The sequence below is a fragment of the Pseudomonas sp. BW7P1 genome (assembly GCF_024981055.1).
GTDB classification, from domain to species: domain Bacteria; phylum Pseudomonadota; class Gammaproteobacteria; order Pseudomonadales; family Pseudomonadaceae; genus Aquipseudomonas; species Aquipseudomonas bananamidigenes.
Map to the genome: position 1 here is coordinate 113,466 of NZ_CP103374.1, position 115,343 is coordinate 228,808.

Consider the following 115,343-nt stretch of genomic DNA (forward strand, 5'->3'; position numbering starts at 1 on the left):
GGCGAAAACAGCCTGCAGTTCCTCAGCCGCAACCGCGCTGTGCTGATGACGTTCCGTGGCCTGGTACTGGCGCTGGTGATCTGGGGTTCGATGCAGGACCTGTCGACCGTGTTTGCCTTCGCCGACATCACCATGACCTGCCTGGCCTTCGTCAACCTGATGGCCCTGGCCATGCTGTTCAAGGTCGGCCTGCGTGTGATGCGCGACTACGACGAGCAGCGCCGTGCCGGTGTCGACCAGCCGGTGTTCGACGCCAGCAAGTTCAGCGATCTGGACCTGGACCTGAAGGCCTGGCCGACCGACTCCTCGGTTGCTGCCAAGGCGGACGCTCAGGCGCAAGGCATTCCTGCAGCGCAACGCTGATGGGTGAATGACGGGCGCATCCCCTGCGCCCGTCAGTTAAAGTGCAATGCATTACCTGTGGCAGCGGGCTTGCTCGCGAATGCGGTGAATCAGTCGAAACATCTTTGGCTGACACACCATTCGCGAGCAAGCCCGCTCCCACATGTCATCTCTTGTGGAGACCTTCAGATGATTGCCAACTCCTACCCTGCCGCCCGGCACGTCATGGTGCTGTACACCGGTGGCACCATCGGCATGCAGGCCAGCGCGAACGGCCTGGCCCCGGCCTCCGGTTTCGAAGCGCGGATGCGCGACTACCTGCACAGCCAGCCCGAGCTGATCGTGCCGCAGTGGCGCTTTCGCGAAATGGCGCCGCTGATCGACAGCGCCAACATGACGCCGGCCTACTGGCAACAACTGCGCGAAGCCGTGGTCGACGCCGTCGATGTGCAAGGCTGCGACAGCGTGCTGATCCTGCACGGCACCGACACCCTGGCCTACAGCGCCGCCGCCATGAGCTTCCAGCTACTGGGCCTGAATGCCCGCGTGTGCTTCACCGGCTCGATGCTGCCGGCCGGCGTCACCGACAGCGACGCCTGGGAAAACCTCAGCGGCGCACTGGTCGCCCTCGGCCACGGCCTTGCGCCGGGCGTGCATCTGTATTTCCACGGCGAGCTGCTGGCTCCGACCCGTTGCGCAAAAGTGCGCAGCTTCGGCCGTCATCCGTTCAAACGTCTGGAACGTCAGGGCGGCGGCGTGAAAGCCACGTCCCTGCCGGCAGCACTGAACTACAACCAGCCGAAGCAACTGGCCAGGGTTGCAGTACTGCCACTGTTCCCGGGCATCGGCGCCGAGATCATCGACGGTTTGCTCGTCAGCGGCATTCAGGGTCTGGTGCTGGAGTGCTACGGCAGCGGCACCGGGCCGAGCGACAACCCGGAGTTTCTCGCCAGCCTCGGTCGGGCGCAGGATAAAGGTGTCGTGGTGGTTGCGGTCACGCAGTGTCATGAGGGCGGCGTGGAGCTGGATATCTACGAAGCCGGCAGTCGCTTGCGGGGCGTTGGCGTGCTGTCCGGTGGCGGCATGACTCGCGAAGCAGCGTTCGGCAAGTTGAATGCCTTGCTGGGTGCAGGTCTCGAGACGGCTGAAGTGCGGCGTCTGGTCGAACTCGACCTGTGCGGCGAGTTGGTCTGAGACCACGTCACCCCCCTGTGGGAGCGGGCTTGCTCGCGAAATCGGTATGTCAGATACGTTGATGTCGTCTGACACAACGCATTCGCGAGCAAGCCCGTTCCCACAATTGACTCTTCGTCCGGCATGTAACTTGCTGCCGTTTCCAGCACCCCAAGGCTGGAAGATCCCATGCTCCACTCCCACCTCACAACGCTCAATGCGGTCTCGTTGATCCTCAACACCTTCAAGACCGAAGGCCTTTCCAGCGAAGCACTGCTGGCCGGCAGCGGCATCAGCGCGGCGGATCTGAGCCGGGCCGACACCCGCATCACCACCAATCAGGAAATGCAGGTGTGCGCCAACGCCGTCGCGCTCAAGCACGACATCGGCCTGGAGCTGGGCCGACGCATGCATGTTTCCTGCTACGGCATCCTCGGTTACGCACTACTGACCTGTGCCACCTTCGGTGACGCCTTGCGGCTGGCGATCCGGTATCCGGCGCTGCTGGGAACACTTTTCGAACTGAGCATGGAGGACGACGGCGAGCGCGTCTGGTTCGTCGCCGCCGATTACCGCGAGAGTCCGGCGATGGCCGTGTTCAATGCCGAGTTCTGTCTGGTGTCGCTGAAAGTCATCTGCGACGACCTGCTCGGTCATTCACTGCCACTGCTGGCCGCCCGCTTCGAACACGCCGCTCCGGACTACCGCGACAGCTACGCCGAACACTTCAATGCCCCTCTGCACTTCGGTGCCAGGGACAATGCCTTCGCTTTCGACCGGCGCTGGCTCGACCAACCGCTGCCACTGGCCGACATCATTACCCACCAGGCCATGGCCGAGCGGTGCCGCAAACAGAACACCGAGTTCACCGGTCGTCAGGCGTGGCTCGGGCGTATCCGCCAGCTGCTCAGCGCGCAACTCAACGCCGCGCCGGGGCTGGAAGGTCTGGCGCAGCAGATGAATTGCTCGCCGCGCACGCTGCGACGACATCTGAAAGACATGGGTTGCAGCTATCAGGAACTGCTCGACGAACTGCGCTTCGAGCGAGCCAAGCAGATGCTCTGCGAGGATCAGCTACCCATCTACCGCATCGCCGAAACCCTGGGTTTCAGCGAGACCGCAAGCTTCCGCCATGCCTTCGTGCGCTGGAGCGGCGTGGCGCCCAGTCAATTCCGCCCACACGGTTAAACCGTCCAGGGGCGATATCAGGTCAGCATTTTTGGCCACATCGATCCCCTTTTGGCCTCTCTGGCCATTCTCCGATTCGCCCCGCGCCGCAACACTGGGATCAACCGAATCAGCCCCTGCGGAGAACAACAAATGCTGACGATCTACTCTGACGATCACCATCTGCACCATGGCCGCTGCGAATTGATCGACGGCCAGCTCAAGCCTTGCTTCGAGATGCCGTCCCGCGCCGACCACGTGCTGCAACGGGTAAAAACCCAAAACCTCGGCCCGGTCGAAGCGCCGAAGGATTTCGGCCTCGGACCGATCGAGCGCATCCACAGCCGCGATTACCTCGATTTCTTCAAAGGCGCCTGGGCGCGCTGGACCGAATTCAACACCGACGGCGACTTGCTGCCTTACACCTGGCCGGCGCGCACCCTGCGTCAGGTCAAACCCACCAGCCTGCACGGCCAGCTTGGCTATTACAGCTTCGACGGCGGCGCGCCGATCACCGCTGGCACCTGGCAAGCGGCGTACAGCGCAGCGCAGGTTGCGCTGACCGCGCAAGCGCAAATCCAGCGGGGCGCCCGCAGCGCCTTCGCTCTGTGCCGTCCACCGGGACACCATGCCGCCGGTGATTTGATGGGCGGCTATTGCTACCTCAACAACGCTGCCATTGCCGCCCAGGCATTCCTCGACCAGGGCCACAAGAAGGTCGCGATCCTCGACGTCGACTATCACCACGGCAACGGCACCCAGTCGATTTTCTATGAGCGCAGCGACGTGCTGTTCACCTCGATCCACGGGCACCCGGAAGCGGAATTCCCGTTCTTCCTTGGTTACGAGGATGAGCGCGGCGAAGGGGCCGGCGAAGGCTTCAACTTCAACTATCCGCTGCCGGCGGGTTCCGGATGGGATGTCTGGAGCGCTGCACTGGAACAGGCCTGCCGGGAGATCGAAAACTTCGGTGCCGACATCATCGTCGTGTCGCTGGGTGTCGACACCTTCAAGGACGACCCGATCTCGCAGTTCAAGCTCGACAGTCCGGACTATCTGGCCATGGGCAAACGCATCGCCGCCCTCGGCAGACCGACCCTGTTCGTGATGGAAGGTGGCTACGCAGTGGAAGAAATCGGCATCAATGCGGTGAACGTGCTGGAAGGTTTCGAGTCATGAAAAGTCTCAAGCATTTCATCGCTCCCGCGCTGTGCGCGGTGCTGCTGAACGGCGTGGCCCACGCCGAAGAACGCACCCTGCGCGTCTACAACTGGTTCGACTACATCACCCCCAAGGCACTGGAGGATTTCAAGGCGCAGAACAGTCAGACCAAACTGGTCTACGACATCTTCGACACCAACGAAGCGCTGGAAGCCAAGTTGCTGACCGGCAACTCCGGCTACGACGTGGTGGTGCCATCCAACGTGTTCCTGGCCAAGCAGATCGAGGCCGGGGTGTTCCAGCCGCTGGATCGCAGCCAGTTGCCGAACTGGAACCACCTCGACCCGAAACTGATGAAGCTGATCGAGGCCAACGACCCGGGCAACAAATTCGCCGTGCCGTACATGTATGGCACCATCCTGATCGGCTTCAACCCGACAAAGGTCAAGGCTGCCTTGGGTGACAACGCGCCGGTGGACAGTTGGGATCTGATCTTCAAGGAAGAAAACATCAGCAAGCTCAAGCAATGCGGCGTCGCTCTGCTCGACTCGCCGTCGGAGATCCTGCCGCTGGCCCTGCAACATCTGGGTCTGGATCCCAACAGCAAGAACCCGGCGGACTACGCCAGGGCCGAAGCGTTGCTGATGAAGATTCGTCCGTACGTGACCTATTTCCATTCGTCCAAATACATGGCCGACATCGCCAACGGTGACATCTGCGTCGCGGTCGGCTATTCGGGCAGCTTCTCGCAAGCCGCCAACCGTGCCAAGGAAGCGAAGAACGGCGTGGTGGTCGACATGCGCCTGCCGAAGGAAGGCGCGCCGATCTGGTTTGACATGCTCGCCATCCCGAAAGGCGCGAAGAACCCGCAGGACGCCTACACCTTCATCAACTACCTGCTGCAACCGCAAGTGATTGCGCCGGTCAGCGACTTTGTCGGCTATCCGAACCCGAACAAGGACGCCACCGAACACGTCGATCCGGCGATCCGCAACAACCCCAACCTGTACCCGACCGAAGCGGCGATGAATACGCTCTACACCCTGCAGCCGCTGCCGCGCGATGCGGAGCGGGCACGAACCCGGGCGTGGACCAAGATCAAGTCCGGCACCTGAGACAGAGAGGCCGCGACTGACAACATCGAGCGACCCGCGCCTGCGCGGGTCCTTCTTTACCTCGCCCCTGAAACACCGAACGACGATTACACCGCGGCGGAGCGTTTATCTCCGTTACCGCCAGGCCTGTTCCAGGCGCCTCAAAGCGGCCGTGATGCCGGCCTCGGGCACCGCTGCAAATCCCAGAACCAGTCCGGCTCGCCGGTCCATGGGGCTGTCCGAATCCGGCAACCAGTAACTGCTCAACCCGTTGATCTCGACATCAGCCCGGGCGGCGCTTTCGACCAGCGCCTGCTCCCGGGCCAATGAATCGACCGCGACCGTCAGGTGAAGCCCTGCCGCGACGCTCGGCAGGCTGCCGACACCGGGCATGCCTCGAGGCCACCCCGCCAACAGGGTGTTACGGCGGCTCAGCGCCGCACGGCGCATTCGTCGGATGTGTCGCTGGAAGTGCCCCGCGGCCATGAACTCGGCCATCACGGCCTGGGTGCTCACTTCCGAATGCCGCACATCCACCGCGCGCCGTTGCGTAAACGCTCGCACCAGTCCTGGCGGCAATACCAGATAGCCCAGACGCAGCGCCGGAAACGCGACTTTGCCGAAAGTGCCGACGTACAGCACGCGCCCCTGGCGATCGAGCGCAGCCAACGGGGCCAACGGTGCACCGGTATAGCGATATTCGCCGTCGTAGTCGTCCTCGACGACCCAGCCGCCGGTACGCTCCGCCCAGGCCAGCAGTTCCAGGCGTCGTGCCAGGCTCATCACCACGCCGGTCGGGTATTGATGCGACGGCGTCACATAAGCCACCCGGCAATCCTCGGCAGCGGCCAGCGCCGCACAGTCCATGCCCTCCTCGTCCACGGCAATGCCGCGCAGGCGACCGCCGGCCAGCGCAAAGGCATGACCCGCTGCGCGGTATCCGGGATTCTCGATGCCCACCCCCGCACCCGGTTCCACCAGCAACTGTGCACAAAGGCTGATTCCCTGCTGGGCACCACTGGTGATCACAATTTGTTCAGCCGAGCACTGCATGCCACGAGAGCTGCGCAAATAGGCCGCGACCAGACCGCGCAGACGCGCATCACCTGCCGGATCGCCATAACACAATTGCTGCAGATCGGGCTTGCGCCAGAACGCCGCGTTCAGCTTGGCCCAGACGTCGAACGGGAACAGATCATAGGCCGGAACACCGACGCGAAACGCCCGTGGCGGTCCGCTCGGCGGCAGGGGCAAATGGTTATGTTCCAGCCGCTGTAACGCACCACTGTGGACAACTTTGCTGGATGAATAGACAGTGGAATCGACGGATTTTGTGGATAAGTCTGTGGGCAACCCTGTTGAAAAGCCTGTGGATACTTGTGTGGACAGTTTTTTCGTCGGCGTTATCGATTCGGGCAACTGCGCCACGTAAGTACCGTCCCCGACCCGCCCTTCGATAAATCCTTCGGCATATAACTGATCGTAAGCCCGCACCACACTGTTGCGGGAGACCGACAGCGCGGCGGCCAGATCCCGGCTGGCCGGCAAACGGGTTCCGCTGGCCAGACGCCCGTCCAGCACCCGCAGGCGCAGTGCCTGATAGAGCTGACGGCTGAGTCCTTTGCGGCGGTCGAGCTCGATGCCGGCAGGATTGAACGACAACGACAGTGTGGTCGGATCGGGCATGGCAATGGACCTATGAAATTGGTCTTCAATGGCTCTTACAACAGACCAATAGCCTGCCTACGATGCAGGCATTCGCCAAGGAAAATCTCTCCATGTACACGCCCCGCGCCTTTGCCATCGACGACTTGTCCCAACTGCACGAACTGATCCTCGCCACCCGCCTCGCCATCCTGGTGACCCACGGTGAGCACGGTTTGCAGGCCAGCCATGTGCCGGTGCTGCTGCATCGCGAACAAGGTCCGAACGGTACGTTGTACGGGCATCTGGCCAAGGCCAATGGGCAATGGAAGGACCTGCGCGACGGCGCCGAAGCCATGGTGGTTTTTCCAGGTGCCGATGCCTATGTCAGCCCGGGCTTTTACCCGAGCAAGGCCGAACACGGCAAAGTCGTACCGACCTGGAACTACGTCGCCGTGCACGCCTACGGCCACGCCGAAACCTTCAGCGATGGCGGTCGCCTGCTGGACATCGTCAGCACCCTCACCGATCGCCATGAGGCTGGCCGTGCCGAGCCCTGGTCGGTCGACGATGCCCCGGCCGACTACATCGACGGCATGCTCAAGGCCATCGTCGGCTTTGCCATCCCGATCGACCGCCTCGAAGGCAAGCGCAAGCTCAGTCAGAACCGCAGCCCCGCCGATATCGCCGGCGTACGCGAAGGCCTGGCCGCCAGCTCCGACATCAACGATCAAACCCTCGCTCACCTGATGCGTTAAGGAAATCACCATGAGTCAGATCGACATCCGTCCGGTCAGCGCCGCCGATCACGCGGCCTGGCTACCGCTGTGGCAGGCCTACCTGCGCTTCTACAACACCGAGCTGCCGGACACCGTCAGCCAAAGCACCTGGCAGCGTTTTCTCGACCCGAACGAGCCGACTCACGCCGCACTCGCCTGGGCCGACGGCAAAGCGGTGGGCATGGTGCACTTCATCTACCATCGTTCGAACTGGAGCATCGAGAACTCCTGCTATCTGCAGGACCTGCTGGTGGAGCCGAAATCCCGTGGCACAGGCGTGGGACGCCTGCTGATCGAACACGTTTACGGCACGGCCAAGGCCGACGGGTGCTGCAAGGTGCACTGGCTGACCCACGAAACCAACGCCACCGCGATCCAGCTCTACGAGCGCATCGCCGAACGCCCGGGTTTCATCCAGTTTCGCAAAGCCATTTAAGGATCCACGCGCATGACGATTTCTCTCGCTGACTGGAAAGGCGTTCCACCGCCTTCGACCACCCTGATCGAAGGCCGCTTCATTCGCCTGGAAAAACTCGACCCGGCGCGCCACGGCGACGACCTGTTCAACGCTCTGCAAGGCCCCGGCGCCGATCCGAAACTCTGGGATTACTTGCCCTACGGCCCGTTCCCGGAACGCAGCGCTTTCAATGACTGGCTGAACAACCATGCGGCCCACAGCGATCCGTATTTCTTCAGTGTCATCGACCGCGCCAGCGGCCAGGTGCAAGGCATTCTCAGTCTGATGTCGATCGTCCCGGCTCATGGCCGTATCGAAATCGGCCACGTCACCTTCGGCGCCCCCATGCAGCGCTCGCCGAAAAGCACCGAGGCGGTGTACCTGCTGGCCAAGGAATCCTTTGCCCTCGGCTACCGCCGCCTCGAATGGAAATGCAACAACGGCAACGCCCGCTCCAAGTACGCGGCCGAGCGCCTGGGTTTCAGCTTCGAAGGCGTGTTTCGCCAGCACATGGTCGTGAAAGGCCGGAACCGCGATACCGCGTGGTATTCGATTCTGGATACGGAATGGCCGTCCATCGCGGCAGGGTTCGAGCGCTGGTTAAGCGATAAGAACCAGACGGCCGAGGGGCAGGTGAAGGGGTTGGTCGAGTGCCGCGCCTGAAACTCGATCGACACTGATCGGGTTGCGGGTTCAGCTGTCGTTTCGCCGAACCCGCACCACCCCCATCTTCAGTCCGAACGGGCGGAACACGGCATTCAACGATTTCAATGTCTGATTACCCTCCCCGTGCTCGATGTGCACCAGCGTACGTACCGAAATCCTGCACATCTTCGCAAACTGGGTCTGATGCAACCCGGTGACCTCCACGCGCAAACGGCGAACGGCTTCACCGATCTCCACGGTTCCCTGAGCCAGTGCTTCTTGAATGCTTTCGATGAGCACGGTGCGCTCGGCGACGGTCATGCTCATTTCAAATCCCAGTCTTTCAAACGTTGCTCCAGGTTTTTCAAGTGAACGCCCGGATGATTCATCGTCCGGTCAGGCAAACCGCTGGCGCTCAAAATATCCGGCAACTCGGCCAGGCACTGCGCATCTTCACGCAAGCGCTCGAAAGACTCCGGCGCGTCGGACAATGCCAATGGGTCATCCGGATCGGAAATGTCCGCCAATGCGCGGCAAACACCCCGCCAATCAACATCACCCGCCCTCTCCAGCTCTTTTGGCCACTTGGTCGTGCGGGTCACACCTTCATCATCCATGACCATGGGGGCCAGATCATAAATGGGGGCCAGACGATACGAGTCGACATCACGAATGATTGCGGTGTTGCGACCGTGATTGTCCGAGTTGCCAAGAATCTTGTTGATCAGATCCCGACGTAAATAGTCTGCGACAAGTGCCGGAATCTCATCCGCTTGCCCCGCTTCGCGCCAGAGCCTGGCGAGCATGCGAATGACATCCATATGGTTCATCGCACTGCCCGGCGTCGTCACTCCGGCCAGTGAGTAGATCGACTCCACAGCAAAACGCTCTACACCTCGCTCAGTCACCTGACGATCAAAACGCTGCATCCACAAGCTCGGCTTGCTCGCTTCCTCTAACGCCAGACCTTCCGCTGCGACGGTCTCGATACCCAGTGCCTGAAGCGCCTGGTAGTAATGGAATTCGCTGCGCAGGATGTCTTGATCGGTTTGACTGCCTTTATTCCGGGCAAATTTCACAGACCAGTGCTGACGGACGTTTCCATCCTCCAGCACTGCATCGGGGTACAAAAAACCGGCACGATCCTCAGCCAGAAGAATCTTGGGCGCTTCACCTCCGGCTCCCGTCGCACCGCCAATCGCAGCCCCCATTTCGTAGGCGTATTCAAGAAACCGGTGGTCACGGCTGACGACATCCTGGCGCTGAAACCCTATGGGTTTGCGCTCGTCGACAGCCTCGGCTGATTCCTTTATCCGCATATTGCCGATCGGAGCCGGGGTGCAGCGTCCGAGCAGATAAAGATCAGCACTGATGTCTGCAGGTTTCTCCTGCCCCAGACGTGCGAGAAGAAACCTTTTGGCAGCGCCTGCCGGTGCAATGTCATGCACGAACGCAGGCGTGATGGATCGCCGGCCTTCCCAATCCAGCGGATACGACGCACTCACGGCCCTGGAAAACGCAGAGCCAATGGCCTCATGGTTTTCGACCAGATACGCCGACTCGTAACCAAAGCTGCAACGGCTTTCGAAGCCTTTTTCGGGCGAGTCGAAACTCAACACCATCGCGTCGTGCCATTTACCGGCTTCGAATATCTGCAATGTCAAATAATGCATGCGGCCCTTATCTGCAATTAAATGCACCCCAGCGAATATTTAGTGAATCAGAACTGCAATATAGTGCATTTTTGGAGATCAAGATGACCCTTTATCTGCATTAAAGTGCAGACAAGGCGATCAAATTTCTCGACGAATGCAAAATAATGCATATGCAGCCGAGTTCATCACGGACATCATTCTGTAAACCCCATTCGCTATACAGAACGCCCTCTCTAATAACTAAAAGGACGTTCTCCCCATGCCGCTCCCGCCTCAGCGCCTGTCGCTTGCCACCGCCCTGCTGATCGCCACCAGTGCCGCCCACGGCAAGAATGTCGTGATCGACACCGCCACCACCGCGTCGCAGACATTGGGCGGCAGTGACACCCTGACGATTTCGGCGCCGGGCAGCATCACCAACAGCGGCAAGGCCGTAAGCCTCAAGGACGGCACCCGCGGTGCCGGCGTGATCATCGACAATGCCGGCAAGATCATCTCCACCGGTGGCCGGGCCATCGACAGCAGCGGCGACCTGACCCAGGCACGCAACTACGCGATCTACAACCGCAGCGGCGGGCAGATTCTCGGCTCCAACGACGCGATTCGCATCGACAGCAACTTCGTCAGCGGCAGCCTGTTGATCGACAACAGCGGCACCATTCGTTCGACCACAGGCCAGGGCCTGGATCTGGATGCGCTGCGCAGCGACGGCGTGAAGACCACGCTCATCAACCGCGCGGGCGGACTGATTCGTGGCGACGCCAGCGACGGCATGAAGACCGGTGCCAACGCGACCATCAGCAACTACGGCGAGATATCGACCGGCGACTCGCTCAACGCCGACCAGAAGTTCGACGGCATCGATATCGACAGTGCAACCGGTGTCAGCGTGACCAACTACGGTGTGATTTCCGGTGGACGCCACGGCATCACCACCGACCTTGGCGCGACGCTGGTCAACTACGGGCAGATCACCGGGCGCAATGGCTCGGGTTTCGGCTCCGATGGCGACGGCACGGTGATCAACCACGGCACCCTCACTGGCGCGTATTCCGGGTTGCAAGCCAATGGCGATGGTGACGGCGTGGATATCGACAAGATCGCCCACATCGAAAACTACGGCACCATCCAGGGCGTCGGCGCCGGCGGCGTGGACAAGGGTGGTTTTGCCAACGGCAGTGAAGGCATCGCCCTGGGCGGCGGTTACATCCTCAACGCCAAAGGTGCACTGATCAGCGGCGCCAACAGCGCGATTCTGGTGGACGACGGCAGCGGCGGCTCGGGGCTGGCGGCCACCACGCTGGAGAACTACGGCACCATTCAAGGGCTCGACGGTTTCGGCGTGAAGTTCGTCGGTGAATTCGCCGACAACGTGATCAACGGCGGCACTCTCAGCGGCAGCAACGGCCTGGCGCTGGATCTGGGCGGCGGCAACGACAGCCTGACCCTGCGCAGCGGCAGCCGGTTTACTGGTGTGGTCGATGGCGGCACCGGTTATGACCGCGTGGTGATGGACGATGCGGCGGGCGGCAGCTTTGGTAACAGCCGCAATTTCGAATGGCTGGAGGTCAAACAAGGCGCCTGGACACTCACAAGCAGCGGCGATTTCAGCGACGGCGGTGCCGTGCGCAATGGCGCCACCCTGATCAACCAGGGCGGCATCGCCGGCAGCCTGACCGTAGACGCCGGCGGCGTTTATGCCGGCGGTGGCTCAGTGGACAACCTCAATGTGAAGGGTACGTTGCGCACCGACACCCGACTCGGCACCGCGACAGTCGTGCACGACTTGAACATGGGCAGCGCATCCACCCTCGCTTACGGTGTCAATGCCGATGGCAGCAGCGCACCGGTCCAGGTCGGCGGCACTGCCAACCTCAACGGTGCGACGCTCGCGGTCAATCCCGGCACCGGCACCTATCCATGGCAGAGCCGATACACGGTGTTGCAGGCTGCGCAGGTCAACGGCACGTTCGGTGCGGTCACCAGCGACTACGCCTTTCTCACCCCGACGCTTGCTTACTCGCCGACTCAGGTTGATCTTACCTACACCCGCAATGATGTGGCGTTCAATGAATTCGCCGTCACCGGCAACGGCCGCAACGCCGCCAACAGCCTGGCCTCGATAGGCAAGAACAACGTGCTGTACAACGCCTTGCTCAACACCACTCAAAGCGGTGCCCCAGCGGCCATCGAGCAACTGGCCGGCGCCAGCAACGCCAACCTGACCAGCGCCACCCTCGGCGCCAGCAGTCAGGTGGGCGGCAGCATGCTTTCAGCGATGCGGCAAATGGGTGGCAGTCCCGGCTTGATGGTCGGCCTCGATCAGCGTGACACACCGATCCTCGCCGCCAACGGCGTACCGTCCGAAGCGCGCAATCTGAATGACCCGAACGCTCGCGGACGACTCTGGCTACAAGCCATCGGCGGCTACGGCAAGCTCGATGGCGAACACGGCAACGGCAGTCTCGAGCAGCGCACCAGGGGCAGCGTGCTCGGTGCCGATTGGGCGCTGAATCCACAATGGCGACTGGGCATTCTTGGTGGGTATTCGAAGACCGATCTGGACGCCACCGGTGTCGACGGCAATGTCGAGAGCTGGCATGCCGGGGTCTACGCCCAGCATCAGAATGGCCCGTTCGCAGTGCGCCTGGGCGCGGCTTACAGCGGTCATCAAGGCGAAAGCAAACGCACGGTCGCGTTCAACGGTTTCAGCGACCGCCCCAAAGGCGATTACGACGCCAACAGCCAGCAGGCCTTCGCCGAACTCGGCTACGCCATGGGCAGCGGCCGGCTCAGCGCCGAACCTTACGCCAGCCTCGGCTACCAGCGTTATCACCGCGACCGCTATCAGGAAAAGGGCGGCGCGGCGACGTTGCAGGTCGACAGCCAGACCCAGGACAACTTCAGCAGCACCTTCGGCGTACGCCTGGCGCACCTCGGCTCACTGGACAATGGCATGAGCCTGACACCACGGATGGCGGCCGGCTGGAAGCACACCTATGGAGATGTCAGCAGCTCGACCCGCCAGGCGTTCGTTGTCGGCGGTACGGCGTTCAGCGTCGATGGCAGCTCGCTGGATCGTGACAGCCTCGTCCTCGAAGCAGGGCTGGATCTGGGTGTTTCGGCACGGCAGACGCTCGGGCTCGGCTACAGCGGCGAGATCGGTAACAACAGTCGCAATCACGTATTGATCGGGCAATGGCAGATGAGTTTCTGAGGTTTCGCCAATCGATACTTCAGCGGATGCTGTAGGCAAAAGCGTCCGGTCGATCAAGTAATCATGGCGGGTTCATGACTCGCCATTGATTGAGCTACAAAAGCGGACGCCAAGCCCTTCGTACGGTTCGGAATCGCCCGGCATCGAGGCACCTGCTTCGACTTTTACAGTTTGGCCTCACCCTTCAAGAGGCCGAACGGAATGCCCCTTCAACATAATTCCAAGCTCAAACATCTTGTCCTGGCCATTGCGCTGGCTACCGGTTGCGTAGAATTTTCACTCGCGGAGCAATCCGAGCCCGACGCGCACGTCGATATCGAAGTGAAGGTCAAAAAGCCGCGCAAGAAGAAGGAAATACCTGCTCCACTCAGTCCCGCTGAAGAACCCCCTCCTGAAGAAAGGAACACTCCGACGCCCATGACAAGCCCGGTCAGCACCAAGGACTTGGTGGTTCCAGTTCACACATCCGATGGCATTTCTTCCGATGACATTCCTTCCAAGAGGCTCGCCACGACAGAAAGTGGCAGCGCGCTCGAAGAAAGCATCGAAAAACCGGTGCCGTCACCGGAACCGGCTCTGGCCGGAACGCCCGTAGCTCAACAAACCCAAGTGGTTGAGCTGCCTGCGTCAACGGATGCTCCTCCATCCGTCGGCAACGCAGCCATCGAAGCCGTGCTTGCTGTCGACGAAACCACAGCCGCCATCGCCTGGGATCAACTGGCGGGCGGAAGCAAGGCCACCCTCGCCAAGGCGACTTTAAGCAGTGTCACACCGGTCAGCGACAGCCTGCTGTCGGCCATGCATCAACTCGATGGCACCCATGATGTTCAGGGAAACGCTCCACGTCATGCGGCCGCAAGCACAGACAGCGGCAGGGTCTGGCTGCAGGCTCTCGGCCATGGCGGCAAACTGGATCGCGATGTGGAACCCATGCAGCATTCCACCAAAGGATTGCTGCTGGGTACGGACTGGCGCGTTACCGAAGAATGGCACCTGGGATTGATGGGAGGGATATCCGACACTCGCATCGACAGTAAAGCACTGAACGGCGATCTCGACAGTTGGCACCTGGGTGCCTACGCCTTGCGCCAGAGCGGCCCGTCGTCACTTCGCTTCGGTGCAATCTGGAGCGGTCATGAAGGCCGCACCCGCCGCGAAGTCGCATTCGGTCGCTTCCAGGACCGGCTCAAGGGCAACTACCACGCCAGCACCCGACAAGCGTTCATCGAGTCGGGATACAACCTGGGAGGGGCCAACGTGACCGTCGAACCCTTTGCCGGTGTCGGTTACCAGCACTACCGGCGCAACGGTTACACCGAAACAGGTGGCGCGGCGGCGCTCAAGGTTCATGCGCAAACCCAGGGCAACTTCAACACCACCATCGGGCTGCGCATGGCGAAGGTCGGCACACTGGATAACGGCCTGCGTCTCACGCCGCGGTTCAGCGCAGGGTGGAAACACGTTTACGGAGAGACCGTCACCAGCACCCGACAACGGCTGGTCGCCGGCGGGTCCGACTACACCGTTTATGGAGCAGAACTGGATCGCAACAGCTTAAAACTCGACACAGGACTGGAACTGGCACTCTCGGACAGTCACACGCTGGATATCGGTCTGTCCGGAGGGATCGGCTCCGACAGCCGCAACCACGGCGTATCGGGACAATGGCGAATGGCGTTCTGAGTCCTGTTCGGGGCGTGGCGGCAAAAAAAAGGGGAGCACATGCTCCCCCGAGGTTTAAAGCGTTGTATCGAGGCCGTTATCTCAGCCTTCGATCTCGATCAGGATCTCACCCGGGTTCACCCGGTCGCCCTTGGCGACGTGAATGGCGGTGACCTTGCCGGCAACAGCGGCCTGGACTTCGGTTTCCATCTTCATCGCTTCGGTGATCAGCACAGCCTGGCCCGCCTTGACGATATCGCCCTCCTTGACCAGCACATCAACGATGTTGCCCGGCATGGTGGTGCTGACATGGCCCGGTGCCGACGCCTGCTTGCGCTTGCTGCTGCCACCGCCGACGAACTCGTTGAGCGGCTCGAACACCACTTCTTCCGGCATGCCGTCGATGGAAAGATAGAAGTGGCGCTTGCCTTCGGCCTTGACGCCGACACCGGTGATGTCCACGCGGTAGGTTTCGCCATGGACGTCGATGACGAACTCGGTCGGTACACCTTCGCCGCCGGCCGAGGCCACCTTGCCCGCTTCCGGGATCGGCAGCAGCACTTCCGGCGTGAGGGTGCCGGCGGCACGCTCTTCGAGGAACTTGCGCCCGATGTCCGGGAACATGGCGAAGGTCAGCACGTCTTCTTCGGACTTGGCCAGTGCGCCGATGTCCGCACGCAGCTTGGTCATTTCCGGCTTGAGCAGATCGGCGGGACGCACGTCGATCACTTCTTCACTGCCGATGGCCTGACGACGCAGCTTTTCGTTCACGGTGCCCGGCGCCTTGCCGTATCCGCCTTGCAGGTAAAGCTTCACCTCGTTGGTGATGGTCTTGTAGCGCTCGCCGGCCAGCACGTTGAAGAACGCCTGGGTACCGACGATCTGCGAGGTCGGTGTCACCAGCGGCGGGAAGCCAAGGTCCTCACGCACACGCGGGATTTCCGCCAGCACTTCGTTCATGCGGTTGAGAGCACCCTGCTCCTTCAACTGGTTGGCCAGGTTGGAAATCATCCCGCCCGGTACCTGGTTGACCTGAACACGGGTGTCGACGGCGGTGAACTCGCTTTCGAACTGATGGTATTTCTTGCGCACGGCGTAGAAGTACAGGCCGATTTCCTGCAACAGTTCCAGGTCCAGACCGGTGTCGAACTCGCTGCCCTTGAGGGCCGCAACCATCGATTCCGTACCCGGGTGGCTGGTGCCCGAAGCGAAGCTGGAGATCGCGGTGTCGATGTGGTCGGCACCGTTTTCAATAGCCTTGAGCTGGCACATGGCAGCCAGGCCGGCGGTGTCGTGGGAGTGAATGAACACCGGCAGCGACTGCTCGGCTTTCAATGCTTTGACCAGCTCGCCCGTCGCGTACGGGGTCAGCAGGCCGGCCATGTCCTTGATCGCCACCGAGTCGCAACCCATGGCTTCCATTTGTTTGGCCTGGGCGACGAAGGCATCGATGGTGTGCACCGGGCTGGTGGTGTAGGCGATAGTGCCCTGGGCGTGTTTGCCGGCAGCCTTCACCGCTTCGATCGCCACGCGCAGGTTACGCACGTCGTTCATCGCGTCGAAGATGCGGAACACGTCGATGCCGTTGACCGCTGCCTTGGCGACGAACGCCTTGACCACGTCATCGCTGTAATGCCGGTAGCCCAGCAAGTTCTGGCCGCGCAGAAGCATTTGCAGGCGCGTGTTGGGCAACGCGGCACGCAGTTGGCGCAGGCGCTCCCACGGGTCTTCTTTCAGGAAGCGCACGCAGGCGTCGAAGGTCGCGCCACCCCAGACTTCCAGCGACCAGTAGCCGACCTTGTCGAGTTTGTCGCAGATCGGCAGCATGTCTTCGGTGCGCATGCGAGTGGCGAGCAGCGATTGGTGGGCGTCGCGCAGGATGGTGTCGGTTACGAAAATCTTTTTAGTCATTGTTCTATTCCTCACAGGCCTGCGTGGGCGGCGATGGCGGCGGCAATGGCCAGGGCCAGCTCTTCGGGTTTGCGCTTGATCGAGTAGTTGGTCAGTTCAGGGTGGCTTTCCACGAAGCTGGTATTGAACTGGCCGCTGCGAAATTCAGCATTGCGCAGGATTTCCTGGTAATACGCGGCGGTGGTCTTCACGCCTTGCAGACGCATGTCGTCCAGGGCTCGCAGGCCACGGTCCATCGCTTCTTCCCAGGTCAGCGCCCAGACCACCAGTTTCAGGCACATCGAGTCGTAGAACGGCGGAATGGTGTAGCCGGTGTAGATCGCCGTGTCGGTACGCACGCCCGGACCGCCGGGAGCGTAGTAACGGGTGATCTTGCCGAAGCTCGGCAGGAAGTTGTTTTTCGGATCTTCAGCGTTGATCCGGAACTGCAGGGCAAAACCGCGGTGCTGGATATCTTCCTGCTTCACCGACAGCGGCAGGCCGGAGGCGATGCGGATCTGTTCGCGGACGATGTCGATCCCGGTGATTTCTTCGGTGATGGTGTGTTCCACCTGCACCCGGGTGTTCATCTCCATGAAGTACACCTCGCCCTCGGCGAGCAGGAACTCCACGGTACCGGCATTCTCGTAACCCACTGCCTTGGCTGCACGCACCGACAGATCGCCGATGTAGGCACGCTGTTCCGGGGTCAGTTGCGGGCTCGGGGCGATTTCGATCAGCTTCTGGTTGCGACGCTGGATCGAGCAGTCCCGTTCGAACAGGTGCACAACGTTGCCGAAGCTGTCGCCGAGGATCTGCGCTTCGATGTGCTTCGGATTGACGATGCATTTTTCCAGGAACACTTCCGCCGAACCGAAAGCCTTGGTGGCTTCGGAAATGACCCGAGGGAAATTCTGTTCGAGTTCTTCGCGGCTGTTGCAACGACGGATACCGCGACCGCCACCACCGGAGGTGGCCTTGAGCATCACCGGGTAACCGATACGGTCGCCCTCGCTCAAGGCTTCTTCCAGGCCCGAGACGTTGCCTTCGGTACCCGGCGTGACCGGTACGCCGGCCTTGATCATGCTGCGGCGCGCTTCGGTCTTGTCACCCATGCGGCGAATGACTTCCGCCGAGGGGCCAATGAATTTGATTCCGCGTTCGGCGCAAATCTCTGCCAGTTCGGCGTTTTCCGAAAGGAAACCGTACCCGGGATGCAGCGCATCACAACCGGTTTCCACGGCCAGATTCACCAGCTTGCGCGGGTTGAGGTAACCGGCCAGCGGCTCGGCACCAATGCTGTGGGCCTCATCGGCACGCTTCACATGCAAGGCATGGCGGTCGGCGTCGGAAAAAATCGCAACCGAGCGAATGCCCATTTCGGCGCAGGCACGCACGATTCGTACGGCGATCTCACCCCGGTTGGCGATCAGGATCTTTGTTATCACTTGGAGGTTCCCTTGAGCCGGTGGTACCCACGACCTGCTAGACCCAGGTCGACGCGTGACCAAATGTTTCAATCTGGTCGCGGCTTCACACTAGCGCTCACAAGGAATTAACAAAAATGAATAAAAATTGGGTCAGGCATAAGTAAAGACTTATAGTCACAGCATCAGCCAGCGGCCAGAGTCGGTTAAAAATGCGTAAGTCCTTGATGCGTATGACATTGCGTCAATTGCAGATCTTCAACGAAGTGTGTGATTTGCGCTCTTACAGCCGCGCTGCCGAGGAAATGTCTCTCACGCAACCGGCCGTCAGCCTACAGATTCGTCAGTTGGAAGAGCTGATAGGACAGCCGCTGTTCGACTATGTCGGCAAAAAACTCTACATGACCGAGGCCGCCGAAGCACTTCAGCGCGCCAGCCGCGACATCTTCGGCCGCCTGGAAAACCTCGACATGCAGTTGTCGGACATGCAGGGCTCCTTGCAGGGGCAGTTGAAACTGGCGGTGGAATCCAGCGCCAAGTATTTCGTGCCGCACCTGTTCGCCGCTTTCCGGCGCCAGCACCCCGAAGTCAATCTGCAACTGACGGTGGTCAACCGCGGCCAGGTGATCCGCCGTCTTTCCGACAACCGCGACGACCTGGTGATCATGTCGATGGTGCCGCAGGACATGGGCCTGGAGTTTCTGCCGTTTCTCAACAATCCGATTGTCGCGGTCGCCCCGCCGGATCACCCGCTGTCGCACATGGGGCCGCTGCGCTTGCAGGACCTTGAGCCTTACACACTACTGATTCGGGAGCCCGGTTCGGGAACTCGACTGGCCTGCGAGGAGTACTTCAAGGAAAAACGCGTGCACTTCACGCAGACACAGGAAGTAGCGTCGGCCGAAGCTCAGCGTGAATGCGTTGTGGCAGGTCTGGGCGTGGCGCTGTTGACACGTCACGCCCTGAACCTGGAGCTGGCGACCGGCGGCCTGGTGGAGCTTCCGGTCGAAGAACTGCCGCTCTTTCGCAGCTGGTGCCTGGTACAGGCCAAGGCCAAGCGGCTGTCACCGGTGGCCCATGCCTTCCTGGCATTCATCCGTAGCGAGCGGGCGCAGGTCAGCGCACTGGCTGAACGATTCGACGGGAAGCCGCGGGAGATGCCTGCCAGTAATTGAGTTCGATATCCTCGGGAAAATCGCTGATTTCGCACTGAAGCTGACGAAGTTCGAAGCGATCTTCGATGGCGCGACGAAATTCCATGCGGCGCTGGTCTTCCTGCTGACGACGGGTTTTCGCGGCGCTGTTGCGTTCTTCGTAAGGCTGAGCCATTTCGAGTCTCCCAAGGCGAGTACGGGAGTTTCACGATAGGCGCGGGGGATGACGGTTTGGCTTCGCCGGGGTTACAGACAGATGAAGATTGGCCTCATTCCATGACCTTCAGTCATCCAGCGCTTTGACCGCTTTTGGCGACAGGCGCAAGCTGCGCAGACTGCGTTTGACGCTCTTGAGGTGGTTGACCAGACTCGGACCCCGCGCCATGGCCACGCCCATGGCCAGCACATCGATCACAACCAGGTGGGCGATGCGCGACGTCAGCGGGGTATAGATTTCGGTGTCCTCGTGCACGTCGATCGCCAGGTTGACGGTCGACAGCTCGGCCAACGGTGTCTGGCTCGGGCACAAGGTGATCAGCGATGCACCGCTCTCGCGAACGAGGTTGGCGGTGATCAGCAAATCCTTGGAACGGCCGGACTGGGAAATGCAGATCGCCACGTCGGTGGGCTTCAGCGTCACCGCCGACATCGCCTGCATGTGCGGATCGGAATACGCCGCAGCAGTCAGCAACAGACGGAAGAACTTGTGCTGCGCATCCGCAGCCACTGCGCCCGATGCACCAAAACCATAGAACTCGACGCGCTGGGCCTGAGACATCAGCGTCACCGCGCGCTGCAACTCCTGCGGATCGAGCTTCTCGCGAACTTCCATCAGCGTGTGCAGGGTGGTGTCGAAAATTTTCAGGCTGTAGTCGGCGACCGAGTCGTCTTCATGGATCGCGAACTGACCGAAACTCGCGCCCGCCGCGAGGCTTTGCGCAAGCTTGAGTTTCAGGTCCTGAAAACCGGAACAACCGATGGCACGACAGAAGCGCACGATGGTCGGTTCACTGATGCCGACGCTGTGGGCCAGGTCAGCCATGGAACTGTGCATCACCGCCGCAGGGTCAAGCAGCACGTGGTCGGCGACCTTGAGCTCCGACTTGCGTAACAGGTGACGTGACTGGGAGATGTGTTGCAGCAGATTCAAGGGGCTGGACTCTTGTTATGGAAAGATGTGCTTTGGCCAGATGCCGGGGATGTAGCAAGCTTGTAGTTATACTACATGAATCGGCTTTTTGCCTGCTCAATGCGTAACCGGATCGCCCCGTATCCGGCGACATGCATTGCATGTAGCCCTTTACCGGGGATTTTCCTGCTGGCGCAACAAGCCAGCGAGACCGGCGGCCTCCACCGGACGGCTGATCAGATACCCCTGCACCTCGTCACAGCCCTCGGCTTTCAGGAAATCAAGTTGCTCCTGCCGCTCGACGCCTTCGGCCACCACCTTCAGCGACAGTCCATGGGCCATGGCGATGATCGCGCGAGTGATGGCCGCATCTTCGCCACCCTCCCCCAATCCACGAATGAATGCCTGATCGATCTTCACGTAATCCACCGGAATCCGCTTCAGATAACTCAATGACGAATAACCGGTACCGAAATCGTCAATCGCCAGCTTCACCCCCAGGTCACGCAGCTGCTGAAAGGTCGCGATGATGTGCTCGACACTGTCGAGCAACTGGCTTTCGGTCAGCTCCAGTTCAAGGTAATGCGGCGCCAGCCCGGTTTCTTCCAGCACCTGGCGCACCAGGCTGGCCAGTTTTCCCTGGCGCAACTGATGCACTGAAAGATTCACCGAAACCCGGATCGGCTCCAGTCCCTGACGCTGCCACTCGCACGCCTGCCGGCATGCCTGACGCAGCACGAACTCGCCGATCGGACCGATCAGCCCCGTCTCCTCCGCCAGCCCGATGAAATCCCCCGGCGGCACTCGGCCCATGGTCGGATGATCCCAGCGCACCAGTGCTTCGGCGGCGTTGAGACGGCCCGTCGCCAGGCACAGTTTCGGTTGGTAGAACACGCTCAGCTGCCGCTCTTCGATGGCTTTGCGCAGCTGGTTTTCCAGCTGCAGACGCTCCAGCGTGCTGGCCTGCAGGCTGTCGGTGTAGAACTGGAAGTTGTTACCGCCCAGATGCTTGGCATGTTGCATCGCCATGTTCGACTGACTGACCAGCGCGGCGATCTCCCGGGCGTTATCCGGCAGCATGCTGATCCCCATCGAAGCGCTCACCACCAGTTCGTGCCCTTCCACCGTCAGCGGCAGACGCAGCTTGCACGACAACCGTGTCGCGACCCGCGCCAGACTCGACAGGTTGCTGTAAGCATCGAACAACACCGCAAACTCGTCGCCGGATAGCCGAGCGATCGTGTCAGCTTCCGGCAAGGCACTGACCAGACGCCGCGACATCCTTTGCAGCAACTGGTCGGCTATCTCATGGCCCAGGCTGTCATTGAGCAATTTGAAGCGATCCAGGTTGATGTGCAGCAGCGCCAGATTCCGTCGCACGCCCTGTCGCACACGCTGATGCGCTTCGTGCAACCTTTCGCGAAACAGCGAGCGGTTGGCCAGGCCGGTGAGTTCGTCATAGTGGGTCAGATAGCGCATCCGCTCCTCGGATTCGCGACGGGCGGAAAGATCGGCGAAGAAGCCCACGATATGGCTGACATTTCCCCGACTGTCGCGCACCGCATTCAATTGCAGCCACTGCGGATAAAGCTCGCCGTTCTTGCGGGTCTCCACCAGCTCGCCTTGCCAGCTGCCGTGCTGCTCCAGCGCCTGGCGGATGGTGACGTAGTGCCGCCGGGCGTCGCGGCTGCATGGCAATTCCACGACATTGCGTCCGAGCATGTCATCGATGTCATAACCGGTGACCCGGCTGAAGGCCTGATTGATGGCGATCAGCGAATAATTCGGGTCGAGGATCACGATGCCTTCACTGGCCGCCTCGAACACCGTCGCGGCCAATTGCTGCTGGGCCTCCAGATTTTTGCTGGCACTGATGTCGCGTCGGGTACCGACCATACGGATCACCCGCCCGCTTTCATCGCGCTCGACCGCCCGGCCACGGTCTTCGATCCAGACCCAGTGCCCGTCGCCATGGCGCACCCGGTATTCGATCTGATAGTCCTCGCTGCGGCCTTTCAAATGCTCGATCAGCGCCCGTTTGAGTGGCGGCACATCTTCGGGATGCAAGCGTGGCCGTAAATGCCTGAGCAAGCCGGTGACGTATTCAGGGTCAATGCCGAACAATTCCTGGATCTGCGTGTGGTGAACCTCGTCGGTCTGCAGGTTCCAGTCCCACAACCCCAGCTCACTGGCCTTCAACGCCAGGGCCAGGCGTGCTTCGCTCTTGCTCAGGGCCTGATTGGCGAGATCCAGTTCACGACTGCGCCGGGCCACCCGATCCTCCAGCTCGGCCTGCGCCTCACGCAACTTGCCTTCGGCCGAGCGACGCTGCTCGATTTCCTTCGCCAACGCCTGATTGAGCAGATCGCTGCGAGTTTGCGCCTGTTGCAGGTGTTCGATCAGGTGCTGATTCTGAAAGCGCCGCAGCAAGCCACGGTCGATCAAACGGTTGACCTGCCATGCCACCACGCTCAGGGAACCGAGCAGAATCAGACCGAGCCAGCCCCAGCCACGCGCCAGTTCGTCGCCTCCCCAGAACAGATAGCCGATGGCCGGGAGCAGGCACGGCAAGGTAAAGGATAGAAAGGCCGGAATGCTCACGGCGTAGGCCACACTGGCTGACAGCGTCGCGGCGCCGATCAGGCCGAAAACCCATGCCTGTTGCAGGAAGTTGTCGGCCGGCACAAGGGCGATGCCGGCTGCGGCCAGGGTCAAACCGGTCATGGACGACCCGAGCAGGAACATCCGGCCCCAGACCGGCCGTGCCTGGCGATCGGGTATCGCCGAATCGAATGCCGCGACCTGGATCACCCGCAACGCCACCAGCGACAACAGCCAGATCAGCCAGACGCTGACCACGAAGTAGCGCTGCGGACTCCAGAGCATGACGGCGCAGACCAGACCATTGATCAACATGAACAGGGTGGGCAACAGCGAACCCTGATAGAGAAGACGCGTGCGTTCGACCGCCATCTGGGTGGCGTAATGCTTGCGGATCATCCGGGGTTCCACAGAGGGGCCCGACAGGTCGAAGCTGAGGGTCATAGGCAACGTTCTTGTTTTTATAAGTGTGAGCATGCGCCCGGAAACGTGGACGGAGCATACACAAGCCCAACCACTTGCCAAACTGCTCCAGATCATAATTTCACCGAAACTTTTCAGTCTCCCGTCACCCGTCAAAGCCCCGAAGCGAGGCGGGCCAACACCTGTGGCCAATGACCGACCGGTCGTCATTGACAGCACTTTCATCGGCTAATGCAAAGCTCGGTTTGCCCGGGCCTGCGACGCGCCCTAGAATGCCCCGATGCGCGACGATCTCTCCCTTCTGCTGAACTCCCTTAACGACGCCCAACGCCAGGCCGTAGCGGCCCCCGTCGGGCGTCAATTGGTCCTGGCCGGTGCCGGCTCCGGCAAAACCCGAGTGCTGGTGCACCGTATCGCCTGGTTGATCCAGGTGGAAAACGCCTCGCCCCACTCGATCCTGTCGGTGACCTTCACCAACAAGGCCGCCGCCGAGATGCGTCACCGCATCGAGCAATTGCTGGGCATCAACCCGGCCGGCATGTGGGTCGGCACTTTCCACGGCCTGGCGCACCGCTTGCTGCGGGCTCACTGGCAGGAAGCCGGGCTGAGCCAGACCTTCCAGATCCTCGACAGCGATGACCAGCAACGACTGGTCAAGCGGGTGATCCGTGAGCTGGGGCTGGACGAACAGCGCTGGCCGGCCCGTCAGGCCCAGTGGTTCATCAACGGGCAGAAAGATGAAGGTCTCCGCCCGCAACACATTCAGGCCAGCGGCGACCTGTACCTGGCCACCATGCGCGGCATCTATGAGGCCTACGAGGCTGCCTGCCAGCGCGCCGGGGTCATCGATTTCTCCGAACTGCTGCTGCGCGCCCTCGACCTTTGGCGCGACCATCCGGGCCTGCTGGCGCATTACCAGAAGCGTTTCCGGCACATCCTGGTGGACGAGTTCCAGGACACCAACGCCGTGCAATACGCCTGGTTGCGCTTGCTGGGCAAGGGCGGCGACAGCCTGATGGTGGTCGGCGACGATGACCAGTCGATCTACGGCTGGCGCGGTGCGAAAATCGAAAACATTCATCAGTATTCCTCCGACTTCCCGGATTCCGAGACCATCCGTCTGGAGCAGAACTACCGCTCCACCGCCGGCATCCTGAAAGCGGCCAACGCCTTGATTGCCAACAACACCGGGCGTCTGGGCAAAGAGCTGTGGACCGACGGAGGCGACGGAGAAGCGATCAATCTGTACGCCGCGTTCAACGAACACGATGAAGCACGCTACGTTGTCGAAACCATCGAAAGCGCGCTGAAAACCGGCCTGGCTCGCAGCGATATCGCGATTCTCTACCGCTCCAACGCCCAATCCCGCGTTCTGGAAGAAGCCTTGCTGCGCGAGCGCATTCCATACCGTATCTATGGCGGTCAGCGCTTCTTCGAGCGAGCGGAAATCAAGAACGCCATGGCTTACCTGCGTTTGCTGGAAGGCCGCGGCAACGATGCAGCGCTGGAGCGGGTGATCAACGTTCCGGCACGGGGCATCGGCGAGAAAACCGTCGAGGCGATCCGCGAACATGCACGCCACAGCGATGTGTCGATGTGGGAAGCCATGCGCCAGCTGGTGGCCAACAAAGGCCTGACCGGTCGCGCGGCCAGCGCCCTCGGTGCGTTTATCGAGCTGATCGAGAACCTCGCCGCCAAATGCGCCGAGATGCCGTTGCACCTGATGACCCAGACCGTCATCGAGCAATCCGGCCTGATCGCTTACCACGAAGCGGAAAAAGGCGAGAAAGGCCAGGCCCGGGTGGAAAACCTTGAAGAACTGGTCAGCGCTGCGCGCAACTTCGAGAACACCGAAGAAGACGAAGACCTGACGCCGCTGGCGGCTTTCCTCGGTCACGCCTCGCTGGAAGCCGGTGACACCCAGGCCGACGAACATGAAGACAGCATTCAGCTGATGACCCTGCACAGCGCCAAGGGCCTGGAATTCCCTTACGTGTTTCTGGTGGGGATGGAAGAAGGCCTGTTTCCGCACAAGATGAGTCTGGAAGAACCGGGGCGTCTTGAGGAAGAGCGACGCCTGGCCTATGTCGGTATCACCCGGGCCATGCAGAATCTGGTGATGACCTATGCCGAGACCCGGCGCCTGTATGGCAGCGAAACCTACAACAAGGTATCGCGATTCGTACGGGAAGTGCCGAAAGGTCTGGTCCAGGAAGTGCGGCTGTCGAACAGCGTCAGCCGGCCGTTCGGCGGCAATCAGTCGATGAGCGGCAGCAACCTGTTCAGCGGCAGCGAGATTCCGGAAACCGGCCTGAGCCTCGGCCAGGCCGTCCGTCACTCGATCTTTGGCGATGGCGTAATCCTCAACTTCGAGGGCACCGGCGCTCAGGCCAGGGTTCAAGTGAACTTCAGCGAAGGCAGCAAGTGGCTGATGCTGGGTTACGCGAAGCTGGAAGCGATCTGAAATCCGGTTTTGCTGTGCTGTGGGAGCGAGCCAGCTCGCGAATCGAAGCGCCGCGGTTTACCCGATAAACCACGGTGCGGCCATCGCGAGCAGGGTTCATGTCACCATTCAGACAACGGGGCGTTATCCATGGGCTCAGGCTTCTTTTCTTCCTGGACATTCTGGGCCCTGCTCTCGGCCACCTTCGCCGCGCTGACGGCGATCTTCGCCAAGGTGGGCATCGAAAACGTCAATTCCGACTTCGCCACCCTGCTGCGAACAATCGTGGTACTGGTCAGCCTGGCCTTGATTTTGTACGCCACGGGCCAATATCAGTCTCTGGGATCGATCACTGCCAAAAGCTATTTGTTCCTGCTGTTGTCGGGGCTGGGTACCGGGGCCTCGTGGCTGTGCTATTTCCGTGCATTGAAAGTCGGGCCGGCTTCGCTGGTCGCTCCGGTGGACAAGCTCAGCGTGGTACTGGTGGCCGTGCTCGGCGTGATCCTGCTGGGCGAGAAACTCGACCTGCGCCAATGGGGTGGCATCGGCTTGATCACGGCAGGCGTGGTGATGCTGGCGCTTAAACGCTGATCAATCTCCCACTGAACCTACATCCTTTTCCTACAGACAAAAGTACATGGTCTTATTGCCTCGACCGAGCTGAACGTAACCTGTCAGGCAAAAGCCCGAAACACTCTCTCGCTAGCCAGTGACACTTCAGCTGTGCAACATGGCGCGCGTGTCTCCACAAACGGGAATTCCCTTTATGAAACGTTTTCTTAGCATCGCCATGGCGTTGTGCATCGGCCTGACGATGAGCCTCGACGCCAACGCCAAGCGCTTCGGTGGTGGCAAAAGCGCCGGCGCTGCGCCGACGCACCAGACCAGCCAGATGGCTCCTTCTTCTCCAGCCATGGGCGGCGCGGCTGCGACCGCCGGAGCTGCCGGTGCCGCAGGCGCTGCTGCCAAGGCCGGCGGCGCTTCGAAATGGCTCGGCCCTCTGGCCGGCATCGCCGCCGGTGGCCTGCTGGCGTCCATGTTCATGGGCGGCGGCTTCCAGGGCATGCAGTTCTTCGACATCCTGATCATGGCCGTGATCGCGTTCGTGATCTTCCGCTTCATCGCCGCTCGTCGCCGCAAGCAGCAGGAGCAGTTCGCTCCGGCCGGCGCACCGATGCAGCGTGAAGTGTTCGAGCAGAAACCTGCCGCCATGGGTTCGATCTTCGGCGGGTCGGCCGCTCCGGTTGCCGCCCGTCCGGTGATCAACGCGCCGGCCTGGTTCAACGAGCAGCGCTTCCTCGAGGCCGCCCGCAGCCACTTCCAGGCGCTGCAGCAGCACTGGGATGCCAACGAAATGGACAAGATCGCCGAGTTCGTGACCCCGCAAATGCTTGAGTTCCTCAAGCGTGAGCGTGCCGATCTGGGTGACGGCTTCCAGTCCACCTACATCGACAACCTTCAGGTACAGCTGGATGGCGTGGATGATCGGGCGGACAAGACCATCGCCACCCTGACCTTCAGCGGCGTGTCGAAAACCTCGCGTTTCGACCAGGGAGAAACGTTCAGCGAAAGCTGGAACATGGAACGTCCTCAAGGCGAAAACCAGCCTTGGCTGGTCGCCGGTATCCGCCAGAACGGCTGATCCCTTCGACGTCAAAGATGCAGCAAAGCAAACCCCGGCCCAGGCCGGGGTTTTCTATTTCGCGGTTGCATCTATAGCGAGCTACTGTATAAACCGGCCCATATACACCGCGCCATTCAAGCAAGAGGATCCCGGACGTGGAAGAAATCATCGAACAACTGCGCGAAGCCAACGAACCCGTGCCCGTTCCACTGGAGCTGCCTGATGAAGATCAGCTGGTGGAAATCGAAGAAGAGCTCTTCATCAACATCCCGTTCGTCTTCAAGGAGTTCCTGCTGACCGTCAGCGATGTGGTCTATGGCAGCCTGGAGCCGGTGACCGTCACCGACCCGCAGTCCCACACCTATCTGCCGGAGGTGGCGGCCAACGCCTGGGATGCCGGCGTACCGCGCGATCTGATCCCGATCTGCCAGGACGGCGACAACTACTACTGCGTCGAAGAAGACGGCACCGTGGTGCTGTGGTCCGGCGAAGAAGAGCTGATCACCGAAGAGTCCTGGGAATCGGTCTGGCACTGGGCCCGGGACGTCTGGCTGGAAAGCTGAGCCGCCAGCCGCCCCGCCGGGTCAATGCCCCGACGACTCCTTATGATTGTCGAGGGTTTCCAGCAAGGCCACCTGCATCCGCGTGTGCACCCGGATGAACCAGCGCCAGAGCAGCGCCGCCACGGCGGCCGCGACCACGGCGACCAGCACCAGCAACTTGTTGGTCGGCAAGATACTGGCCGACAAGGCTGCCAGCAGCAGGAAAATCACCAGCAGCGAGAGGATCGGGATCACTTCGGCGATCACCCGTCGCACTCGCTGTGTGTGTCGCCCCGCCATCTCCGGCTTCACGCCCATCTCCGCCAGCAGCATCGACAGCGCCTTGAGCTTGCGATACGCCGCAATCAGGAACGGCAGAGACAACAGCAATGCCCCACCCCAGATCAACGCTTTCTGCCAGCTGGGATCGCTGATCCAGTCCTGCAGCCACGTCGAAAGGCGCCCGGCAAAGAACGCACCGGCAAAGAAGATCGCGATCACCAGCGCCAGATTGACCCCGACCTGCAGCAGAATCCGCCGGATCATCGACGCCAGCATCGCGCCTTCGCCCTGCGGCTGGATGCTGCGCAACCATTCGCCGTACATCCCGAATACCCGACCCAGACGTTTTGGCATGGCGGCCGACAGCTTGATCGACAACGGATCGGCTGCGCGGATCAGGTAGGGCGTCAGCAACGTAGTGATGACCGAAACCGCCACGGCGACCGGGTAGAGAAAATGGCTGGTGACCTGCAACGTCATGCCCAGCGCCGCGATGATGAAGGAGAATTCGCCAATCTGCGAAAGACCCATCCCGACTCGCAGTGAGGTGCGTCCGTCATTGCCGGCGATAAACGCCCCGAGGCCGCAGGACAGCATCTTGCCCAGCACCACGGCGACGGTGATCACCGCAATCGGCCACGCGTATTGCAAAAGGATCATCGGATCCAGCATCAAGCCGATGGCAACGAAAAAGATGGCACTGAACAGGTCGCGAACCGGCTCTATCAGGCGCTCGATCTTCAACAATTGCCGTGACTCGGCCATGATCGCGCCGATCAGGAACGCGCCGAGTACCATGCTGTACTCGAGCTTGACCACCAGCAGGCAGAAGCCGAAACACAGCCCGAGCACGGTGATCAGCAGCATCTCGTTACTTTCGAATTTCGCTACATAAGCCAGCAAGCGCGGCACCAGCAGTATCCCGATGACCAGCGCGACGATCATGAACAATGAGAGTTTGCCGACCGTTGAAAACACTTCCCCGGAACTCACCGTGCCGCTGACCGCGATACTCGACAACAGGGCGATGATGCCGATGCCGAGAATGTCTTCGACGATCAGCACGCCGAAGATCAACTGGGCGAAGCGCTCGTTTTTCATCTTCAGGTCGTTGAGCGCCTTGACGATGATGGTCGTCGAGGAAATGGCCAGGATCGCGCCCAGGAACAGCGAATCCATGGTGTTCCAGTCGAACCAGCGGCCGATTTCGTAGCCGATCCAGATCATCAGGATGATTTCCAGGAACGCCGCGATAAACGCCGTGGCGCCCACCTTGAACAGCTTGCGCAGACTGAATTCCAGCCCCAGGCAGAACATCAGGAAAATCACGCCCAGCTCCGCGAGGGTCTTGATGGTCTCTTCGTCGTGAATCAGGCCGAACGGCGGGGTGTGCGGGCCAATGATGAAGCCGGCGACGATGTAACCGAGCACCACCGGCTGTTTGAAACGATGAAACAGCACGGTCACCACGCCTGCGACCAACATGATCACTGCCAGATCCTGAATGAAGCTGATGGCATGCATGGCGTGGGCTCCTTGAATGACGATGCCCGCGACACAGGGTGAGAAATGCCTGGGCGAGCTGGGTAAAAATCCGCTTTTGGTGCAGGAATCGCCCTTGGGGTGGGCTTTTGCAGGGTAACACCGCGACTTCCGGCTGAAAGGCGGTGCAATATATGGAAACAGATCGACCCAAGCGTGACGGCGACCAGTCGCCCGGCGTCCCGATAACGGTGCTTTTGAAAAGCGACCAGGCACCCGCAGAGGTGCATCTTCCAGCAACCTGCCTTGACCCGTGAGAACGTTATGGAACCCGGAAACGCCCAGCTGTCGATGACGGTACTGATGACCCCCGACATGGCCAACTTCTCTGGCAATGTCCACGGCGGCACCCTGCTCAAATACCTCGACGAAGTGGCCTACGCCTGCGCCAGCCGTTATGCCGGCCGCTACGTGGTGACCCTGTCGGTGGACCAGGTGATTTTCCGCGAGCCGATCCATGTCGGCGAACTGGTAACGTTCCTGGCGTCAGTCAACTACACCGGCAATACCTCGATGGAAGTCGGTATCAAAGTGGTCACCGAAAACATCCGCGAACGCTCGGTACGCCACACCAATAGCTGCTTCTTCACCATGGTCGCCGTGGACGATCAGCGCAAGCCGGCTGCCGTGCCGCCATTGCAGCCGCAGAACAGCGAAGACAAGCGCCGCTACATGCAGGCCCAGCAACGCCGGCAGATTCGCCAGGAGCTGGAAAAGCGCTATCAGGAAATCAAGGGCGACGCCTGATCAGCCCTTCGATCTCTGGCGCTCTGTCGATAGTTTTCGCGAGCAAGCCCGCTCCCACAGGAGGAACGCATTCCAAATGTGGGAGCGGGTTTGCTCGCGAATGAGGGCAACGCGGTCTTACAGACTGATCGGCGTGGCCTCGAACTTCACGCGCGGATGCGTAATCCGGTCCTGCGCCCGCACCAGTTGCAGCTCATAACTGGCGCAGGCCTGGGTTTCCAGCAGCACTTCATGCACCGCTGCCGCCGTGAATTCAAACGCCGCCAGCAGGGTGTCGCCAAGCAGCACCCGGGCCAGGAACAGGCCGGACGTCAGGTCGCCCACTCCTACCGGCTGACGCGGAAACGCCAACAGTGGCCGCCGCAGATGCCAATTGCCCTCGGCCGTCACCAACAACATCTCGAAGCCATCCGCCGGCTTACCCGGGTAATCCAGATGTTTGACCAGCACCGCTTTCGGTCCGCGAGCCAGCAGCGCCTGCGCCATGGCCAGGCAATCAAACAGCGACTGAGGCTTGCGCCCGGAAAAGCTATCCAGCTCCAACTGGTTCGGACACATGAAGTCTGCGACCGCCGCGGCTTCGTCGAGCAGGAAATCGCTGACCTCGGCCGGCACGCTGCAACCCTTCTCCGGATGCCCCATCACCGGATCGCACAGGTACAAGGCTTTGGGATTGGCCGCCTTGATCCGTTCGATGCCACTGAGAATCGCCCGTCCCTGTGCCGCACTGCCTAAATAGCCTGACAGCACCGCGTCGCAATTGCCCAGCTCACCGATGGCCGCGATGCCCTCGACCAGTTCCGGAATCCGCTGTGGTGCCAGCACTTCCCCGGCCCACTGGCCGTACTGGGTATGGTTGGAAAACTGCACGGTGTTGAGCGGCCAGACATTGACCCCGACCCGCTGCATCGGAAAAACCGCAGCGCTGTTGCCGGCGTGGCCGAACACCACATGGGACTGGATGGCGAGCAGATGAGGCGTACGTTTCATTCGGGTTTTTCCGTAAAACGATTGAAATTCAAGCCGCGCAGTATGCGACGAAACGCAGCCTGTACGACAGACCGGCGACGCAGTTAAGCTGACGCCAACTTTTGGAGTTTTTCGTTGATGCTGACCCTGGAAAACATTTTCGTGCTGATGCTGTTCGCCGTTGCCGGCGCGTGGCTGTGGCACAACCACGGCCTGCGTGAACGGGCGCTGGAACGGGTCAAGCAGCACTGCGTGAATGTCGGCGTCGAACTGCTCGACGGCAACGTGGCGTTGAAGAAGATCGGTTTCATCAAGGATGCAAGCGGTCGGCGTCGTCTGGCGCGGGTCTACAACTTCGAATTCACCGTGACCGGCGAAACCCGTCACAACGGCAGCATCACCCAGTTCGGCCCCCACAGCGTGCAGATCGAGCTGGCGCCCTACCCGGCACCGTTCGACGACACGCTGCCGGTGGTAGAAGTGGCCAAGCCAAGCGCACAAGTCATCGAGCTGAGCCAGTGGCGCCAGGAGCACACCAAGTGGAAGCCTTGAGCTACACCGCTTGAATCCGACAGCCGGCCAATGCCCTCTGTAATTCGTCGATCCTCTGCGGCTGGTCGAAAATCAGCTCGATCCGTGAGTCTTTGCGCCACTCGCTGGGCCGCCATTCCAGTTTGGCGTTATCCAGGGCATTGGCAGATTCCCAACCAGTCAGACTGTGGATAACCAGCTTCGCCCGACGCCAGTTCACGGATTCGAGCCACTGAGTGATGCGAATCACGTCAAACGTCTGGCCGGGGTGCCAGCGCCAGCCGATGCTCCAGCCGCCCTCCTGCGCCTGGCTCAGGCAGATCGGCAAAGCCGGATCGCTCCAGACGGTCGGCATCTGCGCCGGCCCCTTGGGAACGACGAACTTATCCACACCTGTCTGCGCCTGTTCCTTGACTCCAGGCAGCTCACTCAGTGGCAACGACGCCTGTTGCGTCCAGACCAACCGGGCGGATGGCAGCTGGCGGGCGATCCGCTCTCGCGCAGGCTTATCGAGGTTTTCCGCCTTGTTCAACACCAGCAAACCGGCATTCGGAATCGCCTCCCGTTGCGCTGGCGGTAGTACCTTGCCTGCCGCCAGCGCCTGAGCGTCCAGTACCAGCACACTGGGTTGAACCGCAAGAACGCCTCGCCATGGCGCATCACGCAGTTGCTGCATCAATGTCGCCGGGTGCCCGAGTCCGGAAGGCTCGATAAACAGACGGTCCGGCTGAGCCTTGCGCAGCAGTCGTCCCAATCCGATCTGAAACGGTGCGCCATTCACACAACACAAACAGCCCCCGGCGACTTCGCCCAGTGCGATACCATCGGCGTCCCGGGTCAACAGTGCAGCATCGATGCCGATCTGGCCGAACTCGTTGATCAGCACAGCCCAGCGCTCATCGGCCGGTCGCTGTGTCATGAGCTGGCGGATCAGGCTGGTCTTGCCGGCGCCCAAAGGGCCTGCGATGACATGGGTGGGAATGTTCTGCAACATGATCAAGGATTTCTGGAGGTCGGGAATGCGGTGGATGGGATGGTCGTTGCTGCTGGCGCTGGTGTCGGGCGAAGCTCTGGCACAGGCGTGTGTGGTGCACAGCCAGGCGGAACGCCTCGACGTGAAGGTCTGCCAACAGAACCGCAACATCCCGGAGAAACTGTTCAATGACGGCTTCTGCCAACCCACGTTGGCGGGGCAGACAGTCGACGTGCAATACGTCGATCAGTGCCCCGCCGGGGCGTTTGGCGTGTGCAGCAACGCGCACGTCGCCAATATGCCTTATCGCCAGGATATCCACTATTACGGCGTGGCCACCGATGCGATGTATTTGAAGCCGTACTGCGAAAACCAGGGCCAGGGTAACTGGCTCAAGCCTTGAGCCTTCAGCCCAACCAGTCGAGGGTCAGCACCAGACGCCGTTCACCCGGCGCCGGTTTCGGTGAGCGATGGATCAGGCCGAACCCTTCGTTGCCATGCCACTTCTCTCCTTTGAGCAACGCCACTTCACCGCTCGTCAGCTGTTGAATCCGCGATTTTTCCTGCGGTTCAGCGAGCGGTTTTCCCAGTTGCCGGCGATCCATTTCTCCTTCCTTCAGCCACTCGCTGCCAATGCCCGCGTAGGTGGTGATCAGCCTGACAGGCACATGGTCAACGTGAAAACGCGGGCACATGGCCTTGTCCAGCACACGCAACCGCAAGCCGATCCGTCGGGCGCCGAGCAGGCACGCGAAGGCGCCGGTCAACCATCTCAGGTCAGCGATAAACCCTTCATGACCTTCCAGATCACGGTATTCGCTGGCCAGGCCGCTCAGGTCCGGTTCGCTGTCTTCATCGGGCAATTCAAGGCTCAGCGCTTCGGCATAAGGTTCATCCAGCGAGAGCAATAAGCTCGCAAATTCAGCGACGTGAAGCGGAAGCTGGCGCTGCCAGACGGCGAGGTTGATTTCATCCTCAAGAATGCTCGCGAGTGTTTGCGGGGTCGGGCCGAAGACTTGATGGCGTGTTCCGTTTTGCCGCGGTTGGAGCGCAAGCATCACGCGACCTCTTCATGCCAGGAGCCAAACGGATCGGCCAGCAATCGCCAGCCTTCAATCCCGAGCGCCATCTCCGCATCGGTCAACAGGCAGTCGTCCAGGGCTGATTCGAGTTGTGCGAAATCGATGTTCTGACCGATAAACACCAGCTCCTGACGGCAGTCTCCTACACTGGCGGTCCAGTTTTCCATGATCGCCGCGGTACTTTCCTGGTCCTGCGGCCACTGATTCTTCGGCACAAAGCGCCACCAGCGCCCAGCGAAACCGTGGCGCATCAAACCGCCGGCCTGGGACCAGCTGCCGGCATCCGTGGGTTTACTTGCCAGCCAGAAGTAGCCTTTGGAGCGCAGCAGTTTGCCGTTCATCCAAGGGCTGGCGATGAAGTCGAAAAAACGCTGTGGGTGGAAGGGACGGCGCGCCCGATAGGCCGTGGAGGCGATGCCATATTCGTCGGTTTCCGGCACGTGCGCGCCACGCAGCTCCTGGAGCCAACCCGGTGCCGTCGCTGCCCTGTCGAAGTCGAAGCGACGGGTATTGAGGATCTTTTTCAGCGGTACTTCCCCCATCACCATCGGGATGATCTCGGCGTTGGCGTTCAGCCGCCTGAGGATCGCCATCAGCTCTTCCCGCTCGCTGCGACTGATCAAATCGATCTTGCTGATCAGCAGAACGTCGGCGAACTCGATCTGTTCGATCAACAGATCGGTGATCGAACGCTCATCCTCTTCTGCGAGCATTTCACCCCGGGAGGCCAGGCTCTCGGCCGCCTGGAAATCAGGCAGGAAATTCAAACCGTCGACTACAGTGACCATGGTGTCGAGGCGAGCGATGTCGGCCAGGCTTTGCCCCTGCTCGTCGCGAAAGGTGAAGGTTTCGGCTATCGGCAACGGTTCGGAGATCCCGGTGGATTCGATCAGCAGATAATCGAATCGGTTTTCCCGGGCCAGCTTCGCCACTTCCTCCAGAAGATCTTCGCGTAGCGTACAGCAGATGCAACCGTTGCTCATTTCGACGAGCTTTTCTTCTGCGCGGTTCAGGTCGACATTCCGCCTGACTTCGCCGCCATCGATATTGATTTCGCTCATATCGTTGACGATGACAGCTACACGCAGATCGTCCCTGTTACGTAGTACGTAATTCAAAAGTGTACTTTTTCCGGCGCCGAGAAAACCGGACAAGACGGTCACGGGAAGTTTAGAAGACATGGGATAAACCTCTTCAAGCGGTAGCTAAACGCAGAAAATGCTCTCGGCGGCAGGCGCTCTCGGGCGTCAATGAAGCAGCAGACGCTTGTAAACAGGGCGCCACGGAAAGCTCGATCAAAAATATGTTATAGTATAACAATATCAAAGATCCACATTCTTCTTGCCGGAAATGACAAAGGGCCGGAAGCTGAAAACACTTCGCTGCGAGTCGTCTCATGAAAACTGCGCTGAAACTCTCACTGCTTGCTTTGGCGTTGATGATCTCTGATGCATGGGCACAAGCCCCGGGACTTGCCGCCTGCACACGGAGCGCGAACCTGCTGTCGTGTGTCGATGCCGATGGCAGCGCCTACAGTGTCAACACGGCCGGCAAGACGATTTATCTGCGCGGTTTCGACAAGATCGGCCGGCGCTATTGGGCTCAAACCAATAGCGTTTACGGGCAATTGACGTTCTTCACCGGGATCGCCTCGGACGGCGAAACCTGGGTCGGCTACAACCGCCGGGTGGGCTGGACGACAATCAACCGTTTTTCCAGCTCCGGCGGAAGCAGCGCAAAGTTCACCTGCAGTCGAATTACTGGCTGCTAGACGCGCATCTGTTGCTGGTCTTGCTGCCAGGCGATATAGCTGTCAGCCGGTGGATTTTTCTGAAAATAGCGCTGTAATCCCTCAAACAATCCATCGGCAACTGCCTGTTGATGGCGCGCCGTAACCAGTCGCTGACTGTCCCGCGCGTTGGAAATGAACCCTGTCTCCACGAGAATGGATGGCACATCAGGTGACTTCAGCACCGCAAACCCCGCCTGTTCCACGCGCTTTTGATGCAACGTAGTGATGCCAGCCAGGCTTCCCAGGACTGTGCTGCCCAACTGTAAACTGGCGGCAATGGTGGCATTCATCGACATATCGAGGATCACGCCAGCGAGCATTGGATCTTTGTCCTTGAGGGTCAGCAGGCTCGTCGCTCCAAGCAAATCTGCACCGTTCTCACGCTGCGCCATAAAGCGCGCCGTGGCGGATGTTGCACCTCCTTCAGACAGGCAATACACCGAAGCGCCGGAAGCTGTCAGACGCGGCGCAGCATCCGCGTGAATCGAGATGAACATGTCGGCCTTGTGTTGACGGGCGATATCGACCCGCTTGCGCAACGGTACGAAGAAGTCGTCATTACGCACGAGTTTCACTTCGAAGCCTTTTTCCCGTTTCAATCGACGTGCGAGAAGTTGCGAAATCGAGAGCACAACGTCTTTCTCACGCTCGCCCTTTGCACCGACTGCCCCAGGATCTTTGCCGCCATGGCCGGGGTCCACCACGACAATGATGTCGCGTTTTGGGTGACTGGTTTTCGCCGGCGTTTCACGTGGAACACTTGGCTTGGACACTTTTTCATCGCTCAAAAGATCCAGAACCAGGCGATGCCCCTGCCCATCCTGAGGCGCCAACAGGAAAGCATTCAGTTGGACGGGGTGATTCAAATCCAGAACGATACGCGTGTCACCCTTTCCAAAGTGCCCGGAACGGATGCTGCGAATAACCGTTTCGCTGAGCGCCAGCTGACTGAAATCCCCGTTCAAACTGGAACCACTCAGATCAATGATCAAACGATCAGGCGCGCTCAATGTGAACGTCTTGTAAGTCACCGGCCCACTCAAATCAAAGACCAGACGGAGCTTGTCATCCGAACGCCAAAGGCGAGCGTTACGAATCTGCGTGGCATTGACGCTGAAAGGAAAAGCCAGTGCAGCGCTGGCCAACATCAGGTTAAGCAAATGACGTCTGTGCATGAGAAAGCCCATTCATGAAAAAGGCATCGTGGTTTGATTTGTTATAATGTAACATTAAAACCAATCAACACGATGGTACTGAACATGAATGCGCTGACGTTGCCGGATATCGCCGCGCAAGCTGCCCGCCAAGCCTTGCCGCTTGATTGGGTGGGAATGCGTGGCATCGCTCTACCTGTATTTTTCGAAGGCCAGCGCTTGGCTGCCAAAGCCGATGCGGGTGTCAGCCTGGATGACGGCGAAGCCCGTGGCATTCACATGTCACGACTGTATTTGGCGCTGGAAATGCTGGAACAGCAAAATCTGACGCCGGGACTTTTGCACCAGGTTCTGCAGCGTTTTCTCGACACCCATGAAGGCTTGGCTAACAGCGCTTACCTGAATATCCATACCGATCTGCTGCTCAAAAGACCTGCGTTGGTCAGTCCGTTGACCGGTTGGAAAACCTACCCGGTGAGCATTTCAGCCACGCTGAAAAACACAGTGTTCCACGTGGAACTGAAAATTGAAGTGGCTTACTCATCGACTTGCCCCTGCTCGGCCGCTCTGGCGAGGCAATTGATCCAGCAGCAATTCGTCGACGACTTTGCCAACAAACCATTGCAACATGCTGAGGTCCTCGCCTGGCTGGGCTCGACTCATGGGATCATCGCGACCCCTCACAGCCAGCGCAGCACTGCACAACTGCATCTGCAGCTCGAAGAGTTCGTCGACGGGCTACCGCTCACCTCAACCATCAACGACGCCGAAGCCGCTCTCGGCACCGCTGTGCAAACCGCGGTAAAACGCGCCGACGAACAAGCCTTTGCCCTCGCCAATGGCCAGAACCTGATGTTCTGCGAAGACGCCGCTCGACGCTTGAATCTGGCACTGCGTCGCTCACCCGGCATCCGCGAATTCCATCTACGGGTGATCCACGCTGAAAGCCTTCACGCCCACGATGCAGTTGCTGAAAGCTACTGGAGCCGGGAGACAGCATGATCCGTTTGCAGTCATTGAGTTGGGGCGCACCCGGCCAACCGCTCACACCACCGCTGAGCCTTGAACTGGAACGCGGCAGTCTCACCGCGATCATCGGGGTGAACGGAAGCGGGAAAAGCAGCCTGCTCAAAGTCATCACCGGATTGCAGCGACCGCTCGCCGGCACCGTAGCGCTGGGCGTGCCTCGCCAAAGTGGTCTGTCATTCCTCCCCCAGCAACAGCACCTGGATCGCCAATTCCCGATCAGTCTTCAGGAACTGGTCGCCGCCGGTTTCTGGGGACGCCGACTGTCGTCGCGACTGCGCACACAACGATTGTCCCAGGCACTTGAAGCCTGGCACTTGAGCGGTCTGGAACAGCGTCCGCTGATGGCGCTCTCCGGCGGTGAACTGCAACGCGCCCTGCTCGCTCGATTGAGCCTGGCCGACTCACCCTTGCTGCTGCTCGACGAACCCCACGCGGCGCTCGATGAACTGGGCCAGGCACTACTGTGGAAACACCTTCATACCTGGCATGAGCAGGGCCGGACACTGGTCATGGTGTGCCACGACCTCGCCGCCGTCCGCCAACACATTCCACAAACGCTGCTGATCAAAAACAGCGGCTGCGTGTTCGGCCCCAGTGTCGAACTGATCCAGCAAACACCTGACGTGCAGGTGGCCTGATGCTCAGCGCTGCGCATTTCTGGCAACCGTTTCTTGAGTTCGTGTTCATGCGCCGCGCCCTGCTCGGCGGTCTGCTGCTGGCATGCAGCACCGCACCACTGGGTGTGTTTCTGATCCTGCGACGCATGAGCCTGATCGGCGACGCCGTAGCCCACGGCATCCTTCCCGGCGCCGCACTTGGCTTCTGGTTTGCCGGCCTGAGCCTTCCCGCGCTGACCCTCGGCGGCCTCGGCGCCGGCCTCAGCATGGCAGGTCTCTCCGCATGGATAACCCGTCGTACCGGCCTGCGCGAAGACGCCAGCCTCGCAGCGATCTATCCGATCTCCCTGGCCAGCGGCGTGCTGATTCTGGGCATCGCCGGCAAACGGCTCGACCTGCTGCACTTGTTGTTCGGTTCGGCATTGGCCGTCGACGGTCCCACCCTGAACGGAATGCTGGGCGTGTCGCTGCTAAGTCTGATGGCTATTGCACTGATCTACCGCCCGCTCCTGCTCGACACCCTCGACCCGACTTTTTTGCGCACCGTCAGCCGACTCGGCCCGATCGCCCATGGGGTGTTCCTGACGCTGGTGGTGTTCAACCTGGTTATCGGATTTCAGGCCATCGGCGCGTTGATGGTGGTCGGACTGATGATGCTGCCTGCCGCCGCTTCACGTTTCTGGAGCCGACGCCTGCCGATCCTGATCAGCATTGCCGCCGTGATCGGTTGCCTGTCGGTGTGGTTCGGGCTGCTGCTGTCGTTCTATTACTCGTTGCCCAGCGGCCCGGCCATCGTGCTGGTCGCAGGCATCGGTTACCTGCTGTCCGTCGTGCTCGGGCCGGTTCATGGCCTGCTGCGTCACCCACCCTTGTTCACATCCCAATGAGGTGTTTCCCGATGCGCGCTCTACTTGTGTTGTTCAGTCTGATGCTGTCGATGTCGTTGTCGGCTGCGGAAAAACTGCCAGTGGTCACCAGTTTCAGCATCCTTGCCGACATGGTGCATCAGGTCGGCGGCGAGCATATCCAGATTACCAACATGGTCGGCCCCGACGCCGACGCCCATACCTATGAACCGACACCGGAAGATGCGAAGGCACTGCTGAAAGCAAAATTGATCGTCAAAAACGGCCTGGGCTTCGAACCCTGGCTGGATCGACTGGTGACCAGCACCGACACCAAAGCCACGGTCATCAGCGCCAGCCACGGCGTGATCCCCCGCGCTCTGGAAGAAGACGGCGAAACCGTTCCCGATCCGCACGCCTGGCACAACCTGGCCAACACCGAACTGTACGTCGCCAACATCACCAAGGCATTGATTGCCGCTGACCCGGCGAACAAGGCCGACTACGAACGCAACAGCAAGGCCTACCTGAAACAGATTTACGCCTTGCTCGCCGAAGCCAAGGCCAAACTGGGTTCACTGCCGCCCGGCAATCGCAAGATCGTCACCAGCCACGACGCGTTCGGTTATCTCGGCCAGGCCTACGGGATCGACTTCATGGCGCCGCAAGGGTTGTCCACCGAGCGCGAACCTTCCGCCGCCGAAGTCGCCGCGCTGATCACCCAGATCCGCCAGGCCAAGGTCAAAGCCGTGTTCATGGAAAACATCAAGGACGCGCGCCTGCTCAAACAGATCGCCGACGAAAGCGGCGCGCACATCGGCGGCACACTGTACTCCGACGCCCTCTCCGCTTCAGGTCCGGCCGGCACGTTCACCGGCCTGTTCGAATCCAACCTCAACACGCTTTACAACGCCCTGAGCCAACCATGATCCGAAAAAATCCTTCCGGCGATCTGCCGCAAATTGCCGAGTCTGCCTACGTCGATAAAACCGCAATCATCTGCGGCAAAGTGGTGATTGGCGACAACGTGTTCGTCGGTCCCTACGCGGTTATTCGCGCCGATGAAGTGGACGCCTCGGGCGCAATGGAGCCGATCATCATCGGCGCCAACTCGAACATCCAGGATGGCGTGGTGATTCACTCGAAGTCTGGCGCAGCGGTGACCATCGGCGAGTTCAGCTCCATCGCCCACCGCTCGATCGTGCATGGCCCGTGCAAAGTCGGCGACCGGGTGTTCATCGGTTTCAACAGCGTGTTGTTCAATTGCGTGGTCGGAAACGGTTGTGTGGTGCGGCACAACTCGGTGGTCGATGGCCGGGATTTGCCGGATGCGTTCTACGTCCCCTCAACCACCCGTATCGGGCCGAACACCGATCTGTCGCAGTACCCGCCAGTGAGTGTCAGCGCTTCAGAGTTTTCCGAAGACGTGGCGCGCACCAATGTCGATCTGGTGCGCGGCTACAAGGCCCTGCAGAACGAGTTCTGAACCATGAACAGTGTGCTGATTCGCAATGCGCGACTGGTGAATGAAGGACGTGAGTTCGACGCCGATCTGCTGGTCAGCCACGGACGCATCATCAAGATCGCCCCCAGTATCGAAGGCGAAAACGCCGTGCTGGAAATCGACGCTGCCGGTCAATGGCTGCTGCCGGGAATGATCGATGATCAAGTGCATTTCCGTGAACCGGGTTCGCCGACCAAGGGCAGCATCTACACCGAATCCCGCGCCGCGGTGGCCGGGGGCATCACCAGCTTCATGGACATGCCCAACACCAACCCGGCCACCCTCAGCCTCGAAGCATTGGCTGATAAAAAGCGCCGGGCGGCGATCAATTCAGTGGCCAACTACGGCTTTCACTTCGGTGTCAGCCACGACAACCTGGACACTGTCGCGGCGCTCAATCCCAGTGAGGTGGCCGGGGTCAAAGTGTTCATGGGCGCGTCGACCGGCAATATGCTGGTCGATGATCCCCGGACGCTGGAACGATTATTCGCCGAGGTACCGACGATTCTGCTGGCCCATTGCGAACACACGCCGAGTATCGAGGCCAACACCGCAAAGCTGTATGAGCGTTTCGGCGACCATCTTCCGCCCGACGCCCATGCCTTGATCCGAAATGCCGAGGCCTGTTACCGCTCCTCTTCACTGGCGGTTGATCTCGCCAAACGCCATGGCACTCGCCTGCACGTTTTGCACCTGACCACCGCCCGGGAGCTGGAGCTGTTCGAGGACAAGCCGCTGGCGCACAAACGCATTACGGCGGAAGTCTGCCTGCATCATCTGCTGTTCGATGATCGCGACTATCCGGACTTCGGCAACCAGATCAAATGCAACCCGGCGATCAAGACCCGGGCTGATCGCGATGCGCTGCGCCTCGCCTTGCTCAGTCATCGTCTGGATGTGATCGGCAGCGACCACGCCCCGCATACCTGGGCGGAGAAACAGCTGTCGTACGCCCGGGCGCCGTCCGGACTGCCTCTGGTGCAACATGCGATGCCGGCGTTGCTGGAGCTGGTCGCGGACGGCGTTCTGCCGATCACAACCCTGGTGGCGAAGACCAGCCATCGGGTGGCGGATCTGTTTGCCATTCCGGATCGCGGTTATCTGAGAGAGGGATATTGGGCGGATCTGGTATTGATTCAGACAGAACCCGAGGGTCTCGCGGTATCGCGGCAACCTGTTCTGTCACAGTGCGGGTGGACGCCATTTGCCCGTCGCAGCTTCCGCCATCGGGTGAGTACGACGCTGGTATCGGGACAGGTCGCGTGGCACGGCAATCGCCTGCATGACGGGTGTCAGGGATTGCCGCTGCGATTCATGCGCTAAAAAGCCGCCCCCGCGATGTTGTGGGGGCGGTTCGGTTTTCAGGCTCTTGGTTTGACCGTGCCGCAATCCTGTCCCAGCCACACGGCGCGGGTTTCCAGACTGCCCTTCTGGTTGATCCCGATGGCATTGAACGTGCCGTTGGCGACGGTCGTGAACTCGCGATCACTGATGAACGTGGCCACACCTGTGCCCTGGGCTCGCGGACAACTGAAGCGGAATTTCCACTGATTGCCGTTGCGCTCGGTGATCTGCTGTTTGCAGCCCGACTGCGGGTCTGCCAGCGGAATATCATTGGTCGCCACTTGCTGTGGCGTCAGGCAGGCACGAATGCCCTTGCCGCCGATATTGATCCCCTGCTTTTCCAGCTGTGCCCGTTGTTGCGGAGTGATCTGGCCCTGAATCTGGCCAAGGATCGATTGCACGTCCATGGCTTGATCATCGACTTTCACGTTGCTCGACGTCATTTCCCACAACCCCGGCTGCAGCATTTGCGCCTGAGCCACCAACGGCAAGGCCAACCCCAGACCCAGCGCCAAACCCAGCAGACGAACGTTCATTGCAAAACTCCTGATCAGTAGTGGCCGTTAGACGCCCGCCGCTTGTTTCGGTTCATGGGCGGCTTTCACGGCTGAAAATAAAATAGCGACAAGCGCAAAGGAACATGGTCTGTTAAGCATTGAATCTTCAGGAGCAAGGTTGCCCCATGGATTATTTCGGCCCGCACATCTTCGGTTATCTGATTGCACTGATACATACTCTGGGCACCATTGCCGCCATTCATGCCGTGTTGACCGTCCGTACCGCACAAGGCTCGATCGCCTGGGCGCTGTCTCTGGTCTTCATCCCTTATCTCACGCTCATTCCCTATCTGGTGTTCGGTCGCAGCACCTTCGACGGTTATATCAAGGCCCGGCGCCAGGCCAACGAACAGATGCGCCAGGCCGTATCCGAACTGAACTGGCGCCCTTGGGTAGAGGAAGCCCTGACGGCTCGCGCTTCAAACGCCTACGACTCGTTGCGGGCGATGCCGAAGCTGGGACGCATGCCGTGCCTGGCCAATAACCAAGTGCAGTTGCTGATCAACGGCAGCAACACTTTCGAGGCGATTTTCCACGCAATCAGCCAGGCACGGGAAGCGGTGCTGATTCAGTTTTTCATCATTCACGACGATCGCCTCGGTCAGCGCCTGCTCCAACTGTTGTTGCAGAAGGCCGCCGAAGGTGTCGCCATTCATCTGCTCTATGACCGCATCGGCAGCCACGCCCTGCCCCACAGCTACGTGCAGCAATTGCGCGACGGCGGTGTCGAGGTCAAGGCCTTCGCCACCCGCAGCGGCTGGCTCAATCGCTTTCAAGTGAACTTCCGCAACCACCGCAAGATCGTGGTGGTCGACGGAATGATCGGGTTTGTCGGCGGGCACAACGTCGGCGACGAATACATGGGCGAAAAACCACCCCTGGCACCCTGGCGCGATACGCATGTGCAGGTGCGGGGACCAGTGGTCGCCTGCATGCAGGAGTCATTTGCCGAAGACTGGTTCTGGGCCGCGCGCACGCTGCCGCCGTTGATCCTGCCCGAGGTTTATCCGGATGACGGCGTACTCTGCCAGCTGCTCGCCAGCGGCCCGGCGGATGCCTGTGAAACCTGCTCGCTGTTCTTCGTTGAAGCCATCCATGCCGCCACTGAACGCGTGTGGATCACGAGTCCCTACTTCATTCCTGACGAAGCGGTATTCGCCGCGTTGCGTCTTGCAGTTCTGCGCGGTGTCGATGTGCGACTGTTACTGCCCTCGCGTCCCGATCACCGGATCGTTTATGCCGCGTCGAGCCTTTATGCATTCGAAGCGGTGCGCGCCGGAGTGCGGGTGTTCCGCTACCAACCGGGTTTTCTGCATCAAAAAGTGGTGCTGGTGGATAACGAGATCAGCGCCATCGGCAGCGCCAACCTGGATAACCGTTCGTTCCGGTTGAATTTCGAAGTGATGCTGCTCACGGTCGACAGCGAATTCGCCAGCCACGTGGAACAGATGCTCAACGACGACTTCGCCCTGTCTTACGAAATCGCCAAGGAAGAAAGCCGGGAGATCCATCGCCTGCAACAGCTCGGCATGCGGATCGCCCGGCTGATTTCACCGATTCTCTAGTTCAAGGGTTGTAGATGTCGTCACGTGTCCAGGGCAGTTCATGACTGCCGTCGGGATGGGCCTTCACGGCGAGAATCTGGTGCAGATTGATCCAGCCCCTGGCAAACGCATAGGCACATCCGGCCAGATACAGGCGCCAGATCCGCAAGGCCTGTTCCGGTACCAGTTTCGCGGCGGCTTCCAGATTGTCCTCCAGACGTTCGCTCCAGTGATCGAGGGTTCGCGCATAATGCAGGCGCAGGCTCTCGACATCGACAACCTCCAGACCTGCTTCACTGATGTTGGCCGTGATCATCGCCAGATGTGGCAACTCCCCGTTGGGAAATACGTATTTTTCGATGAAGTCTCCGGCGCCGCGCCCCACCGGGCGGCCGTCGGTATGCTTGGCGGTGATGCCATGGTTCATCACCAGACCGCCCTCTTTCACCGCACCGAACAGGATGCGGGTGTACTCGGGCAAATTGGCGTGACCGACATGCTCGAACATGCCCACGCTCACGACCTTGTCGAACCGCCCGTCCTGGGGCAGATCCCGGTAGTCGAGCAACTGCAATTCGACCTGATCTTCCAGGCCGTCGGCTTTCACCCGTTCACGGGCCAGCGCCAACTGCTCCTTGCTCAGGGTGATACCAAAAACCCTGGCACCGAATTCCCGGGCAGCGAAGCGCGCCAGCCCACCCCACCCACAGCCGACATCCAGCAGATACTCGCCCGGCTGTAGCCGCAGTTTGCGGCACAAATGGCGAAACTTGGCTTCTTGCGCCTGCTCGATGGTTTCGCTGCCGGTCTCGAAATAGGCGCAGGAGTACACCATGTTGCTGTCCAGCCACAGCTGGTAGAACTCGTTTGAAAGGTCGTAGTGGTAGGAAATCGACTGGGCGTCGGTTTCCTTGTCGTGCAAGGTGCGCACGGGATGACTGCCTTCATCTTCATCGAGCAGCGCGGTGCTCAGCTCGTCGCAGACGCGAATGACCTCGCTGATCGAGCCTTCAAGCTCGACTTTACCCTCGACGAATGCGCCCCCCAGCGCATCCAGACTGGGATGGGTGAGCTGGGCCACCATTTGCGGATCCTTGACCACGATGGTCACGCTGGGCTCGGGCCCAAGATCGAATTCATGGCCGTCCCAGAGTCGCAGGCGAAGCGGAAGCCGCAGATTCTGTAAGGCCGGTGGAAGTTGCGCGAGCATGGAATATCCCCCTGGTTTCAGACGTCTGATCTGAGGGTAGACCATCCTTGAAAATTAGCAGGCTATCGATTCAATAGTCGGCACCTATCACACAGCAGCACCGATCTCCCTCCTGCGGTGCGCCTGTACAGAAGACTGCGGGATCGGCGCACCGTTCGAAAAATGATCAGCTCTGCCCGTCAATCTTCAACAACGGTTCCTGGAATCGCAGCAAGCGCCCGGCGTTGCCCAGTACCAGCAAGGTACTCAGGTTGTGCAACAACGCGGCAATCATCGCCCCGGCCGCCCCCAACCAACCGAATGCAGCGAATACGACGATGGCCAACGTCCAGCCCAGACCGATGATCACGTTTACCTGCAGCGTGCGCCGGCATTGGCGACTCAGGCGCACACAGGTGCCGAGCCGGCGCAGATCGCTGCCGATCAGCACGATGTCGGCGGACGCCAACGCGATATCCGCCCCACCCGCGCCCATCGCAACGCCTACCACACCGGCCTTGAGTGCCAGCGAATCATTGATGCCGTCGCCGACCACCATTGGCCGGAATCCATGGTCGATTTCCTTCAATACCCGATTGAGTTTGTCTTCGGGCAACGCCTGAGCTTCGACTTCCTGCAAGCCGACATCCCGGGCCAGGGTGTACGCCACGCTCTGCCGGTCGCCGGTCAGCAGCAGTTGCCGACCGAGGCCCAAATCGCGCAGTTCGCTCAAAGCGAATTTCGCTTCCGGCTTGACGCTGTCGGCCAGTAAGAGCCAGGCGAGGAATTCACCGTTCAACGCCAGGCCGGCAATCGGGCCGTCATGTTCGGGAATAGATGTGGTCGCAATGCCCAGTTGCGCGAACAGCTCCGGGCGACCCAGCGCGGCTTCACCTTGCGCCGTTCGGGCGACCACACCCAGCCCCTGGCGTTCGTGAATGTCGGACAGCACCAGCATCTGGTCTGCCTGGACCAGTCCCGCCAGCGCCCGACTGACCGGGTGACTGCTCGCAGCACCAAGACTGGCGGCCAGTGCCATCACCGAATCGTGATCCGCCTGCGCGCTGCTGATCGACTGCAAGCGCAACGTGCCGTAAGTCAGCGTGCCGGTTTTGTCCACCACCAGTGAAGTAAGGTCGGCCAGTTCTTCAAGAAAAGCTGAACTGCGGATCAGAATCCCGTGCCGCGCCGCCACCGCCACCCCGGCAATCGCCGTGGCCGGTGCCGACAGCACCAATGCGCAAGGACAGGCTGCGACCAGCACCGCCAACATCGCCTGCGCATCGTGGGTCACAAACCAGGTCACTGCCGCCAGCAGCAACACCAGCACCATGTAGCTGCCGGCATAACGCTCCAGCAGCCGGGTGATCGGTGGCTTGGAGCGCTCGGCGTTCTGCATCAGGGCGATGACTTTGCCCAGAGTCGATTCATCGCCGGTGCGAGTCACTTCAATCCGCAACAGGCCGTCGAGATTGATCGCCCCGCCGAACACGGTCATTCCGACGCTTGCCTCAACGGGCACCGACTCACCCGTGATCGACGCGGTGTCGAGACTGGCCTGGCCGGACAACACGCGACCGTCCGCCGGCACTCGATCGCCGGCCCGGACTTCGACGGTGTCACCGGCCTTGAGCGTGCCGTTATCGACTTCGATGACCATGCCATCTGCCTGAACTTTTCGCGCATGGCTGCGAGTGAGCTGGCCCAACGCATGAATCGCCTCTTGCGAGCCGATCACGCTGCGCTCCTCCAGCACATGGCCGAAGATCATGATGATGGGCAGCAATGCGGCAGTGAGCAGATCACCGGTGGCCCAGGCCCCGAGCATCGCCAGCGCAATCAATTGATCGGTGATGCCGTGCAGGCTTGGGTATCGCAGGCTGAACCATGCCGAACGCATCACCGGCACTGCCACCAGCAAAGACGCGACACCCAGCAGCAGCTGACTGACGCCTGTCTGTTCAGGCAGCAACCAGCGCCAGATCAACCCCAGCCCGAGCAAACCGAGAGCGAGCATCGCCAGGGTCAACTGGCGCGCAGCGCGACGTTGCTCGGCCGAGGACAACAGGCTCGGTGTGGCAGTGGTGACAGTCATTTACTGGCTCCCTGAATGATCAGGCGGGAATCGTCCTTCGGATCGACCGTGGTGACCGAACCGGCCTGGCCGAGAATCTTCGGTATTCGTTCGCGGTAAAGGCGCAGCAGCATTTGCGGGTCGGAGTGCTGTTGCCCTGCCAGACTCAGCACGGTAGCAGTATCGGCAGAGGCTTTGGCCAGACGCTCTCCCGCCTGGGCATGGGCGACCTGCAAGGTGCGGTCGGCCAGTTCGTTGGCGGTCTGAGTGATTTTCTCAGCATCGGTGCGAGCATTGGCCACAGCCTTGTCGGCCTGTTGGCTGGCAGTCAGCACAGCATTGAACGCACCGACGGCCGGCTCGGGCAGACTCGACTGCACATCGACCCGCGCCACTTCGATACCGATGCCCTGCCCGCTCGCCTTCAATTGCGCCAAGCGCCGATTGATGCCTTGCACCAGATCGCCACGCAACCGCTCGCGTCGTTCGGCAGCTTGATTGTCGGCACCGATCAGCTCCGGTCGCGCTACCAGAATGGTGTCCAGATCCCGTGACGCGGTCAGGGCCACCGCGCTGCGGGTCACCAGTCGATCCAGTGCTGGCAGCACATGATCGCCTTGCAGCACGAAGTCATAAGGATCAGTGACCTTGTAGAACACCCGCACATCCAGCTGAACGACACCGGCGTCACCCGTGAGCAAATAGCCGGAACCGGCCAATGCATCGCTGATTGGCGTGGCGAAGGTTGCGACGCGATCCGCCTGTATTGCGGCAGGGCTGCGCAGCAGATTTTCCACACGACGCTCAATGACCCGATCGGCTGCCGGCAGCAGAACGACTTGTTCGAACGGCTGCGGCCAGGCCAATAACAACCCGGCATTCTGGATGCGGTCCAATGCGCCGAAATGCATGACCACTGCACGATTCTGCGGGTCGATCTGCCGCACATTGGAAAACGCCCAGGCCAACGCTGCCAGAACCGTTACCGCGTACAAGGCAAAAAAGGCCAGGCGACCCGCCTGAATCCACGGACTGTTCAGTGATTGTGTTCCACGTGGAACTTCATCGCTCATGGCTGCGTTCCACGCTTGCTATCCAGTGTCGGCGGGCCGTCCACCAGCACGCGAAACGGTGCGGCATCGGTGCGCAGGATCAATTTGGTTTCCGGCGTAACGATGGTGCCGAGGGTGTCCAGCGAACGCAGCAGGTTGTACAGCTGCGGAGAACTCGCGTAGGCACGGCCGTAAATCTGCGCGGCTTCGACCCGTGATTGCGCCTCGATTTCCGCCGCTTTCACCGTGGCATCGGCCTGTACGATGCGCGCATCACGCTCGGCACCCGAACGAATCTGGGCCGCTTCACGCTTGCCGATAGCCGTACGTTCCGTGGCGATGGTTTCACGCTCGGCGCGCATCCGGTCGACTGTCGCGGTAAGGGTCACGGACGGCAAAGTCAGTCGCTCGATCCCCACTTGCACCACACGTACGCCGTAAGTGGCGAGCAATTGCTGATCGATCTGTTGGCGCAACTGTGCCTCGAAATCGGCAATGCGCACCTGATTGGCATCGGTGTTCACCAGATTGGCCAGGTCAAAACTGCTGGCGGTGGTTTCCAGTGCCGAGCCGACAAAGGTGCGAATCTGCCGCGCCGCTTCATCCGGCTGGTTCTGCACCGCACGCATGAAACGCTGGACGTTGTCCGCATCACCCTGCACCTGCCAGGCGACATACGCCTGCACGATGATGCGCAAACCGTCACGGGTGCCGACGTCCTGCAAACCGCTGGATGTGGTGCGCAGGCGCAGATCCACGGGAATCGCCGCTTCGAACGGTGCCGGCCAGCGCCAGCTCAGACCCGGCTCCAGTAACACCCGGGAAGGATTGCCAAAACGGGTGATCACCGTGGCCTCGCCGGAGCGCACCTGCACCAGACTGGCCGCTGCGATGGCGAACGCCACCAGTAAAACGGCCCAGCCCATGCGGCGCCACGGGAAAGGCCCCGCCTCCTCCGGCGCGCCATGATGATGGTGGTGATGATGCCCGTGATGGTGGTGGCCGCCATGAGCATGGTCGTGACCACTGTGGTCAGGGTGATCGTGTGTGTGCGACTGGCTCAATGGGTGGCTCCTGGTTGAGCGGTGGTGCGCGCCGGCGACGGGTCAGCCGGCAGCGTGAACGTACGCAGGTCGATAGTCGGCGCGTTGCTGCTGCCGCCCAGACGATGGTCGAGCACCAACAGTTTGGCTTTGCCCAATCCCTGACTGAGCTGGCTGAGGTATTGCTCCAGCACAAAGGCCTGGCCGGCATTGGCATAGGCCTTTTGTTCGGCGCTGAATTTCAGATCCGCCGCACGGGCGCTCGAGCTGGTTTCGTGGGCATTGGCACTGGCCTGATCGCGCGCGAGGCTGGCCTGCAACTGCGCCTGGTTGCTCGCTTCAGCCGCCGCGCCACGCTCGCGAGAGATCAACGCCTGGGCGCCGATCTGCGCCGCTTGCACGCTGTGATAGGCATTGGCGGCACCTGCCGGAGGATGAATCGCCTCGACCACGGTGGCGAGAATTTCTACGCCACTGTCGAGTTTCTGCAGATCGCTTTGCACCGCGCGACCGATCTCGTCAGCCAGCCCTACCCTGTCCTGCCCCAGCAAACCGTCGAGGGTGCGCGATGCAAAATCGTGAACCAGAATCCGGCTCGCGGTACTGCGGATCAGCGACGGCACATCCGCGCTGTTATAAGTCGCGGCCAATGCGGCCTGATCGCTGAGACCTATGCGGTATACAAACCTTACGTCCATGTTGACGATCTGGAAGCTCTGCTGCTCGTTACGACTGCTGGCGATGACCTGTGACTTGTCATTGACGTGGCTGGCGTCCCACAAGCGGTTGGCAGTGACCGGTGCCGGACCTTCCGCCGGATCCGCCTGAACCGGCACCGGGTTCTCGCCGACGCTGGTCGCCAGTTCGTGCACCACACCGTTCTCCACATTCAGTACCCGGCCCAACGGCCATGGCAGACCGGCATGCAAACCCGGGCCGAACACCTGCACCGGTTTGCCGAAGCGCTCGTAAATGCCACGGCTTTGCAGTGGAATTTCATGAACGCCGGTGAGCAACCAGCCGACTGCCGCCACCAGCACCAATACCGGCAGGCATGCGCGACGCATGTAGCTGAACGCCCAGATCTGCCGCAGATCGATACCGAAGCGGTTATGCAATTCGTGCTGCAACGCGAGTAACGGTTGCGGCGGCCAGCGCAGCAGATCGGCGACGAAACTGCGGGCCAGCAGCACCGGCTCCAGCTGTTCACGACGCGGGCTGAACAGCGACAGCACAGCGCGCAGCAGCAACTCCGCAGCGACCAGCCCCGGCAAGATGCCGATCAGCACTGCCAGGCGTACGGGCCAGACCGAATTCTCGCTGGCGAACAACAAGCACAACGCGCCCAGCACCAGACTGATGATGGTCACGCGCGTCAGTTGCGCCAGCGCACCGGCCTCGGGCCATTGCGCCGGATGTTCCTGGGCCAGTTGCCGCTCCAGCACCAGCAGGCCGAACGCCAGCAGCAGGGCAATCGCCGCGCTGACGGAGGCGGACATGCCCACGGCGCCCGAGGGCAATGCCAGGTTCCACACCTGCTCGATACCCAGCAATGCCAACAGCGCCAGACCGCCCAGCCACAAGGTCGGCGCTCCGATCTGCCCCAGCAGATGCAGGCTGCGACGACTGAGCCGATCCAGCAGTCGCTCGTACCAGCCGTCCGGCCCGGGGACTGCCTCCTCGCCGGTAACCGCCGCCACCGGGCTGATCACCCGCGCCCGCCAATCGGTCACCCACCACGCCGATTGCAACCCGGCGACCAGCACCAGCAACGCCGCACTTTGGTTGACCAACAGCGCGGGCCACAGCGATTGCGAGGCAAACAGGCCCACAAAAAACGCCAGCACCACCCCGACCACGGCCAACCCACCGAGCCCAATGGCCAACCGGCGCAATCGACGCCTTTGGGCCGTCGCCTGCTGAAAGCGCGGCAAACCGGTGACTTGCGTGCCATCAACGTCCAGATCGACTTGCATATCCCCCCAAAACCCCTGGCTCACTGCACAACTCGTTACGATATAACGAAATCCGTGAAATATTTGTACTCAATTTCACATTCAAGGATGTCTAACCTGTCGCGTTCCTGAAGCCTTGACCGAAATGTCCAGAAACGCACATATTACGTACGTAATTTTTAGCGATCCGCATTCTTCAGCCAGGAGTAAGCGCATGAGCAACTATGACGTAGTGATTCTGGGCGGCGGGCCCGGCGGTTATAACGCAGCAATCCGCGCCGGCCAGTTGGGCCTCAAGGCCGCTTGCGTGGAAGGCCGCAACACGCTGGGCGGGACCTGCCTCAACGTCGGTTGCATGCCGTCCAAGGCGTTGTTGCATGCGTCCGAACTGTACGACGCGGCGACGGGCGGGGAATTTGCCAACCTCGGCATCGAGGTCAAACCGACGCTCAACCTCGCGCAGATGATGAAGCAGAAGGACGAAAGCGTCGCCGGACTGACCAAAGGCATCGAATTTCTGTTCCGCAAGAACAAGGTCGACTGGATCAAGGGCTGGGGCCACATCGACGGCCCCGGAAAAGTCAGCGTGACCGGCGATCAGGGCAGCCGCATTGAACTGACCGCTAACCACATCGTCATCGCCACCGGTTCCGAGCCCACGCCCCTGCCCGGCGTCGACATCGACAACCAGCGCATCCTCGATTCCACCGGCGCACTGTCCCTGAGCGAAGTGCCCAGACATCTGGTGGTGATCGGTGCCGGCGTCATCGGCCTGGAACTGGGTTCGGTCTGGCGGCGGCTCGGGGCGCAGGTAACGGTGGTGGAATACCTCGACCGCATCTGCCCGGGTGTGGACGGCGAAGCCGGCAAGACCCTGCAACGCTCACTGAGCAAACAGGGCATCACGTTCAAACTGAGTTCAAAAGTCACCAGCGCCACGTCTTCGGCCAGCGGCGTACAACTGAGCATCGAACCGGCCGCTGGCGGCAGCGCCGAGCTACTGGAAGCGGATTACGTGCTGGTCGCCATCGGCCGTCGCCCTTATACCCGGGGCCTGGGGCTGGAGAACGTCGGCCTGCACACCGACAAACGCGGCATGCTCGCCAACAAGCACCATCGCACCGAAGCGCCGGGCGTGTGGGTGATCGGCGATGTCACTTCAGGACCGATGCTGGCCCACAAAGCTGAAGACGAAGCCATGGCCTGCATCGAGCAGATTGTCGGCAAGGCGGGCGAGGTCAATTATGACCTGATCCCCAATGTGATCTACACCCGGCCGGAGCTGGCCAGCGTCGGCAAGACCGAGGAGCAGCTCAAGGCCGAAGGCCGGGCCTACAAGGTTGGCAAGTTCCCCTTCACCGCCAACAGCCGGGCGAAGATCAATCACGAAACCGAAGGTTTTGCCAAAGTCCTCGCCGACGCGCACACCGACGAAGTGATTGGCGTGCATCTGGTCGGTCCGAGCGTCAGCGAAATGATCGGCGAGTATTGCGTGGCCATGGAATTCAGTGCGTCGGCCGAGGACATCGCCCTGACCTGCCATCCTCACCCGACCCGTTCCGAAGCGCTGCGTCAGGCGGCCATGAACGTCGAGGGCATGGCAACGCAAATGTAGGTGTCAGGACGGCAAATGCCCCAGCGGCAACGCCCCTGGGGTTTTTACGGTATGAATCGCAAAATTGCTGCGAATATCGCTGACACCCGGCAGTTTCAACAGGCAACCGGTGAGAAAACGGTCATAGGCGCGCAGATCCGGCACCACGACCTGCAGCAGGAAGTCCGATTCCCCGGACACCAGAAACGCCGATATCACCTCCGGCAACGCAGTCACCGCCCGGTGAAACGCGTCGGCCTGTTCATCGTTGTGCCGCTCGACCTTGACCCCGACAAACACCGTCAGCCCCAGCCCCACTTCGTCACGATCCAGAATCGCCTGATAACCGCGAATCACGCCCGCCTCTTCCAGCATCCGCACCCGACGCAGACACGGTGATGCCGACAAGCCGATCTCGTCCGCCAGTTGCACGTTGCTCAGGCGCCCGTCCCGTTGCAGCGCGGCGAGAATCTTGCGATCAAAGGCGTCGAGTTTCATGGTTGGCAGATCCTGATGGTTTAACCGCAAAAAGAAAGCAGGTTATGCCAATCCAGACCGCTTTAGAAGCCAACTACGCAAGCACCTGCCCTGCCCCTCGGCCATAGACTGGTTGCACCGAATCGACAACGAAAGGGGTACGACATGGCGAGTCTCTGGCTGTTTTTCCTGGCGTTGGCGGTGGTCTATCTGCTGCCCGGCCCGGACATGATCCTGCTGTTGCAGACCGGCGCCCGTCAGGGTCGCCGTGCAGCGCTCGCCACGGCGGTGGGGCTGGCCATCGCCCGGGCTTGTCATGTCGCGCTCGCAGCACTGGGGCTGGCGGCGCTGTTCAAGGCGGCGCCGTGGACGTTCGATGCAGTGCGAATGGCCGGAGCGGCGTACCTGCTGTGGATCGGCGTCCAGTGCCTGCGCACCACGCTGCTGCCGGACCTGAACACCGGCACCGTGACGGATAGCCATGGCCCATGGCGCGCAGCGATCCGTCGCGGCCTGCTGACCAACCTGCTCAACCCCAAAGCCCTGCTGTTCTGCTCGGTGCTGCTGCCGCAATTCATCGTGGCGGATGGCGCGCCGGTGTTGAGGCAATTCGCGGCGCTCGGCGCGATGCTGGTGGCCGCCGGATTGCTGTTCGACAGCGTCTATGCCTTGCTCGGTAGCGCATTGGGCCGCTGGCTGAAACACAGCCCGACGGCCCAACGTGTGCAACAGTGGTTGTTCGGCAGCCTGCTGATCGGCTTTGCCGTACGCCTGACGCTGGTCCAGCAGGCTTAGGTTTTGCGGGCCTTGCGCTGGCGACGGGTAATGATCACCAGCGCGATGGCCGTCACCCCGACGATGGCGCCGATCTGCACGGCCCGCTTGTAGGGTCGCAACACTCCGCGTACAGCATCGACAATTTGAGTCACGTAGCGTTTGTCAGCGTTGGCGAAATCCGGATAAGGGCATTGCTGGCCGAAATAGCCGCCCCAGCCCATGTACGGACCTTCCTTCACATAACGCTGATACAGCGCCTTCTGTTCCTGCAGGCTGCTGTTGAAACCGGCCGCCGTACACAGCACGGCGGCGAACGCCTGGCTGGTATGAGGGAGGTTGTCCGCGGCGCGACTGGCCAGCGCGGTGGCGACAAAACGATAGTGATAACGTTCGTCCGGCTGCGCTTCAGTGGCCTTCTGCCGTTGCACCTCGGCTTCGCTCACCAGCGGCCCGACTTTCAGCTCGGTGGTTTCCAGGCTGTAGTTGCCACCGAAGGTCGCGTAATCCGGGGCCATTTCATAGCCCAGGATGTCCATGCCCCACTCGCGGGCCGTCCACGCCGCATTGAACAAGGCATTGGCACGCTTGGTCGGCCACCACGCCGAATCGGCTTTCAGGCGTTGCTCACCGTAGAGCCGGGCCTTGTGCTGCAGATCGGGATTGTCGAAATACCCGACGGCCTCTTCATAACGGCCCTCGCGCAACATCCGGCGGCCCAGCAGATTGCGCAGGCTCGCAGCCACCGGCAGCGGCACGTAATTGTCGCGATCCTGCTGACTCAACGCCGGCGGCGCCGGAACCTTGGCATCGACATACTGTTTGAGCTCATCGAGCGTCAGCACCCGCTCGGCCACGGTCGCGGCGTCGAACCAATAAATGGCCTTGCTGCGATACAACTGATCGAAGGCCTGCAGGTATTCGCCACGTTGCAGCGCCAGAATCGCGCTTTCACCCTCGACCCGGCACTTGGGCTGCAGGGTCTCGAGATTCCAGTCAGCCGTGCGCCGTTCGCCCCAGGATTCGTCCTGCGGGAAGGCTTGCGCGGCTTTGGCATAGGCCGCCGCTGCGGCATTTTTATCGCCGTCACGCACCGCCAGTTTCGCCCGCAGCCACCAGGCCAGGCCACTGTCGCCGGCGTGTTCGAGGAACGCCCTGGCGCTGACGTAATCGCCCTGTTGGTAATTCATGGCCGCCAGGCGATCAGCGTTGTCAAGGCTGCCGCGGGTACTGTCCTGCAACGCCTTGATGAGTTTCTTCTGGCTGGGCGGTTCATCGCCGAACGACCAGCCGATCCGGCTGATCAGCGAGGCGGTCACCAGTTGCTGCACCGCTTTGCCACGCAGCAACTTTTCCAGCCGGTCTTCGGGTTCTTCGGCCAGATCGTTCATCAACAGTTTCAGCGAGGTGTAGCCGACCTCCGAGCCATGCAGGTTTTGCGTGGCGTAGAGTTCGATGGCCTTGTCCCAACTGCCTGCCGTGCGCAGCGCTCGTGCCTCTTCGCCGAGGCTGGCCACACCCAGCTCCAGCGGATCGTTGAAACCGTCGATGCTCAATTGCCGTGTCTGACGAAACGCATCAATGGCGTTTTCCAGCGCGTCGAGCGCATCACCGGCTTCGCTGCTCATGGCGAAGAACGCCCGGCCCAGCGAATAAGCGGCCCAGGTACTGCGCAACGGACGCTGGTCGGCCGGCAGTGCCAGCAACTGGCGGAAGTATTCGACAGCCAATGGATGATCACCGGCGCCGAACGCTACGGCGCCCGCCACATACAGGCGCAGTTCCGCCGGCAGGCTCGCGCCCTGCTCCTCGGCCTGACGCGCATCGGTCAGGCTGCGCAGTTGTTTGACCAGCGCCTGCTGCTCCGCGCTCAGCCCGAGCTGTTCGGCCTTCTCACGCTGATCGGAAGGGTCATTCGCTTCGCCATAGGAGGCATCAGGGTTGTAGGTGGCCGTTGTGACGTTCTTGAGCCCGGCAATGGTTTTGCCGAGGCGACTGATCTCGAATCTGAAGTTGCCCTCCGGCAATTCCGCCAGCGATTGTCCGCGATCGTCGAGCAGACGCATCGGGAAATCCGGACCGCAGGCCAGCGCCGATCCCAACGGCAGGGCAAGGCTCAGGCACAGCAGATGGCGGGGCCAGTTACGGGTCAACATGCGAACCTCCTTGATCAATGGTTGCGCAACGCGCCCAACCGATGGCGCGCTGCCCGCCCGCCGGCAATCGACCGTCGCGCAAGCGGGTGAAGGTAAGCAGATCCGCGTTCTGTTGCAATGCATAACCGGCGAGCGCATCGGCGCCTTCGCAACCCCGGGCCTTTAGGGTAATGCGAGCGGGCCAGACGCTGTCGAGGTTGCCGACATTACGCAGAGCGATGTCCTGCAGGCCGTTCTGTTCGGTGAACGTCAGGCTGAGATGGCTGCTCAACGCGTGCCCTCGGGCGACCGCCCGCAGCGTGTCCAGGCTCCAGGCCCTGCGGTCGTTGGCCAGCGGCAGGCGAAACCAGATCAGACCGGCCAGATGCGCCGGGCGATCCTCGCGTAATTCATTGGCCAGCCGGCTTAATTGCTGGGGATCGGCGAGCAACTCCCGTCGCTGGCCGCTGCGCTCCAGTGTGACTTCACTCTCCACCACTGGAGCGCCACCGGCGTCCGGCAACAGCGCCACTCCGTAGGCCGGCAGCGCCAGGTAGAACGGTTTTTCAGCCACCCGCCCCCAGGCCCTGGCCCAACGTTGTGCTTGCCCGGGATCGAACAGACCGCGACGCGGATCACTGACGGCATGCACCTGCAATACGCTGCTGTCGACGCTCGCCAGCAATGCCGCCAATTGCGGGCTGTCGAGCCATGCGGGCAATGCGGTGATGCTCAAGGGCAGACTGGCCGGCAGCGCGCTGCGCAAATGAACGAGGAATTCGGTATAGCCCGGCAGTCGGGCATTGCCGGCATCATGATCGATCTCGACACCGCTGAGCGTCAGGCCCTGCTCTTGCCAGTCGGCGAGCACCTGAAGAATCTGTTCCGTGACCTGTTGCTGATCGAGCGCCTTGAGCTGGCCGTCGAGGCGTATCACTGCGATCAGCGGCCGGGCATCCTGTTTCAGCAGCTCGAAATCCACTCGCGCCCGACGCCACCCGTCATTCGGGAACGCTTGCAGCGCCAGCACCCGAAGCGTCGAGAAGTCGCCGCGACTGTCCTTCAGGGCACGTTCATGGGCCGGCGTCCATTGCCGCTGCCAGACATAGAGTTGTTGATCGAGCGGCACGGTGTCCTGACGTTCGCAGGCACACAGCAGCAATGTGGCCACAAGGGCCGACCACCCGACGAAAAAGCGCATACCTTGCAGATCCCTGAGACATCAGGCTGCAAGGTTACACAAAAGCACTCAGGGCTTGCGGGCAATGATTACCTGACTCTTCGCCACCACCGCATCCAGCGCCTGCTTGATCTGCGCACCGCGCGGCGAATCGAGCACCGCCTGCCAGGTCTCGGCCCAATGATTGAGCAGCGGATGATCCGGGTTGCTGAATTCCACCTTGGCTTCCCAGAACAGCATCATCCACAACGACCAGTAAAACCCGTACTGGCTGTGGCTGATGATCTCCAGCCCGGCCTCGCTGACCATCGCCTTGAACTGCTCTTCGCTAATGATGCGAATATGGTTGGGCTTCTGGAAATACTCCGGCGCCGCGATGTCTTTCTGCAGATCCTCGGAACTGGGGTGCGGCACGCTCAACAGGTACAGCGCACCCGACTGGCCGACACGCACCAGTTCGGCGAGGAACTGCGCCGGGTCGTCGACGTGCTCGATGACTTCCGTGGACACCACGCGCGTGGCGGTGCCATCGGCGATCGGCAACGGGTTGCAGTCGGTGACGTGACATTCGACGCCGCGGGCCGGCGTATCGCTCAAGCGCTGGCGGGTGGCTTCGACCTTGGCTGCATCGATGTCGGCGATGATGATCTTCGCCCCACGCATGCCGCAAAAATGCACGTTGCCACCGTCGCCGCAGCCGACGTCGAGCAAGGTGTCATCGGCGCCCACCGGGAAGCCTTTGAACAGCTCGCCGGTCTCCTGGTTGAACCAGCCGCTGAGCATCGCGTCGTGCAGGCCGAGCATGTACGGATCGACCTTGTCGGCAGCAGGCTGCGCGGCAGTCGGGGCAGGCGTCGGCGCCGTGAGTTTCTTCAAAAGGCTCAGCATGAGGTGGCTCCAGAGGATGGGACGGCGTTACGCGATGTACCGAGGCGCCGCACCAGGGCGGCGCCGCGATTGCGCATCGGCATTTCGATGAAACGGTAATTCAGCTCGCTGAGCAGCACGATCAGGCCACCGGCAATCAGCAGCGTCACGACCGGATGCCCGGCAGGACTGGGCAGCCCGGCGCCCTGCAAGCGGAAGATCAGTTCCCGCACCAGTTGATAGGCCGGGATGTGGATCAGATACATGCCGTAGGAACGGCTGCCGATCCACGCCATCAACTGCTGCACTCTGCCCGCCGGCAGCAGGTAATCGCGGTTGTACGAAGCGATCCACACCAGCAGCGCACCAAGCACGGCAATCGAGCCGATCCGGTAAGAGGCGAAGGTGAAACGATCGGTGGCCATGTAGCTCAACAACAGCGCCAGCACGATCAGCGCAGACACACCGGCCCACGGGCGACGCAGGAAAGTCGGCTCCCAGCGCCGCCAGGACGGCTGCACGCTCCACATCGCCAGCAGCACACCGAGGGCCAGCGCGTCGGTGCGGACCACCATCAGTATCGGCGTGCGCAGGGTGAACAGCTGCACGGCGACCAGCGCCAGCAACGCCCAGACCAGATGCTTGCGGCACACCAGAATCAGCAGCGGGAACAGCAGATAGAACTGCTCTTCCAGCGACAGGCTCCAGTACACGAAACTGCTGCCGTACTCGTAATGAAAGAAGCTGTCGGCAAACCGGAAGTTGGCGTACTGCAACACGCCCGCCAGCGTCGCCTGCAGGTTGGCGTGCAGCGTACCGAAAGCTCCGGAGCGATTGAGAAACAGGCACGCCAGCAGCATCAGGGCCAGCCATAGCCACGCCGACGGCAACAGACGAAAGGCCCGACGCAACCAGAAGTTGCGGGTCTGTTCCCAGTATTCCTGACGGGTCGAACACCCCTGCAGCGCCGGGATCAGGCTGCGGGCGATGACAAACCCGGAGATGGCAAAAAACAGGTCAACGCCCCACCACGGCTGGGCCCAGACGTGAATCCTCTCGAGCAGCGGCACCGGATCGGTGAACAGGCTGCCCTGCAAGTGATGAAACAGCACGCCGAGTACCGCGACAGCACGCAGGACTTCGATGTCCATGATCCGCCTGGTGCTCATGACTCACGTCCTGCATCGAGCGGCTTGCGGGCGATGATCACCTGACTCTTGGGCATGAACCGGTCCAGTATCCGCTTGATCGCCAACCCGTCGGGCTGCGCCAGCAAGTCCTGCCAGGTTCTGGCCCATCCCTCCATCAAAGGTGGATACGGCGCCTGGATCCGGTCGCGCACGGCACCGCCCGGGTCGCGCCCGGCCGCACGTTCGCTGGCCCAGAAAAAGATCATGCCCATGACCCAGAAAAACCCGTTGGCCTGGCGATGCTCGATCACCAGACCGGCCTCTTCCACCAGTGCCGCGAAGCGCTCCGGGGTAAAGATCTGCACGTGATTGGGTGCCTGGTAGTAACTGGCCGGGGCGATCCCCTGCTGCAAATGCTCACCTGTCGGCGCCGGCACACTGAGCAGGTACAAGGCACCGGGACGCCCCATGCGCACCAGCTCGGCCATGAACGGTTCGGGGTGATCGATGTGTTCCAGCACTTCCATGCACACCACCTTGCTCGCACAACCATCGCTCAACGGCAGGGGCAGGCTGTTGCTGACCAGGCCCAGACTGGCCTTTCGGCTCCGGGCTTCGACTTGACGGGCGAGGTCGCGCACCTTGTCGTGTTCGCTGTCGGTGAAGATCACCGAGGCTCCCTGGCGCACGGCGAACAGTGTGGCCACGCCCTCGCCGCACCCCACATCGAGCAGGGTGTCATCCGCTGCGATGGCAAAGCCCTTGAGCAACTCGCCGCTGTCGCCGTTGAACCAGCCATCGAGCATCGCATCGTGCAGACCGACGTCCCTCGGCGACACACCCGCGGCAACCGGTTCAGTCACCGCTACCGGCGCCGGGTGCGCAACCGGACGCAAACGCTTCAGCCATGCGCGGATCATGTGCCTGCGTCTTCCGTTGCAACGACAGTGCGGCTTTCATGCACCTGAGCGAGGAAATCGCGCAGACGCTGCTCGGCCAGCGCTTGACTGCAGAAGCCCTGGAGACTGGCAACGGCCTGCGACGACATCTGCGCGTAACGCTGCGGATCCTGCTTCGCGACGTCGTAACTGGCGCGATACGCGCTGCACACCGACGCCCAGTTGGTCATGTAGCGCAGCGTGCGAAACGCCTTGCGCGGGTCGTGGGGCCAGGCGGTGAGCTCATCGGTGGACTCGACCAGAAATGCATTGTCTTCGCTCAGGTAATCGATCATCGCCGTGGTGCGCGGCGCCACCGCCGGTTTGCCGCAGGACATGAACTCCATCAGCGGCAGGCATTGGCCCTCACCGTAGGACGTGTTCACCACGTAGCGGGTGGCCTGCACCAGACGCTCGTAGTCCGCGTCCGCCAGGTAGCCATGGATCAGCACGATGCGGCAGCGGTAGGACTGGTTTTTGTACAGATGATGAAGAATGTCACTGAGCGCTTCTTCGGCATCGTGATGGGTGAGCTTGAGCACCAGCGTGGCGTCTTCCACATCGCGGAAGGTCACGCAGAACGCGCTGAGCATGTCTTCCCAGTTCTTGCGCCCGTCGCCGGGGTTGAACACCGAGGTGTACACCACGCCGTCCAGCACCAACTCCTGCTCGCGGACCGGCGCGCCGAAATCGATACCCTGGCCACGGCGCAGAGGCTTCGGGCCGAAGGCATTCAGATCCAGCTCGCGACTGTCAGCCACCAGCCCCTTGATCGTCAGGCGCACCGGCCCCGTCGAGGGCTGCCCCTGAAGCTGCGCACCCCGGGCCGCGAAGCGATCCCACACCGGCGCCGGAACCGCGACGATCGGGTAATCGGCGCCCATCGCCTCGCGCACGGCGTTGACCGTGTAGCTGGAATGGGTGATCGCGGCACCGCAGGCCTTGAGCACCATGCGCCAGTCGTTGCGAGGCTCATTGTCGAAAGGCTCATTGGGGATGGTGCTGAATTCCCAGGCGAACACCGGCAGTGTCGGGCATGCCAGATGGATCGGCGTGCGGTGCGGCGGCGAAAACGACAGAAACACGCACGGTTCACCACGGGACAGACAATCCAGATACAACGCATCGACTTCCCGGGCCGGGTCGGTGACTTCCAGCACCCGCCCGAGACGTTCGAGCACCGGGCGATATTCCTTGAGCACGAAGTAATAGCTGTACTCCGAGCGGCCGAGGTTCTGCGCGATCGTGTGCCGGTTGGTTTCCGAATGAATGATGATCAGCATGAGGCGTTGTCCGTCACGGGCGCGGTATCGGCAACCGCTGGCACAAGTCCGAAGAAATCCGCCAGGCGCTGCTGCACCGGAGCGAACGCGCAGTAGTCGCGCATGCGCTCAATGGCTGCAACCGACATTCGGTGGTAGTCCTGCGGTTGCGTTTTGGCCATCCGGTAACTGTTTTCGTAGGCCGTCTTGAGCGAGCCCCAGTCCGGTCGATAGCGCAGAGTGCGGTAAATGATGCGGGTGTCCTGAGGCCAGATTGTCAGCTCTTCGCTGGACCGGACGACAAACGCCACCGAGTCGTCGATGTAGTCTTCCATCGCCGTGTGATCCGGCGCGATTACCGGTTTGCCGCTGGACATGAACTCCATCAGCGGCAGGCACAGGCCTTCGCAGCGCGAGGCGTTGACGTAAAAACTGGCGGCCCGGTACAGCCGCGCATATTGCGGATCATCCAGGTAACCGTGCATCACCAGCACCCGGCAGGCGAACGGCGTGAGCTGCGCGAGCAGGGTCATCAGTTCGCTGTAGTAGGACGCCAGATCGTTCTGGGTGATCTTCAGCACCAGCGTCGCATCAGGGGTTTCGCGAAAGGCCCAGCAGAACGCCGTGATCAGTTGATGCCAGTTCTTGCGACCGTCCCTGGGGTTGAAGACGGTCACGTAGATCACGCCATCGACCGTGGTTTCGACGACGCAGGACGTGTCCGGCAGCTCAGGGGGCGGCGGTTCATTTACCGCCACTTCATGGGGACCGGCAATGTCCGGCAGGCGCCGCTCGAGCCAGGCGTGGACTTTGTCCGGCATCAGGTCGCGCAAACCTTCCCAGTAGCCGTGATGCAGATATTTCACGCGGGCCATGGGCTTGGGTTGATCGCCTGGATTCAACGCCCACAGACGCAGGTAATGGCGGGCAATGACCAGTCGACGTTTGAGTGTCAGGGGTGGCGGACGCTGTGCCTCGATCTCGGCCAGTTGCTCGGCGGTCAGCGGTTTGGGCAGCAAATCATCGGCAGACAATCCCAGCGTGCGGCTGTCGAAAATGCAGCCCTTGATCGCCAGGGTCGCTCCGGTATTGATCGGAGCGCTGACGTGCTGCTCACGAATGGCCGCGAACTGTTCCCACAGCGGCGTCGGCAATACCAGCACCGGAAAATCTTCGCCCATGGCTCGGCGAATGGCTCGTGCGGTGTGGCTCGACAGGGTGATGACCCGTCCCTGCCGTGCGAGCATCCGCGTCCAGTCCTGGCGTGAATCGCCATCCCACGACTCATCCGGGATCGAATCGAATTCCCAGGCAATCACGCAGATGGTCGGGCATTCAAGATCGGCCGGCGTATTCTGCGGCGGTGTGAAGGACAGGAAAACGCTGGTCTCACCGGCGGCGAGCAGTTGTCGATAGAGGGGATCGACCTCGGCGCTGCTGGACACCACATGCACCCGTCCCAGACTTTCGAGCACCGGGCGATAGGCCTTGAGCACGAAGTAATAGCTGTATTCGGGACGCCCCAGACTCTGGCTGATGGAGCGGTCGTTGACATCCGAGTAGAGAATGAAATTCATGGCATCCCACGGTGCGACCGCCATCCCGGCAGCCTCACGCTATGACGGCCAGGCATCGGATCGGGTCGGCATGGCCGGCATTCGTCCTGTGTCCGAAGCACGTCGTCGTTCTTGTTTTAGTGGTCAGTTCGACCGAACTGCGAAGTCACTCCGGCAACGTTCGGGAAACCGCGACGAGGGGCATTCTAAACACATCCGTTCAGGATTCGGGAACCGCCCGGCGAGAAAAAACGGGCTACGCTGACGAGAACTGGCCGGTCACGGTTTGGCCAGTTGAAATTGCCGAGCAATTGGCACAGATTGGCAACCAAACAACTACAACAACGACATCACCCGTCTTTCTGCCGCGACTTGCACACGGTCTGACAGACATCCCCTCAAGCCTGCGGGGAAGGTGAGAGTTAAAGACCAAGGGGTCGCTGTTTGAAAAGAAGTCTGTTCATCACGGGTCTCGGTGGATTCGTGGGACAACATATCCAGTCGCGTCTGATGCTCGATGACTCGGCGTGGGAGCTGCTGCCTGCCGCTTCGCCCTACGACCTGACCAAACCGCAAAGCCTCGTCGATCTCTGGCCGCAACTGCCTGATGCAATCATCCATCTGGCCGGACAGACCTTCGTGCCTGAAGCGTTCCGCGATCCGGCCCGCACTTTCGAGATCAACCTGCTCGGCACCCTCAACCTGTTGCAGGCTCTCAAGGCGAGAGGCTTCAAAGGCCCGTTCCTGTATGTCAGCTCCGGTGACGTGTACGGCCAGGTCGACGAGGCCGCACTGCCGATCACCGAGCAACAGCCGCCCTGCCCGCGCAATCCCTACGCGGTGAGCAAACTCTCCGCCGAGCATCTCTGCCTGCAATGGGGCCTCAGCGAAGACTGGCCGGTGCTGGTGGCGCGCCCGTTCAATCACATCGGCACCGGGCAGAAGGACAGTTTCGTCATCGCCAGCGCTGCGCGTCAGATCAGCCGCATCAGACAAGGCTTGCAAGGTCCGCAACTGGAAGTCGGCGACATTGACGTCACCCGGGACTTCCTCGATGTCGACGACGTGATCTCGGCCTATTTCGCGCTGCTGGAAAAAGGCGTGCCGGGACAGGTCTACAACATCTGCTCGGGTCATGAGCAAAGTATCCGCAGCCTCATCGAACAATTGGCCGATCTGGCCGGGGTCGAGCTGCAACTGGTGCAGGATCCTGCGCGCATGCGCCGCGCCGATCAGCGTCGCGTCCGTGGCAGCCATCAACGGCTTGCCCGGACCACAGGATGGACGCCGCAAATCTCTATACAACAATCTCTGCGGGCGATCCTGTCCGACTGGGAGCAGCGAGTAAAACAAGAATGACAAAAAGTGCATTGATCACAGGGATCACCGGCCAGGACGGCGCGTATCTGGCCAGACTGTTGCTCGACAAGGGTTACAAGGTTCATGGCCTGGTCGCGCGACGCAGCAGCGATTCACGCTGGCGCCTGCGGGAAATGGGCGTCGAAGCCGACATCGTGTACCTGGACGGTGACATGGCCGACGCCTGCTCGGTGCAGCGCGCGGTGATCCAGTCGGCACCGGACGAAGTCTATAATCTCGCCGCACAAAGCTTCGTCGCCGCCTCCTGGAACCAGCCGGTGACCACCGGCATCGTCGATGGCCTGGGCGTGACTCACCTGCTCGAGGCGATCCGCCAGTTCAGTCCGCACACCCGCTTCTACCAGGCCTCCACCAGCGAGATGTTCGGCCTGATCCAGGCCGAGCAGCAGGACGAGAGCACGCCGTTCTATCCGCGCAGCCCCTACGGCGTGGCCAAGCTTTACGGTCACTGGATCACCGTCAACTACCGCGAAAGTTTCAACCTGCACGCCAGCAGCGGCATCCTGTTCAATCATGAATCGCCACTGCGCGGCATCGAATTCGTGACCCGCAAGGTCACCGACGCGGCGGCCCGGATCAAACAGGGCAAACAGCAGGAGCTGGCCCTGGGCAACATCGACGCCAAGCGTGACTGGGGTTTTGCCGGTGACTACGTCGAAGCCATGTGGCTGATGCTGCAACAGGACACGCCCGATGATTTTGTGGTCGCGACCGGCGTCACCACCACGGTACGCGAGATGTGCCGCATCGCCTTCGATCACGTGGGCCTGAACTACCGCGATTACGTGAAGATCGACCCGGCGTTCTTCCGCCCGGCAGAAGTCGAAGTGCTGCTCGGCAACCCGGCCAAGGCCCAGCGCGTGCTGGGCTGGAAACCGAAGACCGATCTGGACACCCTGATCCGCATGATGATGGATGCGGACATGAAACGCGTCGCCAAGGAGTAGGCCATGCTGATCCCCGTGATTCTGTCCGGCGGTGCCGGCACCCGTTTGTGGCCGGTATCCCGCGAAGGCCATCCCAAGCCGTTCATGACCCTGCCCGACGGCCAGTCGCTGCTGGGCAAGACTTACCGGCGCGCCGCCGGCCTGCTGGACGGCTGGGGCGACATCGTCACGGTGACCAACCGCGAATACTACTTCCAGAGCAAGGATCACTATCAGGCCGCGCGCCTGTCCCGACATCGCGGGCACTTCCTGCTCGAACCCACCGGGCGCAACACCGCCCCGGCCATTGCGGCAGCAGCGCTGTCGCTGCAGGCGCTGCACGGTGATGCCGCAATCATGGTGGTGATGCCTGCCGACCACCTGATCGTCAACGAAGAGGCGCTCAAGGGTGCCGTCGAACATGCGGTCAATCTGGCGAAGGACGGTTATCTGGTGACCTTCGGCGTCGTGCCGACCGCCCCGGAAACCGGCTTCGGCTACATCGAGACCGGCGCGCCACTGGATGACAGGGGCGCAGCCAAGGTGCAGCGCTTCGTGGAAAAACCCGACCTGCAGACCGCCACCGGTTACCTGGAAAGCGGCAATTTCCTGTGGAACTCGGGGATGTTCTGCTTCACTACCGCGACCCTGATCGCCGAGCTGGAACGGCACGCCCCCGAGCTGCTGGAACAGACCCGCGCCTGCATGGCCGCCAGCGAACCGGTGGAAACCGCCGGCTGCCTGCAACAGGAACTGTCGCCACAACTGTTCGCCGAGATCACCGACATTTCCATTGATTACGCACTGATGGAGCGCTCGGAAAAAGTCGCGGTCGTTCCCGCCGGTTTCGACTGGAGCGACATCGGTTCGTGGGGTGCGGTCGCGGCGCTGGTACCGGCGGATGCGGACAATAACCGCGCCAGTGGCGAAGCAATCTTCATCGACAGCCGCAACAATTTCGTCCAGAGCGAAGGCCGGCTGGTGGCGGCGGTGGGCGTGGAAGACCTGATCGTGATCGACACCGCCGACGCCGTGCTGGTCGCCCACGCTGACCGTGCCCAGGATGTGCGCCGCGTAGCCAAGCAACTCAAGGACAAATCCCACGAAGCCTACCGCCTGCATCGCACTGTCAGCCGTCCGTGGGGCACATACACCGTGCTCGAGGAAGGCCCGCGCTTCAAGATCAAGCGCATCGTGGTCAAGCCTGGCGGCAAGCTGTCGTTGCAGATGCATCACCACCGCAACGAACACTGGGTGGTGGTCGAAGGCATGGCCAAGGTCACCAACAACGGCACCGGCACCACGCTGGTGGCCAAGAACGAATCGACATTCATTGCCGCCGGTCACAAGCATCGCCTGGAGAACCCCGGCGTGATCGACCTGGTGATCATCGAAGTGCAAAGTGGCGAATACCTGGGAGAGGACGACATCGTCCGCTTCGAAGACCAGTACGGCAGGACAGTGTGAATGCTGCTTTCCCTGTATCGCTCGCTGCATGACTACCGGGGTTTCATCCTCGGCAGCGTCAAGCGGGAGTTTCAAGCGCGGTACCGCAATTCGCTGTTCGGCGCGCTGTGGACGGTACTCAACCCGCTGTCGATGATCATCGTGTACACGGTGATCTTTTCCCACATCATGCGCGCCCGTCTGCCCGGCGTGGACGACGGCATGGCCTACAGCGTCTACCTGTGCGCCGGGCTGCTGACCTGGGGCCTGTTCTCGGAAATCACCCTGCGCAGCCAGACCATGTTTCTGGAAAACGCCAACCTGCTGAAAAAAATCAGCTTCCCGCGCCTCTGCCTGCCGGTGATCGTGCTGCTCAATGCCGGGATCAACTTCGCGATCATCATCGGCCTGTTCCTCGGTTTTCTGTTGATCACCGGACGCTGGCCGGGAATGGCCCTGCTGGCACTGGCACCGTTGCTGGCGCTGCAAGTGCTGTTCTGCGCCGGACTGGGCATGATCCTCGGCGTGCTCAACGTGTTCTTTCGCGATGTCGGGCAATTGTTCGCCATTTGCCTGCAGTTCTGGTTCTGGCTGACGCCGATCGTGTACCCGCTGAGCATCCTGCCCGAGTGGGTGCAGCGCCTGTTGCAGCTCAATCCGCTGACCAATCTGATCGGCAGTTATCAGAACCTGTTTCTCTATGGTCAGTGGCCGGTGTGGAGTTCGCTGCTGCCGATCTTCGTGATCGGCCTTCTGTTGTGTGCGATCGGCCTGCGCCTGTTCCGCCGGCGGGTCGGCGAAATGGTGGATGAACTCTGATGGGGTACATACGCGTCACAGGCCTGGGCAAGGCCTACAAGCAATACCCCACCCGCTGGAGTCGTCTGGCCGAATGGCTGATTCCGTTTTCACCGATGCGCCATCGCCAGCACTGGGTGCTGCAGGACGTGAATTTCGAAATCGCCCCCGGCGAAGCGGTGGGCATCGTCGGGGTCAACGGCGCCGGCAAAAGCACCCTGCTGAAAATGATCACCGGCACCACGCAACCGACCTGCGGCCAGATACAGCTCGAGGGCCGGGTTGCGGCGCTGCTGGAACTGGGCATGGGTTTTCACCCGGACTTCACCGGTCGGCAGAATGCGGTGATGGCCGGGCAACTGCTGGGCATGCAGGTCGAAGACATTGAAGCACTGATGCCGGACATCGAACGCTTCGCGGAAATCGGCGAAGCCATCGATCACCCGGTGCGCACCTACTCCAGCGGCATGCAGATGCGTCTGGCCTTCAGTGTCGCCACCGCACGCCGCCCGGACATTCTGATCGTCGACGAAGCGCTGTCGGTGGGCGACGCTTACTTTCAACACAAGAGCTTCGACCGCATCCGCAACTTCCGCAAGGCCGGCACCACGCTGCTGATCGTGTCCCACGACCGCTCGGCGATCCAGTCGATCTGCGACTCGGCGATCCTGCTCGAGGGCGGCCACATGGTGATGCACGACAAGCCCGAAGCGGTGATGGATTACTACAATGCCCTGCTCGCCGAACGCGAAGGCCAGACCGTGCGCCAGGAACTGCTCGACGGCGGTCAGGTACGCACCGTGTCCGGTACCGGCGAGGCCGGGATCCTCAGCGTGCGCCTGCTCGATGAACACGAACGCTCTATCGACGCCGCCGAAGTCGGTCAGCCGGTGACACTGGAAGTCGAGGTGGAGATTCGTCAGGACATCGAACGGCTGGTGCTCGGCTTCCTGATCAAGGATCGCCTGGGCCAGGCCATGTACGGCATCAACACCCACCGACAGAACCAGGCGCTGGACGATCTGCGCGCCGGTGAGCGCATCACCTATCGCTTCGCTTTCGTCATGGGCCTGGGCAAGGGCAATTACTCCGTGGCTCTGAGCCTTTCACGGCTGGACTCGCATCTGGACCGCAATTTCGAATGGCGCGACTACGGCCTGGTGTTCCACGTGATCAACAACCGCCGGGAAGATTTCGTCGGCTGTGCCTGGCTGGGTGCCAGAACCTCGATCATCCGCCATGCGGACAGCTTCGCGGAGCGTGCACCATGAAGCGCCTGCTGGTCGAATGCACCCACGTGTTCAAACACCCCAAGGTCAATTCGGGCATTCAGCGAGTGGTGCGCAACGTCATCAAGCAACTGCCGCCAAGCGCTGAAGGGGTCGAGTGCGTGCCGGTGGTCTTGCTCAAAGGCGAGCTGTTCCGCGTGAAGCGCCTGGCGCCCCTGGACGCCCCCCTGTTCAATGCCGTCGTCACATTCGGCGAGCGCCTGGAACGGCTGGCCCATCGTTTCTGGCAGTTGCATCAGCGCCTCGACAGCCGTTGCCGGAACAAAACGGCACGACGGGTCCTGTACGTTGGCTATCGGCTGAGCTCATTCGGTCTGTTCGGTATCCCCCTGCGATTGATCGAACAAGTCAATCGCCATCAGTTGCCCAAACGCTGCGAGCCACTGGAACACCGGCCCGGGGACCAACTGGTGTTGCTGGATTCGTCCTGGCACTCGGACTTTTTCCTGCACGCCGAACGGCTCAAACGCCAAGGTATGGGTATTGTCGCGGTGATCTACGACCTGATTCCCCTGACCCACCCGCAGTTTTACGACACTCGGCTGGTGCAGGTCTTCAGCGAATGGTTTGACTGGATCACCCGTAACGCCGACGGTTACCTGGCGATTTCCGCCACCGTGCGCGATCAGGTGCGCGAAGAAGTGCAACACCGTCTCGGTCCAGCACAAGTCGAAAAGCGCTGGTTCGACTATTTCCACCTGGGATCGGAGCTGGATCTGCAGAGCGTCGATGCCGCCGTCGAACCGCAGCTGGAGCGTGTGTTCACAACATCAGAGCCCGTGTTCCTGATGGTCAGCACCATCGAACCTCGCAAGAACCACGACTATCTGCTGGATGCCTTCGAACGCGCCTGGGCAGCCGGTTCGCAGGCACGCCTGTGCATCGCCGGGCGCATCGGCTGGAAGTGCGATGCCCTGCTTGCCCGGGTACGCAACCACGCCGAACTGAACAGGCGCCTGTTCATGTTCAACGACCTGAGCGACACCAGCCTGGAATACGCCTACGCCCATTCCAGCGCCCTGGTTTTTCCGTCGTTCGTCGAAGGCTTCGGCCTGCCGCTGGTGGAAGCCATGCAACGCGGATTGCCGGCCATGGGTAGCGACATTGCAGTGTTCCGCGAGATTGGCGGCGACTTCATGGCCTACTTCGACTTGCACGATCCACAACGCCTTGCCGACCTGGTAACCGCCTTCGAACGCAGCGGCCAATTCCCCGCCGCCCGCGATGTGACCGACTGGCAATGGATCGGTTGGCGCGAAGCCAGTCAGCAACTGGCCGAACGCACCGCACGCCATGTGCTGCAAGCCCCTGCGACGCAAGCGAGGTCCCATGCGCATAGCCCTTAACGCACGGATTCTCCAGGCGCCGCGCACCGGGATCGGCCATTACGTCGCCGAACTGGTCAATGCCCTGCACACCGAAACCGATATCGACGTGGCGCTGTTTCACGGCTGGGGCTGGAGTGCCCGGTTACCGGAAGCGGCGATGCCTGGTTACTCGCGCCTGACCCCGATACTGCGCAAGATCCCCGGCGCCTATCAGGCGCGACGCTGGCTGGAGCAGAAACGCTTCGATCAGGGCCCTGCGCATCCCGTCGATCTGTACCACGAGCCGAGCCTGTGGCCGCTGGCCTTCGACGGCCCGACCGTGATCACCCTGCACGACCTCACGCACCTGCATTTCCCCGAGACCCAGCCAGCGGCGCGGCTCAGGGAAATCGAGCGGCGGCTGGCCGAAGGCATCCAGCGGGCGCAGGTGATTCTGACCGACTCGCAGGCCATCGCTGACGAGGCCCGACACTATTTCGGATTGCCCGCCGAGCGCTTCGTGGTGGCGCCTTTGGGGGTTGCCGAACGCTTTCATCCGCGTGAGCCGCACGCCATCGACGCCGTGCTCAAGGCCCATGCCGTGCAGGCGCGGGAGTATTTCCTGTGTGTCGGCACGCTGGAACCACGCAAGAACCTGAGCCTGGCCTTGCGCGCCCACGCGCTATTGCCCGAAGCCGTGCGCCAGCGCTTCCCGTTGCTGATCGCCGGTATGGCCGGCTGGCAGCGCGAACAGTTCAGTGACCCATTGCGCGAGGCGCTGGCCAGCGGTCATGTGTGCCTGCTCGGCTACCTGCCGGATGAACAGGTCGCGCAATTGCTGGCCGGCGCCCGGGCGCTGGTTTTCCCTTCGTTGTATGAGGGTTTTGGCCTGCCGGTGCTGGAAGCGATGGCCAGCGGCACGCCAGTGGTGGTCACCCGCTCTTCCGCGATGCCGGAAGTCGCAGGGGCCGCCGGTAACTACATTGAGACTGACGACGCAGACGGCTTGCGCAATGCGCTGAGTCGCCTGATCGACGATCAAGCGCATTGGCAGGCATGCCGAGAAGCCGGATTGCAGCAGGCACGGCGGTTTTCCTGGAAACGTTGCGCGCAGGCCACGGCCGGCGCCTACCACCAGGCCATGGGAGGTTGAATGCGAGTCCTTCATTTTTTCAAGACGTACCTGCCTGATTCGGTTGGCGGCATCGAACAGGTGATCTTCCAGCTCTGCGAAAGCGGCGCCCAGCACGGCATCGAAGGTCAGGTGCTGACCCTCAGCGCCAATCCCGAACCTGCGGTGTTGCAACTGGGCCAGCACGAAGTGCATCGGGCCAGACTGGATATCCAGTTCGCTTCCACCGGTTTCTCCTGGAGCGTGTTCAAACAGTTTCGCGAGCTGGCCGCCGAAGCCGACGTGATCAACTATCACTTCCCGTGGCCGTTCATGGACCTGGTGCATTTCGCCAGCGGCCTGAACAAGCCGAGTGTGGTGACCTACCACTCGGACATCATTCGCCAGAAGCACCTGCTCAAGCTTTATCGCCCGTTGATGAACCGCTTTCTCGCCAGTGCCGACCGGATCGTTGCCGCTTCGCCGAACTACCTGCACACCAGCGATGTGTTGCAGCAGTTCCAGGACAAGACCCGTGTGATTCCTTACGGCCTGAACAAGTCCGGTTATCCACAGCCTGACGCCGAGCGCATGAACCGCTGGCGCCAGCAGCTTGGGGACAAATTTTTCCTGTTCGTCGGGGTGATGCGCTATTACAAGGGCCTGCACATCCTGCTCGACGCCTTGAAAGACGTGGACTATCCGGTGGTGATCGTCGGCGCCGGCCCGCTGGAGCAGGAACTGCACGCCCAGGCCGCCGCGCTGGGCCTGCGCAATATTCATTTCCTCGGCCGTCTGAGCGATGAAGACAAGGTCGCCCTGCTGCAACTGAGCTACGCCATCGTCTTCCCGTCGCACCTGCGTTCGGAAGCGTTCGGCATTTCCCTGCTGGAAGGCGCGATGTACGGCAAACCGATGATCTCCAGCGAGATCGGCACCGGGACCAGTTACATCAATATCCACAACGAAACCGGACTGGTGGTGCCGCCAAGTCATCCACAGGCCTTTCGCGAAGCGATGCGAACCCTGTGGGAAAACCCGGCCCGCGCCGCCGAAATGGGCCTCAAGGCCGAGGCCCGTTACCGGCAGTTATTCACCGCCGATGAAATGGGCTGCAAGTGGACCGAGCTGTATCAGGAGCTGCTGGAAGAAAAGGCGTTGTCCTACGCCTGATCCTCTACAGATCCAGCACCAGCGGCTGGTTACTTTGCGCCGGTACCGCGCAGCAGATCAGCACCTGCCCTTCCTCCGGCACTTCGGCCGGGGGCTGTGGATAATTCACCGCGCCGCTGATCAGCCGCGTCTTGCAGGTGCCGCATGAACCTCCGCGACAGCTGAATTCGGGACGCAGGCCACGGCTCTCGGCCAGCTCCAGCAGACTGCCGCCGTCAGGCTGCCACCGTGCTTCCTTGGCCGAACGCTCGAAGACCACCGGCACTGAAGTCGTGGCCGCCGGCAATTGTTCGATCACGATGGCGTCCGGATCGGCCTGGCGCCTGAGGGTCGAAGGGCCGAAGGTTTCGGCGTGGATCTGGTCATCGCGTACATCCAGTTCACGCAGGCTGTCGTAAAGGCCCTGGGTAAATCCGCCGGGGCCGCAGAGCACGAAGTCCACCTGATCGAATTCGTCGACAAGATTCCTCAGCAAGGCGCCATCGATGCGCCCGTGCAGGTCGTAGTCCTCTCCCTCCACCAGATCGGGTTCCGGTTGACTGAGCAGGCGCAACACCCGCACCGCATCGCCGGCGTCCTCCAACAAGCGGTCCAATTCTGCGCGAAACGGCTGATCGGCAAGACTGCGCGAACTCTGGATCAGCCAGGTTGGACGAATCCGCCGGGTGCGCAGGCCCTGATACACCACCTCGCGCAACATCGACAGCAACGGCGTGATCCCGACACCGGCAGCCAGCAACACCAAGGGCCGACGCTCCAGCGGGGCCACGGTGAAATGCCCCTGAGGCGACCGCGCCTCCAGCACATCACCAACGCGCACCTGATCGTGAAGAAACGTCGATATCCGCCCTTCACGCTTTACGCTGATCCGGAAGAAGTCGTCCGACGGCGCACCCGAAAGGCTGTAAGTGCGGATGTACACCTCGCCATCGAGGGTGAAACGCAGCGGCAGATGCTGACCGGCCTGGAACACCGGCAGACCGGCGCCGTCCACGGGTTCGAGGTAGAACGACCGAATGTGCCGGCTCTGCGCCTCGATCCGTGTTACCCGCAGAGGCCGCCAGCTGTCACCCAAAGCCTGAGCCTGCAAACGTGCATCGGCCTGGGCCCAGGTGCCGGTCAACAGGCTGGTCGGCGACATGCCGTCGAAGCGCCAGCGCAAGGCCAGCGCCGCCGGGCGCCGCACCGCTTTTTCCACCTCGAATGTCCACAATCGCTCGGCGCCCTGGAAGGCTGCGATTTGCGGTGCGTCGAGAATGACCTCGGTGCGGCCACTGAGCTGCAGCAGGTCGCCTGTGGAAAAGTCGATGAACAGCAAACCGGCCCGGGGATTGAGCAGCAAGTTACCGAGAGTGTTGAAATGCAGGTTGCCGGCAAAATCCGGGATGGTCAGGCGATTGCCCTCCACCCGCACGAAACCGGGCTGGCCGCCACGGTGAGAAACATCCACAGAACGCTCGCCGTCGACATCGACGTAGCTGGCGACAAAGAAAGTGTCCGCCGTTTCAATCACGGCGACCGCTGCGGCATCAAGCCCGTTGTAATGCTCGGCTGGCCGGGTCTGGGGATCCGTCAGCGGCACCCGCTGGAACTGGCGCAATTGAATGTACTGTGGGCAGTTGCCGAACGACTGGTCCACCGTCAGATCGAATCCGCCCGCGCCAAGATTGCCGATGTGGCCGTTGAGCCGGTTACGTCGGCGGGTGTGCAGCTCGATGCCGAGCAGGCCGATGGCTGCGCCGGCCTGCAACTGCGCCGGGTCATCAACGGCCGGCAGGCTGTCGAAGTGCAATTGCGTCGGCTCGGGAGAGTGAGCGAAACCCGGCTCGCCCTCCAGCACACTGGCCCAGGGACGACCATCGGCATCCACCGCGCCGAACAGCATGAACGGCAATTGCTGATAGAACTGACGATGCTGATCCGGCATCCAGGTGCGAATCACCTTGCGACCGAATGCCTCCATGCGCTCGGCGACACCGACCTGCGCTTGCAGTTGCCGTTCGCCGGCGTGCCAGGGTGAACGTTCCATGACGACCTCTCCCCCACGCCAGCGGCGCAGTCTGGATGACGAGACTCAAGCGGTGGCTTGCAGACCGGCGACGGTGCGCGGCATCGCGACGAAACCCGGCAACGCTTCAATGCGCGCCAGCCAGGCGCGCACATTGGCGTAGTCGTCCAGCGACACGTTGCCTTCCGGCGCATGGGCGATGTAGCTGTAGGCCGACACGTCGGCGATGGTCGGCTCGTCACCCACCAGATATGGGGTCTTGCCCAGCTCCAGATCCATCACCTTGAGCAGGTTGTGCGCACGGGTGATAACTTCTTCGGCGTTGAATTTTGCACCGAACACCGTGATCAACCGCGCCGCCGCCGGGCCGAAGGCGATCGGGCCTGCCGCCGCCGACAGCCAGCGCTGGACCCGCGCGGCGCCGACCGGATCGCTCGGCAGCCAGCGTCCGTTGCCGTACTTCTGCGCCAGATACACCAGAATGGCGTTGGAGTCGGCCAGCACCACGCCGTTGTCATCGATGGCCGGCACTTGCCCGAAGCTATTGATCGCCAGGAACTCGGGCTGCTTGTGCTCACCCTTGGCCAGATCGACGAAAATCAGTTCGGTCGGCAATTGCAGCAGGGACAGCATCAGCTCGACCCGGTGGGCATGGCCGGAACGCGGGAAGTTGTAGAGTTTGATCGCTTGCATGGTCGACTCCGCTGGACGATGGGGCCGCCCGGGATGGGCGACAACCGTGGCCGTCATCTTCTCCCTATCGCGAAAACAACAGAATCACCAGCAAACGCAATCCATTATTTCTCCAGGTGAAATAAAGCCGCGTTTTTCAGGGCTGGATGCTCTCGCAAGGCGTTCACCGTGTAATCGACAAAACTGCGCACCCGGGCCGGCGCCTTGCGTCCACCCTGATACACCACATGGATGGGCAGCGGCGGCAATTCGTACTCGGCAAGGACAATTTCCAGTTCACCGGAAGCGATCTTGCCGGCGACCTGATAGGACAGCACCCGGGTCAATCCGAGCCCGAGGCAGGCGGCGGTAATTGCGGCCTGATTGCCGGTGACGACCAATCTCGGTTCGGGCCTGATGCTCAAGGCCTCACCGTCCTCCAGAAACGGCCAGTTGCGCAACTGGCCGATGGCCGATGTCGCCACCACCGGCGCGCCGGCCAACGCCTGTGGATGAGTGGGTCGCCCGTGAGCGGCAAAATATCCCGGTGAACCACAGATCACCCGACGCACTTCGCCGACCCGGATCGCATGCTGGTTGCTGTCCGGCAGATCACCGATGCGGATCGCCACATCGACGCCCTCCTCGACCATGCTCACCACGCGGTCCAGCAACAGGGCGTTGATGGAAACGTCCGGATACTGCGTCAGATAACCCGCCATCACCGGTGTGACATACAGCTCGCCGAACAACACCGGCGCGGTCACCGTCAATTGCCCACGGGGTTGGGTGTGGCTGCCGGCAGCGGAGTCTTCCGCTTCCTGCACTTCGGCAAGAATCCTCCGACAGTCTTCCAGATAACGCTGGCCCGCCTCGCTCAGATGCACGCTGCGAGTGGTGCGAATCAGCAATTGCGTACCGATCCGCTGCTCCAGCGCCGCCACCGCCCGGGTGACGCTGGCCGCCGACAGACCCAGACGCCGCGCGGCAGCGGAAAAGCCCTGTTCCTGAGCAACGGCTGCGAAAACCTGCATTTCCTGGAAGCGATCCATGGTGTCCCCGATGTGGATAAAAAAATCGCAGCGACGGCTGCGATTCATCTGTGATTCGACTCCGGGGGGCTGCACCCCGACAACGCAATGCAGGCCCGGAACGTTTCCCGATCAGGTCAGGACTGAGAGACCGGGTGATCACCGGTCACCCGCGCAGCCTGCCCGGCTGTCGGTTTGACCCACGTCAGATACGCCAGCACCAGCAATCCGATCCAGACCACCCCGACAATCAACGCTGCCTGAGTATCCGGAAAGTAACCCAGCACGCCGAACACGAACAGCATGAAGGCAATGGCCGCCATCGGCGCATACGGCCAGAACGGCACCGGGAATTTCAGTCGCGCCACCTGCTCCGGCGTCATGGAACGACGCATGGCCACCTGGGTGAACAGAATCATCAGCCAAACCCACACGGTGGCGAAGGTCGCAATCGAAGCGATCAGCAGGAACACGTTTTCCGGGATCAGGTAGTTCAGCAACACGCCCAGCAACAGCGCGCAGCTCATCACGATCACCGTCAGCCACGGCACGCCATTGCGCGACAGGCGCGCGAAGCCTTTCGGCGCATGCCCTTGCTGGGCCAGGCCGTACATCATCCGGCCTGCGCCGAAAATGTCGCTGTTGATCGCCGACACCGCCGCCGAGATCACCACAATGTTCAGAACGGTGGCCGCCGAGCTGACGCCCAGATGATCGAAGATCTGCACGAACGGGCTGCCCTGGCTGCCGATCTGCTGCCACGGGAAGATCGACATCAGTACCAGCATCGTCAGCACATAGAACAGCAGGATGCGCATCGGCACCGCGTTGATCGCCTTGGGCAACACGCGGTGCGGGTCCTTGGCTTCGCCGGCAGTCACGCCGATGATCTCGATACCGCCAAAGGCAAACATCACCACGGCAAACGAGGCGATCAGACCGCCCACGCCATTGGGCATGAAGCCGCCCTGAGTCCACAGGTTGCTGATATCGGTGGTCTGGCCCGGGGCGGTGCTGATGCCGAACAGCATGATGCCGAAGCCACCGAGGATCATCGCCACGATGGCCGCGACCTTGAGCAACGACAGCCAGAACTCCATTTCACCGAAGACTTTGACGTTGCACAGGTTCAGCCCGCCGACCACCGAAACAATGCCCAGCACCCAGATCCAGCGCGAGACTTCCGGAAACCAGAAGCCCATGTAGATGCCGAATGCCGTCACATCGGCCATGCCGACGATGACCATTTCGAAGGCGTAGGTCCAACCGAGAATGAAACCCGCCATGGGCCCGAGGTAGGTGCTGGCGTACTGCCCGAACGAGCCGGCGACCGGGTTGTGCACCGCCATCTCGCCGAGGGCGCGCATGACCATGAACACCGCCGCGCCACCGATCAGATACGCGAGCAAAACCGCAGGACCGGCCATCTGAATGGCCGAGGCAGAACCGTAGAACAGCCCCGTACCGATTGCCGATCCCAGAGCCATGAAGCGAATGTGTCGGGCAGAGAGCCCGCGTTTCAAACCTTTTGCTGACTGCTGCATTTTTCGTCCTTATTTATTTTTATTCGACGCAAAAACCGAAACGCCAACAGGCCGGCCTCCACGCAGTGTGGAAGACAGCCTGTTGGCGACGAGGCACTTACAGACTCGGCAACAGATTCGCCGGAACCAGCTCATTCAGCGTGCGAGAAGCCAGCAACTCGATCGCCGCATTGATGTCCGGCGCAAAGAAGCGGTCCTTCTCGTAGAACGGCACTTCGCGACGCAGAATGCCCCGGGCCTTTTCCAGTTTGGCCGAGGTCTTCAGGCCGTTGCGCAGGTCCAGACCCTGTACCGCCGCCAGCCATTCCACCGCGAGAATGCCGCGGGTGTTCTCGGCCATTTCCCACAGGCGCTTGCCGGCGGCCGGGGCCATCGACACGTGGTCTTCCTGGTTGGCGGAGGTCGGCAGACTGTCCACCGAATGCGGATGGGCCAGCGCCTTGTTATCGCTGGCCAGCGCCGCCGCAGTCACCTGAGCGATCATGAAGCCCGAGTTCACGCCGCCATTGGCCACCAGGAACGGCGGCAGTTGCGACATGTGCTTGTCCATCATCAGCGAGATGCGGCGTTCGCTCAGGGAACCGATTTCGGCGATGGCCAAGGCCATGTTGTCAGCGGCCATGGCCACGGGTTCAGCATGGAAGTTGCCGCCGGAAATCACGTCGCCTTCGGCGGCGAACACCAACGGGTTGTCGGAGACGGCGTTGGCTTCGATCACCAGCACCTCGGCGGCCTGACGGAACTGGGTCAGGCACGCGCCCATGACTTGCGGCTGGCAGCGCAGCGAGTACGGATCCTGAACCTTCTCGCAGTTCTGGTGCGAATCGGAGACCTCGCTGCGCTCGCCCAGCAGATCGCGGTAAGCGGCGGCGGTGTCGATCTGGCCTTTCTGGCCACGGGCTGCGTGAATACGCGCATCGAATGGCGAGCGCGAACCGAGCACCGCTTCCACGCTCAGGCCGCCGATGGCCAGCGCGCCGGCAAACAGGTCTTCACCTTCGAACAGACCGCGCAGGGCGAATGCGGTGGACACCTGCGTACCGTTGAGCAGCGCCAGGCCTTCTTTCGCGGCCAAAGTCAGCGGGGTCAGACCGGCCACTTTCAGCGCTTCGGTGGCTTCCATCCACTCGCCCTTGTAACGGGCCTTGCCCTCGCCCAGCAGCACCAGCGACATGTGCGCCAATGGCGCGAGGTCGCCGGACGCCCCCACCGAACCTTTCAACGGAATGTGCGGATAAACCTCGGCATTGATCAGCGCGATCAGCGCGTCGATCACCACCCGACGGATGCCGGAGAAACCACGGCTGAGGCTGTTGACCTTGAGCACCATGATCAGGCGCACCAGCTCATCACTGATCGGCTCGCCGATGCCGGCGGCGTGGGACAGCACCAGCGAGCGCTGCAGGTTTTCCAGGTCGGCGCTGGCGATGCGGGTCGAGGCCAGCAGACCGAACCCGGTGTTGATGCCGTAGGCGGTGCGGTTCTCGGCGAGGATCTGCTCGACGCAGGCGACGCTGGCTTCGATCTGCGCGGCGGCGCTGTAGTCGAGCGTCAGTTTGACCGGGTTCTGGTAGACGTCACGCAGTTGCGACAGGCTCAGCTGGCCGGGGATCAGGTTCAGCGCAGTCATGTTCAGGCTCCTTTAACCGAAGTAATCATTGGCAGGTTCAAGCCCTGCTCCCTGGCGCAGTCGATGGCGATCTGGTAACCGGCATCGGCATGACGCATCACACCGGTGCCCGGGTCGTTGTGCAGCACGCGAGCGATGCGCTCGGCCGCCTCATCGGTACCGTCGCAGACGATCACCATGCCCGAGTGCTGGGAGAAGCCCATGCCGACGCCGCCACCGTGATGCAGCGAGACCCAGGTCGCGCCGCTCGCGGTGTTGAGCAAGGCATTGAGCAGCGGCCAGTCGGAGACGGCGTCGGAGCCATCCTGCATCGATTCGGTTTCGCGGTTCGGGCTGGACACCGAGCCGGAGTCGAGGTGGTCGCGGCCGATCACGATCGGTGCCGACAGCTCGCCGCGACGGACCATTTCGTTGAACGCCAGACCCAGTTTGGCGCGCAGACCCAGGCCGACCCAGCAGATCCGCGCCGGCAGACCCTGGAAGCTGATGCGCTCGCGAGCCATGTCCAGCCAGTTGTGCAGGTGGGCGTCGTCCGGGATCAGTTCCTTGACCTTGGCGTCGGTCTTGTAGATGTCCTGTGGATCACCCGACAGCGCCGCCCAGCGGAACGGGCCGATGCCACGGCAGAACAGCGGACGGATGTAGGCCGGCACGAAACCCGGGAAGTCGAAAGCGTTTTCCACGCCCTCTTCCTGGGCCATCTGACGGATGTTGTTGCCGTAGTCGAAGGTCGGGATGCCTTGCTTCTGGAAGTCGAGCATGGCTTTGACGTGCACCGCCATCGACTGCTTGGCGGCCTTGATCACTGCGGCCGGTTCGGTCTTGGCGCGGGCGCGGTATTGCTCCCAGGTCCAGCCGGCCGGCAGGTAGCCGTTGAGCGGATCGTGGGCGCTGGTCTGGTCGGTGACCATGTCCGGACGCACGCCACGACGGACCAGTTCCGGGAGGATTTCGGCGGCGTTGCCACACAGGGCGATGGAGATCGCCTTGCCTTCTTGGGTGTACTTCTCAATGCGCGCCAGGGCGTCGTCGAGGTCCTTGGCCTGCTCGTCGACGTAACGGGTCTTGAGGCGGAAATCGATGCTGGTCTGCTGGCATTCGATGTTCAGCGAGCAGGCACCGGCCAGGGTCGCGGCCAGCGGCTGGGCGCCGCCCATGCCGCCGAGGCCGGCGGTCAGGACCCAGCGGCCCTTGAGGTTGGAGTCGTAATGCTGGCGACCGGCCTCGACGAAGGTTTCGTAGGTGCCCTGGACGATGCCCTGGCTGCCGATGTAGATCCAGCTGCCGGCGGTCATCTGGCCGTACATGGCCAGACCCTTGGCATCGAGTTCGTTGAAGTGTTCCCAGGTCGCCCAGTGCGGCACCAGGTTGGAGTTGGCGATCAGCACACGCGGCGCGTTGCTGTGGGTCTTGAACACGCCGACCGGTTTGCCGGACTGCACCAGCAGAGTCTCGTCGTCATTCAGGTTGGTCAGGCTTTCGACGATCTTGTCGTAGCACTCCCAGTTGCGCGCAGCGCGACCGATGCCGCCATAGACCACCAGCTCTTTCGGGTTCTCGGCCACTTCCGGGTCGAGGTTGTTCATCAGCATGCGCAGCGGCGCTTCGGTCAGCCAGCTCTTGGCGGTCAGCTGGTTGCCGCGGGCAGCGCGGATTTCGACGTCACGGAATTTGGTAGTTTTTGCGTCAGTCACGAAAAAGGCTCCTCAGCGATCAATTCAAACCAACCCTGGCGATGGGCAAGCGGCTTGTGCGCTTCGATGCGCGACAAGCGAATCAGTGGACGTGATGCTCGGTTTCTTTCAACTCGTATGCATACGTCTTTACTTGTACATACAAGCATATGCAATTGAACGGCCAACTTATGGAGAAGCTGTCTAACAAAACCGACGGACATCGTTGAGGACGCCGAAATCATGGGGCATCGAGTGATTGAATTTTTTTCGAAGGGGCGCTTTTTGAAAGCAGAGAGGCTGTTACAGGAGCGTGGCATTGGACCACGCTGGGGTGTTCGGTAACAAAAAGTGGGAACGGGCCACAGCCTGGAAAACCCGATGGGTTTCCAGGCTGTGGTTGTTTGTTACGGCCTGTGAATAACTTATTCCACCGTCACCGACTTCGCCAGGTTGCGCGGCTGGTCCACGTCAGTGCCCTTGAGCACGGCGACGTAGTAAGACAGCAATTGCAGCGGGATGGTGTAGAGGATCGGCGACAGGATGTCATGGATGTGCGGCATCTGTACCACGTGAGTACCTTCGCCGTTGGTCATCCCGGCCTTCTCGTCAGCGAACACGATCAGTTCGCCGCCACGGGCACGAACTTCCTGCAGGTTGGACTTGAGCTTCTCGAGCAGTTCGTTGTTCGGCGCCACGGTCACCACCGGCATGTCGTTATCCACAAGCGCCAGCGGGCCATGCTTCAGTTCGCCGGCAGGATAAGCTTCGGCGTGGATGTAAGAGATTTCCTTGAGTTTCAGGGCCCCTTCCATCGCGACCGGATATTGCGCACCACGACCAAGGAACAGGGTGTGGTTCTTGTCGGCGAACAGTTCGGCGATTTTTTCCACCGTGCTGTCCATGGCCAGCGCTTCGCCCAGACGGGTCGGCAGGCGACGCAGTTCTTCGACCAGCGTGGCTTCAACGTCTTTGCCCAGCGTGCCGCGCACCTGGCCCAGGGACAGGGTCAGCAGCAGCAGACCAACCAGTTGCGTGGTGAACGCCTTGGTCGAGGCCACGCCGATTTCACGACCGGCCTGGGTCAGCAGGGTCAGATCGGATTCGCGCACCAGCGAACTGATGCCGACGTTGCAGATCGCGAGACTGCCCAGGAAACCCAGTTCCTTGGCGTTGCGCAGCGCCGCCAGGGTGTCCGCGGTTTCGCCGGACTGAGAAATGGTGACGAACAGCGTGTTCGGCTGCACCACGACCTTGCGGTAGCGGAACTCACTGGCCACTTCGACCTGGCACGGAATTCCCGCCAGCTCCTCGAGCCAGTAACGGGCAACCATGCCGGCGTGGTAGCTGGTGCCGCAGGCCACGATCTGTACGTTGCGCACCTTGGCGAACAGTTCGGCCGCTTGTGGGCCGAATGCCTGCACCAGCACCTGGTTCGGGCTGAGACGCCCCTCCAGCGTGCGTTGCACCACAGACGGTTGTTCGTGGATTTCCTTGAGCATGTAATGGCGGAATTCGCCTTTGTCGGCCGCTTCGGCGCCATCGGTGTACTGCACGGTCTGGCGCTCGACGGCTTTGCCGGTCAGGTCCCAGATCTGCACCTTGTCACGCTGGATTTCGGCGATATCGCCTTCCTCCAGATACATGAAACGGTCGGTGACCTGACGCAGAGCCAGTTGGTCGGAAGCGAGGAAGTTTTCGCCCAGACCCAGACCGATCACCAGCGGGCTGCCGCTTCGAGCCGCAACCAGACGATCCGGCTGCTGGGCGTGGATCACCGCCAGCCCATAGGCGCCATGCAGTTCCTTGACCGCGGCTTTCAAGGCGTCGGTCAGATCCGGCAACGCCTTGAGTTTTTCGGTCAGCAGGTGTGCGATGACTTCGGTGTCGGTGTCGGAAGAGAACACATAACCCTGCGCCTTGAGTTGCTCACGCAGCACTTCGTGGTTTTCGATGATGCCGTTGTGCACCACCGCGACATTGCCGGAGAAATGCGGGTGAGCATTGCGTTCGCTTGGCGCGCCATGGGTAGCCCAGCGGGTGTGGGCAATACCGAGGCGCCCCACCAGCGGATGTTCGGCAAGGGCCGCATCCAGTTCGCTGACCTTGCCCACACGACGGGTACGCTCCAAAGCGCCGTCATTGGTGTACACCGCCACACCGGCACTGTCATAACCCCGGTATTCGAGGCGCTTGAGGCCTTCGACCAGGATGGCGGTGATATTACGTTCAGCTACCGCGCCGACAATTCCACACATGCTTATTTCTCCTGACTGACCGTCGCGCAAATCAAATTGATACCGCGAGCCTGAATCTGATCCCGTGCCTCCTGAGGCAGGCGATCATCGGTGATTAGGGTATGGACGCTGCTCCATGGCAGCTCCAGGTTTGGAATCTTGCGACCGATCTTGTCGGCCTCGACCATCACGATCACTTCCCGCGCCACTTCCGCCATCACCCGGCTCAGGCCGAGCAGTTCATTGAACGTGGTGGTGCCACGCACCAGATCGATGCCATCGGCACCGATGAACAATTGATCGAAGTCGTAAGAGCGTAGTACCTGCTCGGCGACCTGGCCCTGGAAGGATTCCGAATGAGGATCCCAGGTGCCACCGGTCATCAGCAGGACAGGTTCATGTTCAAGTTCGCTCAGGGCATTGGCGACATGCAGGGAGTTGGTCATCACCACCAGCCCGGGTTGCTGGCCAAGTTCGGGGATCATTGCGGCCGTGGTGCTGCCGCTGTCGATGATGATACGGGCGTGCTCGCGAATACGGGTGACCGCGGCGCGGGCAATCGCCTGTTTGTATTTGGAAACGTTCTGACTGACATCGGCCACCAGTTCCTGAGGCATGGTGATCGCTCCGCCGTAACGGCGCAGTAGCAGGCCATGGCTTTCCAGCGCGGCCAGATCCTTGCGAATCGTAACTTCCGAAGTTTCGAAACGCTTGGCGAGCTCGTCGACGCTGACTTCACCTCGCTCATTGAGCAAGGCCAGTATGTTGTGGCGGCGTTGGGGCGTATTGCGTTTCGACATGGTCTGATAAGTTTCGATTCGAAAGATAACGGAAGCAATCAAAACCGATCGACACAAAATCGTCAAGCCGAAGATGAAAAAAAATCGCTGCCCTGGGGCAGCGATTCTGTGGATTGAAGTGTTGTGGATAACTCAGCTCTTGCTGATTTTCTCGGGACGCTTCCAGCCATTAATGTTTCTCTGCCGCGCACGCCCCACGGCGAGCTGGGCGTTATCCACATTCTGAGTGATGGTCGAACCGGCGGCAGTGGTCGCACCGGAGGAGATATCCACAGGCGCCACCAGCGAGTTGTTGGAACCGATGAATACATCTTCGCCCAACACGGTTTTCCACTTGTTGGCGCCATCGTAGTTGCAGGTGATGGTGCCGGCTCCGATGTTGGTGCGGGCACCGATCTCGGCGTCGCCCAGATAAGTCAGGTGCCCGGCCTTGGCACCCTCGCCCATGCGGGCGTTTTTCAGTTCGACGAAGTTACCCACATGAGCGCGAGCTTCCAGCACGGACCCCGGGCGCAGGCGTGCAAACGGACCGGCATCGCTGCCCTCCCCCAGCACCGCGCCTTCAATATGACTGTTGGCCTTGATCACCACGCCTTTGCGCAGGGTGCTGTCCTTGATGACGCAGTTCGGGCCGATCACCACGTCATCTTCAATGACCACCTTGCCTTCGAGTATCACGTTGATGTCAATCAGCACGTCGCGACCGACGGTCACTTCGCCACGTACATCGAAGCGGGCCGGGTCACGCAGGGTCACGCCCTGCGCCATCAGGCGGCGACCGGCGCGCAACTGATAGTGGCGCTCCAGCTCGGACAGCTGCTTGCGATCATTGGCGCCCTGCACTTCCATCGGATCATGGGGTTGTTCCGTTGCAACCACCAGGCCATCACCGACCGCCATTTCGATCACGTCAGTCAGGTAGTACTCGCCCTGGGCATTGTTGTTCGACAGGCGTCCCATCCAGTCGGCCAGATGGCTGGCCGGCACCGCGAGGATGCCTGTATTGCCTTCGGTGATCATGCGTTGCGCTTCAGTGGCATCCTTGTGCTCGACGATCGCCGCCACCTTGCCGCTGGCATCGCGCACGATACGGCCGTAGCCGGTCGGATCCTGCAGCTCGACAGTCAACAGGCCCATTTGCCCTGGAACGACATGCTTGAGCAGACGCTGCAGGGTTTCGACCTCGATCAACGGCACGTCTCCGTAGAGAATCAGAACGGTGTCGGAGGTAATGAACGGTACGGCCTGAGCGGTCGCGTGGCCGGTGCCCAACTGCTTGTCTTGCAGCACAAAATTGAGATCATCGGCAGCCAGACGCTCGCGCACCACATCGGCGCCATGGCCGATAACCACGTGAATGCGCTGTGGATCAAGTTGACGCGCACTGTGGATAACATGGCCGAGCATGGAGTCGCCGGCAATCGGGTGCAGCACTTTTGGCAATGCCGAACGCATGCGGGTGCCTTGACCGGCCGCGAGGATAACGATTTCAAGAGACATGACTGGCTACCAATCCTGGGTGGTCAGCAATTGCGACCGGTTTTTTGAAAGTCGGAAAAGAAAAAAGGGTAGCCGAGGCTACCCTTTTTTATCAATCGCACAACAAGTGGGCTGACGGATCAACCGCCAAACTTCTTGCGGATCTGCTGGACGGTGCGCAGCTGAGCTGCAGCCTCGGCCAGACGTGCGGACGCAGCTCCGTAGTCGAAATCTGCGCTCTTCTCATGCAGAGCGGCCTCGGCAGCCTTGAGAGCTGCCTGGGCCTGAGCTTCATCCAGGTCGGCGGCACGTTGCACGGTATCGGCAAGCACCTTGACCATGTTCGGCTGAACCTCGAGGAAACCACCGGAGATGTAGAACACCTCGGCTTCCCCGCCTTGCTTGATCAGGCGGATCGGACCCGGCTTGAGATTCGTGATCAACGGCGCGTGGCCCAGAGCGATACCAAGATCACCCAGAGCACCGTGCGCAATCACCATCTCGACCAGACCGGAGAAGATTTCCCCTTCCGCGCTGACGATATCGCAATGGACTGTCATAGCCATCTGATTGCCTCAACCTAAATTAGCGCCCGTTGCCGGGCGCCTGGATTACAGTTTCTTGGCTTTCTCGATCGCTTCTTCGATGCCGCCAACCATGTAGAACGCTTGTTCTGGCAGGTGGTCGTAGTCACCGTTGAGGATGCCTTTGAAGCCAGCAATGGTGTCTTTCAGGGAAACGTATTTACCCGAAGCACCGGTGAAGACTTCAGCCACGAAGAACGGCTGCGACAAGAAGCGCTGGATCTTACGAGCACGGGCTACCAACTGCTTGTCGGTTTCCGACAGCTCGTCCATACCCAGGATCGCAATGATGTCCTTCAGTTCTTTGTAACGCTGCAGCACGTACTGAACGCCACGAGCGGTCTCGTAGTGCTCGTTGCCGATCACGTTCGGGTCCAGCTGACGCGAAGTCGAGTCCAGTGGGTCTACCGCCGGGTAGATACCCAGGGAAGCGATGTCACGGGACAGAACGACGGTGGCGTCCAGGTGAGCAAACGTGGTGGCCGGCGACGGGTCGGTCAGGTCGTCCGCAGGTACGTATACGGCCTGGATCGAAGTGATCGAACCTTGCTTGGTCGAAGTGATACGTTCCTGCAGAACGCCCATCTCTTCAGCCAGAGTCGGCTGGTAACCTACTGCCGAAGGCATACGACCCAGCAGTGCGGATACTTCGGTACCGGCCAGGGTGTAACGGTAGATGTTGTCGACGAACAGCAGAACGTCGTTACCTTCGTCACGGAACTTCTCGGCCATGGTCAGACCGGTCAGCGCTACACGCAGACGGTTTCCCGGTGGCTCGTTCATCTGACCGTAGACCAGGGCTACCTTGTCGAGAACGTTGGAGTCCTTCATCTCGTGGTAGAAGTCGTTACCCTCACGAGTACGCTCGCCCACACCGGCGAACACGGAATAACCGCTGTGCTCGATGGCGATGTTACGGATCAGTTCCATCATGTTTACGGTCTTGCCTACACCGGCACCACCGAACAGACCGACTTTACCGCCCTTGGCGAACGGGCAGACCAGGTCGATAACCTTGATGCCGGTTTCGAGCAGGTCGTTGCCACCTGCCTGTTCAGCGAAGGAAGGAGCGGCGCGGTGGATACCCCAGCGCTCTTCTTCGCCGATCGGGCCGGCTTCGTCGATCGGGTTGCCCAGTACGTCCATGATCCGGCCCAGGGTCGCTTTACCGACCGGTACGGAGATGGCTGCGCCAGTGTTGTTGACGTCCAGACCGCGCTTCAGACCCTCGGTGGAGCCCATCGCAATGGTACGAACCACGCCGTCGCCCAGCTGCTGCTGAACTTCCAGAGTGGTTTCGGCGCCTTGAACCTTCAAGGCGTCGTAGATGCTCGGTACGCTGTCGCGTGGAAATTCCACGTCGATAACGGCGCCGATGATTTGAACGATACGTCCGCTACTCATAGCTGGATCCTCTGAATATTTGAACCGTTAAACCGCGGCAGCGCCGCCGACGATTTCCGAGATCTCTTGGGTGATCGCAGCCTGACGCGCCTTGTTGTAGATCAGCTGCAAGTCGCTGATCAGATCACCGGCGTTGTCGGTAGCGTTCTTCATCGCGATCATCCGCGCAGCTTGTTCGGCCGCGTTGTTCTCGACCACCGCCTGGTACACCTGCGACTCCACGTAACGCACCATCAAGCCGTCAAGCAGCTCTTTGGCGTCCGGTTCGTAGAGGTAGTCCCAGTGGTGCTTGAGTTCTTGATCCGGGGTCGCCACCAGTGGAATCAACTGCTCCACGGTTGGCATCTGGGTCATGGTGTTGACGAACTTGTTGGACACCACGGACAGGCGGTCGATACGGCCGTCCAGATAAGCATCCAGCATCACCTTGACACTGCCGATCAGATCATTGATCGACGGCTCTTCACCCAGATGGCTGATAGCTGCAACGACGTTACCGCCGAAGTTGCGGAAAAAGGCCGCACCCTTGCTACCAACGACACACAGATCGATCTCGACGCCGTTTTCGCGGTTTACCGCCATGTCCTTGACCAGGGCCTTGAACAGGTTGGTGTTCAAGCCGCCGCACAGACCACGGTCACTGCTCACCACGACATAGCCGACGCGCTTGACGGCGCGGTCGATCATGAACGGATGGCGGTATTCCGGGTTGGCGTTGGCCAGATGTCCAATTACCTGGCGGATACGCTCCGCATAAGGGCGGCTAGCAGCCATGCGCATTTGTGCCTTGCGCATTTTGCTGACCGCCACTTTTTCCATGGCGCTGGTAATTTTTTGCGTGCTTTTGATGCTCGCAATCTTACTGCGAATCTCTTTTGCGCCTGCCATGTAACACCTATCAGGTTAGCAAGCGGGAGCCTTGCGGCTCCCGCTGCGGCTTACCAGGTTTGGGTGGCCTTGAACTTCTCGATACCGGCTTTCAGGCCAGCGTCGATTTCGTCATTGAAGTCACCCTTCACGTTGATCTTGGCCATCAAATCGGCGTGATCGCGGTTGAAGTAAGCAATCAGCGCTTGCTCGAAGCTGCCGACTTTGGCGATTTCAATGTCAGTCAGGAACCCACGCTCAGCGGCATACAGCGACAGCGACATGTCGGCGATCGACATTGGCGCGTATTGCTTCTGCTTCATCAGCTCGGTAACGCGCTGACCATGCTCAAGTTGCTTGCGGGTCGCTTCGTCCAGGTCAGAAGCGAACTGGGCGAATGCCGCCAGTTCACGGTACTGGGCCAGAGCGGTACGGATACCACCGGACAGCTTCTTGATGATCTTGGTCTGAGCGGCACCACCCACACGGGATACCGAAACACCGGCGTTCACTGCAGGGCGGATGCCCGAGTTGAACATGGCCGATTCCAGGAAGATCTGACCGTCGGTGATGGAGATCACGTTGGTCGGAACGAACGCGGAAACGTCGCCAGCCTGGGTTTCGATGATCGGCAGTGCGGTCAGGGAACCGGTTTTGCCAGTCACTGCACCGTTGGTGAACTTCTCTACGTACTCTTCCGAAACGCGGGATGCGCGCTCCAGCAGACGGGAGTGGAGATAGAACACGTCGCCTGGGTAGGCTTCACGTCCTGGTGGACGGCGCAGCAGCAGGGAAATCTGGCGGTAAGCCACTGCTTGCTTGGACAGATCGTCATAAACGATCAGCGCGTCTTCACCGCGGTCGCGGAAGAATTCACCCATGGTGCAACCGGAGTACGGAGCCAGGAACTGCAGTGCTGCAGATTCCGAAGCGCTCGCGGCAACGATGATGGTGTTGGCCAATGCACCGTTTTCTTCCAGCTTGCGAACCACGTTGGCGATGGTCGACTGCTTCTGACCGACCGCTACGTATACGCAGAAAATGCCGCTGTCTTTCTGGTTGATGATCGCGTCGATCGCCAGAGCGGTCTTGCCGATCTGACGGTCACCGATGATCAGCTCACGCTGGCCACGGCCGACAGGAATCATGGCATCCACAGCCTTGTAGCCAGTCTGTACAGGCTGGTCTACCGACTTACGCCAGATCACGCCCGGAGCAACTTTCTCGACCGCGTCGGTCTCGGTGTTGCCCAGTGGACCTTTGCCGTCAACAGGGTTACCCAGTGCGTCGACAACGCGACCCAGCAGTTCCTTACCAACCGGAACTTCGAGGATGCGGCCGGTGCACTTGGCACTCATGCCTTCAGCCAGAGTCGTGTATGCGCCCAGTACAACGGCACCTACGGAGTCTTGCTCCAGGTTGAGGGCCATACCGTAGACACCGCCAGGAAACTCGATCATCTCGCCGTACATGACGTCGGCCAGACCGTGAATCCGCACGATACCGTCAGACACGCTGACGACAGTGCCTTCGTTACGGGCTTGGGAGGTTACATCGAGCTTCTCGATGCGACCCTTGATAATTTCACTAATTTCGGAAGGATTGAGTTGCTGCATTGCTCTGCTGCCCCTTCAAACTCAAGATTTCAATGCTTCGGCCAGTTTCGCGAGTTTGCCGCTAACTGAGCCATCGATAACCAGGTCGCCGGCGCGAATGACAACACCCCCGATGAGGGATGCATCTTCCGCAACTTGCAGGCGCACTTCCCGGCTGAGTCGTGCACTGAGAACCTTGGCGAGTTTGTCTTGCTGTTCTTGGTTCAATGCAAAAGCACTGGTCACTTCAACGTCTACCGATTTCTCTTGTTCGGCCTTGTACAGGTCGAAAAGAGCAGCGATCTCCGGCAGAAGCGGGAGACGGTCGTTTTCGGCAACGACGTGAATGAAATTTTGTGCCTTGGCATCAAACTTGTCGCCGCACACGTCAATGAACGTGGCGGCCTTTTCTGCGCTCGTCAGTCGCGGGGCCTTGAGCACGCGCTGCATGGTGTCGTCTTGCGACACCGCTGCTGCCAGGCCGAGCATGGCTGACCAATTGGCCAGTTGCTGGTGGGCCTGAGCGTGCTCGAAGGCCGCCTTAGCGTAAGGTCGGGCCAACGTGGTCAGTTCTGCCATGATCGCCCTCGCTTAGATTTCAGCAGCCAGTTGGTTAACCAGCTCTGCGTGCGCGTTTTGATCGATTGTCTTGCCCAGGATCTTCGAAGCACCGCCAACGGCCAGGCTACCCACTTGGGCGCGCAGCGCATCTTTGACACTGTTCAGTTCCTGTTCGATCTCGGCCTGAGCCTGAGCCTTCACACGGTCAGCTTCGACGCGAGCCTGTTCACGGGCTTCGTCAACAATCTGGTTACCGCGTTTCTTGGCTTGCTCGATGATTTCAGCTGCCTGAGCTTTCGCTTCGCGCAGTTGCTGACCCGCTTTCTCTTGGGCCAGCTCCAGGTCGCGAGCTGCTCGGTTGGCAGCGTCCAGACCATCGGCGATCTTCTTTTGACGTTCGCGCAGTGCCGTGATGACCGGAGGCCATACGAACTTCATGCAGAACAGTACAAAAATCAGGAACGCAACGGACTGGCCAATCAGGGTCGCATTAATGTTCACGCCAACACCTCGCAGTTACGTTGTCCATCACATCAAATCAATCGGAAGATCCGAATGATTAGCCAGCGATCTGACCAACGAACGGGTTCGCAAAGGTGAAGAACAGAGCGATACCAACACCGATCATGGTTACGGCGTCGAGCAGACCGGCAACGATGAACATTTTAACTTGCAGCATTGGAACCATTTCCGGCTGACGCGCTGCGCCTTCCAGGAACTTGCCGCCCAGCAGGCCGAAACCAATTGCGGTACCCAGTGCGCCCAGGCCGATCAACAGTGCAACAGCGATAGCGGTTAGACCAACTACAGTTTCCATCTTTCCTCCCGACTTTTACGTCGTATGGTTTAGGTTTTTTAGATTAAAGCGGTAAAACAAATCGTTTCAGCGGCCCCGTGAGGAGCCCCCTCCCGTTTGACCGGGAGGGACATCAGACCGGCCGAGACCGGTCTTAATGGTTTTCTTCGTGCGCCATCGACAGGTAGACGATGGTCAGCATCATGAAGATGAACGCCTGCAGGGTGATGATCAGGATGTGGAACACCGCCCACGCCCACTGCAGCGCAACGCCCAGGCCGCTGAGCCAGAGCAGGCCGCTGCCGAACATCACAGCGATCAGGATGAACACCAGCTCGCCGGCATACATGTTGCCGAACAGACGCAGGGCCAGAGAGATCGGTTTGGCGATCAGGGTCACGAATTCCAGCAGGAAGTTCACCGGGATCAGCAGCGCCTGAACGAAGATGTTCTTGCTGCCGAACGGGTGCAGGGTCAGCTCGCCGATGAAGCCGCCGATACCTTTGACCTTGATGCTGTAGAAAATGATCAGTGCGAAGACCGAGAACGCCATGCCCAGGGTCGCGTTCGGGTCGGTAGTCGACACGGCACGGAACGGGATGTGGTGGTCGCCGGAGATCAGGATGGCCAGTTGAGGAATCCAGTCGACCGGTACCAGGTCAACGGCGTTCATCAGGAACACCCAGACGAAGATGGTCAGTGCCAGCGGTGCGATCACCGGGCTACGGCCATGGAAGCTGTCTTTCACGCTGCCATCGACGAATTCGACCAGCACTTCAACGAAGTTCTGCAGTGCACCTGGCTGACCGGAAGTCGCCTTCTTCGCCGCCATGCGGAAAAGAAAGACGAAAATCAGACCCAGTGCGACCGACCAGCCGAGGGTGTCGACGTGGAAAGCCCAGAAACCCATTTCCTTGGCTTCTGCTGCGGTGTGGGCAAAGCCCCAGCCGCCGTTGGGTAGCTGACCGAAGGTCAGGTTCTGCAAGTGGTGCTGGATATAGCCCGAAGCGGTTGTTTCTGCCATGGTTGCCTCAAACGCCCTAAGGTCTCGAAAGTCTTGTTCTCATCAGCAGGGGAGCGAACCAGCTGACCGACTGAGTCAGCACGAAGGCGCCGAATACAGCGATCGGCGCCAGTGGCTTCACACCTGCAAACACCAGTGCAAAAAGCACTGCCGTCAAAATCAGTTTGCCTGCCTCGCCGGCATAGAAAGACCGGACGATGGACTGGGCTGCTCTGGCGCCGGAAAACCGAAATGCCTTGTGAGCGAAATAAACATTGGGCAGCAAGGCTATCAGGCCTCCGCAAAGTCCCGAGTATCCGGCAACGACTCCGTGCCATTGCCATAGCGCCAAAGCGGCAATGAGCAAAATGACAAATTGAGCCATCAACACCGGAAAAACCGCCAGGCGATGGAAGGGCAGGCGGTTTGGCTTGCGGGTTTCCATCACGATTGCTCTCCAATGGTCGGCTGCCGAAATTCAATAACTTGGCATAATTTGTGCCGACAAAATGCGCGCAGAGTATAGGGGCGGTTCTGCCCCTATTCAACTGTCAGGTAGTGATTTCCGACTGCGCGCTACAAGAGCAATTGTTTCAGCGGATGTGTGCAAGCACACCTTGAAGCTCGTCGAGCGAGTTGTAACCGATCACCAGTTGACCCTTTCCCTTCTTGCCGTGGCGGATCTGCACCGCAGAGCCAAGGCGCTCGGCCAGACGTTGTTCGAGCCGGGCGATATCCGGGTCGGGTTTTGCCGGTTCGACCGGCGCGGGTTTGCCACTCAGCCACTGGCGAACCAGTGCTTCAGTCTGGCGCACGGTGAGGCCGCGTGCGACAACATGTCGCGCCCCTTCCACCTGCTGATTGTCCGGCAGACCGAGCAATGCACGGGCATGACCCATTTCCAGGTCGCCGTGGGACAACATGGTCTTGATGACTTCCGGCAATGCGATGAGTCGCAGCAGGTTGGCCACAGTGACACGAGACTTGCCCACGGCCTCGGCAACCTGTTGCTGAGTGAGCTGGAATTCCTGCTGCAAGCGCTGCAGGGCCACCGCTTCCTCGATGGGGTTCAGGTCTTCGCGCTGGATGTTTTCGATCAGGGCAATGGCGATTGCGGTTTCATCCGGCACATCACGGACCATGGCCGGAATGGTTTCCTGCCCGGCCTGCTGGCTGGCACGCCAGCGACGTTCACCTGCGATGATTTCAAAGCGGCCACCACCGATCGGGCGAACCACGATCGGTTGCATCACGCCCTGAGTCTTGATCGATTGCGCCAGCTCTTCCAGCGCCTGGGGATCCATGTCTCGGCGCGGCTGATACTTGCCACGCTGCAACAGATCCAGCGGCAGGTGCTGCAACTCACGGCTGTCAGCCTGCGCAGCCTGTTCTTCCAGGGCGCTGACAGTCGGACCGCTCAGCAGTGCATCCAGTCCACGTCCGAGACCTCGTTTCTTGACGGCCATGGGGATTCCTTAAGTTGGCTGGGCAGCGGCGATGCGTGAATTTTTGCGCTGGCGGCGAACCATCTCACCTGCCAGAGCGAGATAGGCCAGCGCTCCACGCGACTGCTTGTCGTAGGCCAGCGCCGGCATGCCGTAGCTCGGTGCTTCGGCCAGGCGGACGTTACGCGGGATCACCGTGTCGTACAGCTGATCGCCGAAGTGTTCCTTGAGCTGCGCCGATACATCGTTCATCAGGCTCAGGCGCGGGTCGTACATGGTCCGCAGCAGGCCTTCGACCTTGAGGTCCGGGTTCAGCAGCTCGGCGATGCGCTTGATGTTATCCACAAGGTCGCTCAAACCTTCGAGCGCAAAGTATTCGCACTGCATGGGGATAATTACCCCGTCGGCGGCAACCAAAGCGTTCAGCGTGAGCATCGACAGCGATGGCGGGCAGTCGATCAGAATGTAATCGTAATTTTCACGGACCGGCGCCAGCGCGCTGCGCAGGCGGCTTTCCTTCATCTGCATTTCCAGTAGCACCACTTCGGCCGCCGTCAGATCACGGTTGGCCGGCAGCAGTTGATAACCGCCGTGTTCGGAAAAATGCATGGCCTGGGCCAGATCGCATTCGCCGATCAACAGGTCGTAGACCGAGTTTTCCAGGCCATGTTTATCCACACCGCTACCCATGGTGGCGTTGCCCTGTGGATCGAGATCGATCAACAGCACCCGGCGCTTGGTCGCGACCAGGGATGCTGCGAGGTTGATGCAGGTGGTGGTCTTGCCCACACCACCCTTCTGGTTCGCTATCGCGAATACCTTAGCCATTCTTGCTTGTGTTCCCAATCATGCCGTGCGGCGCAGTATCAGCAGATGGCGTTGGCCCTGGCAACCGGGTACGGCCAGGGCGTGTTCGCTATCGAGTTTGAAGTCTGCCGGCAATGCTACCAGCTCATCGGCCGGATGAACGCCCTTCATTGCCAGCCAGCGCGTATCGGCGTCGCCGAGGTGGCGAGTCCAGTTGGTGAAATTCTCCATGCTGCTGAATGCCCGGGAAATGATCCCGTTGAAAGGTTCTGCTGGCTGGAAGGCTTCGACGCGACTGTGGATAACTTGCAGATTGTCCAGTTTGAGCTCGAGTTTGACCTGGGTCAGAAAGCGGGTTTTCTTGCCGTTGCTGTCCAGGCAGGTCACTGGCGAATCCGGATACAGGATCGCCAAAGGAATACCCGGCATGCCTCCACCGCTGCCGACATCCAGCCAGCGGCCGTTTTCGATGAACGACATCACGCTCAGACTGTCGAGCAAATGGCGGGAAACCATTTCGTCCGGATCGCGAACGGCAGTCAGGTTGTAGGCCTGGTTCCATTTGATCAACAGGGCCAGATAACCCAGCAGTAATTCGTGCTGGGTCTCTGTGAGATTGACACCGAGCTCACGGGCTCCTGTGGATAACTCTTCGGCGTGTTGCGAAGTGACCTTAGAACTCAAGCGCTTTGCTCCAACTGACGGCCCGCGCCGCGTTTTTTCAAATGAATCATCAACAGCGAAATCGCTGCCGGGGTCACGCCCGGGATCCGCGAAGCCTGGCCCAGCGTTTCGGGACGCGTGGCGCTCAGCTTGCTCTGAATTTCCTTGGAGAGACCGGAAATGCTGGTGTATTCGATATCCACAGGCAATTTCGTGTCTTCGCTGGCGCGCAAACGGGCGATTTCGTCCTGCTGACGGTCGATGTAACCGGCATATTTGGTCTTGATCTCGACCTGCTCGGCGACCTGTGGGTCTTCCGCACCCGGCCCGGTCACTTCGACCAGACCAGCGTAGTCGATTTCCGGACGACTCAAGAGATTGAGCAAGTTGTATTCGTGGGACAGCGGCGTGCCGAATTTTTCCGCAATCGCATCCCCCTGCGGCGTGCCCGGACGAACCCAGGTGCTTTTCAGGCGCTGTTCTTCAAGTTCGATGTTTTCGCGTTTCTTGCAGAACGCCGCCCAACGCGCGTCATCGACCAGACCCAGTTCGCGACCTTTTTCGGTCAGGCGCAGGTCTGCGTTGTCCTCACGCAGGATCAGGCGGTACTCGGCACGTGAAGTGAACATGCGGTACGGCTCCTGGGTGCCGAGGGTGATCAGGTCGTCGACCAATACCCCGATGTACGCCTCATCGCGACGCGGGCACCAGGCTTCCTTGCCCTTGGCTCGCAGTGCGGCGTTCGCGCCAGCCAGCAAACCTTGCGCACCGGCTTCTTCGTAACCGGTGGTGCCGTTGATCTGGCCAGCGAAGAACAGACCGCCGATGACTTTGGTTTCCAGGCTGTACTTCAGATCCCGTGGATCGAAGTAGTCGTACTCGATCGCGTAACCCGGACGCACGATGTGCGCGTTTTCCATGCCGCGGATCGATTGCACGATCTGCAATTGCACGTCGAACGGCAGGCTTGTGGATATCCCGTTCGGATACAGCTCATGGGTGGTCAGGCCTTCAGGCTCGATGAACACCTGATGGCTTTCCTTGTCGGCAAAACGGTGGATCTTGTCTTCGATGGACGGGCAGTAACGCGGACCGATGCCCTCGATTTCTCCGGCAGCGGAATACATCGGCGAACGATCGAGGTTCGAAGCGATGATTTCGTGGGTACGGGCGTTGGTGTGGGTGATCCAGCAACTCACCTGCCGCGGATGCTGTTCTTTGTTGCCCAAAAACGACATCACCGGGATCGGCGTATCGCCTGGCTGCTCGGTCATGACAGAGAAATCCACAGACCGGCCATCGATACGCGGTGGTGTACCGGTCTTCAACCGGCCGACACGCAGTGGCAGTTCACGGAGACGACGAGCCAACGCAATGGATGGCGGATCACCGGCGCGACCGCCGGAGTAGTTCTGCAAACCGATGTGGATAAGTCCGCCCAGGAACGTACCGGTGGTCAATACCACGGAATCTGCAAAGAAGCGCAGACCCATTTGCGTGACCACACCACGAACCTGCTCCTGCTCGACGATCAGGTCGTCAGCGGCCTGTTGAAATATCCACAGGTTCGGCTGGTTCTCCAGGATTTCGCGGACAGCGGCCTTGTAAAGAATCCGGTCGGCTTGTGCACGGGTTGCACGCACGGCCGGGCCTTTACGGCTGTTCAATACACGAAACTGGATGCCACCCAGATCGGTAGCCATGGCCATCGCGCCGCCGAGGGCATCGATTTCCTTGACCAGATGGCTTTTGCCGATGCCGCCGATGGCCGGGTTGCAACTCATGGCACCGAGGGTTTCCACGTTATGCGTCAGCAGCAGGGTTTTTGCCCCCATGCGTGCTGAGGCCAGTGCTGCCTCGGTACCGGCATGACCGCCGCCGATGACGATCACTTCAAAACGGGAAGGGAAATCCACCACGCACCTCGTGCCTGCTTAAGTAGGTATTCAGGAATAGTTTGAGATCAGGTTTCTGGACCTGGTCGACAAGTATAGGGACTTCGCCCTTCCTAAAGAACCCTTTGCACAAAATTTAACCAGCTGTGGAGAACTCGCGGTTAAAGGAATAAAAAAGAGAGAAATTTATAAAACCCTTGTTTTAAAGCTTATTCTTACTGCACTGGATTTCTGTGGATAGATTTCTACAGCCCTTTATTTTCGATGTGTACAGAGATTCAAAACCCTGTGCCCATGTCACCGTGAGGCCCTTGGATAACCGGTGTAAGCCTGTGGATGAATGAGATGGTTATCCACAGAGGCGGTTATATCCAGTTTTGAAGCTCTGTTATCAACTGTCCTTAACGGCAGTTATTCACAGGGCTTGATCCACAATATTCGGATGAATGAGCACGTAACGGACAGGAGAAATCCGCTCAGGGAGAAGGAATCTGCCCGTCACTGGAAGGGAAGGAATGCGAAAAAGAGAACAGACAGGACGCGAACGGACCTGTCTGTGGACAACAGAAGGGTTATTTACCGATGCAGAAACTCGAAAAAATCCGCCCGAGCAGATCATCGGAGCTGAACGCCCCGGTAATTTCCCCGAGGGACTGCTGAGCCTGACGCAAATCTTCTGCCAACAACTCGCCGGCACCCGCCAGGGTCAGCTGTGCACGGCCATGTTCAAGGGCAGCGCTGGCATGGCGCAAGGCTTCCAGATGGCGACGACGTGCGCTGAAGCTGCTTTCCGAGGTCTGCTCGTAACCCATACAAGCCTTGAGGTGATCGCGCAGCAGATCCAGGCCTTCGCCGGCAGCCTTGGCGCTCAGGCTGATGGTCACATGACCATCGTCGCTGACTTCCAGGGCAATCGCTTCACCGGTCAGGTCCGCCTTGTTGCGAATCAGGGTGACCTTTGCCGGATCCGGCCGGGTTTCAAGGAATTCGGGCCATAACGCGAAAGGATCGACCGCTTCCGGAGCCGTAGCGTCGACCACCAACAGTACTCGATCGGCTTCGCCGATGGCTTTCAGCGCACGTTCTACACCGATCTTTTCCACATGGTCGTCGGTATCTCGCAATCCGGCAGTGTCTACGACATGCAGCGGCATGCCATCGATGTGGATATGTTCGCGCAGGATATCCCGGGTCGTACCGGCGATTTCCGTCACGATGGCGGCTTCTCGCCCGGCCAGTGCATTCAACAGACTGGATTTGCCGGCATTCGGACGACCGGCAATCACCACGGTCATACCGTCACGCAGCAACGCACCCTGCCCGGCTTCACGCAACACGGTGGATAACTCGTCACGAACCTTGTCGAGCATGCTCAGCACATGGCCATCGGCAAGGAAGTCGATTTCTTCTTCCGGAAAATCGATGGCAGCCTCGACATAAATTCGCAGGCCGATCAGTTGTTCGGTGAGGTTATGTACACGTTGGGAAAACGCGCCCTGCAAGGAACGCAAGGCATTACGTGCAGCCTGTGCAGAACTGGCTTCGATCAGGTCGGCGATGGCCTCGGCCTGGGCCAGGTCGAGTTTGTCATTGAGGAAAGCGCGTTCGCTGAATTCCCCCGGACGGGCCAGACGGCAACCCAGTTCAAGACAACGTTTGAGCAGCATGTCGAGGACGATCGGACCGCCGTGGCCCTGCAGTTCCAGCACATCTTCGCCGGTGAACGAGTTCGGCCCGGGGAAATACAGCGCCAGACCTTCGTCCAGCACCTGTTGATCGTTACTGAAGAACGGGCCGTAGTGAGCGAACCGTGGTTTCAGTTCACGGCCGCTGATGGCTTTGGCTGCAACGCCAGCCAATGGCCCGGAGATCCGAACGATGCCCACGCCACCACGGCCTTGGGCGGTGGCGACGGCTGCGATGGTTTCACGAGGTACGCTCATAAACCGGTATCCAGACAAAAATGGCAGATAGCAAAACGCCCCACTAGGGGGCGTTTCGAGTGGTGTTATCCACAGAGTAAGTTACGCCTCGGCTTTTTTCGTCGCCGATTCGATCTTACGCGTGATGTACCACTGTTGGGCAATCGACAGGCAGTTGTTCACAACCCAGTACAGCACCAGACCGGCCGGGAACCACAGGAAGAAGAAGGTGAAGATGATCGGCATCATTTTCATGACCTTCGCCTGCATCGGATCCGGCGGAGTCGGGTTCAGACGCTGCTGGATGAACATGGTCGCGCCCATGATGATCGGCAGGATGAAGAACGGATCCTTGATCGACAGGTCGGTGATCCACAGCATGAACGGCGCCTGGCGCATTTCCACGCTTTCCAGCAGAACCCAGTACAGCGAAAGGAAAACCGGCATCTGCACCAGGATCGGCAGGCAGCCACCCAGCGGATTGATTTTCTCTTTCTTGTACAGCTCCATCATGGCTTGCGACATTTTCTGCCGGTCATCGCCATGTTGTTCTTTCAACGCAGCCAGTTTCGGAGCCACGGCACGCATGCGGGCCATCGACTTGTAGCTGGCGGCCGACAGAGGGAAGAAAATCCCCTTGATCAGCATGGTCAGGAAGATGATCGACCAGCCCCAGTTGCCGACAATCGCGTGGATATGTTGCAGCAGCCAGAAGATCGGCTGGGCAATGAACCACAGAATGCCGTAGTCGACGGTCAGTTCCAGACCTGGGGACAACTCCTTCAGGACAGCCTGGCTTTTCGGGCCGGCGTACAGAATGGCGCTGGTTTCAACTTTTGCACCTGGTGCCGCGGTCAGCGAAGGACCGGTGTAACCGATGATGTAGTTGCCTTTGCTGTCTTTACGGGTCTGGACGATGTTGTTTTCGCCCTTCGGCGCAACCCATGCCGTCACGAAGTAGTGCTGCAGCCAGGCGACCCAGCCACCGGTAACGGTTTCCTTGAGCTGACCCTTGTCCATGTCCTTCATGGACACTTTCTTGTACGGCTCGGCACTTGTCCACAGGGCGGCGCCCAGGTAAGTCGCAGTACCGGTAGCGGTGGTCGACGAAGGATCGGCGCTGTTGTCACGCTTCAACTGCGCAAACATCGAACCGGTCCAGGGTTGAGCGCTCTGGTTATCCACAAGGTAGGTCACAGTCACGTCATACAGGCCACGTTTCAGGGTGAAACGCTTGATGTAGTTGACGCCGTCCTTGCTGAATTTCAGGTCGACGACCAGTTGGTCCTGACCGTCGGCCAGTTGATAACTTTTCTTCTCCGAGGAGTAGACCGGACGACCGGCCGGATTGGCGTCCGGTCCGTTGGTGCCGATCAGACCGCTTTGCGCCAGATAAGTACGTTCACCGCCGTTGTCGAACAGCTGGAACGGAACATCCGGACGGTCCTGACGACGTGGATACAGTGGCAAGGTCAGTTGTGCAACGTCACCGCCCTGTGGATCGATCGCCAGATCGAGCACGTCGGTTTTGACCTTGATCAGATCCTTGCTGGCAGCGACCGGGACTTCTGCAGGTGCGCTGGTATCGTTTGCGGCATGCGGAATATCGTCACTGACGGAAGCGTTATTGCCAGGAACGGTGTCCGGCAAACCGGAGGTGGTCGTGCTGGAAGCAACATTCTGAGTCGGCAGGGCAGCCTGGCCATAATCCTGGTTCCATTTAAGAACCATGACGTAGGACACGATTGCCAGGGCGACGATCAGGATCGTGCGTTTGATATCCATGATTACTCGGCCATCGAAGAAGAACGGGAGGTAGGGACAGGTGGAACCGGGTCATAACCACCGGGATTCCACGGATGACAGCGACCTAAACGACGAAAGGTCAGCCAGCCACCGCGAAGAAGACCATGATTTTCGATGGCTTCCAACGCGTAGCAGGAACAACTGGGGTAGAAACGACAGTGACTGGCCATCAGGGGGCTAATGGCGTAGCGGTAAAACTGGATCGGAACGAGTGCCAGTTTACGCATCTGGACTGTCTACCCCTACAGTTTCGGTTTTGGCTGCTGGTGCCGGCTTGTTGCGCGCCAGACGTTTCCAGAGTTTGCCGAAATGCTGAATCAATTCGGGGTTTTCTACATCGCCCAAACCTTTGCGCGCGACGATAACGATGTCCCAGCCGACCAGTGAATCCTGGTGCAGGCGAAACGATTCGCGCATAAGACGTTTGAGACGATTGCGCTCGACGGAGAGCTTTACGCTCTTTTTCCCGATGACCAACCCTAGACGGGGGTGATCGAGATCGTTGTTGCGCGCAAGGAGCAGGAGATTTTTCCCCGGAACCTTGCCGGTAGGGGAGTCAAAGACCGCCTTGAAGTGCCGGGGGGTAAGCAGACGCTTTTCCCGACTGAAGTCCTGACTCACCTCCAGTGCCGGATTATCAAACTGCCAGACGTGCGCGGCCTTTGGCGCGACGACGCGACAGTACGGCACGACCGTTCTTGGTAGCCATGCGAGCACGGAAACCGTGGGTACGAGCGCGTTTGATAGTGCTTGGTTGGAAAGTACGTTTCATGTCGTGTTACCTGGTTCGTCCACAACGGGCCGGAATGGCCCCCGTTTTAAGAGACCGGGGATTCTAGAGAAAGCAAGTCCACAGGTCAATTTCCAACCAACGTTTCCTTATAAATAGATCCCGGATGCCTCGACGCTCGAAACCTTGTCGGCCAGACATAAAAATAAAGAAGCGAAGTATTTAAAGCTTTTCTGTAAAGCTTGTAAAAGCTAGGTCAGCCCATTTCTGTGGATAACTGGCTCAAGTCCTTATTCGACGTGATGTACAGAGAATGACAACTACAGTGGAAAACCGTGATCAGCCTGTGCTGCGCGACCGGATAACCTGTGTGTGGAAGGTGGTGTTATCCACAGGCGGATTATCCACCGGCTTTCACTCCCGGTTGTCCAGTGCTCTCAACTGCATTTATCCACAGAGCTTATTCACACACCGTCGGTCGCTTTTTCGTGGGTTAACGTATTGATAAATCATGTCCACCGGGCAACCTGCGTGTGGATAAGTGAACGTCCCGCCGCTACAATGGCCGCTTGTTTTTGCCTCACCGGCTTTCAACTTAGGGGATTTCCGTGTCAGTGGAACTTTGGCAGCAGTGCGTGGAGCTTTTGCGCGAAGAGCTGCCAGCCCAACAATTCAACACCTGGATCCGTCCATTACAGGTCGAAGCCGAAGGCGACGAGTTGCGTGTCTATGCACCGAACCGTTTTGTTCTGGACTGGGTCAACGAAAAGTACCTCGGGCGCGTCCTTGAACTGCTGGATGAGCATGGCAACGGTCTGGCGCCATCGCTTTCCTTATTAATAGGCAGCAAACGCAGCTCTGCCCCACGCGCAGCGCCGAACGCTCCGCTGGCTGCGGCGGCAGCGTCACAGCTGCAAGCCAGCGCGACTCCAGTCAGCGCTCCGGCTCCGGTTCCGGCTTCTGCCCCGGCCAAGCCGGCGACGCAGAAAACCGAGGAAGTCAGCGAAGAGCCGTCCCGCGACAGTTTCGATCCGATGGCAGGCGCTGCCTCGCAGCAAGCTCCGGTTCGTGCCGAACAGCGCACCGTGCAGGTTGAAGGCGCACTCAAGCACACGAGTTATCTGAACCGCACGTTTACCTTCGAAAACTTTGTCGAAGGTAAATCCAACCAGCTCGCCCGTGCGGCGGCCTGGCAAGTGGCAGACAATCCCAAGCATGGCTACAACCCGCTCTTCCTTTATGGCGGTGTGGGCCTGGGTAAGACGCACTTGATGCATGCGGTGGGCAACCATCTATTAAAGAAGAACCCGAATGCCAAGGTCGTCTACCTGCATTCCGAGCGTTTCGTCGCCGACATGGTCAAGGCGCTGCAACTGAACGCGATCAACGAGTTCAAGCGTTTCTATCGCTCGGTGGACGCCTTGCTGATCGATGACATTCAGTTCTTCGCCCGCAAGGAACGTTCCCAGGAAGAGTTTTTCCACACCTTCAACGCCCTGCTTGAAGGTGGCCAGCAGGTCATTCTCACCAGTGACCGCTACCCGAAGGAAATCGAAGGCCTTGAAGAGCGCCTGAAATCCCGTTTCGGTTGGGGTCTGACGGTCGCCGTCGAACCGCCGGAGCTGGAAACCCGCGTAGCCATCCTGATGAAGAAGGCTGACCAGGCCAAAGTCGAGCTTCCGCACGATGCGGCGTTCTTCATCGCCCAACGCATTCGCTCCAACGTCCGTGAGCTGGAAGGCGCGCTGAAACGCGTGATCGCCCATTCGCACTTCATGGGCCGCGACATCACCATCGAGCTGATTCGCGAATCCCTGAAAGACCTGTTGGCATTGCAGGATAAACTGGTCTCTGTGGATAACATTCAGCGCACCGTCGCCGAGTACTACAAGATCAAGATCTCCGACCTGCTGTCCAAGCGCCGCTCGCGCTCGGTCGCTCGTCCGCGTCAGGTGGCCATGGCGCTGTCCAAGGAACTGACCAACCACAGCCTGCCGGAAATCGGCGATGTGTTTGGCGGTCGTGACCATACGACGGTGCTGCACGCCTGCCGCAAGATCAACGAACTTAAGGAATCCGACGCGGACATCCGCGAGGACTACAAGAACCTGCTGCGTACTCTGACCACTTGATGAACACCAGCGCAGCTTATTAAGGCAAGGGACTAGACCATGCATTTCACCATTCAACGCGAAGCCCTGTTGAAACCCCTGCAACTGGTCGCAGGCGTCGTCGAGCGCCGACAGACCTTGCCGGTACTGTCCAATGTGCTGCTGGTTGTCGATGGCCAGCAGCTGTCGCTGACCGGTACCGACCTGGAAGTCGAACTGGTCGGTCGCGTTCAACTTGAGGAACCTGCCGAAACAGGTTCCATCACCGTGCCGGCGCGCAAGCTGATGGATATCTGCAAGAGCCTGCCGAACGATGCGCTGATCGACATCAGGGTCGACGAGCAGAAGCTGGTGGTGAAGGCCGGTCGTAGCCGCTTCACCCTGTCGACCCTGCCGGCCAATGACTTCCCGACCGTGGAAGAAGGCCCGGGCTCGCTGACCACCAGCCTTGATCAAAGCAAACTGCGTCGCCTCATCGAGCGCACCAGTTTCGCCATGGCTCAGCAAGACGTGCGTTACTACCTCAACGGTATGTTGCTGGAAGTGTCGACTGGTGTGATCCGTGCCGTGGCGACCGATGGTCACCGCCTGGCAATGTGCTCGATGCAGGCCGATATCGGTCAGCAGGATCGCCACCAGGTGATCGTGCCGCGCAAAGGTATTCTCGAACTGGCACGTCTGCTGACCGAGCCGGACGGCAACGTCAGCATCGTCCTCGGTCAGCATCACATCCGCGCGACCACCGGCGAATTCACCTTCACTTCGAAACTGGTCGACGGCAAGTTCCCTGATTACGAGCGCGTTCTGCCAAAGGGCGGAGACAAGCTGGTACTGGGTGATCGCCAGGCGCTGCGCGAAGCGTTCAGCCGTACCGCGATTCTGTCCAACGAGAAGTACCGCGGCATTCGTCTGCAACTGGCCAGCGGTCAGTTGAAGATCCAGGCCAACAACCCGGAGCAGGAAGAAGCGGAAGAAGAAGTGGGCGTGGAATACAACGGCGGCTCGCTGGAAATCGGCTTCAACGTCAGCTATCTGCTCGACGTACTGGGCGTGATGACCACCGAGCAGGTTCGCCTGATCCTGTCCGACTCCAACAGCAGTGCGCTGCTGCAGGAGTCCGATAACGACGATTCGGCTTACGTTGTCATGCCGATGCGTCTGTAATCAGCTGACTCTGGATGTCGCTAAGTCGCGTCTCGGTCACCGCGGTGCGCAATCTGCACCCGGTGACCTTCTCCCCCTCTCCCCGAATCAATATTCTTTACGGCGCCAACGGCAGCGGCAAAACCAGTGTTCTGGAAGCCATTCATCTGCTGGGGCTTGCCCGTTCGTTTCGCAGCACGCGGCTGTTGCCGGTCATCCAGTATGAGCAACTCGCCTGTACCGTATTCGGGCAGGTGGAGCTCGCTGAGGGTGGTCACAGCGCATTGGGGATTTCTCGCGACCGTCAGGGCGAATTCCAGATCCGCATCGACGGTCAGAATGCCCGTAGCGCCGCGCAACTGGCGGAAATGCTGCCGCTACAGTTGATCAATCCGGACAGTTTTCGTCTGCTGGAAGGCGCACCGAAGATCCGCCGGCAGTTCCTCGACTGGGGCGTATTCCATGTCGAGCCGCGCTTCATGGCTACCTGGCAGCGTTTGCAGAAGGCCTTGCGCCAGAGAAACTCCTGGCTGCGGCATGGTACACTTGACGCCGTTTCGCAGGCGGTTTGGGACAGGGAACTGTGCCAGGCCAGCGCTGAAATCGATGAATACCGCCGCGCCTATATCAAAGCCTTGAAACCGGTCTTTGAGCAAACCTTGAGCGAACTGGTTGAGCTTGAAGGTTTGACGCTCAGCTATTACCGAGGCTGGGACAAGGATCGGGAACTGAGTGACGTGCTTGCCGGATCCTTGCAGCGTGACCAGCAAATGGGTCATACCCAGGCCGGGCCGCAGCGTGCTGATTTGCGTCTTAGACTCGGCGCACACAATGCCGCGGACATCTTGTCCCGGGGTCAGCAGAAGCTGGTGGTCTGTGCGTTGCGGATTGCCCAGGGGCATCTGGTGAGCCAGGCCCGGCGCGGTCAGTGTATTTATCTGGTGGATGACTTGCCGTCCGAGCTGGACGAGAGCCACCGTCGCGCGCTGTGCCGCTTGCTGGAAGACTTACGCTGCCAGGTTTTTATCACCTGTGTAGATCATGAATTATTGAGGGAAGGCTGGCAGACGGAAACGCCAGTCGCTCTGTTCCACGTGGAACAGGGCCGTATCACCCAGACCCACGACCATCGGGAGTGAAGGCATTGAGCGAAGAAAATACGTACGACTCATCGAGCATTAAAGTGCTGAAAGGCCTGGATGCCGTGCGCAAACGTCCCGGTATGTACATTGGTGATACCGATGATGGCAGCGGTCTGCACCACATGGTGTTCGAGGTGGTCGACAACTCGATCGACGAAGCCCTCGCCGGCCATTGCGACGATATCAGCATCATCATCCACCCGGATGAGTCCATCACCGTCAGAGACAACGGTCGTGGCATCCCGGTAGACGTGCACAAAGAGGAAGGCGTATCCGCTGCCGAGGTCATCATGACCGTCCTCCACGCCGGCGGTAAGTTCGACGACAACTCCTACAAGGTATCCGGCGGTCTGCACGGTGTAGGCGTTTCGGTGGTGAACGCGCTGTCCGAAGAACTGGTCCTGACCGTGCGCCGCAGTGGCAAGATCTGGGAACAGACCTACGTCCACGGCGTACCTCAGGCGCCGATGGCCATCGTTGGCGACAGCGAAACCACCGGTACCCAGATCCACTTCAAGGCTTCCAAGGAAACCTTCAAGAACATTCACTTCAGCTGGGACATTCTGGCCAAGCGTATCCGTGAACTGTCCTTCCTCAACTCCGGTGTCGGTATCGTCCTCAAGGATGAGCGCACCGGCAAGGAAGAGCTGTTCAAATACGAAGGCGGCCTGCGTGCGTTCGTTGAATACCTGAACACCAACAAGACTGCGGTCAACCAGGTATTCCACTTCAACATCCAGCGTGATGACGGCATCGGCGTGGAAATCGCCCTGCAGTGGAACGACAGCTTCAACGAGAACCTGTTGTGCTTCACCAACAACATTCCGCAGCGCGACGGTGGTACCCACCTGGTGGGCTTCCGTTCCGCGCTGACGCGAAACCTGAACAACTACATCGAGCAGGAAGGTCTGGCGAAGAAGCACAAGGTCGCCACCACCGGTGACGATGCCCGTGAAGGCCTGACCGCGATCATCTCGGTGAAGGTGCCGGATCCGAAGTTCAGCTCGCAGACCAAGGACAAGCTGGTGTCTTCCGAAGTGAAGACCGCGGTCGAGCAGGAGATGGGCAAGTACTTCTCCGACTTTCTGCTGGAAAACCCGAACGAAGCCAAACTGGTTGTCGGCAAGATGATCGATGCCGCCCGTGCCCGTGAAGCGGCGCGCAAGGCTCGTGAGATGACTCGTCGCAAAGGTGCGCTGGACATCGCCGGTCTGCCGGGCAAATTGGCCGACTGCCAGGAAAAAGACCCGGCGCTGTCCGAACTGTACCTCGTGGAAGGTGACTCCGCGGGCGGCTCTGCCAAGCAGGGACGTAACCGCAAGACCCAGGCGATCCTGCCGCTGAAGGGCAAGATCCTCAACGTCGAGAAAGCCCGATTCGACAAGATGATCTCGTCCCAGGAAGTGGGCACCCTGATCACCGCACTGGGCTGCGGTATCGGTCGCGAAGAGTACAACATCGACAAGCTGCGCTATCACAACATCATCATCATGACCGATGCTGACGTCGACGGTTCGCACATCCGTACCCTGCTGCTGACCTTCTTCTTCCGTCAGTTGCCGGAGCTGATCGAGCGCGGCTACATCTACATCGCCCAGCCGCCGCTGTACAAGGTCAAGAAAGGCAAGCAAGAGCAATACATCAAAGACGACGACGCCATGGAAGAGTACATGACGCAGTCGGCCCTGGAAGATGCAAGCCTGCACCTGAACGAAGACGCCCCGGGCATTTCCGGTGAAGCGCTGGAGCGTCTGGTGAATGACTTCCGCATGGTGATGAAGACCCTCAAGCGCCTGTCGCGCCTGTACCCTCAGGAGCTGACCGAGCACTTCATCTATCTGCCGGCCGTCAGCCTGGAAATGCTGGGCGACCACGCGAAGATGCAAGCCTGGCTGGCTCAGTACGAAACCCGTCTGCGCACCGTCGAGAAATCCGGTCTGGTTTACAAGGCCAGCCTGCGTGAAGACCGCGAGCGTGGTGTGTGGCTGCCAGAGGTTGAATTGATCTCCCACGGCCTGTCGAACTACGTCACCTTCAACCGCGACTTCTTCGGCAGCAACGATTACAAGACCGTCGTCTCCCTGGGGGCCCAGCTCAGCACTCTGCTGGACGAAGGGGCTTACGTTCAGCGTGGCGAACGCAGAAAATCGGTCACCGAGTTCAAGGACGCTCTGGACTGGCTGATGGCCGAAAGCACCAAGCGCCATACCATCCAGCGCTACAAAGGACTGGGTGAGATGAACCCGGATCAGCTATGGGAAACCACCATGGATCCGACCGTGCGCCGCATGCTGAAGGTCACCATCGAAGATGCCATTGCCGCGGATCAGATCTTCAACACCCTGATGGGTGATGCGGTCGAACCTCGCCGTGACTTCATCGAGAGCAACGCCCTGTCGGTTTCGAACCTGGATTTCTGATCCCGCTCGGTACCAACGAAAAAGGCCAACGCATTCGCGTTGGCCTTTTTTATTTGCCTGTCGTTTATTGGCCGTCAGATGCCACACTCTCCAATCGATACCCGTACCCGTAAATCGTCAGCAACTGCCAACCCCGATCCGCTGTCAGCCCGAGCTTGTTGCGCAGGCGATAGATGTGGGTATCCAGCGGTCGTGACGAGGCCATCTCTTCATGGGGCCAGAACCTTTCGTATAGATAGTCCCGTGACAGTGGTCGGCCGAGGTTGCTGAACAGGCAATGAGCGAGCCGGTATTCGCGCTCAGTCATCATGATCGGTTTTCCTTCACGGGTAACGGTCAGCTCGGCATCGTCGAACACCAGATCATTGAAACGCAGGACATTGGCCGCAGCCGGGCGTTGATGGCTGTGCCGACGCAGCACGGCGGTGACCCGGGCCTTCAATTCGTTGGGACGGAATGGTTTGCTGACGTAGTCGTCGGCTCCCGTATTCAACGCCTGTACGATGTCGCTCTCGCCGTCACGGCTGGTGAGCATGATGGCGGCCGGCGGAGCTTCCATGTGCTCTCGGGTCCAGCGCAGCAACGCCAGTCCGGTGAGGTCGGGAAGCTGCCAGTCGAGTATAAGCAGGTCGAAGGTTTCGCGACGCAGCTGTCGCAGCAGGTCTTCTGCGCGTTCGAAACTGTGCAGTGACCAGCGCTGTTCGCCGGCCTCGGCCATTTGTTGCAGGGTCTGCTCGACCCGGCGCAGTTCGGCGGGTTCATCATCCAGTATCGCAACGCGCATACGCGGGATTCCTTGTCGCTGGTTTTATGGCAAAGCAAATGAAAGTAAGCGGCACGCCGTGAGGGGAGCCGCTATGATTCTTCGGATCTACATCCTCAGACCTGTCGCCTGTGAAACCATTCAACCCGCCCAGTCCGGTATTCCATGATTAATCGCCGCCGCCACGAAAGCCGTGTGCAAAGTCAGGTTCAACGCCTGTTTCGGCAACTGGTACGCGAATGGGTGTGGATAAGTCTAGTGCTGTTGCCGCTGACTGCATTGTTGTCGTGGCGTGCGCAGGTCAATCTGCAGGAATCGGCACCGGCGATCGGCGCGATGCTGTCGGTCGCTCTGGTGGCTTGTGTGTTGGGGTTGCTGCTGTGGCGCCCTCGCCTGGCCATCTGGGTGACGCTCGGCGGGATTGCCTGTGTGCTGCTGACCAGTGCCGGCCTGGCGCAAATGCGCCTCTGGTGGTCACCGACACCGGCGGCGCTGGGCATGCTGTTTGGCTATCTGATCTGGAACTGGCGTCGGCTGAGTGTCGTACTCACGTACTTCGGCTGGGAGCTGTCACGGCTCGACAATGAACCGAAGGTGTTCCCCGAGCGACGCCGGGCGCAGTTTTCCAGCGCGGATCGCCTGCAGGGGCAGATCATGGCCCTTGAGCAAGCCATGAGCCGCACCCGCGATACTCGACGGTTCATAGCCGATGGGCTGGAGTACTTGCCGGTAGCGACGTTGATCAGCGATCCACGGGGGCAAATCCTGCTGGGCAATCGCAAGGCCCGGAGCCTGTTCGATCATCCTCTGGTGGGTGAGGATGTCCTCGACCAACTGGCGGGTCTGGGCTATCCGCAGTTGTCTACGGAACCGCGCCCGTCACTATCTGATTTACCTCTGCTGGAATTTCGCGACCCCAAGGAACGCAGCCTGCGTCTGGAACGCGCCGCATTGTTGCCAGTGGATGGAGATACGCCGATTGGCTGGCTGCTGAGCCTCACCGATCTGAGTGCCGAGCGCGCCGCCGAAGAACAGCGCAGCGTGTTGCTGCGTTTTCTCTCCCATGATTTGCGGGCCCCCCACTCGGCGATTCTCGCCCTTCTCGACGTCCATCGGCACCAGGCAGGGACCGATGCACCGTTGTTCGAGCAAATCGAACGTCAGGTGCGCCGCGCGCTGGAACTGACCGACGGTTTCGTATTGCTGGCCCGGGCCGAATCCGAGGCGTATCAGTTCCAGCCGACTCTGTTCGCGATGCTGGTGATGGACGTCCTGGACCAGGCACTGCCCATCGCCCAGCAAAAGCGTATCGAACTGCTGAACGAGATGGATGAGCAATCACAGGAACGTCTGGTGATGGCGGACCAGGGCTTGCTGACCCGGGCGCTGTTCAATCTGCTGGAAAACGCGATCAAGTACAGCCCGGTCGGCTCCACGGTCAGATTGCGCGTTCGCTGTCACGATGACTGGCTGCAATGTGAATTGACCGATCAGGGCAAAGGCATCGCTGCCGAAGAACTGCCCGAACTTTTCAGTCAGTACCGCCGTTTTTCTTCAGCCCAGGGTATCGATGGAGTGGGCCTGGGGCTATCGATGGTCAAGGCCGTGGTGGATCACCACAGTGGCCGGATCGAGTGTCTCAGCGTTGTCGATCAAGGCACGACATTTCGTCTGGCGTTACCGATGATTGCCGAAGAACAGGTATAAAAAAACCGGCTATATCAGCCGGTTTCCTTACTTCCGAAAAAAACTTATGCACCTTTTACGGCGTTTTAGCAGGTTCAGAAATATATAAGAAAATCAGTCACTTATTTATTATTTTCTGAACGTTGCCAACAAACCGTACACAGGTTATCCACAAAAATCAGACCGTCGCCTGATCGTGGGTAGCCGGTGCTTGTGGCGCCGGTGGCAGCGACCCCATTTCTCGCTGGGCCTGTTCGTTCCACGCCTGCACCCGGTCATTCAGATCGGCGATGGCGCGGGGGCCGGTGCCTTCGGCATACATCGGTTCACCGATGACTACGGTGATCACCCCCTGCTTTTTTCCCCAGCCGATTTTCGGCCAGAACTTGCCGGCGTTGTGCGCAACCGGCAACACGGGCAACTGCGCATTGACTGCCAGCGCGCTGCCACTGCGGGAGAACTTGCCGATGGTGCCGTGAGGTACACGAGTGCCTTCCGGGAAGATCAGCACCCAGACATTGTCCTTGAGCAGATCATCACCTTTTGCCGCCACCTGTTTGAGCGCGGCTTTCGGGTTGTCGCGGTCAATCGCGATCGGCCGCAGCATGGCCATCGCCCAGCCGAAGAACGGCACATACAGCAATTCGCGCTTGAGCACCTGGCTCAAGGGCGAGAAGTAAGCGGAGAGAAAGAACGTCTCCCAGGTGCTCTGATGGTTCGATTGAATCACGCAGGGCCGGTCAGGCACGTTTTGCGCGCCTTTGACTTCGTAACGGATACCCAGGAACACCTTGGTCAACCACAAGGCGCAGCGGCACCAGTACACATTGATGAAGCGATAGCGCGCCTTGAACGGCAGAAAGGGCGCGATAAAAAAGCTCAGGCTGCACCACAGCAAGGCGGTGGTACCCAGCAGCAGGTAAAAGAGGACAATTCTGATGGCCTGCAGTATCGACATGGCGACGTTTACCGTTACGGGCGATGCCCGACTGTTCAAGCGCACTCCCGATCAATCCCTGGTCAGGAACTTCAGAAGTACTCTAGTTGTGGATAAGTTCTGCGGCAATCGCCGCCAGATCGTCAAAAATCAGGGTGCCGACCGGAAGGGTCTTGCCCAGGGTCTTTTCGCCTTTCCCGGTCTTTACCAGAACGGGCTGTGAATCGACGGCTTTGGCAGCCTCCAGGTCACCAAGGCTGTCGCCGACGAACCAGACATTGGTCAGTGCCACGTTGTAATGCTGCGCAATGGTTTTCAGCATGCCGGGTTTCGGCTTGCGGCAGTCGCAACCCTCGTCCGGCCCGTGCGGGCAATACGCGATCAGCCCGACTTCACCGCCCTGCTCCGCCACCAGTTCGCGCAGGCGCGTGTGCATGGCGTCGAGGGTGGCGAGGTCGTAGTAGCCGCGAGCAATGCCCGACTGGTTGGTGGCGACCGCCACCGTCCAGCCGGCCTTGCTCAACTGCGCAATCGCTTCGATCGAACCGGGCAGCGGAATCCACTCCTCTACCGACTTGATGTAAGCGTCGGAGTCGTAATTGATCACTCCGTCCCGATCGAGAATCAGCAGTTTCAACAGCAATCCCTCAACCCAGCAGCGAAATGTCGGCAACGCCCAGGAACAGGCCACGCAGGCGCGCCAGCAGCGCGTAACGGTTGGCCCGCACATTGGCGTCTTCGGCATTGACCATCACGGCGTCGAAGAATGCGTCCACCGGCTCGCGCAGTGCAGCCAGACGTGCCAGCGATTCGTTGTACTGACGCGCCGCAGCCATTGGCTGTACCGCCTGGTCCGCCTGCTGGATCGCCGAGTACAGCGAGAACTCGTTGGCGTTGTCGAAGTACTTGGCCTGAACGTCGGTCGGCACCGAGCCTTCGACTTTGCTCAGCAGGTTCGACACCCGCTTGTTCACCGCCGCCAGCGCTGCCGCTTCCGGCAGTTTGCGGAAGGCCTGAACCGCTTGCACACGCTGGTCGAAGTCCAGCGCCGAACCTGGCTTCAGGGCACGTACCGACAGGTAGGTGGCGACATCCACGCCTTCATCTTCGTAACGCGCACGCAGACGGTCGAAGATGAATTCCAGCACCGCGTCGCTCAGGCCGGCAGCCTTGACCTTCGCGCCGAAGGAATTCACGGCGAACGCCACGGCGTCGTTCAGGTCCAGATCCAGTTGTTTCTCGATCAGGATCCGCAGCACGCCCAGTGCCGCACGGCGCAGGGCATACGGGTCCTTGCTGCCGGTCGGCAGCATGCCGATGCCGAAGATGCCGACCAGGGTGTCGAGCTTGTCGGCAATGGCCACGGCCGCACCGGTCAGGGTGGCTGGCAGTTCAGCGCCGGCACCGCGCGGCATGTACTGCTCGTTCAGCGCCAGGGCGACGTCTTCCGGCTCGCCGTCATTGAGGGCGTAGTAGTAGCCGGCGACACCTTGCATCTCCGGGAACTCGCCAACCATTTCGGTGGCCAGGTCGCACTTGGACAACAGGCCTGCACGGGCAGCCCACGAAGCGTTGCCGCCGATACGCGCCGCGATGTACGCAGCCAGTTTCGACACGCGCTCGGCCTTGTCGTAGACGCTGCCGAGCTTTTCCTGGAAGACCACGTTCTGCAGACGTTCGTTGAACACTTCGAGCTTCTGCTTCTTGTCCTGCTTGAAGAAGAACTCGGCGTCGGTCAGACGTGGGCGAACCACTTTCTCGTTACCGGCGATGATCTGCTGCGGGTCTTTGGATTCGATGTTGGCCACGGTGATGAAACGTGGCAGCAACTTGCCGTCGGCATCCAGCAGGCAGAAGTACTTCTGGTTGTCCTGCATGGTGGTGATCAGTGCTTCCTGCGGCACGTCGAGGAAGCGTTCCTCGAACGAGCACACCAGCGGCACCGGCCATTCGACCAGCGCGGTCACTTCGTCGAGCAACGCCGGCGGCACGATCGCGGTGCCTTCCTGACGGGTTGCCAGTTCTTCGGTGCGCTTGCTGATGATCTCGCGACGTTCGTTGGCGTCAGCCAGTACATAAGCGGCACGCAGGTCGGCCAGGTAGCTCGACGGCGAACCGATGCGCACGGCTTGCGGGTGGTGGAAACGGTGGCCACGGGATTCACGGCCGGCCTTCTGCGCGAGGATGGTGCAATCGATGACGTGGTCGCCGAGCAGCATCACCAGCCATTGGGTCGGACGTACGAACTCTTCCTTGCGTGCACCCCAACGCATGCGTTTCGGGATCGGCAGATCGTTCAGCGAGTCTTCGACGATGGTCGGCAGCAGACTGGCGGTCGGCTTGCCGGCGATGTTCTGGCTGTAGCGCAGTTTCGGACCGCTCTGGTCGATTTCGCTCAGCTCGACGCCGCATTTCTTGGCGAAGCCCAATGCAGCCTGGGTCGGATTGCCTTCGGCATCGAACGCGGCCTGACGTGGCGGGCCGTCGAGGTTGATGCTGCGATCCGGCTGCTGGGTGTCCAGCTTGGTGATCAACACGGCCAGACGACGTGGCGCGGCGTAGACAGCCTTGGACTCGTAGCTCAGACCGGCA

100 protein-coding genes (2 of these 100 cut by a window edge) are annotated in these 115,343 nt (G+C 60.6%); 41 read left to right on the forward strand and 59 right to left on the reverse strand.

Features of this window, described 5'->3' with window-relative positions; translation table 11 throughout:
* The 5 genes from NWV16_RS00550 to NWV16_RS00570 form a co-directional block, all read left to right on the forward strand.
* Window positions 1–363: the end of an alanine/glycine:cation symporter family protein gene (locus NWV16_RS00550; protein ID WP_260521560.1), read on the forward strand. It extends 1,083 nt beyond the left edge of the window; 363 of the gene's 1,446 nt are visible here — the last part of the coding sequence; the start codon falls outside the window, past its left edge; it ends in the stop codon at window positions 361–363.
* Between the two features lie 168 nt (window positions 364–531).
* Entirely contained in the window at window positions 532–1,536 is a 1,005-nt protein-coding gene (locus tag NWV16_RS00555) for an asparaginase (RefSeq protein ID WP_260521561.1), read from the forward strand.
* A 168-nt stretch (window positions 1,537–1,704) separates the two neighbouring features.
* On the forward strand, window positions 1,705–2,703 hold the full coding sequence (locus tag NWV16_RS00560) for an AraC family transcriptional regulator (RefSeq protein ID WP_260521562.1): 999 nt from the start codon (window positions 1,705–1,707) through the stop codon (window positions 2,701–2,703).
* A 132-nt stretch (window positions 2,704–2,835) separates the two neighbouring features.
* Window positions 2,836–3,861 (forward strand): histone deacetylase family protein, encoded by a 1,026-nt coding sequence (locus NWV16_RS00565; protein ID WP_260521563.1) that lies wholly within the window; start codon window positions 2,836–2,838, stop codon window positions 3,859–3,861.
* Complete coding sequence (locus tag NWV16_RS00570) at window positions 3,858–4,958, forward strand: polyamine ABC transporter substrate-binding protein (protein ID WP_260521564.1); 1,101 nt, start codon at window positions 3,858–3,860, stop codon at window positions 4,956–4,958. The genes NWV16_RS00565 and NWV16_RS00570 overlap by 4 nt, the downstream gene beginning before the upstream one ends.
* A 114-nt stretch (window positions 4,959–5,072) precedes the next feature.
* On the opposite strand, the gene NWV16_RS00575 is transcribed toward NWV16_RS00570, so the two are convergent.
* Window positions 5,073–6,623 (reverse strand): PLP-dependent aminotransferase family protein, encoded by a 1,551-nt coding sequence (locus NWV16_RS00575; RefSeq protein ID WP_260521565.1) that lies wholly within the window; start codon window positions 6,621–6,623, stop codon window positions 5,073–5,075.
* 92 nt (window positions 6,624–6,715) lie between these two features.
* Here NWV16_RS00575 and NWV16_RS00580 point away from each other — a divergent pair, with 92 nt between their 5' ends.
* From NWV16_RS00580 to NWV16_RS00590, 3 genes are read left to right on the forward strand one after another with little or no spacing between them, the layout of a single operon-like run.
* A complete protein-coding gene (locus tag NWV16_RS00580) occupies window positions 6,716–7,339 on the forward strand; it encodes an FMN-binding negative transcriptional regulator (protein ID WP_260521566.1) in 624 nt (207 codons plus the stop codon).
* 10 nt (window positions 7,340–7,349) lie between these two features.
* Entirely contained in the window at window positions 7,350–7,796 is a 447-nt protein-coding gene (locus tag NWV16_RS00585) for a GNAT family N-acetyltransferase (protein ID WP_260521567.1), read from the forward strand.
* 12 nt (window positions 7,797–7,808) lie between these two features.
* The gene (locus tag NWV16_RS00590; RefSeq protein ID WP_260521568.1) at window positions 7,809–8,480 is read left to right on the forward strand and encodes a GNAT family N-acetyltransferase; all 672 of its coding nucleotides are present in this window, start codon (window positions 7,809–7,811) and stop codon (window positions 8,478–8,480) included.
* Between the two features lie 30 nt (window positions 8,481–8,510).
* Here NWV16_RS00590 and NWV16_RS00595 read toward each other — a convergent pair whose 3' ends face one another.
* Together NWV16_RS00595 and NWV16_RS00600 are read right to left on the reverse strand one after the other, a co-directional pair.
* Window positions 8,511–8,789: a helix-turn-helix domain-containing protein gene (locus NWV16_RS00595; RefSeq protein ID WP_260521569.1), complete on the reverse strand. Its 279-nt coding sequence runs from the start codon at window positions 8,787–8,789 to the stop codon at window positions 8,511–8,513.
* On the reverse strand, window positions 8,786–10,135 hold the full coding sequence (locus tag NWV16_RS00600) for a HipA domain-containing protein (RefSeq protein WP_260521570.1): 1,350 nt from the start codon (window positions 10,133–10,135) through the stop codon (window positions 8,786–8,788). The genes NWV16_RS00595 and NWV16_RS00600 overlap by 4 nt, the downstream gene beginning before the upstream one ends.
* Before the next feature lie 241 nt (window positions 10,136–10,376).
* Between NWV16_RS00600 and NWV16_RS00605 the strand changes: the two genes are divergently transcribed.
* Together NWV16_RS00605 and NWV16_RS00610 are read left to right on the forward strand one after the other, a co-directional pair.
* Entirely contained in the window at window positions 10,377–13,334 is a 2,958-nt protein-coding gene (locus NWV16_RS00605) for an autotransporter domain-containing protein (protein WP_260521571.1), read from the forward strand.
* A 201-nt stretch (window positions 13,335–13,535) separates the two neighbouring features.
* Window positions 13,536–15,017, forward strand: a complete 1,482-nt coding sequence (locus NWV16_RS00610; RefSeq protein ID WP_260521572.1) for an autotransporter domain-containing protein — start codon at window positions 13,536–13,538, stop codon at window positions 15,015–15,017.
* An 81-nt stretch (window positions 15,018–15,098) separates the two neighbouring features.
* Here the strand turns inward: NWV16_RS00610 and oadA are convergent, their stop codons facing one another.
* Together oadA and NWV16_RS00620 are read right to left on the reverse strand one after the other, a co-directional pair.
* Window positions 15,099–16,907 (reverse strand): sodium-extruding oxaloacetate decarboxylase subunit alpha, encoded by a 1,809-nt coding sequence (oadA, locus tag NWV16_RS00615; protein ID WP_260521573.1) that lies wholly within the window; start codon window positions 16,905–16,907, stop codon window positions 15,099–15,101.
* A gap of 11 nt (window positions 16,908–16,918) precedes the next feature.
* The gene (locus NWV16_RS00620) at window positions 16,919–18,334 is read right to left on the reverse strand and encodes an acetyl-CoA carboxylase biotin carboxylase subunit (RefSeq protein ID WP_260521574.1); all 1,416 of its coding nucleotides are present in this window, start codon (window positions 18,332–18,334) and stop codon (window positions 16,919–16,921) included.
* A gap of 191 nt (window positions 18,335–18,525) precedes the next feature.
* Between NWV16_RS00620 and NWV16_RS00625 the strand changes: the two genes are divergently transcribed.
* Window positions 18,526–19,488, forward strand: a complete 963-nt coding sequence (locus NWV16_RS00625; RefSeq protein ID WP_260521575.1) for a LysR family transcriptional regulator — start codon at window positions 18,526–18,528, stop codon at window positions 19,486–19,488.
* Here the strand turns inward: NWV16_RS00625 and NWV16_RS00630 are convergent.
* From NWV16_RS00630 to NWV16_RS00640, 3 genes are all read right to left on the reverse strand, one after another.
* Window positions 19,430–19,642 carry a PA3496 family putative envelope integrity protein gene (locus NWV16_RS00630; protein ID WP_260521576.1) on the reverse strand — a complete coding sequence of 71 codons (213 nt, stop codon included), beginning with the start codon at window positions 19,640–19,642 and terminating at the stop codon, window positions 19,430–19,432. The two genes, NWV16_RS00625 and NWV16_RS00630, sit on opposite strands and share 59 nt — an antisense overlap.
* Window positions 19,643–19,750: 108 nt before the next feature.
* Window positions 19,751–20,617 carry a transcriptional regulator HexR gene (gene hexR, locus NWV16_RS00635; RefSeq protein WP_260521577.1) on the reverse strand — a complete coding sequence of 289 codons (867 nt, stop codon included), beginning with the start codon at window positions 20,615–20,617 and terminating at the stop codon, window positions 19,751–19,753.
* A gap of 150 nt (window positions 20,618–20,767) precedes the next feature.
* Window positions 20,768–23,641: a bifunctional diguanylate cyclase/phosphodiesterase gene (locus NWV16_RS00640; RefSeq protein WP_260521578.1), complete on the reverse strand. Its 2,874-nt coding sequence runs from the start codon at window positions 23,639–23,641 to the stop codon at window positions 20,768–20,770.
* A 259-nt stretch (window positions 23,642–23,900) separates the two neighbouring features.
* Here NWV16_RS00640 and uvrD point away from each other — a divergent pair, with 259 nt between their 5' ends.
* The 4 genes from uvrD (at window position 23,901) to NWV16_RS00660 (ending at window position 28,250) form a co-directional block, all read left to right on the forward strand.
* Window positions 23,901–26,084 (forward strand): DNA helicase II, encoded by a 2,184-nt coding sequence (gene uvrD / locus NWV16_RS00645; protein WP_260521579.1) that lies wholly within the window; start codon window positions 23,901–23,903, stop codon window positions 26,082–26,084.
* 129 nt (window positions 26,085–26,213) lie between these two features.
* Window positions 26,214–26,654, forward strand: coding sequence for an EamA family transporter (locus tag NWV16_RS00650; protein ID WP_260521580.1), 441 nt, complete (start codon window positions 26,214–26,216; stop codon window positions 26,652–26,654).
* Between the two features lie 175 nt (window positions 26,655–26,829).
* Complete coding sequence (locus tag NWV16_RS00655) at window positions 26,830–27,705, forward strand: Tim44 domain-containing protein (RefSeq protein ID WP_065260888.1); 876 nt, start codon at window positions 26,830–26,832, stop codon at window positions 27,703–27,705.
* A gap of 137 nt (window positions 27,706–27,842) precedes the next feature.
* Window positions 27,843–28,250 (forward strand): SMI1/KNR4 family protein, encoded by a 408-nt coding sequence (locus NWV16_RS00660; protein WP_260521581.1) that lies wholly within the window; start codon window positions 27,843–27,845, stop codon window positions 28,248–28,250.
* A 21-nt stretch (window positions 28,251–28,271) separates the two neighbouring features.
* Here NWV16_RS00660 and NWV16_RS00665 read toward each other — a convergent pair whose 3' ends face one another.
* On the reverse strand, window positions 28,272–30,035 hold the full coding sequence (locus NWV16_RS00665; RefSeq protein WP_260521582.1) for a cation:proton antiporter: 1,764 nt from the start codon (window positions 30,033–30,035) through the stop codon (window positions 28,272–28,274).
* A 282-nt stretch (window positions 30,036–30,317) separates the two neighbouring features.
* On the opposite strand from NWV16_RS00665, the gene NWV16_RS00670 reads away from it, so the two are divergent.
* Window positions 30,318–30,800: an acyl-CoA thioesterase gene (locus NWV16_RS00670; protein WP_003229693.1), complete on the forward strand. Its 483-nt coding sequence runs from the start codon at window positions 30,318–30,320 to the stop codon at window positions 30,798–30,800.
* Between the two features lie 117 nt (window positions 30,801–30,917).
* Here NWV16_RS00670 and pdxY read toward each other — a convergent pair whose 3' ends face one another.
* Window positions 30,918–31,790, reverse strand: coding sequence for a pyridoxal kinase PdxY (pdxY, locus tag NWV16_RS00675; RefSeq protein WP_260521583.1), 873 nt, complete (start codon window positions 31,788–31,790; stop codon window positions 30,918–30,920).
* 117 nt (window positions 31,791–31,907) lie between these two features.
* On the opposite strand from pdxY, the gene NWV16_RS00680 reads away from it, so the two are divergent.
* Window positions 31,908–32,321, forward strand: coding sequence for a DUF3301 domain-containing protein (locus NWV16_RS00680; RefSeq protein ID WP_260521584.1), 414 nt, complete (start codon window positions 31,908–31,910; stop codon window positions 32,319–32,321).
* Between the two features lies 1 nt (window position 32,322).
* On the opposite strand, the gene NWV16_RS00685 is transcribed toward NWV16_RS00680, so the two are convergent.
* A complete protein-coding gene (locus NWV16_RS00685; RefSeq protein ID WP_260521585.1) occupies window positions 32,323–33,294 on the reverse strand; it encodes a GTP-binding protein in 972 nt (323 codons plus the stop codon).
* Window positions 33,295–33,319: 25 nt separating this feature from the next.
* Between NWV16_RS00685 and NWV16_RS00690 the strand changes: the two genes are divergently transcribed.
* Complete coding sequence (locus tag NWV16_RS00690; RefSeq protein WP_260521586.1) at window positions 33,320–33,676, forward strand: NADH:ubiquinone oxidoreductase; 357 nt, start codon at window positions 33,320–33,322, stop codon at window positions 33,674–33,676.
* Window positions 33,677–33,680: 4 nt separating this feature from the next.
* Here the strand turns inward: NWV16_RS00690 and NWV16_RS00695 are convergent, their stop codons facing one another.
* Both NWV16_RS00695 and zigA read right to left on the reverse strand, forming a co-directional pair.
* Window positions 33,681–34,331 (reverse strand): DUF1826 domain-containing protein, encoded by a 651-nt coding sequence (locus tag NWV16_RS00695; RefSeq protein WP_260521587.1) that lies wholly within the window; start codon window positions 34,329–34,331, stop codon window positions 33,681–33,683.
* Window positions 34,331–35,536 (reverse strand): zinc metallochaperone GTPase ZigA, encoded by a 1,206-nt coding sequence (gene zigA, locus NWV16_RS00700; protein ID WP_260521588.1) that lies wholly within the window; start codon window positions 35,534–35,536, stop codon window positions 34,331–34,333. Before zigA ends, NWV16_RS00695 begins: the two co-directional genes overlap by 1 nt.
* Before the next feature lie 215 nt (window positions 35,537–35,751).
* Between zigA and NWV16_RS00705 the strand changes: the two genes are divergently transcribed.
* Window positions 35,752–36,126, forward strand: coding sequence for a glutamine synthetase (locus NWV16_RS00705; RefSeq protein WP_260521589.1), 375 nt, complete (start codon window positions 35,752–35,754; stop codon window positions 36,124–36,126).
* Here NWV16_RS00705 and NWV16_RS00710 read toward each other — a convergent pair.
* Window positions 36,123–37,322 carry an N-acetylmuramoyl-L-alanine amidase gene (locus NWV16_RS00710; protein WP_260521590.1) on the reverse strand — a complete coding sequence of 400 codons (1,200 nt, stop codon included), beginning with the start codon at window positions 37,320–37,322 and terminating at the stop codon, window positions 36,123–36,125. The two genes, NWV16_RS00705 and NWV16_RS00710, sit on opposite strands and share 4 nt — an antisense overlap.
* 84 nt (window positions 37,323–37,406) lie before the next feature.
* On the opposite strand from NWV16_RS00710, the gene folE2 reads away from it, so the two are divergent.
* Genes folE2 through NWV16_RS00740 form a run of 6 tightly spaced genes read left to right on the forward strand, consistent with a single transcriptional unit; the run spans window position 37,407 to window position 42,619 of the window.
* Window positions 37,407–38,303, forward strand: a complete 897-nt coding sequence (gene folE2 / locus NWV16_RS00715; protein WP_260521591.1) for a GTP cyclohydrolase FolE2 — start codon at window positions 37,407–37,409, stop codon at window positions 38,301–38,303.
* Window positions 38,300–38,968 carry a metal ABC transporter ATP-binding protein gene (locus NWV16_RS00720; protein WP_260521592.1) on the forward strand — a complete coding sequence of 223 codons (669 nt, stop codon included), beginning with the start codon at window positions 38,300–38,302 and terminating at the stop codon, window positions 38,966–38,968. The genes folE2 and NWV16_RS00720 overlap by 4 nt, the downstream gene beginning before the upstream one ends.
* Window positions 38,968–39,834 (forward strand): metal ABC transporter permease, encoded by an 867-nt coding sequence (locus NWV16_RS00725; RefSeq protein ID WP_260521593.1) that lies wholly within the window; start codon window positions 38,968–38,970, stop codon window positions 39,832–39,834. The genes NWV16_RS00720 and NWV16_RS00725 overlap by 1 nt, the downstream gene beginning before the upstream one ends.
* A gap of 11 nt (window positions 39,835–39,845) precedes the next feature.
* Window positions 39,846–40,721, forward strand: coding sequence for a metal ABC transporter substrate-binding protein (locus NWV16_RS00730; RefSeq protein ID WP_260521594.1), 876 nt, complete (start codon window positions 39,846–39,848; stop codon window positions 40,719–40,721).
* Window positions 40,718–41,278: a carbonate dehydratase gene (locus NWV16_RS00735; RefSeq protein ID WP_260521595.1), complete on the forward strand. Its 561-nt coding sequence runs from the start codon at window positions 40,718–40,720 to the stop codon at window positions 41,276–41,278. Before NWV16_RS00730 ends, NWV16_RS00735 begins: the two co-directional genes overlap by 4 nt.
* Window positions 41,279–41,281: 3 nt before the next feature.
* Window positions 41,282–42,619 (forward strand): dihydroorotase, encoded by a 1,338-nt coding sequence (locus NWV16_RS00740; RefSeq protein WP_260521596.1) that lies wholly within the window; start codon window positions 41,282–41,284, stop codon window positions 42,617–42,619.
* Between the two features lie 38 nt (window positions 42,620–42,657).
* Here NWV16_RS00740 and NWV16_RS00745 read toward each other — a convergent pair whose 3' ends face one another.
* Window positions 42,658–43,176 (reverse strand): DUF3617 domain-containing protein, encoded by a 519-nt coding sequence (locus NWV16_RS00745; RefSeq protein WP_065260904.1) that lies wholly within the window; start codon window positions 43,174–43,176, stop codon window positions 42,658–42,660.
* 146 nt (window positions 43,177–43,322) lie between these two features.
* On the opposite strand from NWV16_RS00745, the gene cls reads away from it, so the two are divergent.
* Entirely contained in the window at window positions 43,323–44,762 is a 1,440-nt protein-coding gene (cls, locus tag NWV16_RS00750; protein WP_260521597.1) for a cardiolipin synthase, read from the forward strand.
* A 1-nt stretch (window position 44,763) separates the two neighbouring features.
* Here cls and cfaB read toward each other — a convergent pair whose 3' ends face one another.
* From cfaB to hflK (NWV16_RS00775), 5 genes are all read right to left on the reverse strand, one after another.
* Window positions 44,764–45,951, reverse strand: coding sequence for a C17 cyclopropane fatty acid synthase CfaB (gene cfaB / locus NWV16_RS00755; RefSeq protein ID WP_260521598.1), 1,188 nt, complete (start codon window positions 45,949–45,951; stop codon window positions 44,764–44,766).
* Between the two features lie 166 nt (window positions 45,952–46,117).
* Complete coding sequence (locus NWV16_RS00760; RefSeq protein WP_260521599.1) at window positions 46,118–48,025, reverse strand: heavy metal translocating P-type ATPase; 1,908 nt, start codon at window positions 48,023–48,025, stop codon at window positions 46,118–46,120.
* On the reverse strand, window positions 48,022–49,077 hold the full coding sequence (gene hflK, locus NWV16_RS00765) for a protease modulator HflK (RefSeq protein WP_260521600.1): 1,056 nt from the start codon (window positions 49,075–49,077) through the stop codon (window positions 48,022–48,024). Before hflK (NWV16_RS00765) ends, NWV16_RS00760 begins: the two co-directional genes overlap by 4 nt.
* A complete protein-coding gene (gene hflC, locus NWV16_RS00770) occupies window positions 49,074–50,120 on the reverse strand; it encodes a protease modulator HflC (protein WP_260521601.1) in 1,047 nt (348 codons plus the stop codon). The genes hflK (NWV16_RS00765) and hflC overlap by 4 nt, the downstream gene beginning before the upstream one ends.
* Entirely contained in the window at window positions 50,117–52,075 is a 1,959-nt protein-coding gene (gene hflK, locus NWV16_RS00775) for a protease modulator HflK (protein ID WP_260523599.1), read from the reverse strand. The genes hflC and hflK (NWV16_RS00775) overlap by 4 nt, the downstream gene beginning before the upstream one ends.
* A 193-nt stretch (window positions 52,076–52,268) precedes the next feature.
* Here hflK (NWV16_RS00775) and lpdA point away from each other — a divergent pair, with 193 nt between their 5' ends.
* Window positions 52,269–53,669 (forward strand): dihydrolipoyl dehydrogenase, encoded by a 1,401-nt coding sequence (gene lpdA / locus NWV16_RS00780; RefSeq protein WP_260521602.1) that lies wholly within the window; start codon window positions 52,269–52,271, stop codon window positions 53,667–53,669.
* Between the two features lie 3 nt (window positions 53,670–53,672).
* Here lpdA and NWV16_RS00785 read toward each other — a convergent pair whose 3' ends face one another.
* Window positions 53,673–54,146 (reverse strand): Lrp/AsnC family transcriptional regulator, encoded by a 474-nt coding sequence (locus tag NWV16_RS00785; RefSeq protein WP_260521603.1) that lies wholly within the window; start codon window positions 54,144–54,146, stop codon window positions 53,673–53,675.
* A gap of 144 nt (window positions 54,147–54,290) precedes the next feature.
* Between NWV16_RS00785 and NWV16_RS00790 the strand changes: the two genes are divergently transcribed.
* Window positions 54,291–54,920, forward strand: a complete 630-nt coding sequence (locus tag NWV16_RS00790; RefSeq protein ID WP_260521604.1) for a LysE family translocator — start codon at window positions 54,291–54,293, stop codon at window positions 54,918–54,920.
* Here NWV16_RS00790 and NWV16_RS00795 read toward each other — a convergent pair.
* The 7 genes from NWV16_RS00795 to NWV16_RS00825 are packed head-to-tail and all read right to left on the reverse strand — an operon-like array spanning window position 54,917 to window position 63,988.
* Window positions 54,917–57,055 (reverse strand): hypothetical protein, encoded by a 2,139-nt coding sequence (locus NWV16_RS00795; RefSeq protein WP_260521605.1) that lies wholly within the window; start codon window positions 57,053–57,055, stop codon window positions 54,917–54,919. The two genes, NWV16_RS00790 and NWV16_RS00795, sit on opposite strands and share 4 nt — an antisense overlap.
* Complete coding sequence (locus NWV16_RS00800; protein ID WP_260521606.1) at window positions 57,042–58,235, reverse strand: DUF3142 domain-containing protein; 1,194 nt, start codon at window positions 58,233–58,235, stop codon at window positions 57,042–57,044. The genes NWV16_RS00795 and NWV16_RS00800 overlap by 14 nt, the downstream gene beginning before the upstream one ends.
* 48 nt (window positions 58,236–58,283) lie before the next feature.
* Entirely contained in the window at window positions 58,284–59,102 is an 819-nt protein-coding gene (locus NWV16_RS00805; protein WP_260521607.1) for a class I SAM-dependent methyltransferase, read from the reverse strand.
* Window positions 59,096–60,250, reverse strand: coding sequence for an acyltransferase (locus NWV16_RS00810; RefSeq protein WP_260521608.1), 1,155 nt, complete (start codon window positions 60,248–60,250; stop codon window positions 59,096–59,098). Before NWV16_RS00810 ends, NWV16_RS00805 begins: the two co-directional genes overlap by 7 nt.
* The gene (locus NWV16_RS00815) at window positions 60,247–61,131 is read right to left on the reverse strand and encodes a class I SAM-dependent methyltransferase (protein ID WP_260521609.1); all 885 of its coding nucleotides are present in this window, start codon (window positions 61,129–61,131) and stop codon (window positions 60,247–60,249) included. The genes NWV16_RS00810 and NWV16_RS00815 overlap by 4 nt, the downstream gene beginning before the upstream one ends.
* On the reverse strand, window positions 61,128–62,432 hold the full coding sequence (locus NWV16_RS00820) for a glycosyltransferase (RefSeq protein ID WP_260521610.1): 1,305 nt from the start codon (window positions 62,430–62,432) through the stop codon (window positions 61,128–61,130). Before NWV16_RS00820 ends, NWV16_RS00815 begins: the two co-directional genes overlap by 4 nt.
* Complete coding sequence (locus NWV16_RS00825; protein WP_260521611.1) at window positions 62,426–63,988, reverse strand: glycosyltransferase; 1,563 nt, start codon at window positions 63,986–63,988, stop codon at window positions 62,426–62,428. The genes NWV16_RS00820 and NWV16_RS00825 overlap by 7 nt, the downstream gene beginning before the upstream one ends.
* A gap of 423 nt (window positions 63,989–64,411) precedes the next feature.
* On the opposite strand from NWV16_RS00825, the gene NWV16_RS00830 reads away from it, so the two are divergent.
* The 8 genes from NWV16_RS00830 to NWV16_RS00865 are packed head-to-tail and all read left to right on the forward strand — an operon-like array spanning window position 64,412 to window position 73,397.
* A complete protein-coding gene (locus NWV16_RS00830) occupies window positions 64,412–65,326 on the forward strand; it encodes a GDP-mannose 4,6-dehydratase (RefSeq protein WP_260521612.1) in 915 nt (304 codons plus the stop codon).
* Entirely contained in the window at window positions 65,323–66,294 is a 972-nt protein-coding gene (gene gmd / locus NWV16_RS00835; RefSeq protein ID WP_260521613.1) for a GDP-mannose 4,6-dehydratase, read from the forward strand. The genes NWV16_RS00830 and gmd overlap by 4 nt, the downstream gene beginning before the upstream one ends.
* Before the next feature lie 3 nt (window positions 66,295–66,297).
* Entirely contained in the window at window positions 66,298–67,740 is a 1,443-nt protein-coding gene (locus tag NWV16_RS00840; RefSeq protein ID WP_260521614.1) for a mannose-1-phosphate guanylyltransferase/mannose-6-phosphate isomerase, read from the forward strand.
* Window positions 67,741–68,538 (forward strand): ABC transporter permease, encoded by a 798-nt coding sequence (locus tag NWV16_RS00845; RefSeq protein ID WP_260521615.1) that lies wholly within the window; start codon window positions 67,741–67,743, stop codon window positions 68,536–68,538. It abuts the gene before it with no gap.
* Window positions 68,538–69,788 (forward strand): ABC transporter ATP-binding protein, encoded by a 1,251-nt coding sequence (locus NWV16_RS00850; protein ID WP_260521616.1) that lies wholly within the window; start codon window positions 68,538–68,540, stop codon window positions 69,786–69,788. Before NWV16_RS00845 ends, NWV16_RS00850 begins: the two co-directional genes overlap by 1 nt.
* On the forward strand, window positions 69,785–71,152 hold the full coding sequence (locus tag NWV16_RS00855; protein ID WP_260521617.1) for a glycosyltransferase family 4 protein: 1,368 nt from the start codon (window positions 69,785–69,787) through the stop codon (window positions 71,150–71,152). The genes NWV16_RS00850 and NWV16_RS00855 overlap by 4 nt, the downstream gene beginning before the upstream one ends.
* Window positions 71,136–72,266: a glycosyltransferase family 1 protein gene (locus NWV16_RS00860; RefSeq protein WP_260521618.1), complete on the forward strand. Its 1,131-nt coding sequence runs from the start codon at window positions 71,136–71,138 to the stop codon at window positions 72,264–72,266. Before NWV16_RS00855 ends, NWV16_RS00860 begins: the two co-directional genes overlap by 17 nt.
* A complete protein-coding gene (locus NWV16_RS00865; protein ID WP_260521619.1) occupies window positions 72,267–73,397 on the forward strand; it encodes a glycosyltransferase family 4 protein in 1,131 nt (376 codons plus the stop codon). It abuts the gene before it with no gap.
* 4 nt (window positions 73,398–73,401) lie between these two features.
* Here the strand turns inward: NWV16_RS00865 and NWV16_RS00870 are convergent, their stop codons facing one another.
* The 27 genes from NWV16_RS00870 to rpmH all read right to left on the reverse strand — a co-directional run bounded on the left by NWV16_RS00870 (window position 73,402) and on the right by rpmH (window position 102,591).
* Window positions 73,402–75,426 carry a pyridoxamine 5'-phosphate oxidase family protein gene (locus NWV16_RS00870; protein WP_260521620.1) on the reverse strand — a complete coding sequence of 675 codons (2,025 nt, stop codon included), beginning with the start codon at window positions 75,424–75,426 and terminating at the stop codon, window positions 73,402–73,404.
* Between the two features lie 45 nt (window positions 75,427–75,471).
* Entirely contained in the window at window positions 75,472–76,098 is a 627-nt protein-coding gene (locus NWV16_RS00875; RefSeq protein ID WP_260521621.1) for a glutathione S-transferase family protein, read from the reverse strand.
* Window positions 76,099–76,202: 104 nt separating this feature from the next.
* The gene (locus tag NWV16_RS00880) at window positions 76,203–77,129 is read right to left on the reverse strand and encodes a LysR family transcriptional regulator (RefSeq protein ID WP_260523600.1); all 927 of its coding nucleotides are present in this window, start codon (window positions 77,127–77,129) and stop codon (window positions 76,203–76,205) included.
* 116 nt (window positions 77,130–77,245) lie between these two features.
* A complete protein-coding gene (locus NWV16_RS00885; protein WP_260521622.1) occupies window positions 77,246–78,652 on the reverse strand; it encodes an amino acid permease in 1,407 nt (468 codons plus the stop codon).
* Window positions 78,653–78,749: 97 nt separating this feature from the next.
* Window positions 78,750–80,282: a histidine ammonia-lyase gene (gene hutH, locus NWV16_RS00890; RefSeq protein ID WP_260521623.1), complete on the reverse strand. Its 1,533-nt coding sequence runs from the start codon at window positions 80,280–80,282 to the stop codon at window positions 78,750–78,752.
* 2 nt (window positions 80,283–80,284) lie between these two features.
* The gene (gene hutU, locus NWV16_RS00895) at window positions 80,285–81,976 is read right to left on the reverse strand and encodes a urocanate hydratase (protein WP_260521624.1); all 1,692 of its coding nucleotides are present in this window, start codon (window positions 81,974–81,976) and stop codon (window positions 80,285–80,287) included.
* A gap of 404 nt (window positions 81,977–82,380) precedes the next feature.
* A complete protein-coding gene (glmS, locus tag NWV16_RS00900; protein ID WP_260521625.1) occupies window positions 82,381–84,213 on the reverse strand; it encodes a glutamine--fructose-6-phosphate transaminase (isomerizing) in 1,833 nt (610 codons plus the stop codon).
* A gap of 2 nt (window positions 84,214–84,215) precedes the next feature.
* The gene (locus tag NWV16_RS00905) at window positions 84,216–84,992 is read right to left on the reverse strand and encodes a DeoR/GlpR family DNA-binding transcription regulator (RefSeq protein ID WP_065260115.1); all 777 of its coding nucleotides are present in this window, start codon (window positions 84,990–84,992) and stop codon (window positions 84,216–84,218) included.
* 132 nt (window positions 84,993–85,124) lie between these two features.
* Window positions 85,125–86,492, reverse strand: coding sequence for a bifunctional UDP-N-acetylglucosamine diphosphorylase/glucosamine-1-phosphate N-acetyltransferase GlmU (gene glmU / locus NWV16_RS00910; RefSeq protein ID WP_260521626.1), 1,368 nt, complete (start codon window positions 86,490–86,492; stop codon window positions 85,125–85,127).
* Between the two features lie 119 nt (window positions 86,493–86,611).
* Window positions 86,612–87,037 carry a F0F1 ATP synthase subunit epsilon gene (locus NWV16_RS00915; protein ID WP_007954164.1) on the reverse strand — a complete coding sequence of 142 codons (426 nt, stop codon included), beginning with the start codon at window positions 87,035–87,037 and terminating at the stop codon, window positions 86,612–86,614.
* Between the two features lie 45 nt (window positions 87,038–87,082).
* Entirely contained in the window at window positions 87,083–88,459 is a 1,377-nt protein-coding gene (atpD, locus tag NWV16_RS00920) for a F0F1 ATP synthase subunit beta (RefSeq protein WP_065260117.1), read from the reverse strand.
* Window positions 88,460–88,486: 27 nt separating this feature from the next.
* Window positions 88,487–89,347, reverse strand: a complete 861-nt coding sequence (gene atpG / locus NWV16_RS00925) for a F0F1 ATP synthase subunit gamma (RefSeq protein ID WP_260521627.1) — start codon at window positions 89,345–89,347, stop codon at window positions 88,487–88,489.
* Between the two features lie 50 nt (window positions 89,348–89,397).
* The gene (atpA, locus tag NWV16_RS00930) at window positions 89,398–90,942 is read right to left on the reverse strand and encodes a F0F1 ATP synthase subunit alpha (protein WP_065260119.1); all 1,545 of its coding nucleotides are present in this window, start codon (window positions 90,940–90,942) and stop codon (window positions 89,398–89,400) included.
* A gap of 21 nt (window positions 90,943–90,963) precedes the next feature.
* Window positions 90,964–91,500, reverse strand: a complete 537-nt coding sequence (locus NWV16_RS00935) for a F0F1 ATP synthase subunit delta (protein ID WP_260521628.1) — start codon at window positions 91,498–91,500, stop codon at window positions 90,964–90,966.
* Between the two features lie 12 nt (window positions 91,501–91,512).
* Window positions 91,513–91,983 carry a F0F1 ATP synthase subunit B gene (locus NWV16_RS00940; RefSeq protein ID WP_065260121.1) on the reverse strand — a complete coding sequence of 157 codons (471 nt, stop codon included), beginning with the start codon at window positions 91,981–91,983 and terminating at the stop codon, window positions 91,513–91,515.
* Window positions 91,984–92,041: 58 nt separating this feature from the next.
* Entirely contained in the window at window positions 92,042–92,299 is a 258-nt protein-coding gene (gene atpE, locus NWV16_RS00945) for a F0F1 ATP synthase subunit C (protein ID WP_003097235.1), read from the reverse strand.
* 133 nt (window positions 92,300–92,432) lie between these two features.
* Window positions 92,433–93,302, reverse strand: coding sequence for a F0F1 ATP synthase subunit A (gene atpB / locus NWV16_RS00950; protein WP_260521629.1), 870 nt, complete (start codon window positions 93,300–93,302; stop codon window positions 92,433–92,435).
* 16 nt (window positions 93,303–93,318) lie between these two features.
* Complete coding sequence (locus NWV16_RS00955) at window positions 93,319–93,726, reverse strand: F0F1 ATP synthase subunit I (protein ID WP_003229783.1); 408 nt, start codon at window positions 93,724–93,726, stop codon at window positions 93,319–93,321.
* Window positions 93,727–93,874: 148 nt separating this feature from the next.
* Window positions 93,875–94,747 (reverse strand): ParB/RepB/Spo0J family partition protein, encoded by an 873-nt coding sequence (locus NWV16_RS00960; RefSeq protein ID WP_065260123.1) that lies wholly within the window; start codon window positions 94,745–94,747, stop codon window positions 93,875–93,877.
* Between the two features lie 9 nt (window positions 94,748–94,756).
* Window positions 94,757–95,554 (reverse strand): ParA family protein, encoded by a 798-nt coding sequence (locus NWV16_RS00965; protein WP_065260124.1) that lies wholly within the window; start codon window positions 95,552–95,554, stop codon window positions 94,757–94,759.
* Between the two features lie 18 nt (window positions 95,555–95,572).
* Window positions 95,573–96,217, reverse strand: a complete 645-nt coding sequence (rsmG, locus tag NWV16_RS00970) for a 16S rRNA (guanine(527)-N(7))-methyltransferase RsmG (protein ID WP_260521630.1) — start codon at window positions 96,215–96,217, stop codon at window positions 95,573–95,575.
* Complete coding sequence (gene mnmG, locus NWV16_RS00975; protein WP_260521631.1) at window positions 96,214–98,112, reverse strand: tRNA uridine-5-carboxymethylaminomethyl(34) synthesis enzyme MnmG; 1,899 nt, start codon at window positions 98,110–98,112, stop codon at window positions 96,214–96,216. The genes rsmG and mnmG overlap by 4 nt, the downstream gene beginning before the upstream one ends.
* Window positions 98,113–98,663: 551 nt before the next feature.
* The gene (gene mnmE, locus NWV16_RS00980; protein ID WP_260521632.1) at window positions 98,664–100,034 is read right to left on the reverse strand and encodes a tRNA uridine-5-carboxymethylaminomethyl(34) synthesis GTPase MnmE; all 1,371 of its coding nucleotides are present in this window, start codon (window positions 100,032–100,034) and stop codon (window positions 98,664–98,666) included.
* A gap of 81 nt (window positions 100,035–100,115) precedes the next feature.
* Window positions 100,116–101,798: a membrane protein insertase YidC gene (gene yidC / locus NWV16_RS00985; protein ID WP_260521633.1), complete on the reverse strand. Its 1,683-nt coding sequence runs from the start codon at window positions 101,796–101,798 to the stop codon at window positions 100,116–100,118.
* 2 nt (window positions 101,799–101,800) lie between these two features.
* Window positions 101,801–102,046, reverse strand: coding sequence for a membrane protein insertion efficiency factor YidD (gene yidD / locus NWV16_RS00990; protein ID WP_082302427.1), 246 nt, complete (start codon window positions 102,044–102,046; stop codon window positions 101,801–101,803).
* A complete protein-coding gene (gene rnpA, locus NWV16_RS00995; protein WP_065260184.1) occupies window positions 102,039–102,440 on the reverse strand; it encodes a ribonuclease P protein component in 402 nt (133 codons plus the stop codon). The genes yidD and rnpA overlap by 8 nt, the downstream gene beginning before the upstream one ends.
* Before the next feature lie 16 nt (window positions 102,441–102,456).
* Window positions 102,457–102,591, reverse strand: coding sequence for a 50S ribosomal protein L34 (rpmH, locus tag NWV16_RS01000; protein WP_003213577.1), 135 nt, complete (start codon window positions 102,589–102,591; stop codon window positions 102,457–102,459).
* A 566-nt stretch (window positions 102,592–103,157) separates the two neighbouring features.
* Here rpmH and dnaA point away from each other — a divergent pair.
* The 4 genes from dnaA to gyrB are packed head-to-tail and all read left to right on the forward strand — an operon-like array spanning window position 103,158 to window position 109,365.
* Complete coding sequence (dnaA, locus tag NWV16_RS01005; protein WP_260521634.1) at window positions 103,158–104,681, forward strand: chromosomal replication initiator protein DnaA; 1,524 nt, start codon at window positions 103,158–103,160, stop codon at window positions 104,679–104,681.
* A gap of 39 nt (window positions 104,682–104,720) precedes the next feature.
* Window positions 104,721–105,824, forward strand: a complete 1,104-nt coding sequence (gene dnaN / locus NWV16_RS01010) for a DNA polymerase III subunit beta (protein WP_065260130.1) — start codon at window positions 104,721–104,723, stop codon at window positions 105,822–105,824.
* Between the two features lie 14 nt (window positions 105,825–105,838).
* Complete coding sequence (recF, locus tag NWV16_RS01015; protein ID WP_260521635.1) at window positions 105,839–106,942, forward strand: DNA replication/repair protein RecF; 1,104 nt, start codon at window positions 105,839–105,841, stop codon at window positions 106,940–106,942.
* A gap of 5 nt (window positions 106,943–106,947) precedes the next feature.
* Complete coding sequence (gene gyrB / locus NWV16_RS01020) at window positions 106,948–109,365, forward strand: DNA topoisomerase (ATP-hydrolyzing) subunit B (RefSeq protein ID WP_065260185.1); 2,418 nt, start codon at window positions 106,948–106,950, stop codon at window positions 109,363–109,365.
* Between the two features lie 64 nt (window positions 109,366–109,429).
* On the opposite strand, the gene NWV16_RS01025 is transcribed toward gyrB, so the two are convergent.
* Window positions 109,430–110,149, reverse strand: a complete 720-nt coding sequence (locus NWV16_RS01025) for a response regulator transcription factor (protein ID WP_260521636.1) — start codon at window positions 110,147–110,149, stop codon at window positions 109,430–109,432.
* Window positions 110,150–110,293: 144 nt separating this feature from the next.
* Here NWV16_RS01025 and NWV16_RS01030 point away from each other — a divergent pair, with 144 nt between their 5' ends.
* The gene (locus tag NWV16_RS01030; protein WP_260521637.1) at window positions 110,294–111,835 is read left to right on the forward strand and encodes a sensor histidine kinase; all 1,542 of its coding nucleotides are present in this window, start codon (window positions 110,294–110,296) and stop codon (window positions 111,833–111,835) included.
* A 157-nt stretch (window positions 111,836–111,992) separates the two neighbouring features.
* On the opposite strand, the gene NWV16_RS01035 is transcribed toward NWV16_RS01030, so the two are convergent.
* The 3 genes from NWV16_RS01035 to glyS form a co-directional block, all read right to left on the reverse strand.
* A complete protein-coding gene (locus tag NWV16_RS01035; protein WP_260521638.1) occupies window positions 111,993–112,772 on the reverse strand; it encodes a lysophospholipid acyltransferase family protein in 780 nt (259 codons plus the stop codon).
* Window positions 112,773–112,854: 82 nt separating this feature from the next.
* Complete coding sequence (gene gmhB, locus NWV16_RS01040) at window positions 112,855–113,394, reverse strand: D-glycero-beta-D-manno-heptose 1,7-bisphosphate 7-phosphatase (RefSeq protein WP_260521639.1); 540 nt, start codon at window positions 113,392–113,394, stop codon at window positions 112,855–112,857.
* Window positions 113,395–113,398: 4 nt separating this feature from the next.
* A protein-coding gene (gene glyS / locus NWV16_RS01045; RefSeq protein WP_260521640.1) for a glycine--tRNA ligase subunit beta crosses the window boundary here: on the reverse strand, window positions 113,399–115,343 show its 3' portion. Its footprint extends 110 nt past the window's final position; the window shows 1,945 of its 2,055 coding nt (coding positions 111–2,055); its start codon lies off the right edge, out of view; the stop codon is at window positions 113,399–113,401.

Excerpts from the sequence above, each read along its gene's own strand:
- NWV16_RS00555 (WP_260521561.1), top strand. The coding sequence starts at position 532 with ATGATTGCCAACTCCTACCCTGCCGCCCGGCACGTCATGGTGCTGTAC.
- NWV16_RS00560 (WP_260521562.1), top strand. The coding sequence starts at position 1,705 with ATGCTCCACTCCCACCTCACAACGCTCAATGCGGTCTCGTTGATCCTC.
- NWV16_RS00565 (WP_260521563.1), top strand. The coding sequence starts at position 2,836 with ATGCTGACGATCTACTCTGACGATCACCATCTGCACCATGGCCGCTGC.
- NWV16_RS00570 (WP_260521564.1), top strand. The coding sequence starts at position 3,858 with ATGAAAAGTCTCAAGCATTTCATCGCTCCCGCGCTGTGCGCGGTGCTG.
- NWV16_RS00575 (WP_260521565.1), bottom strand. The coding sequence starts at position 6,623 with ATGCCCGATCCGACCACACTGTCGTTGTCGTTCAATCCTGCCGGCATC.
- NWV16_RS00580 (WP_260521566.1), top strand. The coding sequence starts at position 6,716 with ATGTACACGCCCCGCGCCTTTGCCATCGACGACTTGTCCCAACTGCAC.
- NWV16_RS00585 (WP_260521567.1), top strand. The coding sequence starts at position 7,350 with ATGAGTCAGATCGACATCCGTCCGGTCAGCGCCGCCGATCACGCGGCC.
- NWV16_RS00590 (WP_260521568.1), top strand. The coding sequence starts at position 7,809 with ATGACGATTTCTCTCGCTGACTGGAAAGGCGTTCCACCGCCTTCGACC.
- NWV16_RS00595 (WP_260521569.1), bottom strand. The coding sequence starts at position 8,789 with ATGAGCATGACCGTCGCCGAGCGCACCGTGCTCATCGAAAGCATTCAA.
- NWV16_RS00600 (WP_260521570.1), bottom strand. The coding sequence starts at position 10,135 with ATGCATTATTTGACATTGCAGATATTCGAAGCCGGTAAATGGCACGAC.
- NWV16_RS00605 (WP_260521571.1), top strand. The coding sequence starts at position 10,377 with ATGCCGCTCCCGCCTCAGCGCCTGTCGCTTGCCACCGCCCTGCTGATC.
- NWV16_RS00610 (WP_260521572.1), top strand. The coding sequence starts at position 13,536 with ATGCCCCTTCAACATAATTCCAAGCTCAAACATCTTGTCCTGGCCATT.
- oadA (WP_260521573.1), bottom strand. The coding sequence starts at position 16,907 with ATGACTAAAAAGATTTTCGTAACCGACACCATCCTGCGCGACGCCCAC.
- NWV16_RS00625 (WP_260521575.1), top strand. The coding sequence starts at position 18,526 with ATGCGTAAGTCCTTGATGCGTATGACATTGCGTCAATTGCAGATCTTC.
- NWV16_RS00630 (WP_260521576.1), bottom strand. The coding sequence starts at position 19,642 with ATGGCTCAGCCTTACGAAGAACGCAACAGCGCCGCGAAAACCCGTCGT.
- NWV16_RS00640 (WP_260521578.1), bottom strand. The coding sequence starts at position 23,641 with ATGACCCTCAGCTTCGACCTGTCGGGCCCCTCTGTGGAACCCCGGATG.
- uvrD (WP_260521579.1), top strand. The coding sequence starts at position 23,901 with ATGCGCGACGATCTCTCCCTTCTGCTGAACTCCCTTAACGACGCCCAA.
- NWV16_RS00650 (WP_260521580.1), top strand. The coding sequence starts at position 26,214 with ATGGGCTCAGGCTTCTTTTCTTCCTGGACATTCTGGGCCCTGCTCTCG.
- NWV16_RS00655 (WP_065260888.1), top strand. The coding sequence starts at position 26,830 with ATGAAACGTTTTCTTAGCATCGCCATGGCGTTGTGCATCGGCCTGACG.
- NWV16_RS00665 (WP_260521582.1), bottom strand. The coding sequence starts at position 30,035 with ATGCATGCCATCAGCTTCATTCAGGATCTGGCAGTGATCATGTTGGTC.
- NWV16_RS00670 (WP_003229693.1), top strand. The coding sequence starts at position 30,318 with ATGGAACCCGGAAACGCCCAGCTGTCGATGACGGTACTGATGACCCCC.
- pdxY (WP_260521583.1), bottom strand. The coding sequence starts at position 31,790 with ATGAAACGTACGCCTCATCTGCTCGCCATCCAGTCCCATGTGGTGTTC.
- NWV16_RS00680 (WP_260521584.1), top strand. The coding sequence starts at position 31,908 with ATGCTGACCCTGGAAAACATTTTCGTGCTGATGCTGTTCGCCGTTGCC.
- NWV16_RS00685 (WP_260521585.1), bottom strand. The coding sequence starts at position 33,294 with ATGTTGCAGAACATTCCCACCCATGTCATCGCAGGCCCTTTGGGCGCC.
- NWV16_RS00690 (WP_260521586.1), top strand. The coding sequence starts at position 33,320 with ATGCGGTGGATGGGATGGTCGTTGCTGCTGGCGCTGGTGTCGGGCGAA.
- NWV16_RS00695 (WP_260521587.1), bottom strand. The coding sequence starts at position 34,331 with ATGCTTGCGCTCCAACCGCGGCAAAACGGAACACGCCATCAAGTCTTC.
- zigA (WP_260521588.1), bottom strand. The coding sequence starts at position 35,536 with ATGTCTTCTAAACTTCCCGTGACCGTCTTGTCCGGTTTTCTCGGCGCC.
- NWV16_RS00705 (WP_260521589.1), top strand. The coding sequence starts at position 35,752 with ATGAAAACTGCGCTGAAACTCTCACTGCTTGCTTTGGCGTTGATGATC.
- NWV16_RS00710 (WP_260521590.1), bottom strand. The coding sequence starts at position 37,322 with ATGCACAGACGTCATTTGCTTAACCTGATGTTGGCCAGCGCTGCACTG.
- folE2 (WP_260521591.1), top strand. The coding sequence starts at position 37,407 with ATGAATGCGCTGACGTTGCCGGATATCGCCGCGCAAGCTGCCCGCCAA.
- NWV16_RS00720 (WP_260521592.1), top strand. The coding sequence starts at position 38,300 with ATGATCCGTTTGCAGTCATTGAGTTGGGGCGCACCCGGCCAACCGCTC.
- NWV16_RS00725 (WP_260521593.1), top strand. The coding sequence starts at position 38,968 with ATGCTCAGCGCTGCGCATTTCTGGCAACCGTTTCTTGAGTTCGTGTTC.
- NWV16_RS00730 (WP_260521594.1), top strand. The coding sequence starts at position 39,846 with ATGCGCGCTCTACTTGTGTTGTTCAGTCTGATGCTGTCGATGTCGTTG.
- NWV16_RS00735 (WP_260521595.1), top strand. The coding sequence starts at position 40,718 with ATGATCCGAAAAAATCCTTCCGGCGATCTGCCGCAAATTGCCGAGTCT.
- NWV16_RS00740 (WP_260521596.1), top strand. The coding sequence starts at position 41,282 with ATGAACAGTGTGCTGATTCGCAATGCGCGACTGGTGAATGAAGGACGT.
- NWV16_RS00745 (WP_065260904.1), bottom strand. The coding sequence starts at position 43,176 with ATGAACGTTCGTCTGCTGGGTTTGGCGCTGGGTCTGGGGTTGGCCTTG.
- cls (WP_260521597.1), top strand. The coding sequence starts at position 43,323 with ATGGATTATTTCGGCCCGCACATCTTCGGTTATCTGATTGCACTGATA.
- cfaB (WP_260521598.1), bottom strand. The coding sequence starts at position 45,951 with ATGCTCGCGCAACTTCCACCGGCCTTACAGAATCTGCGGCTTCCGCTT.
- NWV16_RS00760 (WP_260521599.1), bottom strand. The coding sequence starts at position 48,025 with ATGACTGTCACCACTGCCACACCGAGCCTGTTGTCCTCGGCCGAGCAA.
- hflK (WP_260521600.1), bottom strand. The coding sequence starts at position 49,077 with ATGAGCGATGAAGTTCCACGTGGAACACAATCACTGAACAGTCCGTGG.
- hflK (WP_260523599.1), bottom strand. The coding sequence starts at position 52,075 with ATGCAAGTCGATCTGGACGTTGATGGCACGCAAGTCACCGGTTTGCCG.
- lpdA (WP_260521602.1), top strand. The coding sequence starts at position 52,269 with ATGAGCAACTATGACGTAGTGATTCTGGGCGGCGGGCCCGGCGGTTAT.
- NWV16_RS00785 (WP_260521603.1), bottom strand. The coding sequence starts at position 54,146 with ATGAAACTCGACGCCTTTGATCGCAAGATTCTCGCCGCGCTGCAACGG.
- NWV16_RS00790 (WP_260521604.1), top strand. The coding sequence starts at position 54,291 with ATGGCGAGTCTCTGGCTGTTTTTCCTGGCGTTGGCGGTGGTCTATCTG.
- NWV16_RS00795 (WP_260521605.1), bottom strand. The coding sequence starts at position 57,055 with ATGTTGACCCGTAACTGGCCCCGCCATCTGCTGTGCCTGAGCCTTGCC.
- NWV16_RS00800 (WP_260521606.1), bottom strand. The coding sequence starts at position 58,235 with ATGCGCTTTTTCGTCGGGTGGTCGGCCCTTGTGGCCACATTGCTGCTG.
- NWV16_RS00805 (WP_260521607.1), bottom strand. The coding sequence starts at position 59,102 with ATGCTGAGCCTTTTGAAGAAACTCACGGCGCCGACGCCTGCCCCGACT.
- NWV16_RS00810 (WP_260521608.1), bottom strand. The coding sequence starts at position 60,250 with ATGAGCACCAGGCGGATCATGGACATCGAAGTCCTGCGTGCTGTCGCG.
- NWV16_RS00815 (WP_260521609.1), bottom strand. The coding sequence starts at position 61,131 with ATGATCCGCGCATGGCTGAAGCGTTTGCGTCCGGTTGCGCACCCGGCG.
- NWV16_RS00820 (WP_260521610.1), bottom strand. The coding sequence starts at position 62,432 with ATGCTGATCATCATTCATTCGGAAACCAACCGGCACACGATCGCGCAG.
- NWV16_RS00825 (WP_260521611.1), bottom strand. The coding sequence starts at position 63,988 with ATGAATTTCATTCTCTACTCGGATGTCAACGACCGCTCCATCAGCCAG.
- gmd (WP_260521613.1), top strand. The coding sequence starts at position 65,323 with ATGACAAAAAGTGCATTGATCACAGGGATCACCGGCCAGGACGGCGCG.
- NWV16_RS00840 (WP_260521614.1), top strand. The coding sequence starts at position 66,298 with ATGCTGATCCCCGTGATTCTGTCCGGCGGTGCCGGCACCCGTTTGTGG.
- NWV16_RS00845 (WP_260521615.1), top strand. The coding sequence starts at position 67,741 with ATGCTGCTTTCCCTGTATCGCTCGCTGCATGACTACCGGGGTTTCATC.
- NWV16_RS00850 (WP_260521616.1), top strand. The coding sequence starts at position 68,538 with ATGGGGTACATACGCGTCACAGGCCTGGGCAAGGCCTACAAGCAATAC.
- NWV16_RS00855 (WP_260521617.1), top strand. The coding sequence starts at position 69,785 with ATGAAGCGCCTGCTGGTCGAATGCACCCACGTGTTCAAACACCCCAAG.
- NWV16_RS00860 (WP_260521618.1), top strand. The coding sequence starts at position 71,136 with ATGCGCATAGCCCTTAACGCACGGATTCTCCAGGCGCCGCGCACCGGG.
- NWV16_RS00865 (WP_260521619.1), top strand. The coding sequence starts at position 72,267 with ATGCGAGTCCTTCATTTTTTCAAGACGTACCTGCCTGATTCGGTTGGC.
- NWV16_RS00870 (WP_260521620.1), bottom strand. The coding sequence starts at position 75,426 with ATGGAACGTTCACCCTGGCACGCCGGCGAACGGCAACTGCAAGCGCAG.
- NWV16_RS00875 (WP_260521621.1), bottom strand. The coding sequence starts at position 76,098 with ATGCAAGCGATCAAACTCTACAACTTCCCGCGTTCCGGCCATGCCCAC.
- NWV16_RS00880 (WP_260523600.1), bottom strand. The coding sequence starts at position 77,129 with ATGGATCGCTTCCAGGAAATGCAGGTTTTCGCAGCCGTTGCTCAGGAA.
- NWV16_RS00885 (WP_260521622.1), bottom strand. The coding sequence starts at position 78,652 with ATGCAGCAGTCAGCAAAAGGTTTGAAACGCGGGCTCTCTGCCCGACAC.
- hutH (WP_260521623.1), bottom strand. The coding sequence starts at position 80,282 with ATGACTGCGCTGAACCTGATCCCCGGCCAGCTGAGCCTGTCGCAACTG.
- glmS (WP_260521625.1), bottom strand. The coding sequence starts at position 84,213 with ATGTGTGGAATTGTCGGCGCGGTAGCTGAACGTAATATCACCGCCATC.
- NWV16_RS00905 (WP_065260115.1), bottom strand. The coding sequence starts at position 84,992 with ATGTCGAAACGCAATACGCCCCAACGCCGCCACAACATACTGGCCTTG.
- glmU (WP_260521626.1), bottom strand. The coding sequence starts at position 86,492 with ATGTCTCTTGAAATCGTTATCCTCGCGGCCGGTCAAGGCACCCGCATG.
- NWV16_RS00915 (WP_007954164.1), bottom strand. The coding sequence starts at position 87,037 with ATGGCTATGACAGTCCATTGCGATATCGTCAGCGCGGAAGGGGAAATC.
- atpD (WP_065260117.1), bottom strand. The coding sequence starts at position 88,459 with ATGAGTAGCGGACGTATCGTTCAAATCATCGGCGCCGTTATCGACGTG.
- atpG (WP_260521627.1), bottom strand. The coding sequence starts at position 89,347 with ATGGCAGGCGCAAAAGAGATTCGCAGTAAGATTGCGAGCATCAAAAGC.
- atpA (WP_065260119.1), bottom strand. The coding sequence starts at position 90,942 with ATGCAGCAACTCAATCCTTCCGAAATTAGTGAAATTATCAAGGGTCGC.
- NWV16_RS00935 (WP_260521628.1), bottom strand. The coding sequence starts at position 91,500 with ATGGCAGAACTGACCACGTTGGCCCGACCTTACGCTAAGGCGGCCTTC.
- atpE (WP_003097235.1), bottom strand. The coding sequence starts at position 92,299 with ATGGAAACTGTAGTTGGTCTAACCGCTATCGCTGTTGCACTGTTGATC.
- atpB (WP_260521629.1), bottom strand. The coding sequence starts at position 93,302 with ATGGCAGAAACAACCGCTTCGGGCTATATCCAGCACCACTTGCAGAAC.
- NWV16_RS00955 (WP_003229783.1), bottom strand. The coding sequence starts at position 93,726 with ATGGAAACCCGCAAGCCAAACCGCCTGCCCTTCCATCGCCTGGCGGTT.
- NWV16_RS00960 (WP_065260123.1), bottom strand. The coding sequence starts at position 94,747 with ATGGCCGTCAAGAAACGAGGTCTCGGACGTGGACTGGATGCACTGCTG.
- NWV16_RS00965 (WP_065260124.1), bottom strand. The coding sequence starts at position 95,554 with ATGGCTAAGGTATTCGCGATAGCGAACCAGAAGGGTGGTGTGGGCAAG.
- mnmE (WP_260521632.1), bottom strand. The coding sequence starts at position 100,034 with ATGAGCGTACCTCGTGAAACCATCGCAGCCGTCGCCACCGCCCAAGGC.
- yidC (WP_260521633.1), bottom strand. The coding sequence starts at position 101,798 with ATGGATATCAAACGCACGATCCTGATCGTCGCCCTGGCAATCGTGTCC.
- yidD (WP_082302427.1), bottom strand. The coding sequence starts at position 102,046 with ATGCGTAAACTGGCACTCGTTCCGATCCAGTTTTACCGCTACGCCATT.
- rpmH (WP_003213577.1), bottom strand. The coding sequence starts at position 102,591 with ATGAAACGTACTTTCCAACCAAGCACTATCAAACGCGCTCGTACCCAC.
- dnaN (WP_065260130.1), top strand. The coding sequence starts at position 104,721 with ATGCATTTCACCATTCAACGCGAAGCCCTGTTGAAACCCCTGCAACTG.
- recF (WP_260521635.1), top strand. The coding sequence starts at position 105,839 with ATGTCGCTAAGTCGCGTCTCGGTCACCGCGGTGCGCAATCTGCACCCG.
- NWV16_RS01025 (WP_260521636.1), bottom strand. The coding sequence starts at position 110,149 with ATGCGCGTTGCGATACTGGATGATGAACCCGCCGAACTGCGCCGGGTC.
- NWV16_RS01030 (WP_260521637.1), top strand. The coding sequence starts at position 110,294 with ATGATTAATCGCCGCCGCCACGAAAGCCGTGTGCAAAGTCAGGTTCAA.
- NWV16_RS01035 (WP_260521638.1), bottom strand. The coding sequence starts at position 112,772 with ATGTCGATACTGCAGGCCATCAGAATTGTCCTCTTTTACCTGCTGCTG.